The organism is Undibacterium sp. Di26W, from assembly GCF_049340265.1.
Taxonomy (GTDB): Bacteria; Pseudomonadota; Gammaproteobacteria; order Burkholderiales; family Burkholderiaceae_D; genus Undibacterium.
Window position 1 is genome coordinate 1 of sequence record NZ_JBMPOR010000003.1, and the last position, 115,343, is coordinate 115,343.

Genomic DNA, 115,343 nt, shown 5'->3' on the forward strand with positions numbered 1-115,343 from the left:
TGTCACCATACGGACAACTTGCAACTTAAAGCCAATCTCAAATGTTCTTCTTTTTGCTTTCATCTCTTTTCCTCAATAAGTGAATTATCCCACCTATCTCGGTGTCCGTTATTATTAGACCACTACAGGGCCTCGCTAGGCTACGCTTCATCAGCCCGACACTCAGCCTTCGATAAGCGCATTAAAAAAACGAATCGAAATTCCGAGTTCGTTTTTTAATTACTCGCGTACGTTATTTAAGATTGCAGGCCGGTGGTAGACCGGCGGCTACATACCTTTTTGCTTCGCCAAAAAGGTATGCTAAAAAGGCGACCCAGGCGTCGTCGCCCCCTAAAGGGGGTTCCCGTTTGTGCAGTACAAAAAATGGGAAGGTCCGAAACTCGCCTGCGGCTCAAACAGCGGCCCTTCTTTTTCCATTTTCTGTACTGCACAAACGGCGTCGGTGTAGCAGGGAATTCAGATTGCATGCAATCCGCCTGCGTAACGATCTCGCCTTGCAAGGCGAGGTTCCTTCCCTTTAGGGACACAGGACACATGGGAACTGCAAAAGTCAAAAGCAACCGCAACTGCAACTTCAAAAGCAACCCCAACTTCAAAAGCGACGTTAATACATGCGTTAGTGGGGTAGTCCATACTAAGCTTGGTAGCCTACTCCAAATCCGCCCTGTCAAGATAAATCGTCCCCTTCACTCCAGCCCGCTTATCCACCTTGCTCTGCAAGACCTGTAAAAACTCAACATCAGCCGCCGCCTGCAATTCTGTCTTCTTCATCACCACATCCGACATTGCCGCGTTCGCTGGCACGCTGAACGCCAGCACATGATCAAAGTCAGGCCGGCTGTCGATTTCCTTCAACAGGAAGCGTTGCTTGCCACTACCTACCTGGTGATAGATGGCTTGTTTGTTGTCGCGCATTTGTGGTGATAACTGGCGAAAGATCAGGGTCTTTTCTACTACCATCGGCACGTCCTTGTATTCGACCTTGCCGCCCTGTTCAAAATGGCCAAGTACGATGTTTGCCTTGAATTGTTTCAAAGGCATTTTGCTGCCTGTGGCCAGTCTGGCGATCTCGAATTGCTCTGGTTCCATCGTCCACAAGACCAGCTTTTGTTCCAGCCTTGATTTGATGGCGGTGTCGAGTTTTTGATCGAGGCAACGTATCTGTAGCACTACCTGATAATCATGCGGTGCGTGGAACATAGGCAGGTGCGAGACATACATGCCTTCGCTATTGCCGAACAAGAGCATGCCGTGTACGCCCCAGGTGGGGCCATGTTTGCTTTCTGCGTGGGCATTGAAGATGAAGCAGAAGCTGAGGGTGACAAGGGATAATAAATGTTTCATGTGCTTACACCTTCACTAGCAATTTGCCACGATGTTCACCTGTGAACAGTGAATTCAGGGCATTCGGCAATTGTGCAAAACCATCGATGATGGTTTCTTCAAACACCAGTTCGCCGGCCTTGACCCAGGGCGCGACGATGGCCAGCATTTCGTCCATGCGGTGCAGGTAGTCGCGTGCCAGTATGCCTTGTATGGTGGCGCGCTGGTATAGCATGTGATGCAGCAAACGTGGCCCCATTTCTGGTATATCAAGGCCGCCGTTGTACTGGCTGATCTGACCGCAGATGATGATACGGGCGCGACGTTTGATGATGGGAATGATGGCATCGGTGACCATGCCGCCGACATTGTCAAAATACACATCGACGCCACCGGTGAGGCGCAATATTTCTTTACTCAGTGCTTCGTCGTTGGCAAAGGCTTTGTAATCAAGCGCCCAGTCTGCCCCCAGCTTGTCTGTCAGCCATGCACATTTTTCTGCGCCGCCGGCGATACCCAATACTTTGGCGCCATGGCGCCTGGCGAATTGCACCACCAGTGAGCCAACTGCACCGGCGGCACCGGACACCACAACAACTTCACCTGCGTGTGGTTTGCCAGCCGCGGTCAGGCCAAACCAGGCGGTGCGGCCGGGCATGCCAAGTACGCCCAGGGCGGTACTGACGGGGGCGATCGTCGGGTCGATTTTTGTCAGGGCGCTGACATGCACGCGTGCGTGACTTTGCCAGCCTGTCATGCCAAATACCCAGTCACCTTCCTTGAGACCGACTGCATTCGATGCCAGTACCTGACCGACCACACCGGCAGCCTGCACGGTATTTAAGGGATGTGGTTCCGGGTTATAGGTCGGTTTGGCAGATTGGTTAATGCGCATATATGGATCGACGCTGATATAGCGGGCGGCAATCAATACTTCATCGCGGTCCAGTGCAGTATCCAAAGGCTGGTTGCGTAATGCATAGTGTTCATCGCTGACGATGCCAGTTGGATGGCGGGTGTATATCCATTGCTGGTGAAGCAGGTTTTCAGGAATAGGCATGATGGAGGCAGAATGGAAGAGAGAGTAGGCTTATGCTAGACCTGATAAAATGTCCAGTAAAGCAATATATATTCACATTTAATGTCCAAATTGGAAATGTAACTGGTCATGAACCTGACGGACCTGAAAATCTTCGCCTGTGTGGCAAGGCAGCCTTCGCTGGGGGTCGCTGCGCAGGAATTGCATCTGACACCCTCTGCAGTGTCCAAAGCCTTGCGCCGATTGGAAGGGGATTTGGATACGGTGTTGTTTGACCGTTCTGCCAAGCAACTCAGCCTGAATGCCAGCGGCCAGCGCATGCTGGAATTTGCCCGCAATATGCTGGCGCTGGCGGATCAGGCCAAGGCAGATGTCAGTGGTGAGCAAGCCAGTCTCAGTTGTCGCGTGGCCGGGCCAGCCATCTTGCTGTGGCGTCATGCAGAACAGTTCAGGCAGGCTATGGCGGCTTATCCAGAAGCAGAAATACACCTGACCAGCATGTACGAAGATGAGGCCCTGGCTGCCCTGGAGCGAGGGGAGGTGAACAATGCGCTGGTAACCAGTGAGGTGTTGCATGGGCGTGGTGGCTATTGGTCAGCAAACTGGGTCAGTACTCCTTTGGGGGCCTTGCATTTGCAATTGCTGGCGGGGCTGCAACATCCTCTGGTGACCGAGGCACTTGCCGTGCAAGGTGTGGATGGCAGTAATGCCAGCTTGCAGATAAGTAGCCAGCAAGCATTGGCGTACGATTTTGTCAGTCCTTCTCGCTCGTTATTTTGCGGCAAGCAACGTGGCAATTTGTCAGATGGCTGGCGGGATGATCAGTTACCACGCAAAATACGCTACTGGATAGACGATTTGCAATTATTGTTGTCCATGGTGAAGTCGGGGCGGGCACTCGCTTATTTGCCGGATTTTGTGCTAACAGGTGCAGGATTAGATACAGGATTGCGCAGATTAGAAGTCAGTGACTGCAGCTTTCAATGCAGCGAAGAAGTGCACCTGGTATGGAACGCAAAAAATGCAGCGCGATGGCAAACGGAATTAGCCAGAGCACTGGCCGTGCCTGCCGAAGCCACCTGATTTGTCTCTGATGCAGGGAATTAGGCAGGGAACTGAGCCACGAATAGGCTACAATCCGTTACATAGCAAATTTGGCAGGGACGGGGCAAAATTCCCGTACAGTGAGGGTGAAATTTGACGAACCTGCCGTTTTGGTAAAGATAAGGCTAAGAAAATGAGCAATACCACCCATTTTGGTTATACCACCGTAGAAGAAGACCAGAAAGTCCATAAAGTAGCCGAAGTTTTTCATTCGGTTGCGGCCAAATACGATGTCATGAATGACATGATGTCGGCTGGCCTGCACCGGGTATGGAAAATATTCACTGTGGCCCAGGCGGGCGTGCGTCCTGGCTTCAGAGTGCTGGACATCGCCGGTGGGACTGGTGACCTGACCAAGGAATTCGTGCGTCAGGCTGGCAAGACCGGTGAGGTTTGGCATACCGACATCAATGAATCCATGCTGAGGGTAGGGCGTGACCGTCTCTTGAATAAGGGCCTGATCACCCCCACCTTGTTATGCGACGCAGAGAAATTGCCTTTTCAGGACAATTACTTTGACAGAGTGACCGTGGCATTCGGTTTGCGCAATATGACCCACAAGGACCAGGCACTGGCAGAAATGCGGCGTGTACTGAAACCAGGTGGCAAGTTGCTGGTGCTGGAGTTTTCCAAGGTGCCGGAAATCTTGCAAAAACCGTATGACCTGTATTCTTTCAAAGTCTTGCCATGGATGGGGCAAAAGATTGCCGGCGATGCCGAAAGTTATAAGTATCTGGCTGAATCGATACGCATGCATCCGGATCAGGAAACCCTGAAAACGATGATGGAAACGGCAGGACTGGACAGAGTGCAGTACTTTAATTTGACGGCAGGTGTGGCCGCATTACACACCGGTATCAAACTTTGATGCAAATAAAACTTGAAACAACAGGAGTCGAATGATGAAAAAGTTTCTGATCGCAATGCTGGTCGTCGCCAGTACGATGGCAATGACCGTCTCTGACGCAGAAGCCAAACGCCTGGGTGGCGGCGGTTCTATCGGGCGTCAGTCGAATAATGTTTCGCGTCAGGCAACCACACCGCCAGCGAATACCAATAATTTTAACCAGGCAAAACCGGCTGCTCCTGTAGCAGCACCGTCTGCGGCTATCCCGCCTAAGCCATCTTCCCCATGGAAGGGCATCGTCGGCGGCCTCATAGGTGGTGCCTTGCTGGGCGCAGCCTTGTCGCATTTTGGCCTGGGTGGCGCAGTTGCCAGCATGCTGGGTAGTTTGCTGACTTTTGCCTTGATCGGTTTTGCGATTTTCTTCGTGATCCGCTTGTTCCGCAACAAGAATGCCGGGGGCGCGGCACCAGGTTTTAATCAGCCTGCTTATGCAGGTATGCCATCCAGCACGCCGGAAATTGGTTCACGCCAGGAGCCTATGGCTTTCCAGGGTAATGCGGCTTCTGCTGCAGATACGAATGCCAACTGGACTGTGCCTGCTGACTTTGACGTACCTGGCTTCCTGCGCAATGCCAAAGGCTATTTCATCCGTTTGCAAGCCGCATGGGACAAGGCAGACATCAATGACTTGCGTGAATTCACAACGGCAGAAATGTATGCCGAACTGAAATTGCAGATACAGGAACGTGGCGCATCTGCCAATGTGACCGATGTCGTGACCCTGAATGCAGACTTGCTGGGCGTGGAAACCGTTGGCGCCGATCATCTGGCCAGTATCAAGTTCACCGGCATGATCAAGGAATCTCAAAGCGCACCGACAGAAGCCTTCACGGAAGTGTGGAATCTGTCCAAACCAGTCAATGGTCAGGGCGGCTGGGTACTGGCAGGTATTCAACAGATGTAAGCAAGTTTGATGTGGCGCAGCCATGCTTGCTGCGATAAGCTGTTAAACTGGAAGCCGTCCGCATTTGCTGGACGGCTTTTTCATTGGCAGCTTATTTGGCAGCTTATTTGGCAGATTAGTTGACAACTTCCTTTGAACTTATTTAGACACTTATTTAGACACTTATTTGGAAGCTTAAGCAGCGCCATTGCCAGGATTATTTTGCGACAGCCCTGATTTGAACATGATCCCCATCGCTCCCTTTATCAATCATTTGCTGGCACAGGAAAGCTGGGCCAGGAACAAACTTCTGCCTCATGCCGGCCATATTGCCTGCATCGACTTGCAGACCATGCAGGTGCGCCTGAAAGTCGGTGCCGATGGCTTGCTGGAAACTGCCGCGGCGGATGCCGTACCCCAGGTCACCATCCATATCAAACTCAGTGATTTGCCACTGATCGCGCAAAACCGCGAGCGCGCATTTTCCTATGTACGCATAGAAGGCGATGCCGAGTTTGCCAATACCATTTCCAGCCTGAGCCAGAATTTGCGCTGGGAAGCAGAAGAAGACCTGAGCAAACTGTTTGGTGACATCGCTGCCGTGCGCATGGTTGGCCTGGCCAAAGCCATCCATCAGACCGCACTGGAAACCCATCAGAAAATTCAGGAAAATCTGGCCGAATATTTTTTGGAAGAAAACCCCATGCTGGTCAGACCTGTGGCCGTGCAGGGCATGAGTACCGAAGTCAGCAAGACGCGGGATGATGTCGAGCGTCTGATCAAGCGCATCGAAAAACTGGAAAGGATGCGCGGATGATATTGAAGTTTCTCAGACTGGCAAAGATTATTCGTATTGCCATCAAATATGGCATCGATGAAATTGCGATTTCCGGCCTGGCCGTTCCACGTACTGCTCGTTTTATTGACCTCCTGCTGTTTTGGCGCGACCTGTCAGCGCCTCGCGGTGAGCGCTTGCGCAAAGCGCTGGAAGAGCTAGGCCCGATCTTCGTCAAATTTGGCCAGGTGCTGTCTACCCGGCGTGACCTGATGCCGCCAGACATTGCCGATGAACTGGCGCGCCTGCAAGACCGCGTACCTTCATTTGACCCGGACCTGGCGATTGCACAAATCAAGAAATCCCTGGGCTCACATCCTGATCAGTTGTTTGCCAGTTTTGAACGCGTTCCGGTGGCGTCGGCATCCATCGCCCAGGTGCATTTCGCGACACTGAAAGATGGCCGCGAAGTCGCCGTCAAGGTACTGCGCCCCGGCATGAAAGAAGCCATCGATGATGACGTCGCCCTGATGCAGATTGCTGCCGGCTGGCTGGAAGCCCTGTGGGCCGATGGCCGTCGACTCAAGGCCAAAGAAGTCGTGGCCGAGTTTGATAAATACCTGCATGACGAGCTTGATCTCATGCGTGAAGCTGCCAATGGGAGCCAGTTGCGTCGCAACTTTGCTGATTCGGATTTACTGCTGGTGCCAGAAATGTACTGGGACTATTGTTCGTCTTCAGTCATCGTGATGGAACGCATGCAAGGCATACCGATCTCGCAACTGGACAAGCTGCGCGAAGCGGGCGTTGACTTGCAAAAGCTGTCGCGCGATGGTGTGACCATCTTCTTTACCCAGGTGTTTCGCGATGGTTTCTTCCATGCCGATATGCACCCCGGTAATATCCTGGTATCGACTGCACCAGCTACGCTGGGTCGTTATATTGCGCTCGACTTTGGCATCGTCGGTACGCTGAATGATTTCGACAAGGATTATCTGTCGCAAAATTTCCTGGCTTTTTTCCGTCGTGATTATAAGCGGGTAGCTGAAGCGCATATCGAATCAGGCTGGGCACCCAAGGAAACCCGTGTCGATGAACTCGAAGCGGCAGTACGCGCCTGTTGTGAACCGATTTTTGACCGGCCTTTGAAAGATATTTCTTTTGGCCAGGTCTTGCTGCGCCTGTTCCAGACTTCGCGCCGTTTCAATGTTGAAGTGCAGCCGCAACTGGTGCTGCTGCAAAAAACCTTGCTGAATATCGAGGGCCTGGGGCGTCAACTGGACCCGGACCTGGATCTGTGGAAAACCGCCAAACCCTACCTGGAACGCTGGATGAGCGAGCAGATAGGCTGGCGTGGTCTGCTGGACAAGCTGAAGGCAGAAGCACCGCGTTACAGCCATATCTTCCCGCAGTTGCCACGCCTTGCGCATCAGGCCCTGGTACGTGCTGGTGAACCTCCCCGCAGTGACGACATGCTGATGGCACTGTTGAGCGAACAGCGCCGTACCAACCGCATGTTGCGTATTCTCGTGTATTTTGGTGCCTGCCTGTTTTCTGGCATCATCGTGGCACTACTGTTATTGCATTTCCATTTTACTCACTGAGTCGCTTCTTGGCATGCCTGCGTTTCTGACCCGCGACCCGCGTAATCCGGATTTCTGGGATGAGCGCTTTGCAAAGAATTTCACACCATGGGACAAGGGCAATGTACCGGCTACCCTGCAGGCATTCGTGCAGGCGGCACCACAAGCCCTGCATACCCTGATCCCTGGCTGTGGCAATGCGTATGAAGCGGCTTATTTGGCCCAGGCTGGATGGGATGTGACAGCCATAGATTTTTCCCCGGCGGCGGTGCAAAGCGCCAAAGCCGCGATAGGTGCTTGGGGCAAGCATGTCATTGAAGCCGATTTTTTTCGCTACACACCAGCGCAGCCACTGGATCTGATTTATGAACGTGCTTTCTTTTGCGCCTTGCCACGAGAAATGCGGCCCGATATCGTCAGGCGCTGGGCCACTCTATTGCCTGCAGGGGCCTTGCTGGCGGGGTATTTCTTTCATGACGATGCAGTGGATGCATCAGATGCGGCGGCCAAGGGTCCGCCTTTCAGTATCAACAGTCATGATTTTCACCGTTTGATGGAACCGTTTTTTGAATTGCTACAAGACAGTGCAGTCGGTGATTCGATTGCTGTTTTTGAAGGCAAGGAACGCTGGCAAGTCTGGTGTCGACGGCCTTAACCTGCTTACGATCTGTAGCGAGCGAGCGTCAGCGGGAGTGAAGAGCAGCGCAAAAAGCGGAATGTACTCTAAGTACATGAGCATTTTGAGCAGCGCATGAGCCCCGATCACGCCCGCGCAGTAAGATCGTAAACAGGTTCTTAAGACTTGCTGGTAATCACTTCATCCGTCATAGTGTAGTCAATTCGCTGTTTTAATCTTGCTCTATGTGACGACCTTGACGGGAGCTGCTTTGACAAAGAAACAGGTTTCACTGGCATTGCAGGGTGGCGGCTCGCATGGTGCATTGACCTGGGGTGTACTCGACCGCCTGCTGGAAGATGAACGCATCAGCATAGAAGCCATCAGCGGTGCCAGCGCCGGGGCCATGAATGCGGTGGTACTGGCACATGGTTACCTGCAAGGTGGGCGCGAAGGTGCCAGGCTGGCCCTGAAAACTTTCTGGGAAAGTGTCGCCAACAGCTCGCCCTTTAGCATGCCTCATGAAGAATACGGCTTTGCGGCAGATATTGCCGCGCAATCTGATATTCCTGCCGCCATGAAGCATATGTTTGCGCTGACCCGCTTCTTTTCGCCTTATCAGCTCAATCCCTTTGATATCAATCCCTTGCGTGACATCCTGGCTGCCCAGATCGATTTTGATGGCCTGCGCAGGCAGGAAGGCATCAAACTGTTCATTGCCACGACCCATGTCAGCACCGGCAGCCTGAAACTGTTTCGTAACCGCCAATTGAGCCTGGATGTGTTGTTGGCGTCGGCCTGCCTGCCCATGGTACACAGGGCGGTGGAAATTGACGGTGAAGCGTATTGGGATGGTGGCCTGACTTCCAACCCGCCCCTGTTTCCCCTGGTGCACCAGAGCATGGCGCGCGACATTGTGGTCATATTGCTGCATGCGCAGGCACAATCACATACCCCAACATCGGCGACTGAAATCTGGCAGCGACTGACAGAAATGGGTTTCAGTTCCACCTTCCATACCGAGATGCAGGGTCTGATGCTGGCCAAACGCCAGGCTGAACGTGGCTGGCTGGCCCTGGGCAAGCTGGAGCGTCGCTTGCGTCGCCTGAACATGCACATGATCGCCGCGCCAGAGCTGATGAGCCAGTTGAGTTCTCACAGCAAAATGAATGCCAGTCCGGCCTTCTTGCATAGCCTGCATGCAGAAGGGCGACTGTGTGCTGAAGCCTGGCTGGCAAAAAGCTTTGAACAACTGGGGCGTGGCTCTACTTTCAGACTGGCGCATCTGTTCCGTTAATTGTTGTTGGCAGGCTTTAGTGGACTGTAACAGTGATACCATCATCAGGTTTTTCACTGGCAGCAATGGATACTCATGCGCATATTAAAATCCACTTCTGATTTCACGCATCTGACTGGCATTCCTTTGCAGCCCGAGTCTGTGCGTACCCTGCACACGGCAATTGAATATCGTAGGGAGTTGCTGAGCAAAATTGCCAGTGCTAAACACAGGATTTACCTGTGCAGCCTGTATCTGCAAAATGATGAAGCCGGGGCAGAAATCCTGTGGGCGCTGTACACAGCCAAGGCCGCTCGGCCGGCGCTGGATATTGCGGTGCTGGTTGACTGGCACCGGGCGCAAAGAGGCTTGATCGGTGCCGGTAAGAGTGGTGGCAATGCGGCCTGGTATCAGGCCATCAGCAAGGCCAATCATTATGCGGTGGCGCTGTATGGCGTCCCGGTGCAGACCAGGGAATTATTCGGCGTCTTACACCTGAAAGGCTTTGTCATCGACGATGAAGTCATTTACAGCGGTGCCAGCCTGAATAATGTCTACCTGCACAAGCAGGATAAATACCGGCATGACCGTTATCTGCTGGTGCATAACAAGGTCCTGGCCAACTGTATGGTGCAGTTTATTCGTGAACACCTGCTGTCGGCAGCCGCAGTGCATAGGCTGGATATGCCAGAGATCCCCGCCACGCGCAGCATACGCAGTGAAATAAAGCAATTCCGCGAGAAGTTGAAACGTGCACGTTATGACTGTCATGTGGCCGACAACGAAAGTGGCACGCAGCAATTGAGTGTGACCCCGCTGGTGGGTGTGGGCAAAAATAATCCCTTGAATAAAGTGATATGTCAGTTGCTGGCAGCCAGCCGTCAACAGATCAGCATCTGCACCCCGTATTTCAATTTCCCGTTGACGGTGACACGCGAAATCAATCGTGCGCTGAAACGTGGTGTGCGTATCAGCATTATTGTTGGTGACAAAACCGCCAATGACTTTTTCATCCCGCCTGACCAGCCTTTCAAGGCAATAGCCGCCTTGCCGTATCTGTATGAAGTCAATCTGCGGCGCTTTGCCAAAGCCCATCAGGCTGCAATTGCCAGCCAGCAGTTGCAACTGCATTTGTGGAAAGATGCTGACAATAGTTTCCATCTCAAGGGTTTGTGGATAGACAAGCACTATGCGCTGATGACAGGCAATAACCTGAACCCCCGGGCTTTTCGCCTGGACCTGGAAAATGCCTTGTTGATTCATGATCCGCAATTGCTGTTGCTGGCACAAAGGCAGCAGGAACTGAACAGCATCATGGAAAACACCAGCCAGCTCCTGCATTATCGCGAGCTGGAAAAACTGACTGATTACCCCGATCCGGTACGTAAATTGCTAAGTCGCCTCAGTCGTACCCGGTTGGACAGATTGGCATACCGGGTTTTGTAAATAGGACTTACGCAAAAAGTGTCCCAGCAAGGCGTCAGCGACGAAGACAGTACTTCGGTACGGCTAGGAGCTGCAACGCAGCTGGGGCGGTTTTGCGTAAGGGCTAATAAAATAAATTCCAAATATGTTTCATAGAGGGAGCAAGCATGGACCTGGCGTCATTGTTGTCACTGATGTTGCCATTGATAGGCATACCCCTTGTGGTCATGGGATTTGCTTTGCGTTTCAATCCCCTGCTGGTGGTGACTGCGGCTGGTTTGGTGACGGGCTTGGCGACAGGCATGGATTTTGGCAATCTGCTGGAAACTTTTGGTGAGAAATTTTTCAATAGCCGTCAACTGGCAAGTGCCTTGTTGATATTGCCGGTGATCGGTTTGCTGGAAAGAGGTGGTTTGCGCGAGCGTGCCCAGGCCTGGGTGGCTGGTATACGCAGCGCTACCACTGGCAGAATATTGATGCTGTATTTTGTGGTGCGTGAAATCAGCGCAGCGATGGGGTTGTTAAGCCTGGGCGGGCAGGCACAAACTGTCCGGCCGCTGTTGTCCCCCATGGCCGAAGCGGCGGCCAGCAACCAGCATGGCGACTTGCCCGCAACCATACGTGACCGCATAGCAGCCCACGCCGCCGCCTGTGACAATGTTGCCCTGTTCTTTGGCGAAGATATTTTCATTGCCTTTGGTGCGGTATTGCTGATGAGTGCCTTCCTCAAGGAAAACGGTATTCAGGGTGTGGAGCCGCTAACCATAGGCATGTGGGGCATACCGACTGCGCTGTGTGCACTGCTGATCCACCTGTTTCGCCTGTCGCGGCTGGATGCGGCGATTGCGCGTGACATCCATGCCTGGCGTGTGACAGAACAAAGCCGTCATATAGCCGACGTTGCTGACGATGGCATTCATGGTGACAAGCAGGACTTGTCGTCATGAATGTCATCATCAGCATCAATCTGGTGTTTTACCTGATCGGCATCGTCGTCATGCTGGTGGCATACATGACGCTGCGCGACCACAGCAATCCACGCCGCTACACCACCGCGCTGTTCTGGGGCCTGTTCGGCATCAGTTTTTTGTGTGGCGACCTGATGCTGGCGACACTGGGCAAATCTGTGACCTATAAAGTAACGGGCGTAGGTGTCATTGTCATGGCGGTGCTGGCGGGGATGAACTGGCTGGGCAAGGGTAGTCATGTCGATGCAGACCGGCCGCAACGCCTGGCCGCACTGAGCAAGCTGGGCAATTGGATTTTTCTGCCAGCACTGACCATACCCGTCATCACCGTCATACTTACCGTGGTGGTGAAGGATGCACAAATGGGAAGTTGGTATTTGCTGGACCAAAAGAACCTGACGCTGACGTCGCTTTGCATCGCCTGCCTGACAGCCCTGGCCGTCGCTTGCCGGTACACGCGCAGTACACCCTTGCAGGCAGTAAGAGAATCACGCCGCCTGGTGGATGCCATAGGCTGGGCGCTGATATTGCCGCAAATGCTGGCCATGCTGGGTGGTGTCTTTGTGGCAGCAAAGACAGGACAATCCATACAAGCCATCGTCAATCTGTTCATCAACCCGGACAGCCGGTTTACCCTGATTGTCATGTATTGTGGTGGCATGGCCTTGTTCACCATGATTATGGGCAATGCCTTTGCGGCTTTCCCGGTGATGACGGCGGGGATCGCCTTGCCCTTCCTCATCAATCAGCACCATGCTCATCCGGCGGCGCTGGTGGCGATAGGCATGTTCTCTGGCTATTGCGGTACCCTGATGACGCCGATGGCGGCCAATTTCAATATTGTGCCGGCGGCCTTACTGGAACTGGAAGACAAGTACCTGGTCATCAAGACACAAATACCAACCGCCTTGCTGGTGCTGGTGTGTAATATCCTGCTGATACATTATTTTGTCTTTCCCTGAATTTCCACCCGAATTTTTACCTGAATTTTCATCTGAATTTCCATCCGAATTTTCATCTGCATGAGGTGCCTATGAAGCGCATACTACTGACCGGGTTTGACCCCTTTGCTGGCGAACCCAGCAATCCCTCATGGGAAGTGGTGCGCAAGCTGGAAGGATTGCTGATCGGTGAACAGCATCAGATCGTCAGTGTTTTGTTGCCTTGCGAATTTCATCGTTCTTTGCACATGCTGGAAGCGGCCTTGAAAAAGCACCGGCCAGCCATCGTGCTGGCCCTGGGCCAGGCGGGTGGGCGTGCCGAAATCAGCATCGAACGTATTGCCATCAATGTGGATGATGCGCGTATTCCCGACAATGCCGGTGCCCAGCCAATTGATGTGCCGGTGATCAGTGATGGCCCGGCAGCGTATTTCAGCAGCCTGCCGGTCAAGGCCATCGTGCATGATTTGCAGCAGAGCGGCATACCGGCCACGGTGTCACAGACGGCCGGCACCTATGTCTGCAATCATGTGTTTTATGGCCTCATGCATATGACAAAAAAGATGGACGATGTGCAGGCGGCCGGTTTTATCCACATTCCCTATCTGCCAGAGCAGGCCATTGCCCACCCTGGGGCAGCCAGCATGCCGCTGGACATGATGAAGACAGCCCTGGTACATGTGCTGGAAACGATCTTGAAAACCCGGCAAGACATGGTCATTGCCGGTGGTGCCACGCATTGAAACCGCAGATTGAAGCTACATGGTGGAAAACTTTACTGAGGTAATTGTGGCGCTGGCGGCATCACCAGCCGGTCATCGCGCAGGCCAGCCTCATTCATTCTGCCTTGCCTGTCGCCATCAGTTGCGTTGCCTGTGGCGGATGCTTTCTTGGAGGCAGCATTTTTTTCCATGCCGGTGGTGTCGCTATTGGCCGGTATGCCGGTATCCGATTTCTTGATCATGACTTCAGCGGCTGGTGCATACGACCTGAAGTAGGAAATCAATTGCGCGTCCTGCTGCGTGACTGGCAAGGGCTGACGTGCTGACGCTGGCAACAGGGTGGCCAACAAAAGCGTTGCGCATGTCAGCTTAACAATGAGTATGTTTTTCATTTTGCCTGCATCCCCGATTGAAAAATAATTTTATGGCAATTGTATACTTGCACCTGTTACCGTGTTTTGCAAGGATTGTGCCATGGTCTGAAAATAAAAAAATCCCATAAAAACAGCAAGTTGATGGAACTTTCACATCGCCCGGCTGTCCGCCCAGCTTCGCCAGGCCGGACACTGGCGGACACCCCGGACACCACGGACACAATTGCCGGACACACTTACTTTTAATAAACCATGCTGTAACTTGCCAAGCCCCTTATTTTGCCAGCAATAGTCTTGCAAAGCTGGCATGAATGGCGCTGATGGTTTGTTGCAGCATCTGCCGTGATTCAAAAGACTGACCACTACCGGTTTCTGTCTGTTTTTCCAGTTCCTGAAGTCGCTGCAGGGTGGCAAGTGCTGCTGCGCTTTTGCCTTCATCGGCTTGCAGTGCTGCCTGCTGCCCTCTGATATTCATTGCATGATGTAATTGCCTGAGTGCCAGTTCGGCGCGGCGCATCTGTGTGCTTTGGCCGATATCGAATTTGATCAATTCTTCATCGCTATTCAGTTTTGCATCGACATCCGTATGCGAACTGAACTTGACGATGATGGCGACCATTTCTATGGTCAGGAACCAGAGCAGCCACCAGATAAATTGCAGGCGACGATACTGGTCATCCTGCAGCATTTGCCAGGTGGCAGCAAAATCGGCCGCAAAGCCGGATGCCGCCGCCGCTTCTATTTTTGCGGTCTGTTTTTGTTCCAGTATCTCACTGCGGTCCTGTGCTTTGCTGATGCTGGACTGGGTTTGTTTGAGGGTTGTGGCTACTTGTACTTTTTCTGCGATTTTCTCATTCTTCCAGGCCAATACACTACTGTTGATTTCCTGTTCTTGCTGCTGGCAGCGGGCTTTGCCAGCCTGGATGCGGTTTTGCATGGTAGTGATTTTTTGCTGCAGCGAGGCTGTTTCCAGATTGCCGGAGATGACGCCTGCCAATGCCTGCTGCCAGGCGGCAATTTGCTTCAAGCCTTTGCGTTCTTCGTCACGGGCACGCTCACGGCAGATGCTCCATTGCTTGCGCATTTCTGCCAGTTGGGGCGGGTCGCTGCGTATGGCATCTTCTGCCTTGTGCAGTTTTTCATCCAGGTCGGCACGGCTTTGCTGTAATACCGGCAAACCTGTTGCTGTCTGTGCAGTCTGTAGATTCTGTATCAGCCGCGTGCGTGTCATTTCACCTACCTTGACATCAATTTCAGCCCGGTTGCTGTCAACAAAGAAGGGGTACACCATGGTGATGGCAGACAGCATGGCCAGCAGGCTGCGCCAACTGATACCGATGGCTTTGCTGACCCAAGAGCTGTCGGAATGAATGGACATGATCATCTGGCGTTCCAGACACCACTGGAACATGGCCCACAGGCAGCCCGCAACAATTGCACCATTGGCACCGCTGCTGCTGACATTCACCATGCTGGCCAGCATATGGGCCATGCCATAACCGGAAAACAGCGCAAAGAAGATGACCAATGCACCTATGCCAAAATATTTGTGGCGGCCACGTGCATACAGGTAGTTGCCATTGCTGTCCTGCTGATCCAGCACCTTGAGACTGACAGTGGCGGACAGGGCCAGCAGGGATTTGCCTGCCCGTAACCAGGCGTGCCCATCGAAGAATCGCATGGTATTCACATATTCCTGAACAAGACCATGAAAGGCTGGCTGACACTCAGGGTTTCTGGCCGCGTCTTCAGTCGGACCAGCCCCTTGCCACTGTCATCCCGCGTGATGGAAGCGATGGCCCGCATGTTCACAATAGTGGACCGGTGTATCTGCTTGAACATGCTGTTGTCCAGCGCTTGCAGCAAATCGCGTATCGGTTTGCGCAGCAGGGATTCACCTTCGGCGGTCATGACCACGGTGTATTTGCTGTCTGCCTGGAAGTAGGCAATATCATCCACCATGATGAGCCGGGTTTCTGTGCCGACACTGGCGGTAATCCAAACCAGTGGTGCCGGCCTGGGTACATCGGCCGGGCCACCGCTTAGCTGGCGCACCAGGTTGGTAATCGCCTGCAAGTCAGTGGCACCAGTCAGGACGCGCATTTGCAGACGCTTGACTGTGGCCAACAGGCGTTCCTGAGTGATCGGTTTGAGCAGGTAATCCACCGCGCCTTTTTCAAAGGCATCAATCGCGTATTGGTTATAGGCGGTGACAAACACGACCTGGCTACGCGGACTGATCTCGGTCATGGCGGCAGCCACTTCCAGCCCACTCAGGCCCGGCATGCGGATATCGAGAAACACCACATCCGGCTGGTGGCTGGCGATTGCTTCCAGGGCGCTGCCGCCATCATCGCAGGCAGCAGCAATTTCCAGGTCCGGCCAGGCCAGGCTCAGTTGTTGCAACAGTGCTTCACGCAACAGGCTTTCATCTTCGGCGATGACACACTTAGGCATGTTGCTCTCCTTTTTCGGCCGCATCTTCCTTGATGACAGGCACGGTGATGGTGGCAGCCACTCCCGTAGGGAAATTGCCGACCAGTACAAAACTGGCGGTATTCGCATACGCCAGACGCAGGCGTTCACGGACATTCTTCAAGCCGATACCGGTGCCGCCAATTTCTGTACCCAGACCATTGCCGTCATCGGCGACAGTGACGGCAACATTGCCTTCATGCTGTCTGGCGATGATCCAGATAGTGCCGCCGCCAGTCTTGGGCTCCAGTCCATGCTTGATGGCGTTTTCTACCAGGGTTTGCAACATCATCATGGGGAAGGGCAGGGTTTTCAATTCTGTCGGCACCTGGATTTGTATGCTCAGGCGTGTGCCCATGCGTATCTTCATGATGTCCAGATACGCGATCGACCGTTCCAGCTCTTCACCTATGGTCGAAGCGGTATCTTCAGTGCGTGGCAGTGAATGACGCAGGTAGGTGATCAGGTTTCCCAGCATCTGATCAGCCGCCGCCGGGTCAGCCCGCGTCAATAATTGTGCGCTAGCCAGGGTGTTGTACAGAAAATGCGGCTCCACCTGGGCATGCAGCAGATTCAGCTTGGCCACGGTCAATTCTTTTTCCGTGACGGATTGCGTGGCGCTGGCTTTTTCCTTGCGCCTGCGCTCGGCGATGCGACGGGTGATGGCGCGGGTGACGGCTTCTGCATTTTCCAGGTTTGTTCCATTATCGACCAGGAATAAATCGGTCCAGGCCGGGCGTTCCGGTTCGCAAATCAGGGTCAGGCTACCGATACCGTCACCGGGGGTGATCGTCGCCAGGATCTGGTTACGCTTGGTCGCCAGAAAATCCAGCATCTTTAATTCATCGACAAAATTTGCCTGGTAGGGGTCTATGCGTTTGATTTTGGCACGTATCTGCAGGCTGTCTTTGGCGCTGTCGGTATCTTCCGCTCCCGGCAATTCACGGATGGCGGCATCCACCAGTTCAAATGCCTCATTCGCTTCCAGCGGGATTTCTATCTGGCGACGCTGGCGGTTGGCGAGGGTACCCGCATCCACCTGGCTGGCAATCAGACGCACCCTGCGCACATGGGAAAAACTGATACCCATCACCAGCGCTACCCCAGCCAGAGGCAGGAAAATGATTTCTTCCGGCATGTGATTTCTGAAAACCACGTTGACGATAAATATCGTGCTGAACAGGATCAGCAGGCTCCAGCCAAAACTGGCCCGTACGATAAACCAGATAGTCGTAAACATGCTTGTTTCCTTCTTGTTTGTAATTGTTGCCAAGAATAATTGCCTGCGCGGCTTTCGTCTTGCATTTTCCGACGAAAGCAAAAAAATTCTGACGAATCCCGGATAGCGGGGATTCAAACTGATTGAGCGGTATCAGAGGTAGTATGAAAAAGACCTTGTATTTTTACTGTGTGGCGCATAGTATTATGCTGTGTGGTACACAGTATGTGGAAAACAGGAAGGAATACGGCATGTCAGAAGACCGTCTGGACAAAATGCGTCTGGAATTAAGGCGAGGCGCACTGGTGTTGGCGGTGCTGGCTTCGTTGCGGCAGGCCCAGTATGGCTACTCCTTGCGCAAATCCTTGTTGGAGCATGGCATAGACATGGATGAGGGGACCTTATACCCCCTGGTGAGGCGGCTGGCGGATCAGGGCTTGCTGAACAGCGAATGGCAACAGGGCGAAGGCCGGGAAAGGCGTTACTACGCCCTGTCGCCCGAGGGTGTGGAATTACTGGAGAAGTTGACGCAGGAATGGCAATTGCTCAATGGCGCACTGGCCACTATTTTGGAGACCGGCAAATGAATCTGCTGCAAAAATATATACAGGCAGTCAAACAGGAACTGCCTGCACAGCAACGGGAAGACATAGGACGTGAATTGCAGGCGAATATCCTCGATCAACTGGATGCCATTCATGAACAGACCGGCAGGGAAGCAACTCAGGACGAGGTTGCTGCCATCCTGGAAAAACTCGGCCATCCGGCGCGAGTGGCAGCAGGCTATGCACCGGAAATGCCGCTGGTCAGCGCCGAGCTGATGCCTGTCTACAGGCAGGTGCTCAGCTACGGCATGGGGATAGCTTTGTTGCTACAAAGCCTGAAAAGTGCGGCGCTCTTCATGCAAGCCGGACATGACAGGATCATGCGTGCATTGCTGCAATTGCTGGCAGGTTTTATCGATCAGGCGACCTGGATTTTCATGATAGTGACTTTGCTGTTTTATGTTGGGGCACAAACAGGCGCACTGTCTTACTGGACCGTCAAAAAGGACTGGCGTGTCCAGAATTTGCCAGACCAGCGCTATGACTGGCAACACATACGCGGCAGCGATCTGGTGACCGATCTGGCAAGTTGTGGCTTTGTGCTGCTGCTGATCTGGCATAAGCTATGGATGTCGGTGCAGGGTCTGCAAGAGCTGCGGGTGGATTTTTCGTCCGCTATGTCGGTTTATTTGCCGTGGATGACGATACTATTATGCGCATCTGTGCTGTTCAGTATATGGTGTGTATTCCAGCCAGTCTGGAGTAGCTTGAAATTACGCCTTAACATGGTACAGAATGTGTTGTATGCCCTGCTGTTTCTGCTATTCAGCCAGCTTGATGCATTGATCGTGAATACGGGCGTACCGGCCATTCTTGATCTGCAAAGACTGGACAGGGTCATACGCCTGGCTTGTCTGGTATATGCCATATATCTGTTGTACCAGACTGTGCGTGACGGACGTCGCCTGATGTCGCTGCGCCAGACAAATTAGTTATGTAATTGGCTGCAATAGCAAACAGCTTTTGATACTTTTACTTGATACTTAATACTTGATACTGATGCTTCGATGTTTAACCTAACTTGTGTAAGGAAAAAAGATGGACATAGACCCTATTGAAACCGTGGAACAACTGACGGAAGATCAGAAAGACGATAAGCAAAACAAGATCATCCACCAGTTGAACATTATGGTAGCGATTACGGTCGCTTTGCTGGCGACCTTCATGGGTATATGCAAGGTCAAGGATGACAATATCGTCCAGGCCATGCAGCAATCACAGGCCAACAAGATCGATCATTGGGCGTTTTACCAGGCCAGGAACATGCGGGAAGAATTGGCCAAGTCAACCGAATTGCAATTACGCCTTGCAGCCAAAAACGTGCCTGCAGACCAGAAGGCGGACTATCAGGCTGCCATCGACAGCTATGCAAAATTGGGCAAAGAACAGCACGAGAAAAAAGAAGAACTAAAAAAACAGGCCGAGCAAGACCAGGTCGATTATGACAATGCCAATTACAAGGATGACCAGTTTGACTTGTCAGATGCCTTACTGGCGATTGCGATTTCTTTACTGGCGGTGACGGCATTGACCAGGCAGCGCTGGCTGTATTTCGTGACGCTGGTACCTACCGGCTTTGGTGTGCTGATGGGCCTGGCGGGATTAATGGGCTGGCATATTCATCCAACGGCGCTGGTGGCTTTGTTGTCTTGAACTATCTGGAAAAGAAGTGAGTGGCAGACGAGTAAATTTTAATTTTGAAAGTTGAAAATATGTTATTGTCTTCGAGGTTTGTGGGCGGGTATTCCATGCATCCTGCCTGCCATGCTAATGCTGCTATTTACACCAAAACCTCACCTTAAAATCAAAGGACCTGACATGGATATTCAACTGAATTTTATCAACAATTCGAATGACGTTAATAATTCAGAAATCGTCATCTTCCAAAAAAATGTGGCAAATTTTGACGAATTGTCCGTTGCCTGGATGGTCATCAGATACTGCGGTGTTGGTGACAACTACCCATTTACTTTTCCCATGAGCATGTATGTTTGTGCCAGCGATTCATGGGGCAACTATTCGCCGCAGCTAGCCGCGAAGACTGGCGATCTATTTAGTATGGCGTTCACGACTTCCGGTGACAGGCTGCTTCCTTCTGGCAATGGCACCAGCCCCAAGGAAGTACAAGTCCGTAATGAATTGTCGAAAGGTGCTATCAATGCATCCATTTATAAAAGTGGGAAATTGCTGGCAACTAAAACTTCCATTGCTCCGGAGCAAAAAGCAGTGTTTGAATTCAAGCCAACAATCTGGATAGGCGTAGTTTCACAGATAGTGCAAGGTGAGGTCATGAACTCAGCCATTATTTCGGATATCAATACTGAATTGTCACTGCTAGGTATAGCGAGTGCGGACATTGTCATGACCGGCGGTGGGCCAGGTCCCAATTCCACGCCTTTTTCTTTTAATCTGGAAAATATCGTCATGGCCTGAGGCCAAGTTCAGGGTTTGCCAGGCGGGTCCAGCCTTATGACGGCCATTGGTGGGGGCTCGTTCGGCAGCCATTTTTGATGGATGCGGGCGAATTGGCCTTCCTTCTTCAGCCAGCGCAAGGCATCTTCCCAGGCCTTGATGGTGGCTGCTGAAGTGGATGTAGAAAAAGCCAGATACAGTTCCAGGCTATCGAGAACTTTAACCTTTTCGACATCGTCAGCAGTATGGCCTATGTCCTTCAGCACAGAAGAAACCACCAGGCTACCTTCCACCCATAAATCAAAACGTTTGGCCAGCAACATATTGGCAATGATTTGTGGTGTCGGTGCCTGTTCTATGTTTTGAAAACCTTTCTTGCGCGCGGTATCTGCGAAGATACTGGAACGATAGGCACCCACCTTGAGTTTCTGTATTTCATCACCCATGCTGTACAGCCGTGCGGCATTCCCCTTGCGCGTATATAAAGACGTGGTCGAGATGGCGATGGGGCCAAGCAAGACCATGAGCTTTTCGCGCTCTTCTGATCTGCCTACAGTGAATAACAGGGTATTCGGTTCTTCCAGCAAGGCTTTGTAGCCGCGTGCCCAGGGTACGACCTGGATAGGCTGATTACTGCCCATATGTGCCTGCATGGCATGCACCACTTCCACTGCCATGCCTTCGGCCTTGGAACCACTGCCAAAACTGATGGGTGGCCAGTCTTCAGTAAAGATTTGCAGTTCTTGTGCCTGGGTCCGCGCATGCGTGTGCGTGCATAGCAGACAAACCACGCAAGAAAATACCAGCATGGCACAGGCATGGCGCAAGCGCTGGCGTGAAGACAAAATGTGGAGTGATGCAGCAAGCATGATGGAACGGCATGTTATTGTGAAAAAAATATCGCCAGATCGAAAGAATCTGAAAATTAGCGTAATCAGAATTTACAACAGTTACGTAAATAGCGGTAGCAGCACAGGTAAAACATTTAGGACTTACGTAAAACTGCCCCAGCTGCGTTGCAGCTCCTCTCCTAGGAGCCGCGTACTAAAGTACTGTCTTCGTCGCTACGGTGTAGTCGGGGTTTCAGGCAACATGTTGCCTGCCGACGTAACGGCCCTCCCCTGTAAGGGAGGTTTCCTAAAAGCGTTAGCCTTGCTGGGACAGTTTTGCGTAAGTCCTAACATTGTCAGCGCTTGTGCCAAAGTGCAGCGGACACCACATCATTGCATTTCATTGGCCGATGACAGGCCTGGGTCTGAACGGCGTCAATGCTGACGAATCAGTGACAGCGCCGTCGCATGAAAAAAAACAGGAGGCGTATTGCCTCCTGTCCGATGTTGCAGCGATCATTACTGCGGGCTGCATTGTTGTCCGCACTGCCGTTACTGATTAGCGTTCGCGTTCGTTCAAGCCATGTTGCTTGGCTTTGGTTTCTTCTTTTTCTTTCGGTTTTTCTGCTCTTGGTGCCGGTGCTGGCGCTGGGGCCTGCATCGGTGCCGGCATTGCTACCGGTGCAGGTGCAGGGCGTGCTTCCACGCGTGGTGCTGGCTGTGGCTGTTGCTGTGGTGCAGGTGCCATTTGCGGCGGACGTTCTACCGGTGGTGTGTAGCTGGCGCGTGGGCGCTCAGCCGGTCTTTCGACGACAGGGCGATCCGGCATGCGTTCCACGGCTCTTTCATTGCGTGTTTCGCCCTGGCCGTTATTGTCCCATGATCTGCTACCACCTTGTCTTGGTGTCCGGTCGATATTGTCGGCAGGGCGAGTATTGGGTGCCGTCATGATGGCATTATTGGCCGGGCTATTGGTGTTAGGGCTATGGACAGGTGTATTGATTGAATTACCTAGCGTTGCACCGATGCCGCTGCTGACAGGCGGATTGCTTACTGTTGGGGCTGGGTTTTGTGCAGGTGGCACATTGTTTTGTGGACGACCTGCATAATTATTCTGCCCGCCATTACCGTACTGACGCACGCCAGTATTGTTATCTGCCGGTCTTTGGTTAACCGCAGGATTAGTATTCACCGGTGCGTTGACACTGGCTGGCGGTGCGACGGTCACTGTATTGGCAGGCGCGGTTTGTACCGGCGCTACGTTCACTGATGGGCGGTTGTTAGCATTGTTGCCGTTATTGGATATGCCATTGCCATAGCTGCGGTTTGTTGCATTGTCCTGTGGACGGGTAGTTGTATTGACATTGCCCATGGGCGCGTTGATACCTGCGCCTTGCGGTACCCCTTGTGACTGTGCATTTTTCAAAATTCTTTGACGGTACTGATCTCCGTTCGGTACATTTTGTGGACGGGCTTCGCCAAAGCGGTTGTTATTACCGGGCACCAGGGCAGGTGCTTCGGTGACCACCGGGGTGCGCTGGTTTTCCACGATGACCTTGGTGGTTGATGCAGGCAAAACATGCTCACCACGCACAAAGGTTTGGGTCGGCACAACGGTGACGGCATTACGTATATTCTGGTTCACATACACACCGCGATTATTGTTGATGACGGTGTTGTTGATGACGACGTTCTGATTCAGTCTCTGTATATAGTTGGTGTTATGCGTGTAACCGGGGTGATAGGCTTCACCAGGACCGAGTGGGAACCAGGCAACACCAGGTGTATTGCGGTGACCATTTGAAGGATTGATGCCTATATTGCTATTGCCAACAAAAGCAACCAGTGCTGGTGCATAGACAGGGCGCTGATGCACATGATACTGACCCGGCACCCAGGCCCAGCGCGTGCCGACATAGGCCCAGCGGCCATAATGATACGGTGCAAACCCCCAGGGTGCACGGTCTATCCAGGTCCAGCCCCATGGGGCAACCCAGACCCATTTACCATCGCGGTAAGGTGCCCAGGTGCTGCTGACCTGTCTTGGGTACCATACGGCACCATATTCGACTGTGGTTTCCCACGCACCATAATCATCCAGCTGTTCATAGCCTATGACTTCACGTGATACATAGCGGGCTGTCGTGACATTTTCTTCGGCACGGTCACGGTCTGCGGCCCACATGTCGAAGGTATCCGGAGGAGGTGCAGAACCGATCTGCGTATGCTGAAGATTGCTGCCGGAAAAGCGCGATTGCTCACCGGCACGGATGGTGATGGTATCGCGATCGCCCAAGGCGATGCCGGTACCAATGCGCACCAGGATGGTGGTGCTGTTGTCGGAATTGACAGTGATTCTGTATTCACCCGGCTCTTGCACTGAAAATACCAGATTCGGTGTGCTGACATCAAAATTTTCTCTACCCGCCAGCGTGCGTACGCGCAAGATCATGCTGCCTTGCTTCATGTCGATCTGGGTATTTTCATCATTGAGGGTGGTAAAGCTGATACGCGAGCCTTCTTGCAGCCGCACGGCATTCGCGCCTACATGCAATTCAGCCCTGCCGGATGGCGCGACCATCAGGCTGTCACCGCTAGCGATGGGGCGGTTTGGTATCAGCGTGGACCAGTTGTCGGTGCCAGCATCAGCAAAACTGATATTGCCATAGGAATAGCTGACCCTGGCAACCCGCCCTGGCGGCTCATCCTGCGCCCGGGCAGGGGCTTGGACAAACAGGGTGGCAATCAGCAATGCAGCGATGCTGAGGACTGGGGCAGAACGAAGATTTGCACTCATTTGTCTCTTCCCGGCAGAAGGGGTAATTTAAAAATAATGGGACTGTTTTATCCATAACGCATGAAAGGGTGTTTTGGATGTCAAAGAATTCCATAAAGTTGAATTTTTTTGATTTGTTGCCGGTCTGGCATGCCAGGTGTTGGCGGCGATGAACTGGGGTGTATCTGGCTTCAGTGTGATAGCGGGAATCAGCGGTGCAGTGGCAGCCTTGACCGGCGCGATGGGTTTTTTCCCTATGTGCGTTGTTTGCCGCAAGCCTGTTGCGCGTCAATCTGGCGAGGGCGCTTGGGTCATGACAGCCAGTGTGCAACGCGATCAACTACGTTGGCATATAGGGCAGGCACTGCCAGATTGACTGATCTGGCAGTGCCTGCACCTGGCTTACATCAGGACGTTGATAATGGCATTCCCTATGCCCAGGATAGCTGCGCCGGATATCAGGCCGGCACTGATGGCTTCGCAGCCTTCTACCCAGAACGTATGTTCTTTCGTGCCTTGTTTCGGGTTTTTCTTGCCCATGTACCAGAATATCAAGGCACCCAGCCACATGGCGAAGCAGGATTCTGGCGGCAATACCACGCCCAGGCCTATGGACACGGCAGACAGTGGCAGGCGGCCACGGGTAATGACATTGGTGATTTCAATAAAGGCAGCGCACAAACCGGCGACTGCCATGGCGATGACGGCAGAAGTCGGCAAGCCACTGATGCCCTTGGCGATAATTTCGGCCACGCCTTTCCACTGCAGGGCGGATGGGAATGCAAATTGCTCGCTGACGATGGTGGCCGTGCTGCGTATGCCTGCGTGATCAGGCGGCAGGAACAGCAGGAAAAACAAGGGTACACACGCCAGCGCACCCGAAAAAATGCCGATGATATGGCCGATTACCTGATGCCTGGGTTTGCCACCCAGCATATAACCTGGTTTGATGTCAGACAGCAGGGCCGATGCATTGAAGGCGATGTCTGACGTCATGCCGGCTGGCAACAGGTTGTTGGCCGGATTGCTGCGGTCTATGGCACCCATGCTGAATTGGGTGATCTTTGCCAGTGCACCGATAGGTGCCCAGGAAGTCAGTGCCATGGCATTGATACAGATGATGGTCAGCACAAAAATCAGCGGGAAGGCGACCATGGCCATGATGAAAGGAACGCCGAACAGCAGGTTCACCAGCCAGGCCGCAAATATACACAGCAGGGGCACACCGATGTAAGAAATCCACAGCGGTACTTCAATATCTTTCAAGGGATCGGGGCCGGTATCTTGAGCCTTGTTGCCATTGCCGGTCATGGATTTGAAGGCAGCCTTGAACAGTTCGGGCTTGGCCAGCAAGCCCACCATGGAGCCAACCACCATCATGGTGACACCCCACCACAAGCCCCACTGATTGACGATCTCGGTGCGTGAGATAGGGACCACGGTGCCATTCGGCATGGTACGTGCTGCGATATCACCTTTTTGTATCATCCACGGTGCCAGCAATGCAAAGTTGATAAAGGCACCCAGCATGACGCTGCTGGCGACCCGTATGCCCATCAGGCCACCCACGCCGAACATGGCAACATCCAGATTCAGGCGCAGGCCCAACTGGCGTATGTCAGTGCCGAGTATGTTGGGTATCCACCAGTGGAGTTTGGTGGCAGCCGTGTAGTAATAGGTGTCCAGACGTTCGGGCAGATTCCAGGCTTCTGTCATGCCTGCCCATTTATCCATGCGCAGTATCTTGAACTGTATCAGGCGCATCCAGCCATCACTGACTATCATCTGGTACAAACCGGCGAACAGGCTGGTATAGCCCAGCAGTTTGGCTTTGTACAGGCCACTGCCGGCTCCATCGGTGTACAAAGAATCGAGCACCACGCCACAGGCGCGGCCTTCCGGGAAGGGGAGTTGATCTTCATTGACAAAGCGGCGCTTCAGCGGAAAAGCGACCAGTACCCCGATCAGCGCCACCACCGTGACCCAGACCATCATCTGCCACCAGGGAATGATTTTGCCGGTGATCAGCATATATGCAGCCAGACTGGAAATCAGCGGATTGATCATGTATCCGGCCGCAGTGGCGATGGATTGCGTACAGTTGTTTTCCAGTATGGTGTAGTCAGAGGTGATGCCCAGGCCATGCAGAATACGGAAAATCGCAAAGGACAAAATCACGGAAGTCAGGCCGACACCTATGCCTATGCCGGTCTTGGCACCGATGTACAGCGCCGTAGCCGCCAGTATGCCACCCAGCAAAAAACCGGTCAGCGCCGAGCGCAAGGTCAGTTGCGCCATATCCTTTTGGTAGATATTGTCAAACCACCACTGATCTTTTTGGCGTCGTGTCCAGGTGCGTATCTGTGCTTCGTCCAGTTGCTGCAGAGCCATATGTTCTCCATTTTGGGTCGGACTTACACAAAATTGCCCCGCGGCGTGGTGGTCCCTTGCTGGAACAATTTTGTGTATGTTCTTGTTCTGTTAGTAGTACCACATCCTTGTGAGACGCTTCTTATGCTCAGAGTCGCGCCATGGGTCGGTTTCGTGATGTTTGATCATGGGCGGTAGCGCAATATAGTGTTAGCCGAACAGCGTGTCAATTTTTGTATTCAGCCTGATTTTTTGCAGGTTTGAACTTGACTGTATGCGTGTGGTCCAAGCACAGTAAAATACTTGCAACAAATTAAAGCCAGGACATGTCATGACACTCAATCAGCTTGCCGAAGCCTATGTAAAACTGGTCCTTGCCACTGGCCAGCATGACCCGGGTTATGTTGATGCCTATTATGGCCCGCCGGAATGGCAGACAGAAAGTCAAAAATTGCCTCTGAGCGAGCTTTTGCAACAGGCAGAAGAATTGACCAGGCAAGCGTACTCCCTGCCACCAGCAGCGGCCGGACAAGAGTTGCGCCAGGATTTCCTGCGCCTGCATGTGGCTGCCTTGCGTACCTACATCGCCCACCTAGCGGGGACGACACTGTCCTTCAATGAAGAATCCCTGGCCTTGTATGATGCCCGTTCACCAGACTTGAGTCCGGCTGACTTTGAACCCATCCTGGCTGAACTCGATCAGCTTTTACCCGGTGATGGTGATTTGAATACGCGCCTGAGCAGCTACAACAAGCAATTTGAAATTCCGCAAGACAAACTTGATGCCGTTTTCAGTGCTGCCATCAATGAAGCCCGGGCACGCACCAGGAAATACATCAACCTGCCGGAAGAAGAAAGCTTCAAGGTGGAATATGTGAAGGACCAGGTCTGGAGCGCCTACAACTGGTACAAGGGAAACAGCTATAGCCTGATACAGGTGAATACCGACTTCCCGATGTTCATCAGCCGCGCCATCGACCTGGCCAGCCATGAAGGCTACCCCGGTCACCATGTCTTCAATTTATTGATTGAAAAACACCTGGTGAATGAAAACAGCTGGGTCGAATACAGTATCTACCCGCTGTACTCACCCATGTCTTTTCTGGCTGAGGGCAGTGCCAATTACGGTATCGAAGTCGCTTTTCCGCATGCAGAGCGGATGGCTTTTGAAAAAGCCCAACTATTCCCGCTGGCAGGCATCGATCCGGCCAGGGTGGAACATTATTACCAGGTGCAGGCCGTGCTGCAAAAGCTGTCTTACGCCGGCAATATGGTTGCCAAACTCTATCTGGATGGTGATATCGACACCGAGGCCGCCGTCGCCATGCTGATGAAATATGCCTTGTCGGACGAAGCCAGGTCCAGGCAGCGCTTACGCTTTATGGAAAGGCATCGTTCCTACGTCATCAACTACAACCTTGGTCAGGATATGACCAAGGCCTATGTAGAAAAATTGTCGCAGCCGGGTAATGAACACAGTCGCTGGCAAGTGTTTGCCGAACTCTTATCGAAACCCAAGACAGCTTCCATGATGAGGTAAGCTTCAAGCGATTGCCAGTATCTGGCGTGCCTTGTCGACATCCGGGCTGCGGTAGGCTTTTTCCGGAATGCTTGATAGTGTCGACGGATGCAATTGCTGATTGTCCAGGCCATAAAATTTTTGGAAGCTCATGATCAGCGGTTGCCACTTGTCGGGATCGACCCGGTCAGGGTTGCCATCCAGCAGGATAGAAGCATCCAGATGCAGGCGCTGTATGCGCAATTCGAAAGTCAGAATGCCACCGCGCAGCAGGGCTTCGTCGTCGGCGATGCCATGCATGGCGGCGACCGTAGCTTCCTGCTGTACCAGGCATTCCTGCACGCGCGGTGCTGCCACTGTTTCTGATGCCTGGGGTGTCAGGCCCGCCAATGCAAACTTGTTTCTTTCCAGACGGTAGCCGCGTGCAGTCTTCCAGGCCGACATGGCATCGGAACCGGTGGTCAGTGCCAGCCGGTTAACTGCAGCCACTTCATTCACAGAAGCCAGGTTCAATACACAGACACCATTGCGTTTCAGATTGCGTGCGGTTTGTGATGTCGAACCCACACCTATCATGGCCCGCCAGCCCAGCCAGAATATGGATGAGATCGGTGCCAGATTAAAACTGCCATCTTCGTTGACGGTGCTGACCAGGATGACCGGGGTGCCAAAATATAAAATGGCTGATTCGCTATTGATATGCATTTCTTCCTCGCTTGTGGGTGGTGATGGAGGAAGTATGCGACTTGAATTTTATTTGGGCTGGCCAGAAACGGACATGAAATTTGCGGGACTATTCTTGCAAAGCACCAGGCATATTGGATGGCAAAACCCAAAAGCAAGCTCACAGCAAGCAGAGTGAAAATTTCCGGCTGAATGGATGATCGAATTTTTCACTCTGGTAAAAATTTCGTCAACCAGTCAATTGCTGATACATCACGGTAATCTTGTCCATCACTTCCAGTATCCGTTCACTGGTGGTTGCCACATTGCTGGCAGACAGGCGTTGCAGTTTTCCGTCGCTGTTTTGGTGCAGGGCTGTGTCGAAGAAGACCCATTGGGATTGGGCGAGTAACAATTCATCTTTCAACCGGGTATTGCTGCCACTGGCGGCTTGCAGGGTTTGCATGGCAGCGGCGAATTCCTTGCGAGTGGTTTCGATTGTGGCCGCCGCGTTGGCCGGGGCGATATTCCAATTTGTGGCTTGATACAGCTTGGCCAGACGTTGCGATAACATGCGTTGACGGCCCGCCAGGTTGACCAGTTTTCCTGTGCTGCCACCGGCATGTTTTTCCAGTTGCATGGTCACCTCGTCAGCCATTTGCAGCAGGTTTTCGCTGAGCTTTAATACGGTCTTGGCATCCCCTTTATTGGGTGCCTTGCCAACTAGGGTTTGCTTGTATTCTTGCCAGGTTTGTTCCATGCGGGACAAATTGCCGCGTATATCGGTGGTCGGGGCAAATGCATGTAACTCTACCAGTTGACGGTCAAAACTGGACATCGACTGATCGAGGATTTTCTTTGAGGTTTCTGTTTCCACGTCCAGGCCAATTTGCAGATAGGCCTTGGCCAGCCTTTGTGTCAGCATACGTTGGCGACCCGCCTTGTTGATGGCGTCGTTGATGTTTGTTACCTGGGCTAGTGCGCTGAATGGTAGTGACAGACCACCAGCCATGATGAGGCCACCGGTGATAAATGTTCTGCGTTGCATGCCAACTCCCTGTGCGTATCGAATGTAATGACGCTCAGGCTAGGCTGCTGATGCACGAAAGACCATTCCTCGATGGAACTAGGCCGGCTGGTTTCATACACAAGGTTTGATGTAACACAAACTTGTAGGTCATCCAGCTTACTATCTATGTTACTTTTTGTGATCTGGCATGGGGCTTAATGCGCGTAGCGGTATTGGTGCCGACATGATGATGGAGGTGCGGGTTTCTCCATAATGATTGATATTGCCGACAAAACTTTCCAGATGGCGCAGGTCCGTCGTCGCCACGCGCAGCAGGAATGAATCCTGTCCCGTCACATGCAGGCATTCCAATACCTCGGGCAGGGATTTGAGAAGGGTGATCAGGTTGACTTTTTGGGGTTGCGGCACGGTGATGCCGATTACAGCCTGGACTTGCAAGCCAATGGCTTCGGCATTCACTTCTGCTCTGTATGCCCGAATGACGCCCGCTTCTTCCAGGCGTTTTACTCTTTCAGATGTGGCCGGCAGGGACAAACCTGTTTCATCAGCGAGTGCCTTCAAGGAAATGCGGGCGTCGCGTTGCAGTGCTGCCAGGATTTTCCAGGCTTTGGCATCGATATCCATAATATTTAAGTCAAGATGCAGATTTGCAAGAATAGTTAAGGCAATGTAGCAGTTCTGCCTGAATTTTTCCATGTGAATGAACAAGAAAAATCTTCATACTTGATACATGTTTTTCTTGGAACCTGTTTACGATCTTACTGCGCGTGCGTGATCGGGGCTCATGCGCTGCTCAAAATGCTCATGTACTTAGAGTACATTCCGCTTTTTGCGCTGCTCTTCAACCCGCTGACGCTCGCTACAGATCGTAAACACGTTCTTATTGTTAGGGGTATCCATGGAGTGGAGTTTATTTTTTAAAGCAATGCTGATAGGTCTGTCGATTGCAGCGCCGGTTGGCCCCATAGGCTTGTTGTGTATACAGCGCACGCTGAAACATGGCATGCGTACCGGCTTTGTCAGTGGTATGGGGGCGGCCTGCGCTGATGCCGTGTATGGTGCCATAGGGGCTTTTGGCATGGTGGCCGTTACTGATTATTTTGTGTCGCTGAGTACGCCGTTGGCGATAGCCGGGGCCTTGTTCCTGGCATGGATGGGAAGTAAGCTGATCTTGAGCAAAGCCCAGGCCGCGGATCAGGACGAGACAGGCAAACAGCCTGTCGTCAAAACATTTTTATCCATATTTTTGCTGACCATCACCAATCCCATGACCATCGTGTCCTTCATTGCCGTGTTCGCCAGCATCGCTGGCCCGGTTGCGGTGCATCCTTCTGCTGCAGCCTTCATGGTCACAGGCGTGTTTATAGGATCAGCCTTGTGGTGGTTAATCTTGAGTAGCGGTGTGGCATTGATACGCAAGAAAATCAGCGCTGCAGTAATGACGCTTATTAACCGCACAGGTGGTTGCTTGCTGCTGGGTTTTGCCGTTTGGCAAATACTGAGTGTGGGTAGTTGGGTGTAAGCCGGTTTGGCCGGTTGGGTCGGTCGGGTCGGTCAGTAATGCGCAGGAGTCGCTAAGTGGAAAAATTTCCGTATTGTGGCATTACCTGTTTCAACGTAGAGTACTAGAACTCATTTCATAAATAGGGGTGAGATGCGTTTGTCTCATAACGTGGGCTGGCAAGGCGGACGAGGCAGTCAATAGCGGGTCTATTGACAACGAGTCCAACGCAGTCCAGCACGCGTTATGAGGCAAACCCTCCGGGAGCTGGCGATTCGGGCGCATTGCAGCGTTGCGCCGCTTGCTAAGGCACCAGCCTTAGCTGCGCGTCGCGCCTTGCACTGCATCCCGAATCGCCTTGCTCGCACTCATCCCTATTTATGAAATGAGTTCTAACTTCACGCTGAAGGTAACAAACGAAAGCATCCAGAATGAGTAAACTTTTTTCCGCCGCCTGCGAAAGAAACAGCGCCCCTATTTTGCAAGCCATCAAGCCGGTATTGACAGGCTGTCAGAGCCTGCTCGAAATCGGTAGTGGCACGGGGCAGCATGCGGTGACTTTTGCGCAGCATTTGCCGCATGTGCTATGGCAAACCAGTGACCGGCTGGAATACCATCCCAGCATACTGGCCTGGATGGACGAGATGGCTTTGCCAAATGTATTGCCGCCGCTGGAATTGAATATAGGTAAAACCGCATTTCCAGAACAGCAGTTTGATGCCGTGTTTACGGCTAATACCTGCCACATCATGGCATGGGAAGAAGTGGAACGGATGTTCGCTGGTGTGGCCAGGGTGCTGGAAAAACCGGGCCGGTTTTTAATCTATGGTCCCTTCAATTACGCAGGTGAATTCACCAGCGCCAGCAATCAGCAGTTTGATACATTGCTGAAGCAGCAGGCGGCGCATATGGGTATACGCGATATTGAAAAGATCATCGAACTGGCAGACAAACACGGCATGCGCTTGCAGGATGATGTCGCCATGCCTGCCAATAATCGTTTGCTGGTGTTGGTGAAGTAAACCTGAACTTGTATACGCACCGCATGTCGAAATAGAAGGTTGCGCCACCCGCGCCATCTTCGTCATATCAAATTTTATTGAACGGTGCGTGTGGCGTACCCTTGTTCAATGTTTAAGCGGGCGTATCCAGATGTGCCGTGATCACGGTGTGCGCAATCAGATCCAGTGTTGGCCTTGCCTTGTTTGCCCGTCCAGACCTTGGGTGTCAGTGCACCGGACAGTGACAGGCTGTCGGCATCTCCCAGTGACAGCAAGGTAGCGCGAGCCGCATCGTTGAAGGCAATGACGTTGCAAATGATGAAATCACCGTTATCCGTCGCAGCGCGCACTTTACAGGTGACATAGACAGAACCATTTTGTCCTGCACGTTCTTCGACCTGGCCATAGATACGTCCGGCGATGAATACGTCTATCGTGGATGTTTCTTTCGGGTGTGTTGGCGAGTTTGAGCTTTTCCCGCGAACATACATGTGTTTGACTGGCGATGCAGGTCACTGGATTGCACTTGGGCTGCAATCCAGTGAGAATGAAGTTTAATGCCTATCTTGCCTTGCTCTTGTTACCAATAACTGACAGTCAGGTTGTTGGACGTATATGCGGCGTATCCATAAATGGCAATATAAAAATCTCCGGCTGGAGGTGTGCCAACAGTGAAAGATTCATTATTGCCATTTAAGGCCGGGCGAATTTCCCATTTGTTTAATGTCGGATAGCCGCCCCAGCGAAAATACACATCACCATCGCCAATTTGCGGACCAGTCATATTTACACTGAGATTACTTGTTCCTGCAGGAACAGAGATCTTGAAATATTTCCAGCTACCGGTTGCACCAGAAATACCTTGCACGGTTTGGCCATTGATCAATACCTGCGTAGGTGGCAGGGTATCCATTTTATAGGCGCGTATTTTTGCATCATAGCCAGTACTTGTATTGTAGCTATGCCAGCCAACCAAAAAATTACCTGCCATGTCCATTGCTACTTTACTTGCTGCTGAGCCATCGCCATTTGGTGTGCTGACAAAAAATTCATCTGCGACTGGTGTTCCGTCGCTTCTGAATTGCCTTGCTTTGATGGCAGCTTTGGAAGCTGGGACAGATAGTTCATCGTCGGTATTCCAGGTTGCAACGAAGCTGCCATCATCCATCATTGCCACAGAGAACGATGGTTCTCTTGGCAGGGCGGTCGTGTTGACCCGAATGGCATCATTCACAGGATTGCCGTATTCATTATATCTTTGTATGTAAGCATTCCAGATGCTGGTATTGGGCTGATTATCGTTCCAGGTAACGATAAAGCTTCCTGAGCTGTTCATCGCAATTTGCCCACCAGTTTGTGTGCCCGCCGTATTCAGGTGCACAGTTGCTGGTGCTGTAATGGGCGAACCGGAAGCATTAAACCGACGTATCCATACATCAGGCACAGAAGAAAGTATATTCATCCAGGTGACTGTGATGTTGCCGCTTTCGTCAAAGGCTAAGTCACTTGAGCCCAAAATAGCTCCATTAGTGGATTGGGCGACGGTAATAGCATTACCAACCTGAGTGCCAGTTGCCGTGTAGCGTTTTAAAAATAGTGTGGAAATGGAGCCCGCATATTCAGAATACAGTACGGCGAAACTGCCATTGGATGCCATGCCAACCCCACCACCCGTGTTTGGAAAGGAGCTGAAGCGTATGGGCGCAGTAATCAGGTTGCCATTGCGGTCGTACAGGTTAACAAAATAGCCGGGTTGGGGAATATTTTGTGATTGGGACATGACAGCGAAATTCCCTGAGCGGGTTGTCGCGATGCCATAACCCCGTTCAAGCTGAAGCAGCATCTTGTTCGGTGAGAGTATGCCGGCCGTATCAACGCGCTGTACATAGTGGGTGTTTTGAGTTTCATCCCGCCATAACACCAGTTTTTCACCAGTTGGGTTTGAAGTAACACTGACCAGCAATTGGTTGCCGGGTAAATAGGTATTGACAGTAATGGCATCGCCAACAGCTTCGGCGTAGGCTGCGTGAGAGCACAGTGTTGCGCCAGCAACGAAAAGGAGCGAAGCCAAATTTTTGAATAACATGAATGTCTTTCTTGGTTGTTGAGTGAAATGAGTCAGAGCCATACAAACTGATGGTTTGATGATTTGTTGAGCAGGGTAAATTGATGATAATAAAATATTATTACATTAACATTAAAAATGTTTTTTATGCAATCAATACTTAATATTGGCTTTATTTACCGTGCTATTCATCTCTCATTCACTTAACCAACTTAACCCACGCCCGCCAAACTATTCCCCCGGACACTAGCTGCACGATCCCTCTGGTCGCAATCCTCTCCGTCATTTCTTCTTGTTGTTGCTCCGTTTCATCACGTACGGGTTCTGCCTCAGCAAAACCGAGTGGAGCTGGGCGTTGTAGCAAGTACGGCTGCCACTGCTGGCTGCGTTCGCGCAGTATGGTTGTCGCTTGCTGGGCCGCATGTTGAAATAGCAGAGTGCGCACGGCGCACTCTACTGCTTATCAACGGCATATCAACGTTTACTCAGCGGTATTCAAATGCGCCGTGATCACGGTATGCGCAATCAGATCCAGTGCCGGCCTGGCCTTGCCTTGTTTGTCGGTCCAGACCTTGGGTGTCAGTGCACCGGACAATGACAGGCTGTCGCCATCACCCAGGGCCAGCAAAGTTTTGCGTGTTGCATCATTGAAGGTGATCACATTGCAGATGATGAACTCACCGTCATCCGTTGCAGCGCGTACTTTACAGGTGACGTAGACAGTACCATTTTGTCCTGAGCGTTCTTCGACCTGGCCATAGATACGTCCGGCGATTAATGCGTCTATCATGTTGAGTCCTTTTTTATTCCTGTTTGCCAACTGACCAAGATTTGCGCAGCTTGCGCATCTTCAGGATATTTTTACCCAGGTTCCTGCGCCACGGATTGTTCTTGACGCACTGGTATTCGACATAGTGGGTGACGTCTGGCCCCCAGCGGGTTTTGGATACATCGTCGCCGACAGACAGATTGATGCGTTTCAAGCCCTGGGTAAATGCCCACTGGATGATTTCTGCTTGCAGCGTGGTCATGATGCTGTATTTGGCATAGTGCAGGTCATAGCCTGAATAGTACAGGTATAACTCATCGCCCATTGCAAAAGCCATGCGCATGGCGACGGTCTTGCCGTCCAGTTCCAGGCCAAACAGCATGATTCTGCTGGCAAACGGGCTGTCCAGCAAGGCCATGATAAAGCTGCGATGTTTGTCGTCAGCAAAATAATCTGGATGTTCTACCGTGCCTGTTGCTGTGGCGCGGGCGTTGTGCAGAGCATAGAAGGCATCGAGGTTTTGCCGCACTTCTGCATTGCCGCGCCACACCTGCAGCCTGGCCTGCAAGTTATCACGTGTCAGTGAGTTATAGCAGTGCCGCAGCGATTCCTTGATATTGCGTTTCAGGCCGGTCTTGAAGCTGGACCAGTCGGTATCCAGGTGCAGGATGAAATTTGGGATATCCCTGGTTTCCAGCGGATGCACGGCAGTGTTGGTTGCCAGAAAATGCGCGGCATGTTCCCTGGTGTGGATGACCTGGAATTCGGTCAGGCCAAAGGTTTCCTGCTTCGACAAATCTTCCCATTGCTGTAATATGGTTTCGGTATAGGCGGGCAGGGTCAGCGGGATACGGATTTCAGTGAGGTTGGGGTCCGCACCAAACGGACGTACATAGCGATAGATGAACAGATTGTGGAAGCCGACGTGGGTATTGGTCAGCGGCATGACGGCAACCAGTTGCTGGTCCTGATATAAGGTGCAGATAGCCAGTTCATCTTTGTGAAACCACGAAGAATCTGAAAATACTGTCCACCAGACCCGGTTCCAGTCAAACGTCTGGAAGGGCAGTAAATGCGCTACCTGTGTTTCCAGTTGACGCCAGGACGCCGCCAGGGCATCAAAGCCGGCTTCGGTAGTAAGGACAAATTTTTCTGGGTTCAACATCAATGGGAAATTCTGGTAAGACACGAGCCGTCAGCTTGTCAGTAAATACATCATCTCTAATTCAACAGGAATATCGACGTAGCGGCTATCAAGTCGGCGTTTATGCCACGTTCCTGCGGGAATTGCAAGCCTGTAAAGTAGTGGGGGTTGCTTAGTCTGGACATTAATGCATTTTTAGTCTGAATTACACCGGAAGTTGTTATCTTCATCTTGAATGGAATGGTTATATGCCTGAATTACGTCAAATGCTGCTGCGTTGTCTGTGTTTCCTGCTTTTGAGCTTGTTGCTGCCTGTTGGCATGGCGCTGGCGGATGAGGCAACACCGCAAGTGCTGATCGACGTCCAGCGCCTGGCCAGTGAAGACATGGCGGGGCGGGCCAGTGATACCGCGGGTAATGCGCAAGCGCGTGATTATATTATCCAGCGTCTGAAGCAGATCGGTGTCCTACCCTGCGGGCAGGATTTCGTGCAGGAATTCACCTTCCAGACGCGCCTTGGAGAAAGCAAGACGGGGCGCAATATCCTGGCTTGTCGTGCCGGTAGCCTGGAAGACCATGCCAGCGCTGCCAGGATGGTGATTTCTGCCCACTATGATCACCTGGGTGTGCGTGACGGCAAAATCTACTACGGTGCTGACGATAATGCCTCTGGCGTCGCTGCGGTGCTGGCAATTGCCGGGGCCATGCAAAACCAGCCGCCCAGGCATGATGTGATGTTTATCCTGTTCGATGCCGAAGAGGTCAATCTGGGTGGTTCCCGTGCCTATACGACACAGGCTGCGGCTGATCTGGCACGGATAGGCATGGTGATGAATTTCGACATGATTGCCCGTGGCGACAAGGGAGAGCTGTATGCCAGCGGCACGCATCAACTGCCCGTATTGAAAACCTTGCTGGCACCGCTGGATGGCAACCAGGGTGTGAAGCTGATGTTTGGTCATGACAGGGTGGAGCAGGGCACCGATGACTGGACCAAGCAGTCAGATCATTATCCTTTCGTCGCGGCCGGGGTGCCGCATATCTATTTTGGTGTTGAAGACCATGCTGATTATCATCAGCCTACGGATACGGCGGACAAGATCAAGCCGCAGTTTTACCTGGGAGCGGTAGATTTGCTGTCGAAAGCCAGCTATTTGCTGGATCAGGCCTTGCTGACGATGAATTTCAGAAATAAGCAGTAAAAGACTACTGCCAGGTCAGGGGAGGGCGCAACGCAGCGCAGGTAAAGGAGACACGGAGGAAGGCAGAGAGGGAAGAAGGCAGAGATGGAGACCGCAGACATGCCATGCGCTGCCTTGGCAGCGCATGTTTTTGGGAGAGGCTCAATCGCGCAGGCTGATCAGGATGCGCAGTACGTACCAGAACATCATGGCCACAGAGGCAAACAATTGCAGTGATGCGCCCACGTAACGGTCTTCCGGATAATGATGGATGACATTCGATGCATCATACAAAATCGCCGCACCGGACAGTCCTACCATGGCGACACTGAAGAACAGGCCAAGCTGGAAACCAAATATCAGGCCGCCAGCGATCAGGACCAGTGCTACCAGGCCAGCCCATTTCAGGATACTGCCAAGGAAAGAAAAATCCTTGCGTGACATGTAAGCCACGCCGACCAGGCCTACGGTTGCCAGTACGGTAATCAGGCCGGCATTGGCGATGGCACCAGGCGCAACCTGGTTGGCAATGAACAGCAGGGGGATAAAGATAATGGCTTCGGCCAGGATGTAGGCAGCCAGTGCCACATATTGCATGGCCAGACTTTCGACAGTATGGGCGGCCCGTGAAGCCAGCCAGCCCACCAGCATGAAGGCACCAAGTATGATAATCCATGACATGCTCAGCATACCTTGGGCCAATACTTCTGCTACACCGGTCTTGAATAAGACGACTTCAATCGCCGTAAAGCCGAGAATGGCACCGCCGAGGTGATTAAAAGTCTTGCTGATAAAGCGCTCACGCGCAGGTCCGTAACCTTGTTGGGTACTTGCCAGTTCCATGGATATCCCTATCTTAGAATTGCCTTAAACCTTTAAAAGGTAAGTGGCTTGGTTTATTAGGTAGCCTGCAAAAATTGCAAGTCATGCCTGATTCTACAATAGCCATTGCGATATAACAAATTTTTACAATTCAAGTGTGGTGCAGGGTCTGGCATGGTTTTGCTGGTTTTTATCAAATTGCCTGCACTTTTATTGTGCAAATAGCTTGAATAATGGACAAGTGATCCGATTGATGTGGCGGCAGCGCTCAACAAAGAAAATAAAGCTTCAGTTCGTTACAAAATCACCCACTTCAGGCTCAAACTTCGTGTAACTTACGTCTATAATGCCCGCAGCAAAAATGCGGGTTTTTTTATTGACATCATCACGCGGCTATTCATGAATACATTAATCTGGTTTGTCATTCTGTACTGGGTCATCTCTGTGGGGATAGGTCTGTATGCCGCCCGTTATGTGAACAACTCCAAAGACTATGCCGTTGCCGGGCGTTCCCTGCCCATGTACGTGGTGACGGCAACCGTGTTTGCGACCTGGTTCGGTTCCGAGACGGTGCTGGGCATTTCGTCTACGTTCGTCAAGGATGGTTTGAAAGGTGTGGTCGCTGACCCCTTTGGTTCATCCCTGTGCCTGATATTTGTCGGCTTGTTTTTTGCCCGCCCGCTGTACCGCATGAACTTGCTGACGATCGGTGATTATTACCGTAACAAGTTTGGCCGTACTGCCGAAGTCATGGTGACGATGTGTATCGTGGTATCTTACCTGGGTTGGGTTGCTGCCCAGATCAAGGCGCTGGGCCTGGTGTTCAGCGTTGTGTCCGGGGGCTATATTTCCATGGATATAGGCATGATCATCGGTGCTGGCAGCGTACTGATCTATACCCTGATGGGGGGCATGTGGTCGGTGGCGATCACGGATTTCCTGCAGATGATCATCATTGTGGTCGGCATGCTGTATATAGGCTGGGAAGTGTCGGGCATGGTCGGTGGTGCCGGTGTGGTTATAGAACATGCTGCCAATGCCGGCAAGCTCGATTTCTGGCCTGCACCTACCGCCAAGGAAAGCCTGTGGTTCTTTGCCGCCTGGATAACCATGATGCTGGGCTCGATACCGCAGCAGGATGTATTCCAGCGTGTGGCTTCATCGAAAAATGAAAAAATTGCCGGGAATGCATCAGTACTGGGTGGTGTATTGTATTTTTGCTTTGCCTTTATCCCCATGTTTTTGGCTTATTCGGCAACCCTGATCGATCCTAAAATGGTGGAAAGCCTGATCGACAAGGATTCGCAACTGATTTTGCCTACCCTGATCATGACCAAGGTGCCGATGCTGGCCCAGGTGATGTTCTTTGGCGCGCTGCTGTCTGCCATTAAGAGTTGTGCAAGTGCAACTTTGCTGGCACCTTCCGTGACCTTCTCTGAAAACATCCTGAAACCATTCTTCCCCGAGCAAAGTGACAAACAATTCTTGCGGATGATGCGTATAGTCGTGCTGGTTTTCACGGTCATCATTACTATTTTTGCCATGAATACCGAATCCAGCATCTATAAAATGGTGGAAAATGCCTACAAAGTAACCCTGGTGGCTGCTTTTGTCCCGCTGGCTTTCGGTTTGTACTGGAAGCGCGCGACCACACAGGGTGGTCTGGCATCTATCATTCTTGGTATTGTTTCGTGGGTAAGTATGGAGGTCTTGGTTCCTGAAGGCTTGTGGCCGCCACAACTGGTGGGCGTATTGATGAGTATGACAGGGATGATTATGGGTTCTTTACTGCCCCAGTTCAGTCGCAAGACCATGGCGGTATAGGTTCGACACAGGTCCAATACAGGTCCAACATAAGCCCGACATTGGTCCTGGCATAGACCTGGCTGTGATGCAATGCGCAAATTCTGATCAAAAACCTTTATAATTCAGGGTTTTATCAGTTTTTTTAGGGGCAAAGCCATGCCGATTTATGCTTACCGCTGTCAAGAATGCGGATTTGCCAAAGATGTATTGCAAAAGATTTCCGATGAACCGCTGAGCGTATGTCCAACATGCGGCAAATCTTCTTTTACGAAACAGGTCACCGCTGCCGGCTTCCAACTCAAAGGTTCGGGCTGGTATGTCACTGACTTCCGTGGTGGTTCCGGCGGCGCAGCGGCAGCGCCCGCAAGCGAATCTGCACCGGCATCAACTGAGCCGGCCGCAGCCGCTGCGTCTACCGCAGCCCCGGCCCCAGCACCAGCACCAGCATCGTCAACGTCAGCAGAAGGTAATCAGGCTGTCTGACCGGCATTTGCCCCAGTTTGTTTTGTCTTATTTATCAAGAGTGAATCGATTACCATGCGTAAATACTTTATTACTGGCCTGCTGATTTTAGTGCCCCTGGCAATTACGCTATGGGTGCTGCATGCCGTTATCAGTACCATGGATCAGTCATTGCTGCTGTTGCCGATTGAATGGCGACCAGAAAAACTGGTCGGTTTCAAGGTATTGGGCATCGGTACGGTGCTGACCTTGTTGATCGTTTTTGTCACCGGCTTGCTGGCACAGAATTTTATCGGCAACTATGTGGTCAAGGCCTGGGAAAGTCTGTTGCAGCGCATTCCCATCGTCAGTTCGATATACTCTAGTGTCAAACAGGTATCGGATACACTGTTTTCGTCTTCAGGTAATGCGTTTCGCAAGGCGGTGCTGATTGAATATCCGCGTCGCGATTGCTGGACGATTGGTTTCCTGACTGGTATACCGGGTGGTGATGTGGTCAATCATCTGAAAGGTGACTTTGTCAGCGTGTACGTGCCGACGACACCCAACCCGACATCCGGCTTCTTTTTGATGTTGCCGAAAGATCAGGCGATAGAATTGGATATGAGTGTCGATGCCGCACTCAAATACATTGTTTCCATGGGCGTGGTGGCTCCCGAGCATCTCCCCACCAAATAAATGATGTGGTTACCCACCGCATCAAATCATTTTTAATTTTGAATACAGACAGGTAAGAAATATGTCCATGCGTACCCATTACTGCGGCCTCACTACTGAGGAATTACTCGGCCAAACCGTCAGCCTGTGTGGCTGGGTGCACCGTCGTCGCGATCACGGCGGCGTGATCTTTATTGACTTGCGTGACCGCGAAGGCCTGGTGCAGGTTGTTTGTGATCCTGATCGTGCTGATGTGTTCAAAGCGGCAGAAACAGTACGTAATGAATTCTGCCTGCGCATTACCGGTGTGGTACGCAGCCGTCCAGAAGGTACTGGCAATGCCAACCTGAAATCCGGCAAGATCGAAGTACTGGCCCATAATGTCGAGGTCTTGAATCCTTCCGTCACGCCACCGTTCCAGCTCGATGACGACAACCTGTCTGAAACCACACGCCTGACCCACCGCGTGCTGGATTTGCGTCGTCCGCAAATGCAAAACAACCTGCGTCTGCGTTACAAGGTAACGATGGAAGTCCGCAAGTTCCTCGATGCGAACGGCTTTATCGATATCGAAACACCGATGCTGACCAAGTCCACGCCTGAAGGCGCACGTGACTACCTGGTGCCATCGCGTGTCAACGCCGGTAACTTCTTTGCCTTGCCACAATCACCGCAGTTGTTCAAACAATTGCTGATGGTGGCCAACTTTGACCGTTACTACCAGATCACCAAGTGCTTCCGTGATGAAGATTTGCGTGCTGACCGCCAGCCAGAATTTACCCAGATCGATTGCGAAACTTCCTTCATGAACGAGCAGGAAATCCGCGACATGTTTGAAGGCATGATCCGCCTGGTCTTCAAAAACACGCTGGACATCGATCTGCCAAATCCTTTCCCTGTCATGGAATACGCGGAAGCGATGGGCCTGTATGGTTCCGACAAGCCAGACATGCGCGTCAAGCTGCAATTCACAGAATTGACCGACGTCATGAAAGACGTGGATTTCAAAGTATTTGCGGGTGCCGCGAATATGGTCAATGGCCGTGTCGTTGGTCTGCGCGTACCTGGCGGTTCTGCCATCACTCGCGCAGAGATCGATGCCTATACGCAGTTCGTCGGTATCTACGGTGCCAAAGGTCTGGCCTACATCAAGGTCAACGAAAAAGCACTGGGCCGTGATGGTCTGCAATCGCCTATCGTCAAGAACATCCATGATGCAGCTCTGGCACAAATCCTGGAACGCACAGGCGCACAAGATGGCGACCTGATTTTCTTCGGTGCAGACAGAGCCAAAGTCGTGAATGATGCGATCGGTGCGCTTCGCGTGAAAGTCGGTCATAGCGAATTCGGCAAAGCCAATGGCTTGTTCCAAGATGTCTGGAAACCATTATGGGTGGTTGATTTCCCGATGTTTGAACATGATGAAGAAAACGACCGCTGGACCGCGACCCATCATCCATTCACAGCACCAAAAGATGGCCACGAAGATTTGATGGAAACTGATCCGGGCAAGTGTATTGCCAAGGCTTACGACATGGTCCTGAACGGTTGGGAACTGGGCGGTGGTTCTGTCCGTATCCATCGTGCTGATGTACAGAGCAAAGTATTCCGTGCATTGAAGATTGATGATGCAGAAGCGCAATTGAAGTTCGGCTTCTTGCTGGATGCATTGCAATACGGCGCGCCTCCACATGGTGGCCTGGCTTTCGGCCTGGATCGTATCGTTACCATGATGACCGGTGCAGAATCCATCCGTGACGTGATTGCGTTCCCGAAAACCCAGCGTGCGCAATGTCTGTTGACACAGGCACCGTCTGAAGTTGACGAGAAACAATTGCGTGAACTGCATATCCGTTTGCGTGCGGTTGAACCAAAAATCGCGTAATTTCTTTACTGACGACAGCGGGAAACAACAATGAATTTCAATATTCAAGCCAGTAACAAGAAAACCCTGTTCTTGTTGTTAAGTGCCAGTCTGTTTCTTGCTGCCTGCGGTGAAAAGAAAACCGAATTGGGTGAGGGCTCGTCTGAGGTGACGGGCGCTGCCGGTCCTGCCGGTGCCAAAGGTGCCAGCAAGAGCCTGGTGAAGTGTGATGCACCGGTGGCTACCCTGTCACTGGTGGAAAACCCCAATGGCTACGTGATGAGCAGCCAGTACAACCTGCCGTCATCACCGGTGCCGCTGATACGTTTGCTGGCACAGCAAAGCGGATGTTTCCGCGTGGTGGATCGTTCATCTGGCCTGAAAGCAGTGATACAGGAACAGGAACTGAAAGACCAGGGCATCATCCGTAAAAATTCTACCGTTGCCAAAGGCAAGGGCTATGAAGCGCAATACACCATCACGCCCAGCCTGACGTTTTCTGAAAGCAAGGCCGGTGGTGGCATAGGTGCCATCATGGGCATGATACCTATTCTGAAAAACTTTACCGGCTATGCCGAAAAGGTCAGCTTCAAGGAAGCCCAGGTAGCCCTGCTGTTGACGGACAATGAAACGACCGAGCAACTGGCCGCATCAACTGGTTCTGCCAAGTCAACTGATCTTGGTATGGGTGGTTTGAGTTTTGGCGCGGGCGGTGGTGGTTTTGGTGCTGGCTGGAGCAATACCAATGAAGCCAAGGTCATCGTCGCAGCCTTCCTGGATGCGCACAATAAACTGGTGCCGCAGGTCAGACAGTTGCAAGAAAAAGAATTGCCTCCGGCAGTGCCGCTCAAGAAATAGTTGTTGTCATGCTATAGACAAAAAGGTCTGCAATGCAGGCCTTTTTGCTTTTCTGCACTCGTAAGCCAGGTCTGATAACCGTGTCTTTTGCAGTACAGCAAGCGTGGAAATGGCTTGTGCCGACGCGCTGTGCATACGCTAAACTTTTGGTTAAATTCATGAGATTTCTTTTGCAATTGGTAGTGTCAATTTAGTGGCGGCACAATATAAACAGGCCAATGTGAACTCTTGTTTCTTTTGAGAACGCAGTAAATAAAACTGCTATAAAGAAACTATTGACTGCCGGGATTGAGTTTATCTTGTCAGCGAATGATCACTTTCAAGGAGAAACCATGGATCGCTTATTGAGAAAATTACTGCCTGCCGCATTGCTGGCAACAGCGGCACTGACGCCACTGACCTATGCCGCTGGCGAGCATGGAAGCGAAGCCGAAGCACAGGACATGGTGAAAAAAGCCGTAGCCCTGGTCAAATCTGCCGGTGCAGAAAAAGCCTATAAGGTATTTACAGACCATCCTGATGGGGCATTCAAGGATAAAGACCTGTATGTATTTGTCTATGACTTCGACGGCAATTGCCTGGCACAGGGTGCCAATGCAAAAATGGTGGGGAAAAATCTCATCTCCATGAAGGATGTGGATGGCAATGCCTTTATCAAGGGCATGATAGATACCGTCAAGGCATCGTCCAAAGGGTGGTATGGTCCTTACAAATTCAATAACCCGGCGACCCAGTCGTATGAACTGAAGCGTTCCTACTGTGAACGTGGTGCCGGTGACAGCATGATCTGTGTTGGGACGTATTTCACCAAATAAGTAGGCTGCCGCTTGCCCGGGCTCGTCAATACGACGGGTCAGCACTCAGTATGTAAAGCTGCGCCATGAAATGAGTTTCAGGGCGCAGCGGTTTACTTTGCACAATAGCAAAAATGCTTGCGCTAAAGGCGCTAAAATGGTGCTGTCGAAGATATCCATATGGCTCTGCGTCGCATCCATAAGCACCATGCCTGAGTATAAAATCCCCGAATCTGTTCTTGTCGTTATCTATACGCCAGCACTTGATGTGCTGTTGCTGGAACGGGCTGATAAGGCCGGTTTCTGGCAATCTGTGACCGGCTCCAAAGACACACCCGACGAAGCCCTGATGGCGACTGCCATTCGCGAAGTTGCTGAAGAAACCGGCATCGACGCCACACAATACACTCTGCGCGATTGGCAATTGTCGAATGTGTACGACATTTACCCGGTCTGGTGTCATCGTTATGCACCCGGCGTGACGCGTAATACCGAACATGTGTTTGGCCTGTGTGTCAGCCCTGATGTCGCGGTACGCCTGGCACCACGCGAACACTTGCAGTACCAGTGGTTGCCGTGGCGCGAGGCGGCAGATCGCTGTTTTTCTGCATCGAATGCCGAAGCCATTCTGCAATTGCCAGAATTGATTGAATTAATGCAGGCCCATACCGACCTTACCAGTTAAAGAGACCCACAATGAAATTGCGCATCGCCACCTATAATATTCACAAGGGCGTCAGTGCATTTGGCCGCAAGGCGCGCATACATGGCATCAAGGATGCGATAGATCTGCTGGACGCGGACCTGGTATTCCTGCAGGAAGTGCAGGGCCAGCATGACCTGCACGCAGAAAACCACACTCTGTGGCCGCAAGAGGGCCAGCATGACTTCCTGGCCGGGCAGTCGCACCAGGCGGTGTATGGCATGAACGCCGTGTATGAACATGGCCACCATGGGAATGCCTTGCTGAGTCGCTATCCAATTGCTTCCTTTGCGAATCATGATGTGTCTGATCATGCCTATGAACAGCGTGGCATATTGCACGCCGTAGTGCGCGTGGAGGAAGTCGATGTGCACTGTTTCGTCATCCATCTGGGCCTGTTTGCTGCTAGCCGTCGCCGTCAGATACAGGCATTGATCCAGACCATCAAGCGTGATCTGCCTGCCCAGGCACCGCTGGTCATTGCCGGTGATTTCAACGACTGGAGCCAACGCCTGAGTCAGACCCTGTATCAGGAGCTGGGCGTGTTTGAAGCCTTTGATGTCGATGCACACCATGGCATGCCGCGTTTTTCATTGCGGAATATGCGTAACCTGTTTGCCAAAAACAAGGGTCGCCATGCCCGCACCTTTCCTGCCGGCCTGCCATGGCTATGCCTGGACCGGGTTTATTTGCGCGGCTTCAAAGTCAATGAAGCAGAGGTACTCAAGGGCGCGCCCTGGACCACGCTGTCAGACCATGTGCCTATCATGGTCAGCCTGGAATTGTTGACTCCTGCTGAAGCTGCATGAGCCGGCTGCATTTCGTCGCTGGCAATGATATACAACTGCTGCACAGTGGCGCGCAGTTCTTTCCCGCACTGATCAGTGAGATTGATCAGGCCAGCGCTGAAATTTATCTGGAAACCTATATTTTCGCCAACGACCAGACGGCTGTTGCCGTACAGACCGCACTGATACAGGCCGCTGCCCGTGGTGTGCAGGTCAGGGTGGTCATCGACTGGATAGGCAGTGATCGTCAGGCGGCCATTGATCTGACCCGGCGTTTCAATGATGCGGGTGTCGATTGTCGCTGCTTTAATCCCTGGTTCAAACGTGGTCTGGCACGTACCCACAGAAAAATCTGTGTCGTCGATCAGCAAGTCGCCATGGTTGGTGGTTTGAATATTATTGACGATTGCATAGCCGATGATGGGTCTGGTATCGTCCTGCCTTCCCCGCGCTGGGATTTTGCGGTGCGGGTGACCGGGCCACTGGTCGCCCATGTGCACCTGGAAGCGGAGGCGCAATGGCGCAAGCTGGGGCGCTTGGATTTTCGCTCGCGCTTTGCCCTGATGCGCCATCTGCATGCGGATGCCAAAAGCGGCGGCAAGCAAATCACCGCAGCCGCACTGGTGGTGCGGGACAATTTGCGCAATCGCACTACCATACAAAAAGCCTACCTGCATGCCCTGGGAACGGCCAGAAAACGTGCCATCCTGGTGACGCCTTATTTTGCGCCGGGCAGGAAATTCAGGCGAGCCATGATATCCGCCGCATCACGCGGGGTGGATGTCGTGCTCTTGCTGGGCGTAGGTCAATTCGCCTTACAGGACGCAGTGGCGCAATCCTTTTATGGCCCCCTGTTGCAGGCAGGTGTGCGCATCGTTGAATATCGCAAGACACAATTACATGCCAAGGTGGCCGTGGTGGACGGAGACTGGGCGACCGTGGGGTCCAGCAATTTCGATGGACTGAGCCTGTTCGTCAATCATGAAGCGAATATCGTCATACGCGACTGCGATTTTGCCGCTGCCTTGTCGTGTGAACTGGAGCAGGGGCTGGCGGATGGCGTAGAGATTCTGGCGGCCGACGTGCATAAGCAAGCATGGTATCGGCACGTCTGGCATGGCATTGCCTACCTGATCTACCGCGGCTTGATGCGCATCGTCACGTTTGGACATTACGGATGAAGCTGCACGGCGTTGATTTTACTTCCGCACCCACGCGCCGCAAATGCATCACCATTGCCAGTGGCATCCTGCATGCAGATCAACTGCAATTGCAGACGCTGACCAGCCAGCCTGACTTTGCGGCATTTGAAACCTGGCTCAGGCAGCCCGGCCCCTGGCTGGCGGGTTTTGACCTGCCATTTTCCCTGCCGCGAGAACTGGTGGAGTATCTGTGCTGGCCGACTGATTGGCCAGGCCTGATGCGCCATTTGCAAAGTCTTTCGCGCACCGACGTGCGCTTGCAATTCAAGGCTTTTTGCGATGCCCGTGCCGTCGGCAATAAATTCGCCCACAGGGCTACCGACATCCCCGCAGGTTCTTCGCCCTCCATGAAATGGGTCAACCCACCCGTCGCCTATATGCTGCACGCAGGGGCCCCGCGTTTGCTGGATGCTGGCGTTAGCATACCCGGCATGCATGTGGGTGACCCGCAACGTATCGCACTGGAAGCCTATCCCGGTATGGTGGCACGTAGCATAACGAAAGCCTCTTACAAGAGCGACGACAAGGCTAAACAGACGCCCGAACGCAGGCAGGCACGCGTACAGATAGTCGAAGCGCTGGAAGCCGGTAACACGCCGTGGAAAATCAAACTGGATCTGGGAAGTTTCAGAAACGAACTGATAGACGACGGCAGCGCCGATTTGCTGGATGCGGTGCTATGCATGCTGCTGGCCGCATGGGCCTGGCAAAGGCATGAGCAAAATTATGGTTTGCCTGCGTTTGATGCGCTGGAAGGGTGGATAGTTGGGGCTTGAGTTTTTAGCGTACTTTAAACTGCAGGGCGTACATAGTTATACCGTAGAAGAGCATGGCGTATACAGCCAGCCTGGGATCGACAATGGCAAATGCCAGGCCGCCGAAAACACAAGCCGCGGCCCGATACAAGGAATTTTCATTCCGGATTTTTGCTGCCAGTGCCGAGGCGATTGCTGCAAGCGCCAGGATGATGGCAGCATAAAAACACCAATCGACAATAGCGTTCGGACTCACATCAAATACAGATGCACGGAATATCTCTTCCGGGTAGATCTCGTGCAGGTCTTTTTTAAAGAAGAATTTCAAGACATCTGCATGGAAATTGATGGATTGCAGATAAGTCACGATGCTTATCATAACGATGGATACTATCCCGTGTAGCATGCCTGATATTCCCCAGCGGTTTTGGATTCTGCTTGTCCAGGTGAATCGGGCAGCGAAATGGCAGTGATTTGAGGTCGTAAAGATGCCTTTCAGGCTGATAAACATGCCGAGACAGATGAGTAGCATGATGCCAAGGTAAAACATGTTGCGGGTGAAGATACTGGCATCCTGAAACGCAGCTTGCGCATAGATTAATCCAGCTACCGCTGTAGTGGTCGTAATAAACACGGTTGCAAATAAGGTGTTGCCGTGTATTTTCTTGTTCAGTGCGGGTAGCAAGGTCTCCAGGATACCTAACAAGGGTATGCACACGGCATAGGACCCAAGGCACAGCGACAGCATGAACAGGGCTTTGAAACTAAGCACTGCCACACCCAATCCACGACCAGATGCGTCTTTAATAAGTCCGGCAACGAACCAGATCAGCGGCGCGAATAAGGGGGCGAGCACGTAGGTAAGAACAGGAGATTGCTGTTGATTATTTGTACGGTGATCAGTCTGCATTACGTGCTAACAAGTCTGGCTGGAAATCTGCATATGCATCCTCTTGCGGCAATTCAAAGTCTGTTTTCAGAATTATTCTCATAAAGATGACTTTCCGGCTTTCAAAGGTGGTGCCTTTAAGCTCATGTCTTGGGCTCAATAATCGGGCTCAATAACCGGGCTCAATACCAGAGGACCTAATTCACCCGCGTAACCGCCCGGACCCCATCCGTAATGAAGCGTAGCAGGTATGGTGCTGCCAGGTCAGCCTGCCGCGCCGGGCACAGGCCGTCAGAAAGGCGTTCTATGCGGATATCGACGACGTGGTGCAGCAGGGCACCCAGGGCGAACTGATAGCTCCAGTAGATGCTGTCGGCGGGTGCATGGGGCAGGGCATCGTGCAGTGCGGCGATGAATTCACGGGCCATGGGGTCATAGAATTCGCGGGTGATGCGTTCGCTGGCTTCATGCTGGTCAATGACACCGCGCATGACCATACGTGAAAAATTGGCTCCATCGGCTTTTTCATTGAGCCTGAGCACAGGTAGCACAAAGGCGGCGATGATGGCTTCAAGTGCAGTATCAGGTGCACTGTGTGCGCGTGCATGACGCAAGCCGTTCAGGCGTTCGGCGATATAACCGCTGTGATGTTCATAAATGGCGTAATACAGCTCATTTTTGGCACCAAAGTAGTAACCGATGAGGGCAATCGGTACCCCGGCCTCATGCGCGATGTCGCGGATGGAGACGCCTTCATAGCTTTGTGCGGCGAAGCATTTCTCAGCGGCAATGAGAATTGCGCGCTTTTTTCCACTTAGTTCTTCAACAGAGCTCATGAGCTGATCCGACCAAATTGGCAAGCATGCGAATATACATAAAATAATGCAAAACTTTGCCGAATTGTACGGTCGTTCAGTTTATTGTCTATGCGCACTGCAACATAGCTCAACTTGTTGACGGGCTTTGTTGTATGCACAAAGTGTGGGCAAAAATGGCTTGTATTTGCCTGACAGCTGCCATACATTGCATCAAAATAGTATGAACGTGTTTTTTAGCGTTATGCTTGGCTTTTGCATACTCTCATTTTCAGGAAAAGCGACATCTTTCATGAGCGACACCACCCGTATCGATAAATGGCTATGGGCAGCCAGATTCTTTAAAACCCGCAGCTTGGCGACCAATGCAGTCGAGCTGGGCCGCGTGATGCAAAACGAGCAGCGCGTCAAGCCAGCCCACAATGTCAAAGTGGGCGACCTGATCGAGGTACAGCAGGCTGAACAAGTGTGGCAGGTCCGGGTATTGCGCATACTGGAAATACGCGGGTCGGCGACTGTTGCCCAGACCATGTATGAAGAGACCGCTGAAAGTGCCGCAAAACGTGCCAAAGTGGCAGAAGACAGAAAGTATTTCCGCGAACCAACTGCGACAATGACAGTCAGGCCCACCAAGCGTGACAGACGGCAACTCGACCAGACCCGTGGTTCAGAATCTTGAATCTGGTCTTAAAAAACGGCAGGCAATACGGGTAGGTAAGACAGGCAGATAAGGTATAAGCAAGGTCAAAGGAGACAAAACATAATAGATACTCTCCTCTAAAGACGGAATCTGGTTTGACATTTCATGCGCCGTGCATAATAGTACGAGCGTTCGATAAATTCATTTGTTTGCATCACTTTTTAATATTGGTCTATGTAAGCATGAATCTTTTCAACACAATCAATGTAATATGAATATGACATCAAAATTCATGCGCAAGGGGGAGTTGACCCGTGCTGCCATTCTGGATGTAGCCCTGGACGCCGCCAGTCGTGACGGCATAGAAGGCCTGACCATCGGTTTGCTGGCCGACAAGATGAACATGAGCAAGTCTGGCGTGTTCGCCCATTTCGGCTCGCGTGAAGACTTGCAGATCGAAGTGCTGAAGCTGTATCACCACCATTTCGAACAGGAAGTGTTTTATCCCAGCATGAAAGAAGAACGTGGCTTGCCGCGTTTGCAGTCCATGTTTGCCTTGTGGGTCAAGCGTGTCACGGTAGAAATTGCTTCCGGCTGTATTTATATCAGCGGTGCTGCCGAATACGATGACCGGGCCGGGCCGATCAGGGATGAACTGGTGGGGATGGTGCATGCGTGGCAGGGTGCCTTGCAGCGGGCAGCTGCGCAGGCGATACAACTGGGCCATTTGCGCAACGATGTTGATCCTGAACAGATTGTGTATGAGATGTACGGCCTCATCCTGGCTTTGCACCATGATGCGCGTTTCTTGCGCAAGCCAGGTAGTGTAGGCCGTGCCGAAACCGGATTTGAACGAATGATCGAGTATTACGCGCCGGCGCATGTTACCGCTTGATGTTGATAGGCTTTGACACGCACCGCCGCAAAAAAATTTGTATCCACATTTACCGTTATAACTTTGCCGTCAGGAGAAAATCATGGGTCAATATATCGCTCCATTGCGTGATATGCAGTTCGTGTTGCATGAGCTGTTGAATGTAGAAGAAGAATTGAAACAGCTGCCCAAGCATGCTGATGTCGATGGCGACATCATCAACCAGATTCTGGAAGAAGGCGGCAAATTCACTTCCGCTGTGCTGTTCCCCTTGAATCACTCCGGTGACCGCGAAGGCTGCCATCACGACAAGACTAACCACACTGTCACCACACCAAAAGGTTTTAAAGAAGCCTACAAGCAATATGTGGAAGCGGGCTGGCCGGCATTGTCTTGCGACCCGGAATTCGGCGGCCAGGGCTTGCCACTGGTGGTCAACAATTCTTTCTATGAAATGTTGAATTCATCGAACCAGGCCTGGTCCATGTACCCTGGCTTGTCGCATGGTGCGTATGAATGTATCCATGAACACGGCACGCCAGAACAAAAATCCCTGTACCTGCCTAAGCTGATTTCCGGCGACTGGACTGGCACCATGTGCCTGACCGAGCCACATTGCGGTACTGACCTGGGTATGCTGCGTTCCAAAGCAGAACCACAGACTGACGGCAGCTACAAAATCACCGGCGCAAAGATTTTCATCTCTGCCGGTGAACATGATATGGCAGAAAATATCATCCATCTGGTGCTGGCACGCTTGCCGGGTGCACCAGAAGGTTCCAAAGGTATTTCCCTGTTCATCGTGCCTAAATTCTTGTCGAATGCAGATGGCAGCATTGGTGAACGCAACCCTATTTTCTGTGGCGCGATTGAAGAAAAAATGGGTATCCACGGCAATTCCACTTGCCAGATGAACCTGGACGGCGCAACCGGCTGGCTGATCGGTGGCCCGAACAAGGGTTTGAATGCGATGTTTGTGTTCATGAACGCCGCACGTCTGGGCGTCGGCATGCAAGGCCTGGGTTTGACAGAAGTTGCGTATCAAAATGCACTGGTGTACGCCAAAGACCGTATCCAGATGCGCAGCCTGTCTGGCCCTAAAGCACCAGACAAACCAGCTGACCCTATCATCGTTCATGCTGACGTGCGCCGCATGCTGTTCACGGCAAAAGCGTATGCCGAAGGTGCACGTGCATTCTGTTCCTACGTTGCCCTGCAACTGGATAAAGAATTCAACCACCCTGACGAACAGGTACGCAAGGATTGTGCTGACGAAGTCGCCTTGCTGACACCAGTCATCAAAGCCTTCATCACTGACAATGCATGGACTGCAACGTCTGAATGTCTGCAAGTGTATGGTGGCCATGGTTTCATCGCTGAATGGGGCATGGAACAATATGTACGCGATGCCCGTATCAACATGATTTATGAAGGCACGAATACCATTCAGTCCCTCGATTTGCTGGGCCGTAAAATCTTGATGGACAACGGTGCCAAACTGCGTAAATTTGGTGCCAAGGTTCAGGCATTTGTGGAAGCCAATGGCACTAACGAAGCACTGGCAGAATTCATCACACCATTGGCTGAGCTGGGTGACAAAGTCACCAAGCTGACCATGGAAATCGGTATGAAGGCTTTCCAGAATCCAGATGAAGTCGGCGCTGCTGCCGTCCCTTATCTGCGTGTCGTTGGTCACCTGGTCTACAGTTATTTCTTTGCACAAATGGCCAAGATCGCTCTTGAAAAGCAGGATTCTGGCGACAAATTCTATATCTCCAAACTGGCAACTGCCCGTTTCTATTTTGCCCGTTTGTATCCGGAAACAGCGATGCTGATCCGCCAGGCACGTTCTGGTTCTGCCAATTTGCTGGCACTCGAAGCTGACTTGTTCTAATCAAACATGCGCGCCACCCTGCCCACGCAGGGTGGCGCGTCCTACCTGAGGTTAAAAATGACCAATTTCATCGTTAAAAAAGTCGCCGTTCTGGGCGCTGGCGTGATGGGTGCGCAAATTGCTGCTCACTGTATCAATGCAAAGATACCTGTAGTCCTGTTTGATTTGCCAGCCAAGGAAGGTCCAAAAAACGGCATCGTCCTGCGCGCTATCGAGAATTTGAAAAAACTCAATCCTGCACCGCTCGGCAACAAGGATGACGCCGCCCTGATAGAAGTGGCCAACTACGAAGACAATCTCGACGTGCTGGCCGGTTGCGACCTGATCATCGAAGCCATTGCAGAACGCATGGACTGGAAGCATGACCTGTACAAGAAGGTTTCCCCGCACATTGCGCCAAATGCGATTTTCGCTTCCAATACCTCCGGCCTGTCCATCACCGCCTTGTCTGATGGCTTTGATGCAGAACTGAAAGCCCGTTTCTGTGGCGTGCATTTCTTCAACCCACCACGTTATATGCATCTGGTGGAATTGATCCCTACCGTTGCTACCCGTCCAGAAATCATCGACCAGCTCGAAGGCTTCCTGACGACTTCCCTGGGTAAAGGCGTGGTCCGCGCCAAGGATACACCTAACTTCATCGCCAATCGCGTCGGTATTTTCGGCATGCTGGCAACGATCTATGAAGCAGAAAAATTTGGCCTGACAGTTGACGTCGTCGATGACCTGACAGGCAAAAAACTGGGTCGTGCTTCTTCCGGTACTTTCCGTACCGCTGACGTGGTCGGCCTGGATACCATGGGCCATGTTATCAAGACCATGCAAGACAATCTAGGCGATGATCCTTTCTTCGCTGTCTACAAAACCCCTGAAGTGCTGGCCAAACTGGTCGCTGCAGGTGCTCTGGGTCAAAAATCCGGCGCAGGCTTTTACAAGAAAGTCGGCAAAGACATCCAGCGCCTGGACTTCGCCACAGCACAATATGTGACTGGCGGTGCCAAGGCGGACGAAGTCGTCGCCCGCATGCTGAAAGAAAAAGACCCGGTCAAGAAAATGAAGACCCTGCGTGAATCGACCAATGTACAGGCACAGTTCCTGTGGGCGATTTTCCGCGATGCCTTCCACTACATCGCTGTGCATGGCGCAACGATTGCCGACAATGCACGCGATATTGACTTCGCCATGCGCTGGGGCTTTGGCTGGAATGTAGGCCCGTTCGAGACATGGCAGGCATCTGGCTGGCAGGAAGTGGCTGGCTGGGTCAAGGACGATATCGAGGCCGGCAAGGCACTGTGCAATGCAGCGCTGCCAGCCTGGGTATTTGACGGACGCACGGGTGTGCACGCCGCTGAAGGTTCCTGGTCACCTGCAAGCAGCACTTACGTGCCGCGCTCCAACCTGGCTGTGTACGACCGTCAAGCCTTCCGTGCGCCGGTACTGGGTACAGGCGTGGCAACGGGCGCAACCGCCGGCACGACTTTCTTTGAAGATGAATCTGTCCGTATCTGGCATCAGAATGACGACGTACTGGTCTTGTCGCTGAAAACCAAGATGCATGTGATTGGCCCAGGCGTGATCGAAGGCATGGAAAAAGCCATCGCTGAAGCCGAGAAAAACTTCAAGGGGCTGGTCATTTGGAGTGCTGATGCTGCTGACGGCGGTGCATTCTCTGCCGGTGCTGATTTACAAGCGATGCTGCCTTTGTTCATGTCCGGTGGTGTGAAAGCGATTGAACCTGCGATCTCTCGCCTGCAAAATGCCCATCAGGCCTTGAAATACGCCAACATCCCTGTGGTTGCTGCCGTATCCGGCCTGGCACTCGGTGGTGGTTGCGAATTGATGATGCACACAGCCAAACGTGTCGCTTCCATTGAGTCTTACATCGGCCTGGTTGAAGTGGGCGTGGGCCTGGTACCTGGTGGTGGTGGCTTGAAAGAAGCGGCAGTACGTGCAGCGGCAGATGCCAAAGGCACGGATTTGCTGCAATTCCTGAAAAACTACTTCACCAATGCCGCCACCGCCGCTGTATCCAAATCAGCGCTGGAAGCACAGAAGATGGGTTACTTGTCTGCTGATGACGTCATCGTCTTCAACCCTTATGAATTGCTGCACGTCGCCAAGGTCGAAGCGCGTGCCATGTTTGATGCCGGTTACCGCGCACCGATGCGCAAACTGGTACCTGTCACGGGCCGTCACGGCATTGCCACCATTGCTGCACAACTGATCAATATGCGTGATGGCGGTTTCATCTCTGCCCATGATTTCAAACTGGGCAAAATGATTGCTGAAGTGGTGAGCGGTGGTGACATCGATAACGGTAGCCTGGTCAGCGAGCAATGGCTGCTGGACATGGAGCGCAAGGCGTTTATGGAATTGCTGAATCATCCAAAAACACAAGAGCGCATTATGGGCATGATGCAAACTGGCAAGCCAGTCCGTAATTAAAAAGGAAAAACTTAAGATCCAAGACCTCTCACCATCGAAGCACAGAGACTCCGAGACACAGAGTTGACACAGAGAACAGCCTGGCAACTCGATTTTCTCCGCCTTTCCTCTGTGTCTCGGTGCCTCTGTGGTGAGGGGTCTTTGTTGAGAATAAGTTTTAGCTGACCTTAACGAATTGAGGTAATCAAAAATGACTAAACAACTCCAAGACGCCTACATCGTCTCTGCTACCCGTACCCCGATCGGCAAATCTGGTCGTGGCATGTTCCGTAACACCCGCCCTGATGACTTGCTGGTGCGCGTACTGCAATCTGCTTTTGCCCAGGTGCCTAATCTTGATCCTAAACTGGCTGAAGATGCCATCATTGGTTGCTCATTCCCGGAAGGCCCCCAAGGCCTGAACCTGGCACGCATGGGGGTATTGTTGGCGGGTTTGCCGAATACTATCGGTGGCGTCACCATCAACCGCTATTGCGCATCCGGCATTACTGCCGTTGCCATGGCGGCAGACCGCATCCGCGTCGGCCAGGCTGACGTGATGATCGCTGGTGGTGTCGAATCCATGTCCATGGTGCCTATGATGGGTAATAGCCCATCCATGAACATGGCTATCCTGAAAGATGAAAACGTTGGCATGGCTTACGGCATGGGTTTGACTGCAGAAAAAGTGGCCCAGCAATGGAAAGTGTCACGCGAAGCACAAGATGCGTTTGCCCTGCAATCGCATCAACGTGCTATCGCTGCCCAAAACGCCGGTTACTTCGATGCCGAGACAACCTCGGTTGACATCATCGACCGTGTACCCAACTTGGCTACCGGCGAAATCGAATTGAAAACCCGCACCGTCAGCCGCGATGAAGGCGCACGTCCCGATACCTCTATCGAAGGCCTGGCCAAGTTGAAACCGGTGTTCGCCGCCAAAGGCAGCGTGACAGCTGGTAACAGCTCGCAAACGTCGGATGGTGCTGGTGCCCTGATCATCGTCAGTGAAAAAATCCTCAAGCAATTCAACCTGACACCGCTGGCACGTTTTGCTTCTTTTGCAGTACGTGGCGTACCACCAGAAATCATGGGTATCGGTCCTAAAGAAGCCATCCCGGCGGCATGCCGTGCTGCTGGCATCACGCAAGACCAGATCGACTGGTTTGAACTTAACGAAGCGTTCGCTGCACAATCACTGGCCGTAGTACAAGACCTGGGCCTGGACCCAGCCAAGGTCAACCCTATGGGGGGCGCGATTGCGCTGGGACACCCACTGGGCGCGACGGGTGCGATACGTTCAGCAACGACAATTCATGCCCTGCATCGTAACAACCTGAAATACGGCATGGTCACCATGTGTGTAGGTACAGGCATGGGTGCAGCCGGTATTTTTGAACGCATGTAAGCTGTAAGCCAACACAGGAAAAAATCAAACCGCGCAGATTACTTTTTTTCTGCGCGGTTTTTTTACGAGATGTTTGCGCATCCGCACCGAAGGAGTTGTGATGGAGACGATACAAATTGTGACTGCTGACGGCACTACGCTGACAGCAAAAAAATTCACACCTGCAGTCAGCATACAATCGGTGGTAGTCATGCCGGCGGCCATGGGTGTGAAGCAGAATTTCTATGAACCCTTCGCTGAATTTTTGGCCGAACACGGCATCGCCGTATTGAGTTTCGATTATCGCGGCATGGGTGAATCTGTTCCGGATCAGTATCGTGAATCGCTGCGTGGTTTCAAGGCGAATATCAATGACTGGGCAGAAAAAGACTATAACGCTGCACTGAAAACCGCCAAGGAATGGCTGCCGGATGTGCCGCTGCTGATCGTTGGTCATTCCCTGGGCGGCCAATTGCCGGGCCTGGTGCCAGACAATCACCTGATAGACGGCATGCTGACCATAGGTTGTGGCAGCGGTTACTGGCGTGATAATTCACCGCAGTTGAAGCGTTTTGTCTGGCTGATGTGGTATTTCCTGGTGCCGCTGTACACGCGTCTGTGGGGTTATTTCCCTGGAAAAAAAATGCGCAAGGTGGGTGATTTGCCCAAGGGCGTGATTTATCAATGGTCGCGCTGGTGCCGCAGCCCGACCTATTTTGTCGAGAAAGATGGCAGCCCCATGCAGACCGGCCATCATAAAATCCACAAACCCATCCTGTGCATGAGCTTTACCGATGACGAAATGATGAGCCGTCGCAGCATAGACAGCATGCATGATTATTACAGCAACGCGGCAGTGGAACGGCGTTATATCCACCCTACAGAAGTGAATGCAAAACGTATCGGGCATTTCGGTTTTTTCCGCCCGCAATTCCGTCATACCCTATGGCAGCAAGCCTTACAATGGCTGAATACAGCACCAACTGCACCAACTGCACCATCTGCTCCCATAAAACAATCGACCTGAAGATAAGAGACTAGACCATGGATATCCTGACCCACAAAGAAAACGGTATTTTGACGATCAGCTTCAATCGTCCGGAAAAGAAAAACGCCATTACCCAGGCCATGTACCAGGCCATGGCCGATGCCCTGCGTGATGCAGAAACAGATGTGGCCGTGCGCGCCATACTGATCACCGGCAAGCCCGAGATTTTTACAGCAGGTAATGATCTCGAAGATTTCATGAAAAATTCTGGCAGCATCGCCTCGCCAGACAATTTGCCACCGGTGTACCAGTTCATGCAGGCCTTGAATGAACTTGGCAAGCCTGTCATTGCTGCTGTGTCTGGTGCAGCAGTCGGCATAGGTACGACATTGCTCATGCATTGTGACATGATTTACCTGGCCGACAATGCCAAACTTTCCATGCCCTTCACGCAATTGGGCTTGTGCCCTGAATTTGCCTCCAGCATGGTGTTCCAGCAAATCGTAGGCTATCAGCGTGCCGCTGAAAAACTCATGCTGGGCGAAGCTTTTAGCGCCCAGGAAGCTTTTGAGATGGGTTTCGTCAATAAGGTCTTGCCACTCGAAGAATTGCTGCCTTACGCCCAGCAACAAGCCGCCAAACTGGCCGCCTTGCCGGCAGCATCCATACGTGTCACCAAACGCCTGATGAAAGGCAACCAGCCCGCCGCCATCAGCGCCAAGATGCTTGAAGAAAACAAACACTTCGCCGCCATGCTCAGTGGCCCGGAAGCGAAGGAAGCTTTCATGGCGTTCTTTCAGAAGCGCAAACCGGATTTTAGTCAGTTCAACTAAGATTTTTTCCTAAGGACAGTGATTGCAAACCGATGTCTGTTGAATCCGAACTGATCACCGGCTGGCTACGTGCGCGTTCTTTCGCACGCGGCTTGCCGGCGCCGGTTGCAGATCATGGCGGCTGGCGGGTTGATACGCAACTTCCTGACGAATTGCAGCGTTATGTATTTGCGGGCGTTGAAGATGGTTTGCGTCAACTTGCAGACGAGATTGTTACACCAAAAATATTCCTGAAATTATGCGGCAGCGAGCAAGAACTGCAGGCCCTGTTACCACCGCGCTGGCAATTGCAGGACCTGCGTTATGTGATGACAGGCGAAGACTTTTGTGTCGACGATATTTCACTCGCACCTGGCTATACCGTGCAACTGACTTCCAGTGCCACTGCCACCACGGCACGCATCCTGACCGATACAGGGGAACTCGCCGCCAGTGGTGATGCAGCAGAGTATGACGGCTTTTTCATCTACGACAGAATTGCTACCCAGGCTGAACACCGGCGACGTGGCCTGGGTGCCTGTCTGATGCGGGCATTGCATTCGACAAGACGATCCAGTGCCTCGACCCAGATACTGGTCGCTACTGCTGCGGGGCAGCGTTTATATTCATCGCTGGGATGGCGCATACGCTCGCCATATACGACGGCGCATATTCCGTGCTAATTTCAACGGAAACACTGCGCCGCATAGAAACAGATATCAGCCTGGCGCAGTGCCATCCGTTGTGCGGACCAGTTTTTTGTTGACGAATTCTTGTATGCCCATGTCGCCCAATTCTCGTCCGTAGCCAGAATTTTTGATGCCACCGAATGGCAGATCTGCGTCAGCCCAGTCAAGATTATTGATGAACATCATGCCGGTATCGACCTGGCTGGCGATAGCTTGTCCACGGGCCGGATCTTTGGTAAAGACAGAACCACCCAGACCAAAATCAGAATCGTTGGCAAGCGCTATGGCGGCGGCCTCGTCCTTGACACGATAGAATGAAACCACAGGACCAAAAAATTCATCGCGGAAGGCCGGATTATCCGGTTTGATATCAGTGAGAATCGTCACTTCCATAAATGAACCAGGGCGATCCAGTCGTTTGCCACCCATCAGAACCCTGGCACCATGTTCGACAGCGACTTCGACCTGTTTAATCAGTTGAAGCAAGGCTGCTTCGCTTGATAAGGGGCCATGCGTGGTACTTTCATCCATCGGATCACCCGGGGTCAGGCCTGACAATGCTTGCTGGAATTTGGTGATGAATTCATCGGCGATGGATTCAAGAACGATGAATCGTTTGGCAGCGCAACAAGTCTGGCCACCGTTGTACATGCGACCCCATACTGCCCACGGGATGGTTTTATCCATATCGGCATCGTCGAGCACAATGAAGGCGTCGCTGCCACCTAGTTCCATCGTGGATTTTTTGAGATTTTGTCCGGCGCGTGCAGCAACAGCCCGACCGGCAGTGACGCTACCTGTCAGAGCGACGCCTTTGATGCGTGGATCATCAATGACGATGTTTGATTGTTCATAGGAGATCAGCAGGTTGGTATAAGCACCAAGCGGTGCACCTGCATCAATCCAGAGTTTTTCGAATGCGATAGCACATTGTGGCACGCATGCAGCATGCTTCACGACTATCACGTTCCCTGCCATGAGTTGCGGCCCGGCTACCCTGGCGAGTTGATAGAAAGGGAAGTTCCAGGGTTCAACACAAAACAGCACACCAAGTGGGCTGCATTCCATATGCGCCTGGCCTGATTTTGGATTGAGTTTGACAGGTTTCAAGAAGCTTTCGGCATGTTCTGCATAATAAGCCAGGATGGCGGCACTGAACTTGACTTCGGCGCGTGCTTCGTTAATGAGTTTGCCCATTTCCAGCGTAGCCAGCCTGGCAAAGTCGTCGAACTGTGCATGCAAGAGTTGTGCAGCTCTGGCGACGATGGCGGCGCGTTCCTTGAAGCTGGTGTGCTTCCACACACTGAAACAAGAATCGGCAGTTGCCAGCGATTGTTGCAGTTGTGTAGTACTGGAATGTTCAAATGTTTTAAGGGTTTTACCAGTGTAGGGATTGATGCTTTGATAGGACATGATAGGGGCCATTTTCTGAATAATTGACAAAAAATTGTGCATGCAGCGATGGTGCTGCATGCATTTTTTTACCGGGTGAGTTCTTTGATGCTAGTCCCCAATGTCTTGTCTTTCGGTGCGCTGGCGCGCATAGGTGGCGCGTATACGTGACGCGTACACGTGGATATATTGATCCGGCGTTTCTCTGCCAGGTCCTGAGCTCAGTCTGGCAGGAAGTTAATTACCACACGTGAAGGTACTTCACCATGTTTGAGTCGTTCAAACACCTTGTTGATGGCAGACAGCGGTTGCAGTTCAATATCGGCCTTGACCTTGCCGTCGACTGCAAAGGCTAAGGCTTCTGCCATGTCAAGGCGATTACCGACAAAAGAGCCACGAATAGTGATGCAATTCGCCACGACATCAAATAGCGGGGTAGGAAATTCACCAGGTGGCAAGCCCACCAGAACACAAGTGCCAAACTTGCGCGTCATGCCCACGCCTTGCTTGAATGCGGCGAGTGAAGGTGCCGTAATCAGTACCCCATGTGCACCGCCGCCAGTCACGCTCCTGACCATCTCTATGGCATCGGCAGTTTTGGCGTTGACGATGGCCTCAGCACCCAAACGCTGGGCATGGGCAAGCTTGCTGTCATCGATGTCTACCGCACAGACGTGCAGGCCCATGGCTTTAGCATACTGGACAGCCAGATGTCCCAGACCCCCGATACCGGAGATGACGATCCAGTTGCCCGGCTTGGCCTGGGTTTCCTTGATGCCCTTGTACGAGGTGACACCGGCACAAATCAATGGCGCGGCTTCACGCGCTGCCAGACCTGCAGGAATATGGGCAACATAATTGGGATCGGCAATAATGTATTCGGCAAAGCCTCCATTTTTTGTATAGCCGCCGAACTGTGCATCTGGGCAGACCGGCTCGTGCGCCGCCAGACAGTATTCACAATGTCCGCAGGCAGAATACAGCCATGGCACGCCGACGCGGTCGCCTTCTTTGACGGCAGTGACGCCTGCTCCCAGTGCGACAACGATACCGATACCTTCATGGCCGGGAATAAAAGGTAAAGGTGGCTTGAGTGGCCAGTCACCGCCGGCGGCATGCAGATCGGTATGGCATACACCACACACTTCGGTCTTGACCAGGATCTGGCCCGGCCCTGGTTCGGGAATAGCCAACTCTTTCAGCACCAGCGCTTGTCCAAATTGTTCAACTACGGCGGCTTGCATCGTTCGTGTCATGTGATTCTCCAAAAGTAGGTGTTTGGCGATATGGCTTACGTACTTACGTACGTGCGTCTATTTGAATGCTTTGATGAAAGCTTCCATTTTCGTACCGATTGATTTGTCATGTGCGGTAACAGGTGGAACCTGACGGTCGACAGCCAGTAGTTTGTAGACCGCCATCTGAGCTGCACGGACGGAATATTCCACCGTGAAGACGACATCATCGGGGATTTCGACAAACTGGCTGATGAAGGCGAAGTTCCTGGTGCCGGGTGGCACCGGCAAAGGACGGTCGCCTGCGGAACGGGGCATAAACATGCTGGTGATGTAAGGCATCCTGCATGGGATGCAATGGGCGTTGTCAAATACTTCGGTATCGAAACGCAGATGCCCCAGCAGTTCTTGCAAGATTTCAGCGCCATTGCATTCGCTCATGGGTTTGGCGACATAATCGCCTATGCGGTCAGGAAACAGGGCATAACCCCAGAACACCTGAATGCCTTCTGGCTGGTTGATGAAGTGTGGCTGATGTGCCAGCACGATGGACATCAACCAGTTGGAATCCTTGAATGTCACCAATCCACCGGTGCCGGCTTCATTGCCACTGAACTCTTGCATCAGGTTAAAGAAGCGTGGGTCTTTCAGTGTGACGGTAAAAGATTCCCAATTCGATTGTGCAATACAGCTGTTGAATGCTGTGGGGTTACCCATGCCTGGCCGTTCGGCAGCAAGTTGTTCCCACAGGCGCCATCCATTGCTATCAAGCTTGCTGCGTTTTTCTGGCGCGCTGCTCATGGACCCCAGACTGGATGCATCGGTCATGGATCCATTTTGTAGGAACACCAGGTCGCCTTCATTGACTACGATGCTTTCTTGAATACCGTCGCGCAGGCAATCCAGGCCGGTCACGGTCAATGAAGAGTCGTTGACGGTATGCGTCAATCTTTGTATCTGACAATTTGTGATGAAATGGACGCCATTCTGTTTCAGCCAGGTTTGCAGCGGCAAGACCAGCGAATCATACTGGTTGTAGACAGTGCGTTTGACGCCAGCCAGGGTTTCTATACGCGAAAATTCCATCATGAAGCGGTGCAGATAACGTTTGAACTCGACCGCACTGTGCCATGGCTGAAAGGCAAAGGTGGTGGCCCACATAAACCAGAATTCAGTATCAAAAATGGAAGGCGAAAGCCAGTCAGTAATCCTGCCGTTACCTATGTCAACTTCTTCTGTCATGGTCAATTTCAGTAATTCCATGCGGTCATGCATGGAGAAACCCATGGATGTTACCGGCACCCTGGCACGACGCTTGTCGACCAGCCGGGCTTTTGAATTGGACTGGAAGTGCTGATTGAATTCTTGCGTTTCTTCAAATACCGATTTACCCGGATGGTGTAATGAGGGTATGGATTTGAACAAATCCCAGGTGCATTCGTAATTGTCGGTGGTCAGCATGCGGCCACCACGTAATGAATACCCTTGTTCGGGATCGCCCGCACCATCCAGGCTGCCACCGATGAGAGAGCCCGCCTCAAGGATGGAGATCTGGTCGCCCTTTATTTTTCCGTCGCGTATCATAAATGCCGCTGCTGCCAGCGAACCTATGCCACCGCCGATCAGATATGCTTTTATATTGGTAGTCATGATTTCCTAGTGGATAAGAGTATGCGTATAGCCATGTATTGACCTGATATAAGCTTGGCGTGCTTTTGAAGTGCATGGTTTGTGCTATGACAAATAACTGCCGGGTTTTCAAAAGGCAGAACCTGGCAGTGTCAAGACCCGTCATTCACATCTCTGTACAGCTTTCCGCGCAGGCACGACAGGTTTTTGCACAATCGTCCATCATGCCGTCGGAGTCTGCATGGGCTTCGCAAAGAGTGGCGCAAGCCTTGCAGATTTCTGCACATTCCCTGGCCAGATGAGAATGATGCGGTGAACGGCGCGCCATGAAATCGGCATGCACCAGGCAAATCTGGGCGCAGTCGAGCAGGCTGACAAGATGCAGCACTTCGCTGTGATTGCTATCCCCATGCATGACATGGGCGGCTGTGGCGGTGCAGATGCGATGACATGCCAGGCAGATAGCAAGGCATTGCTCCATTTTTTCATTGAGTGGCTGTAGTTTCATGACGCGCTCCCTGTATAGACATGGCAGATGGGGGGATCAAGCCCGCGCAGCATTCAATACTATGCATAGTGCGTATGAGCATGAAGCCCATATATACGTCGTTTTTAAGATATGGAATGTGCGTTGACGTACATGACGCAGCTATTCCATTGCTTGCAGTACCATCCCGTGTGATGGTTTTTGGCTTAGTTGCTGAGGTGCTGAGGTTGCGGGATGACTAATACGGTGCGTCGATTGTGCATCGCAAAAAAAGTAAAATAGCCGCGTAACTTGTCCCTGGAAAATGCATGTCCCAAAAGGACAAAGCTGTCTATATCCTGAACGGGCACTATTTTGTACTGGCGGAACAAGTGGGTTTTATCCCTGGCCAGATAAGCATCGCTCATCATGCGAAAACTGGCTGGATCAGCTTCTTTTATTTTCTTGATGACGGTTCTCTTGATACTCCAGTATTTCTTACTGTCGCGTTCAGTATCACAAAAAAAATACCATGGTCTTATCCTTGGCATAGTATTTACTCAGCACCTGGAAACTGGTACTGTCGCTGCCTTTATTACCTATGAAGATAGGTGTTCCCCGGTAATAGGCAATTTGCGCATCCTTGGCAAAATACTCGTCTATCGGTGTGAAGTTGGCTGGTTCGCTTTGGCTGTTAATGATGACACCGTCGTAATACCATTTACCGTTCTTTTTATAATAAGACGATTCATTGCCACATCCGAACAAGAAAGAAAGCAGGACCATGAGAATAATCCAGGGAGGATATTTTAATTTTCCCTGACATTGACCTGGCCCTGACTTAATACGCTTTGCAGATACCTGGCATATCTTGCCAGGCCGGTGATAGTGAATGCTTGATGCATTTTGCTTTCAGTCATATTGTTCGAATACAAAGCGTGCAAATGCGGTATTGCTGTGCACAGCAAGGGGTCAGAATGCTGCGGATATACCATCAATGCGATCAAGCCGGATGATGATACGGCTGGCTTGCTGGTTGCGTCCGATGACATACTTGTCGTCTAGCCCAGTGACGACCATGGCGATATTATTGCCGTTGGTATGGACGGTGACTCCCTTGTTTTTCTCCTTGCTTTCGAGCAAGGTCGAGCGTACAGGATCTTTTTCAGTCGCGGCAGTTGTGTCTGCGGCACCGGCGCTGCCTGCGGCAACGATGGAAGTAATCAACAGTGCCTGCATCAGTTTTTTCAGTTTGATCATGGTGTGCTTTCTTTTGGAATGGATGGAGAAATCTTGGCTATCGCCTTGCAGACTGGGGTAATGGCTTAACAGCTCAGTTTTTGCGACAGATGAAGTTAGCATGATAGATACAGCGCTTGGGGTAGTGCATAGATACAAGTCAAAAATCCGTTGTGCAGTCATTTGATGGGTCGACTAGCCGCCAAGAGCCTTGATCAATTGTACCTTTGCCAGGCTACTAGGTGCGCTATAACTTAGACGGGGAGAATTGACCTTCATGAATTTCACGAAGAAAATGAATAGTTTATGAATTGCATTCATGAATTAATGACAACAAATTCATTGACCCTGACTGGTATCCGGCTTCGATTCTTGTTGATCAGCAAGGGAAGGGGGAAATCTCGTCCACGTGTGACACTATGGAATGTACGCCAGCGAACAGACAATAAAGAAGTTTCAGAAGATTCTGATGTGCATGGCGTTTGCGTCTGGATAATTTTCCATGCCGAAAAGGCTCTCTTTCAAATCTGGCGGAACGCACCTGTAAGGTGTTAATTCTTGTCTTGACTTCTACCCTGGAGAAACAAATGAAACAGCAAATAAAGTTGATATGTGGTTTATCGGGCCTGCTTCTGGCTGCACATGCGAGTGCTCAGATCACTTTTTATGAAGGGGAGGGCTTTCGTGGCCGGACTTTTAATGTCAACGGACAGCAGTCTAATTTCCGCAACAGCGGTTTCAATGACCTGGCCTCCTCGGTGGTTGTGACGAGCGGGCGCTGGGAAGTCTGTGATGACGCCAATTTTGGCGGTCGTTGCAGGGTGTTGCGCCAAGGCAGTTACGATACCCTGTCAGGCATGGGCATGAATAATCGTATCTCATCCGTGCGGCCTCTGAGAGGCAATGGCCGTTATGAAAATGAAGCGCCGGCACCCATGAGTGCCCCCAACTATGAATACCGTCGTCGTCCGAATGAAAGCATGTACGAAGCACCTGTCACGTCGGTACGCGCCGTGGTTGGTCCGCCAAGTGAGCGTTGCTGGATCGAACGCCAGCAGGTGCAGGCCGAACGTAGTGATCCGAATGTTGGTGGTGCCATTGCCGGTGCTTTGATAGGTGGCATTCTTGGTCATCAGGTTGGTGGTGGTACAGGCCGGGATCTGGCCACAGCCGGTGGTGCAGTAGCTGGCGGTGCACTGGGTGCCAATGTCGGTCGTAATGACGGCAACAATTACCAGCGTGATGTGCGCCGCTGTGAAACCACGGCCAACAACAAGCCGGAATATTGGGATGTCACTTATAACTACCGTGGTGTAGAGCACCGCGTACAAATGAGTTCGCCTCCGGGTTCAACCATTGCTGTCAACCGCAATGGTGACCCGAGGTTGTAGTCCTGGCGTTTGATTACTATTGCACCCATCACGGGTGATGGATGACACCAAGGCCGTATGCTCGCAATAGCATACGGCCTGTTTTTATTCCCTGTAATGATAAAAAATGCCGGCCTTTGCAAGGCTGGCATTTTCCGTCAATTAGCCGGGATCACTGCTGAGGCTGTTTCAGTAGTACGTACATAATCCAGTTCCACCCTGTGTTCCAGCTTATCGTCCAGCAGGTTCATTGATAAATTCGCCATGGCGGCACCGTCTACGTACAGCATAGTTTGTCCATACGCAACGTCCCGCAGCTTGATATTGATCTGGTAAGTTGTGTTCAGATATTGATAGCGCACGCTGAAGTCTTTCCAGTCGGCCGGTACGCAGGGTGTGAAGGACAGATGATTACCTTCGCGTTTGAGCCCCAGCAGCGATTCCATGATGAAGGTATACATCCAGCCGGCAGAACCGGTGTACCAGGTCCAGCCACCGCGGCCGATATGGGGTTCTGCCGCATACACGTCGGCCGCCACCACATACGGTTCCACTTTGTAGCGGGCGATGGCAGGCACAGAATTGCCATGGTTAATGGGATTGATGATTTGAAAAGCATCCCATGCCCGCACTGCATCCCCCATTTTGGCGAAGGCCATGGCGGTCCAGATGGCAGCATGGGTGTATTGACCGCCATTTTCGCGCACACCGGGGACATAGCCACGGATGTAGCCGGGATTTTGGCCTGAATGGTCAAAGGCCGGTTGCAGCAATTGTATGATCTGGTCCTGGCGACGCACCAATCGTTGATCAACTGCCTGCATGGCATGCAATGCCCGCTGGGGATCGGCAGCCCCGGACAGCACAGCCCAGCTTTGCGAAATCGAATCGATCTGGCATTCCACATTGTGTGCCGAACCCAAGGCACTGCCATCATCGAAATAGGCACGCCGGTACCAGTCACCGTCCCAGGCATGTTCATCAATGTTTTTAGAGAGTAGCCCGGCCTGGTCTTTGCACTGGGCAGCAAAATCGTGATCTTGCTGCTGGCGTGCGATGTCGGCAAAGCGCGTCAATACCTGATGCAGGAAGAATGCCAGCCAGACACTTTCACCTTTGCCCAAATGACCTACCTTGTCCATGCCATCGTTCCAGTCACATGAACCGATCAAGGGCAGGCCGTGGCTGCCGAAGCGCAGCCCGTGCTGTATCGCCTTCACGCAATGCGAGTACAGGCTGGCAGATTGCGCGGACCGGATCGGCAAATCATAATAGGAATCTTCATCCTGATTCACTGCACGTGCTTCGATATAAAAGATTTGCTCGTTCAAAATGCCGCGATCGCCGCTGGCGGTCACATAACGCGCCACCGCCAGTGGCAGCCACAGATAATCATCCGAACAGTGGGTGCGTACCCCACGGTCTGAAGGGGGGTGCCACCAGTGCTGCACATCGCCTTCGCTGAATTGATGGGCGGCAGACAGTAGCAATTGTTCCCTGGCTAGTTTTTGTTGCGTATGTACCAGCGCCATGCTGTCCTGCAACTGGTCACGGAAGCCAAATGCGCCACCTGACTGGTAATAACCACTGCGTGCCCACAAGCGGCAGGCGATGGTCTGGTACAGCAGCCAGCCATTGGCCAGTATGTTCAAACCCTGATCTGGCGTATTGACCTGCACTGCACCCAGGGTGTCGCGCCAATACTGATGTACTTTGGCCAAAGCCTGTTCTGCTGCCACGATGCCACGACGTTCGAGTATAAGCGGGGTGATATGGGCTTGCGAGGCATTGGCCATACCCAGCATGAAGACCATGACTTTTTCCTGGCCAGGGTTTAGTTCGAAAGCAAGTTGTAAAGCGCCACAGGGATCAAGGCCGGCCCCTGTTTTACCGGACAGGCGTACTCTTTCCAATGCTGCCGGTTGCTGCAGATGACCATTGCGTCCTATGAATTCATTACGGTCACCGGTATAGCTGCGGTTATTGCTGTCGATATCAAAGAAGGCAGTGCGCCCATGGAATTCGGTATTGTAGGGGTTGCGTGCCACCAGGCAACCACTGGCAGGATCAATGCCGGTAACGATGTGCATGGCTGATTTGGGGCGCAGATCACCCAGTACCCATTCCACATAACCGGTGGCGGACAGATTCCTTTGTTCTTCCGAAAGATTCTGTACCCGCAGTATGCTGTATTTGATGGCGCAATCGAGGGCAACAAAAACCGTCAGTTCAGTCTGGATAGCATGCTCTACGTGGGTGAAGATGCTGTATCCAAAACCGTGCCGCGTGGTGTATTCGCCATTGCCACGGCAGGGTAGGGCAGTCGGTGACCAGATGGCGCCGGTATCTTCGTCGCGCAGATAGAAAGCTTCACCACTACTATCGCAGACCGGGTCATTGTTCCATGGGGTAAGACGGAATTCATGTGCATTTTCAGCCCAGGTATAAGCCTGGCCACTTTCCGAGATGACGCTGCCAAAATGTGGGTTGGCCAATACATTGACCCAGGGGGCCGGTGTGGTCCGGGCTGCACTGGTGGTGATGACATATTCCCGGCCATCTTTAGAAAAACCACCAAGTCCATTGTCGGCATGTAAAAGCTCTCTCGCTGGTTCCTGAGCAGTTGTGGCATGAGTAATGTCATACGACGCAAACCTGGTAGGTGTCAGCTTGGGTACCCGTACTTCCAGCAGATCACGGCGGTTCAATTGTTCTGCCAGCGTACCCCGGTTATCACTGAGTATGACACGGGCAACCGATTGAAACAGGATTTTGTCTTCGTTGGAAATCTGTTCTACCAGGCGTACAAAAATACCACCGGGTCTCTCTATTGCATGGGTACCGATCACGGAAGAAATCAGGCCGATAATCTGGTCCTGCAATGCCTGTCTGTAGTTGGCATGATCTTCATTCCAGATCACCAGATCCACCGCCAGTCCTTTGGAACGCCAATACGCATGCGCCTGCACTAGTTGCCGTACCAGTTCTATATTATCCTGATGGTTGATTTGCAGCAGCACGATAGGCAGGTCGCCCGAGATGGCATAACTCCATAAGCCTGACTGGCCACGCAGATTGCGTATCAATACGCTGGCATCTGCGCGCAGCAAGGGATTGACATAAATGACCGAATTAGCCAGCCTGCCATACAGTTGGGCATCGGTTTCGGTGGCATTCAATTGTCGCAAGACCACCTGGCTATGGGTCCATGACAGTTCTATCACCCGGTCAGCCAGATGCTGATCCTGATATTTTTCGATTAGTGCCAGGCAGAGATCGCGGTTTTCAGCGATACCGGTGACCACATCAATGGTGATGATCTGTTCCGCTTCCAGTGTGATCTGGCAACGGATGGCAACCACCGGGTCCAGCACGGAACCCTGGCTACCAGACAGTCTGCCGATGCGCATTGCATCTGGTTTTTCCAGTGTGTTGCCACGCCCTATGAATTTTGCGCGATCGGTTTCATAGGACAGTTTGTCCATCCCCGCGCCATGCAGCGCTATCAGGTGGAACATACTGGGTACTTTTTCATCGACCGAGCGCGGGCGGCGTGCGCATACTATCGCATGCTGCGCCGGCAAAATCTTGGTTTCCACGAACAGCTTGCTGAAAGCAGGGTGCATTGCATCGGCGGCGGCGGGTGCCAGTACCACTTCTGCATAGGTAGTAAAGTCTATGGTCCGGCGACTGCGTGAACGGTTGACAATACGGGTGCGGCGTAATTCGATATCATCTTCCGGTGACACCACAATTTCGGTGTGCATGTCGAGGTTGTTGTCGCTGCGACGGAACTCTGCCCGACCTTCCGAGAAAATGACTTCGTAATTCGGTGATGTCACCAGGCATGGCTGGAAAGCAGTAGACCAATAGCGTCCGCTCTCCACGTCCCTGACGTAACAGAAAGTGCCCCAATGATCACGTGTGCTGTCTTCTGCCCAGCGGGTGACGGCCAGATCATTCCAGCGGCTATAGCTGCCACCGGTATTGCTGATCATGACGTGGTAGCGACCATTGGACAACAGCTGTACTTCGGGTGTCCTGGTGTTGACGTGATGGAGTATCCGTAAAGGCATTTCCTGACCGGCATGGCCAGTACGGATATCGGCCAGTTCTGTTGTATTCGAATAAGTGGCGCTGGCTTTCGGCACCCTTTCATGCAACAGCGACATGGTCGCCTGGAAAAACGGATCTGACTCAAAGCGTCTTTGCAAAGGACGGTCCAGCAGCAGGTAAGCCAGCGACAATAATCCCATACCCTGATGATGGGCCATGAAAGAGCGGATAACCGTGTATGCCTGGCCACGTGGCAGGCGTGAAGGCGTGTAGTCTATTGCTTCAAAAAAGCCGAATTTTCCCTCAAAGCCCTGGCTGGATAATTGTTCCAGGTTGCTGCAGGCCTGTTCTGGTACCACCATCAGCGCCATCATCGATGCATAAGGTGCAATCACCAGATCATCACCCAGGCCGCGTTTGAAGCCCAGGCCTGGCACACCGAATGCGCGATACTGATAATTTAACTGTGCATCGAAAGTGTTGTAACCCGATTCGGAAATGCCCCAGGGAACATTGCGTTGCTGCCCATATTCTATCTGTCGCTGCACCACCGAGCGATAGGTCTGTTCCAGCAGGGTATTCTGGAAATTTGGCATGACCAGCAGTGGCATCAGGTATTCAAACATCGAACCACTCCATGACAGCAGGATGGGTTCGCCGCCAGCGATGGTCAACTGTCTTCCCAGTGCAAACCAGCTTTCCTGTGGAATCTGCCCTTGCGCAATGGCGACAAATGTCGCCAGCCTGGCTTCTGATGCCAGCAGGTCATAGCAGCCTGCATCCCGTCGTCTTTCATGCACGTTGTAACCGATAGTCAGCAAGTGCGTCGTGGCGTCATACAGGAAGTCATACTCCATCCGGGCAAATTCACCAGTTTGCAGTACCAATTGCTGAATTTGCAGGATACGCGTGGCAGCGCGCTGACTGGCTTCGCTGACCAGCATAGCCAGGCTGTTATTTGAACGCTCCATCTCTGTGGGCTGATTGACGGCAAGACTGTCTTTTTCCAGCGGTGACATGGTATCGACCAGTTTCGCCAGCGTCTGCAAGCTGGGAATGACATCCAGTTCCGGGTAGGCCTGCATCCATTTGGCCGGATTCGGCAAACTGACCCAGGGGGCCAGAAAGATGATTTCATCCAGTTGTGCATGACATTGTTTGCTTAATGCAGATGCCCAGATGTGGATAGGCGTATCGCTGGCCAGATTCAGATGACTGAAATAAACATCAGCATGGGAGCTCAATCTGCGCAGGCAGTCATGGATGACAGTCATGGATTGGGCAGAGGTCAGGCACAGGATATCCAGATCTGCTGCAAAACTGCTCAGTTGCTCTGGCACTTCACCATTGAGCTGCTGGCTCAAGAGATGGAATGTATCGCGCAAGCCGCAAAAAATCCTGGGTTGACAGATAGGGGCATCTATCAGCTCGCGCAGGCCAGGTCGCAATGTCAACAAATGCCCGGCAAGATTGCCACTATCCACCGTGGATATATACAGTGGCAGCAGCGGGGTCAGGGTCTTGGTGTCATACCAATTATAAAAATGACCCTGGAAACGCTCCAGTTTGGCCAGGCTGCCAAAGGTATTTTGCGTACGCTGCAACAGCTGTCCAGCCGGTATGTAGCCGAAATCGTAGGCAATCAGGTTGGCCAGCAAGGACAATCCCATATTCGTTGGTGAGGTGCGGTGTGCGGTGACAGCAACTGGTTGAAATTGCACATTGTCAGGGGGCAGCCAGTTATCTTCGGCATCGACATGTGTTTCAAAGAAAAGCCAGGTCTTGCGTGACAGGACATGCAGAAAAGTGGTTTGCGACGCAGACAGATGGGTATCGGGCCTGATCTGGGTACGGCTGATGCGATAAGCCAGCAGTGGTGAGCCTGCCCAAAGCAGCAAAAAGGGCAAGGCCGCTGCCAGGGCAGTACTTCTTTCCAGCACTAATCCGGTGAATACCAGCAGGGACAGCACAGGCGCCACCCACATGCGACGTATGCAACCCCATATATCGTTGCCGTTCTGGTGGTTGCTGATGACAGAGGGACTCCATTCCAGCAAATGACGGCGACTGACTACCACCCGCCATTGGGTACGAATAATTGCATCGGCATTCGTCCAGGCTTCAAAAGGCAAGAATACAAGGTTCAGAAAGGCCTGGACAAAATGCTGCCTGGTTGAACGGATCAGGGACAGCAAATGCTGGCGAAAGAAGACATCGTCAGGCTGTTGAAACAGGCTTAGGAAAAAAGCGCTGAGCGATGGGACTAACAGAAAGCCCATGATCGCCGCATTCCATAACCATGCATGGCTGATGGCACTCCAGCCAATGATGAAAAATATGGTCAGTGCAATCGGTACCAGGCTGCGTCTCAAATTGTCCAGCAGCTTCCAGCGTGACAGCGGGGACAGCGCATTGGGATGCCGGGTTTTTCCCATGCCAGGGACTTTGGGCAACAGCCACGAAGCGACTTGCCAGTCACCACGTATCCAGCGATGTCTGCGCCTGATATCGGCCAGATAGGAAGATGGATATTCTTCATACAGTTGCACATCGCTGAGCAAACCGGCACGGGCGTAACAGCCTTCCAGCAGATCATGGCTCAGAATGCGGTTTTCCGGCATGCGGTCTTTCAGCGCATGCTCAAAGATATCAATATCGTAAATACCTTTGCCTACGAAGGAACCTTCTCCAAACACATCCTGATAGACATCCGAGACGCTGCGTGTATACGGGTCGATACCTGCCTCACCGCTGCATAATAACTCATAGAAAGAGGCATCTTTTTCCGGCAGGCTGACTGCCACCCGTGGTTGCAAAATGCCGTAGCCTTCGACAACTCTCTTTTTATCTTCATCGTAGCTGGCACGGTTCAAGGGATGTGCCATGGCTGCTGCAAATTTTCGGGCCGTATCGCGCGGGAGTTCAGTATCGGTGTCCAGCGTGATGACATACTTCATGTGCTCCAGACCACTGGCGTTACCTATAATGCAAGTAAAGGCCTGGTCGCCACCGCCACGCAGATAGCTATTCAGGGCACCCAGTTTTCCGCGCTTTCTCTCATACGCCATCCAGATTTTTTCTTGCGGATTCCATACTCTGGGCCTGTGCATGGTCAGGAAATGATCGCCGTTAGGGCGCGGATATTTTCGGTTCAGTTCCATCGTATTCTGGGTTATGCGATCCAGCAGGTGAGCGTCGTCAGGTAGATGTTCCTGATCGGCATCGGTAAAATCAGTCAGCAGGCAAAAACGCAGATTGGCGTCACTGTTCGCCAAAAAACGTATTTCCATGGCATCACACAAATTATCAATATTTTCCAGATCGATCAGCAGCGATGGCACGACAACCAGGGTACTGAATTCAACCGGTATGCCCTTTGAGAAATCCATGCGCGGCAGCGGGCGCGGCAGAGCAATCAGTGTGATGACCCAGTTCACCATACTCAGGGCAAACTGGCTGCTGGCCAACAGGCTGACCAGGGTAAACACCACCAATATGTAGACGTTGGCAGCATATTGCCTGGCCAGGCCAAATAGCAGGCCGGTAGTCAGCAAACTCACAATGGCGATGCTGCCTATGTAGATGCTGAATGCTGATTCTCGTCCTGCATGTTGTATTAATTCTGGCAAGGGCAGGTGGATGGCGGCCGAGCGTTCCAGCTCTGCCAGGCCTTTGCCGATCAGAAAATAACCTACATGGGCGCTGCGGTCAGCACTTCCTTTTTTAACTGCATATTCATGTGCATAACGGATGGCATTGCTGGCAATTTCGGATTCGGACAGGGTACTGCGTTTGGCAATTTTTTCGACAGCGTGCCGGTACAGATCACGGGTAGCGAAATCCATCTTGCCATAGATACCGGCAGGGTCGTCACGCAGACAGCGGTCAACGACACTCATGTTTTCTACAAATTCACGCCAGTCCATGGCGGTAAGAAACCGCAAACTGCCTATGCTATTGCTGATGGAAATCTGGTCGGCGGCCTGTTGTTGTGATTCCTGATGCACCAGTTGTTCTATGGTCTGGCCGGTTTCTGCCAAACGCTGTGACAGCCAGTTCAAGGGCAGGGCCAACGCTGGCCCCTGACCTTGCAGACGCCTGACCATCTCGGCCACAAAGGAACTTTCCAACGGCGGGTGGGAACGCGACATGTCCGCCACCAGCAGTATCAGGTTGCTGGGATCATTGTCGGCAGTCTCTGTCATTCTGTCCGCCCATGATGCTGCCAGATCGCGATCCTTGTGGGTATTGGTCAGGCGGGTGGCGACGCGCCGCAGATTTTCTATCAGGGCCAGACGCAACATAATGGGGATAGCCCATAGTTCACCCAGCTTCAGGACAGAAACCAGTTGGTAGGCGCTGATGAAACGACTCAGGTTTTCCGGATCAACCCGGCCATCACCATGCGAGATAGTTTCCAGCGCAATATCATAGACGCGTGGCCTGCCGGCAGCACTGCCGCGCAACAAGCGTGGCAGCTCTTTACTGTAATTTTTTGGTAAATGACGCTTGGCAGTACGTATCTGTTCTTCGATCAAATAAAAATTGTCGAGCAGCCAGGCTGCTGCGGGCGTCACCTGCTGGCCATCCTTGACGGCTTCGGTCAGTAGACTGCAGGTGTTGATGATGATGAGTTGATTGTCAGCCAGTCGTGACAGCAGCTGATCCCGGCCGAATACTGAACTCAGCTTGTGGCTGTTGGCAAGTATGCGGCCGTGCTGTTCCATTTGCAGGGCACTGTACAGATCTGCCCGCAAGGGTAATTCTGCGGCACCGGTAGTCATGTACAAACCCAGTCGCATTTGCCCATTTTTCCAACTATTTTTCAAATAGCGCAGGCTGGCGGAAAGCATTGTTTTTGCTGATTTCAAAGCACTCACTTCTTTCTGTTTTGCAGAAGCCTCAGCTATTCAGACGTTGCCCGTCCTGTATGCGATATGCCTGGTCTTCCTGCTTGAGTTGATATGGCAGACAGCCTGGGTAAGGGAGCGAATGGAAGTTGCTCATGCTGTGTATGGGTGTTATCTGAATGCTATAGGCAAGGCCTTTTTCTGTAAGTGCGCTACCGAACATTGCATGGCATGAATGACGCGGTTCAGGAATGTGCGTCAGCGTACAGACCAGGGCAGGTACCAGGTCTATAACGATAAGCTACAAGCACAGAACACCTGATTGATACGTCGATATTTAATGGAGAGAATGATGAATAAAAATTTCAAATACTGCATCAGTGGAGCATTCGCAATGACTGTATTGCTTGGTTGCAGCAGCATGAAGACACCTGCTACTGCAGAAGTGGCAGTATCCAAAGAAGCGGTGGATAACGCCGCCGTCGCGGGCGGCACCGAATTTGCCCCTGTCGAGATGAATTCGGCACGTGAAAAGATGGCACTGGCAAATAAAGCCATGCAAGCCAAAGACTACAAACTGGCAAGTGATCTTGCCGCCCAGGCACAGGCTGATGCCAAGCTGGCACAAGGCAAGGCAAATTCCGCCAAGGCCGAAAAAGCAGCCAATGCTTTACAGGACGATATCCGTGTCTTGCGGGAAGAACTGAACCGCGCCAATACCAATAAATAGTAAGCAGCCCGGCGACGTATAACCGCTCCCGCAGTTTTTCACTACCAATTACTCAGGAAACCATCATGAAGAAAATATTCTTGCCAGCAGCATTGCTGACGACCCTTGTACTCGCTGCCTGTAGCAGCATGCCAAAGACCACCAGCTTGCTGGACCAAACGCGCATGGATTATCAGGCAGCACAAAATAATCCCAATATAATTACCCTGGCACCATTGGAAATGCGTCAGGCAACTGTAGCGATGGATGACGCCAATACCGCTGCAAAGAACGATGAAAGTTCGGAAAAAATAGATCGCCTTGCTTATCTGGCGAAGCAGAAGATAGGAGTGGCGCAGGAATTGACCAAACAGAAAATGGCAGAAGCCAGTGTCGCTGCGGCTGCAAAAACACGTGACCAGATACGTCTGGATCAGCGAACCAATGAAGCCGACCAGGCAAAAGCACAAGCAGAGCAAGCCAGGCTGGCTGCGCAAATAGCACAAGCCGAAGCAAGCGATGCCCAAAAACGCAGCTTGGATGAACAAGCCAAAGCCAATGAGATACAAGGCCGGAATGCAGCGCTGGAAGCCCAGTTGGCAGATTTGAAGGCCAAGACCACTGAACGCGGCATCATCATCACCCTGGGCGACGTACTGTTTGGTATCGATCAGGCTAAATTGACACCAGAGGGTATGCGTACGACGCAGAAACTGGCTGATGTCTTGCAAAGTAATATGCAAAGAACGGTGCTGGTAGAAGGTTACACCGATAACACCGGTTCTAAAGCACATAACCAGGATCTGTCTGAACGACGTGCCGGTGCTGTGCGCAGTGCACTGGTATTGATGGGCGTAGCACGTGACCGCATTGCCACACGGGGTTATGGCGAGGCTTATCCGGCAGCAGAAAATGACAGCGCGCAAAACCGCCAGTTGAATCGCCGCGTTGAAATTGTTTTGTCAGACGCTAATGGCAAGACTACTCCGCGCTAATTTTCCGTTTCCCGATACATTCCCCTATAAGTACGTGCCAAATCCGCTATAGGGGAATGCAGCAACGCCAGCTTAATCCCGCAATAGTCTACTAGGAGGAATGATGACAAATTTTCGCCAAACCAAATATATTCTGCCTGCTATTTCTGTCAGCCTGTTATTGACGCTGATGGCCTGTAATAAAGGCGCAGATACTAATGGACCCAATGCCGCGACCACCATAGGCGTTGAAATTGACGACTCTGTCATTACCACCAAGGTCAAAACCGCCTTGATGGCAGATGATACAGTAAAAAGTATGGACGTGAAAATAGAAACCCGCAAAGGGGAAGTCCTGCTCAGTGGATTCGCCGACAATCAGGCCCAGATCGATCGCAGCGTGGTCGTGGCAATGACGATCCAGGGAGTCAAAAAAGTTGATAACAAAATGAGCCTGAAAGAAGGCGTGCAGACCGTCGGCAACAAGATTGATGACAGTGTCATTACAACTGGCGTGAAAGCAGCATTGCTGAGTGATGCACAGATGAAAAGTATGGATGTCTCTGTCGTCACGCGCAAGGGCGAGGTTCAGCTCAGCGGTTTTGTTGATAGCGATACCCAGTCGCAGCGCGCCATCAGTATTGCCAAAGGCGTGTCAGGGGTGACTAGTGTTGTCAATAATCTGGCTATCAAAAAGTAGCTCTGTTGCCCGGTGCAGTATGACCGGGCAATGTTTAAAGCCAATACTCAAGGCGTCTTGCCAGCCATTCCTTCAATTTGGTCGTCACGGGCCGTTGTTGCCATTGCTCCATCTGTATTTCACGGGACAGTCGCAAATCTTCATTGAACGCATTTTCCATCGACAGCGCAAATTCCGTATCAATCACGACGACATTGATTTCCTTGTTATGCAAAAAACTGCGGGTATCAATATTGGTTGAACCGACCGTCGACCATACCTGGTCAATGACGGCGGTTTTTGCGTGCAAGACGGCAATCTGCAATTCATAAATCTTGATTCCCGCTGCCAGCATCTCGGTATAAAAGGATTGTCCCGCATGGAACACCAGCCCACTATCGGTGACGCCTGGCATAATGATTTTGACATCCACGCCCCGCTTTGCGGCAGCGATCAAGGCCCGCAGGATCTGGGCGTCAGGAACAAAGTAAGCTGAAGTAATATGAATCGACGTGCTGGCTTCCTGTATGGCCAGCATATAGGCTTTATAAATTGCCGGATTACCCTCTGGTTCGCTGGCCAGCACCCTGACCATCTTGTTGCCCTGGTTTTGTAATGGCGGGAAATAGGTTTTTTCTGGCAGAGTCGCGTCACCGGCATTGGTCCAGGTGTCCAGAAATACCCACTGCAATGCAGCCACCGCCGGGCCTTCTATCCTGATATGCGTATCACGCCATCCTACCGCAGCCTGGTTTTTATTCTTAGAACGGAACAGGGAACTGTTGGCATAGCTGGCGCTGATATTGACACCTCCTGTGAATGCAACTTCACCATCGACGATCAGGATTTTTCGGTGATCACGTCGGTTTGGTTCCCAGGGGCCGTGTAATTTGCCTGGATTGATGGGGTTAAACGCCAGCATTTGTATGCCGGCAGCCTCCATTTTGTCGAAAAAGCTTTGGGGTGTGCCTATCGTCCCCACACTGTCATAGATGATACTAACCTGCACGCCAGCTTGTTGCTGTGCAATGAGCAGATCAGAAAATGCTATCCCCAATTCATCCTGGTCAAAAATATAGGTTTCCAGATGAATATGGCTTTTTGCTTTTTTGATGGCTTCCATCATGGCAGCCATGGTTTGTGGTCCGTCGAATAGCAGCGTGACCTGGTTGCCTGATATCAGTGGACTGCCAGTGACAGATTCTTCCTGTGCTGCCAAGGCGGCCTGGTCCGGGCTGAAATTTTTCCAGCGTTGATGCATCAGGGCGACAGTCTTTTTGTTGCTTAATACGCCGTTCGCGTTTTTGACAGTAGGGACAGTTTTGTTGTTGCCAACAGTATCAACATCAGACGCATCCAGGTAATTGACTTCCGGCAGCGTCGCGCAGGCATTTAAAACCAGCACCACGGCCAGTGGGACAGCTAAGCGGATAGGGTGGATGTGACGCGCCATGCTGTTTTCCTGTCATCAAAGGAAGTTCAGGCGCATGTTGCGCCTGTTTGCATCAAGCTGGCATTGAACTTGTCCCCGCTTGTTACGTTCTTGTGTATGTGAAACGTCTCTCGCCTCCATCCATCGTTCCGTGCAGAAATGAGTTTCCTCCTTTCGCATTGCTTATGTCAAGGAGCCTGGACGTGAACCTATGAACGAGTTCTGCGTATCAACGCATCTTGATACCGGATTTGCTATATGCTGCAGCCATGTCCTGTTGCAAGGTTTCTTTGGCGGCACGCAGGCACGGGCCTACCTGCTTTTTTTCCATTTGTTTGCATGCACCGGAAGATTCCTGATATACCGCTTCTGCTTCTTTTTTCAGCGTCTTGAAATAGGCCATCGGTGTCATTTCTTCCTGATACCAGCGCGCCGGATCGCCTTGCTGCGTCACTTCATTCTGTTCGGCACCGTGCGCCGCACTCATCAGTATTGCGGTACCGAGCAGTGCCATCAAGGTCAGTGCACGTATAACATTGATTTTTGTATTCGTTTCCATACTAGCTCCATTGAGTGAAGAATCATTGATAGGACTTACGAAAAACCGCCCTGCCTGCGTTGCAGCTCCTAGCCGTACTTTGGTACTGTCGTCGTCGCTGACGCCTTGCCAGCACGATTTTGCGTAAGCCCTTAATTGAGTTATATCCGGCCCGTCAGAAGCAGTACGATGAGTACGATGACGACAAGGCTGGTGATGCCACTGGGACCGTAACCCCAGGATTTGCTATGCGGCCATGAGGGAAACAGGCCGATCAGTACCAGAATCAATACAACAAGAAGAATAGTGCTCATCAAGATCTCCATATTGGCCACAGGACATGGGCAATAAAATTTTAAAATTGCAAATGGTCATGCTGAAAAAATGAGCTGGATTTATCCAGGTGGTAATTACTTTTTCTGCCCGTAGTCTTGGCTTTGTGCTTGTGCTTGTGCTTGTGCTTGAGCTTGTGCTTGAGCTTGCCCTAAACAGCAGCTCATGGTTTGTCTTTCAACTGTTCCTTGAAGAAACGAAATGAATTGATAAACGCATCCCTGACTTTTTCGGTGCTGTTGATCATGTCTTCCCAGGTTTCTTCGCTGGCCACTTTGACTTCGGCCAATTTATCTTGAACCTGTTGCGATTGCTTGTGCAGTTGCATCATTTCTTCTGCATATTGCGCATGCGCTGCTGCCTTGGTGCTGGCGATCTTGGTTTCTATCTCTGCCAGGCTGACATTCAATTCGTCAAGTTGGGTCTTGATGCTGGCTATGTACGCTTCTCGCTTGGCTTTCATGATCTATCCCCTTCCTGTCGGTAGTCGGTCTTCCGTAAGACAACTGATTTGCTTGTGCATTGGCTTTTATGGGCCTATGTGGGCTTATGTGGCCCTATGTGGACCTACATGCGGGCGTATTCACCGCGCTCGGTTTTCCATTCTTCCGTAAGATGTTCTTCATTCACCGTACTGGTGGACGGTGGCGAGTAATGTTGCTTTGTTTCCAGGTCTCGTTCAAATTGTTGTAACCTGACATCGGAAATACCCCAACCCAGCAAGGCACCTACCAAACCACCCAAGATAACGCCGAATAGGGCTCCCGCGACTGCTGCCCCAATAGGTTGTGTGATGAGCAGATTGATTCCAGGTATGACAAATGGCGATATCAAGACAGCCAGCGTGGCATTGATCATGCCCAGAGTGCCACCCACCGCCATACCCATGGAACTGCCAGCCGACATATTCGATACCAGTTCACTTTCCAGTACCCAGGAGACGGATTGATTGTGTTGCTCTTTGCTTGTTTCCCGTTTCCAACCAGAATTTTTTCTGATGTCACCACGCCTGGTGGAAGGGCGTTTGAATTGCACGGGTGGCGGCATCAATTCTTCAGACGCGTCATCAAAAGACTGCAGATTTTCAGTGCTTGTGTTCATGACCGTTTCTCCAATGAGAGGACTATCTTGGTATCCTGAAGTTCAACAACTTATTGTTTGACGATATCTTTGATGGCTTCTTGCGCATCACCTACGGTTTTTTCAATTTTTCCTTCGATTTGTTTCCGTTGGCCTTTTATTTCTTGTTCTTTGTTGCCGACCAATTTACCGGTGTTTTCTTGCACTTTACCGGCAATGTTTTTGGCTGTGCCCTTGATTTGATTTTTGTTCATGACATGTTTCCTTGGTTGAGGTGGTGTTGCCTATTCTGGAAGAGAAATGAATGACAGAATTCCAAAAAAAATAGTGCGATGGTGTGCAGTAAAAAATTACTCATCAGTCTTGATGGACTAACCCATCATGCATGAAAACGTTTGTTCATCTTTTATCTGCCACTCCACATGTATCGAAGTTATTGGGTTTCCATAGTCGGGTCTGTGCGTTGCCGCACAAAACAACAACCATGATTTTTGAAAAAACAGGTTTTGTAAAAATAAACAGATCTATGTTCGATACCGTACAGAAGTGAACTATGACCAATAGCACAATTTGGCATCGGACTTCTCCGACGCGTTATTTATATCCCGTAGATCATGTTCACTGGATATTCACTCTAAAGAGGACAAAAAATGAACAAGAAATTGGCCATGTTAATGGTGTTGTCGGCAGCATTCTCCAGCGCAGCCTGGTCTGCTACGTCAGAAAAATCTGCTACTTATACCGCAGCGAAAGATGCTGCTGCGACGGAATACAAACTTGCCAGAGCCAGGTGTGACACTATCGCCGGCAATCCGAAAGATGTGTGTATTGCGGAAGCCAAATCTGCGCGGGTGCATACAGAGGCAAATGCCACTGCAGAATACAAAAATACCCTCGCTGCACGTACCAGTGCCGCCAAGGATATTGCGGATGCTGACTACGACGTAGCAAAAGCCAAGTGCGGCAGTGTTACCGGTAATGAAAAAGATGTTTGTGTCAAACAAGCCAGTGCGGACAAGATCGCTGCGGTTGCCAATGCCAAGGCAGACAAAAAAGTGATAGAAGCGCGCGTAGACGCCAACGACGACAAACGTAATGCTGAATACAAGGTCGCTATTGAAAAATGCGATGCCTTGGCTGGTGCAGGAAAAGACAATTGCGTCACGGCAGCAAAAACGAAATTCGGTAAGTAATTCTGACCTGAAGGGCAAGAGGTGAGCTGTTGCAGTCCACTGACACCTGTCCTTTATTCTTTGTTGTTTTTTAAATTCACCTCAATCATTCTGAAAGTCAAAAATGAAAATCACTCAACGCATCATCACATTAATCCTCTCTGCATCATTGCTGGCCGTCGCCGGCTGTGCAGCCACTCCTACACGTGAAGGTACAGGAGAATATATCGATGACTCCGTCATCACCACCAAAGTCAAAGCTGAAATACTGAATGAACCTACCTTGAAATCGATGGAGATCAATGTCGAAACCTTTAAAGGTACCGTACAGCTCAGCGGCTTCGTTACTTCTAATGCCAACATCGACAAAGCGGTCAGCATTGCCCGCAGCGTTAAAGGTGTTCGTTCCGTCAAGAACGATATGCGTTTGAAATAAGATTGAAATACGGTTTCAAATAAGGTTTCAAATAAGATGTGAGAAAAGTCCCGCTATTCCTGCATCAGGAATAGCGGGGTTTTTCTGAAACCGGAGCAAGCAGCCATATGGCTGCTTTTTTTTAACTTTGGAGTGCTTTGCACCTTCGACTTTGGTGCGTCAATTGCACAAGATCTGAGCGTGGCTGTGGCAGATTGCCCGCTGTTCGATGCAGTCAAAGAAAAAGGAGCCTGGGCTCCTTTTTATCACTACATCATGCTCAGGCAGATGTTCACATGAGCTTATCTGGTACGCTGATCAAATGAAAACTGTTCTATTTCGACGCGGCGGTTCGGTTCCAGGCATACGATCAAATCGGCCCTTTTCTTGTTGCTGCATTCAACCACAGGATTGCTTTCACCCTTACCATTGGCGCTCATGCGTTCGCTCGCCACACCTTTTCCGAGCAGATAATCCTTGACCGAAACAGCGCGTTTTTCAGACAGTTTCAGATTGTATTGATTTGACCCTATGCGATCCGCATAGCCGGTGATGACGATCTGATTGATCTGCATATTGCTATTGAGTGCGGCAGCAATATTGTCCAGTTTTGGCTGTGGGGTACTTAATTGAGCGCTATTGAAAGCGAAGAGTTCTGTCGCTGACAGTGTAATTTTTTCATAGCGTGGTGCTGGCGGCGGAACTGGTGCTGGCGGTGGCGCCTGTACTACCACTGGAGCAGGTTCATATACCGGCGGTGCTGTATAGGTTGCTACGCGTACTGGTGCTGCAGGTTTATCAAAGCTATAGTTCAGGCCTACGGACAATTGCGAATTGCTGGCCTGACTGAAACCGAAGTCATTGCCACGCAGGTAGCCATGCACCTTGCGCCATTCAGCCTGAGCTGTCCACTGATCATTCAATACCAGTTGAACGCCAAGTCCGGCGCTGGCAGAAGGAGAAGTGCTGTCTGCCTGCCTGAAGCGATTATTTGTCCTGTCACGTTCTGCAGCCACACCCATGACCAGGTAAGGACGTATGGCATTGCGCGAGAATAAATACAGCACATCGACCCCAAGGGTATTTTGCTGATAGCGTCTGTCACCATCACTGGAGCGGGTATAGCTGGCACCCAGTTGCACATCCCACATTTCATCCAGCGGTTTTCCTACGCGCAGACCGACACCATAACCACGATTGCCGGCACCAAAGGTTTCATCCGTTTCTGCTGCGTGAATACTGGTACCGACGTACCAGGACGGATTGTAGTCAGCTGCGATAGCACTGCCTGTGCAAAAAATACTGGCGATAGCGCAAGGTAGTATACGTAAGTGTTTCATTATGTTCTTTCTGATGTAGTAAAAGCTGGGAAGAGGAATATTTGAAAAAGTGCCATTGAATACATGAGACTAGCCGACCTGCATGCGTCCTGAATCAGGCAGTGTTTTGACTTGCGTACTCTTTAAGCTGCGGCAAGAGTAAATGAAAGGCAATATTCCCTCAGTGCGCCAGCGCACGCTTCAATGCCTTGTTGCTGAAGACTGACAAACCAGGAAATTTTGCATGACCTGGCCGCATAGTGGAGTGCCATCATCATGGATGAAGTGAGTTCTCATTAAATCTGTTATTACGTGGCATAGCGCACATACGCTTTTACAGTTAGCGTTTATTTTGTCTTGGGTGGCATTTCATTTGCAGGTGTGAAATGCAGGTATCAGAACGTGTTTGCCATCTGTAGCGAGCGATTGTGTGTGCATCAGCGGGGTCATGGCAACATTAAGGGAAAAAACGCAGCGCAAAAAACGGAATGTACACTAGACCATGCGCATTTTGAGCAGCGCATGAGCCCCGATCAGGCCCGCACAGTAAGATCGAAAACACGTTCTTAGAACGGGCAGGGTAGCTTATACATGCTGCGCGTTGAGAGATATAGTGCAAATGGAGACAGAATAATGATGGATTTGAAATCTGGTTTTTCCATGCAGAAAGTGAGTATTTGGACAGTGCATAGCACAACGCATTTTTTCCTGAAAAATAATCGAAAAAAAGTTGATCGGGCTGCTTGTGATATTGCCCTCTAAAAATCATTTGCTGGCGAGGTTGCCTGCGGCGGAACAAAAGGTGTTGGCAACAAAGATGCATACACACGCATTTGTGGTAGGCACGGTGTTGTACCGTCATGACGAAAAAATGGATACTGTTTATTTTCCGAATGACTGTCTGCTGTCTCTGATGGCAGAAGTTAAAGAGCAGCAAGTACTGGAAATTGCTTTGTTGGGGCGGGAAGGGATGCTAGGTTATTCCGGGCTGGCAAGTCATCAACATTCTGGCTTGCGGGTAATCGTGCAACAGTCAGGCAGCGCAGATTGTATCAGTGCAGCCGAGTTCGGTCAGGCGCGAGAGCATAGCAGGGCCATACAGGAAATGTGTTTTTCTTATGCTGAAATGCTGTATGCCGAAGCCAGCCAGATAGCAGTATGCAGCCATTTTCATTTGCTGGAAGCACGTCTCGCCAGGTCCTTACTGATCATGCGTGAGCGGCTACAGTCAGATCATTTCTTTATTACCCACGAGTATCTGGCACTGGCTCTGGGGGTACGGCGGGTGGGCGTCACCAAGGCCGCCAGCGTTTTGCAAAAACGTGAACTGATTTCATACAGTCGTGGGAAGGTCAGTGTAATTGATGCAAGCGGTTTGCTGTCGGTATCCTGCTCGTGCTTTCAACGTATCATCGGACATGGAGCCTCCAAATCTTTTGCGCATGCTAAGCGGTGACCGTGAACTGATTCTCCTGGCACACAAATTATGTACGCCAGCGTACTGACCATTCTTTCTAATCAGCCTATCTTTTCAGGCATCAATCATTACTGAACCGGATGACATAAGTATGGCGTTTTTCTCTTTGGAACATAGCAAGGCAGCTTACCTGACTGATTTTATTTTATATGGCGTAGCGGTATCTTGCCTGACAATTTTTCTGGGATGGTCTGCACCTTTTTCACATCCCTGGCAGATGCTGGCATTGCTTGGCATAGGGTTGATTGCTGCTTCACTGATCGAATATCTCTTGCATCGCTTTATACTGCATGGCTTGCAGCCTTTCAGGCGCTGGCATCAAACGCATCATGCGCGTCCAACCGCCTTGATCGGCACACCTACGATTTTAAGTATTACCTTGATTGTGTTCTTTGTTTTTTCACCCGCATTGTTGTTGGGTGATGTGTTACGGGCCAGTGCTTTGACGTTGGGGCTGACCACGGGCTATCTGTTTTACACCATCACCCATCATGCAACACATCATTGGCAGGCTGATTCTTCATGGCTGAAGCGAAGAAAAATACAGCATGCCCGCCATCACCATCTGGATGCACATCCCGTTTTCTTCGGTGTTACCACCAGTTTTTGGGACGACGTCTTTGGCAGCAATGTCAGTGAACGCGTCAAGATCAAAGATAGCAATAAGTAGCACAGCTTGCCTTTTAATGAGCCCGGAGCATGGCGTATGAGATCGGATAATGAAATACTGCTGGATGTCCAGTCCGGCTTGGCCTGGGAAACTGGCATCACCGCAGCCGATTTCGCGGTTACTGTGAAAGATGGCGTGGTTGAGCTCAGTGGCAAGGTTGCCAGTTTTTCAGAGAAACAATGTGCGGAACTGGCAGTCATGCGGGTTTTCGATGTGATCGCATTGAATACGGAAGTGGAAGTTCATCTGTCGATTGGTGACGCAAGAACAGACAGGGATATTGGTCACGCGCTTGAGCGGTTGATTCAAGTTAGCGATTATCTGAACCAGGACAAGATCAGTTTCACAGTCGAGAATTGCAATGTGACTTTAAGTGGTACGCTGGAATGGGAATTTCAGCGCAATGAATTGATGCACGGGGTTGCCGGTTTGACCGGTTTGCGCGGTTTGTGTAACCAATTAAAAATCGAGCCCTGAAACACGCTGTATGAAATGAGTTCCAGAGCTGATTTCCCTTGCAAGATCAGGATATCGTGGCGGTATAGGCCGGCAGCTCTTGCAGTTGGCCTTGAATGCGGCGCACAACTGCATCCCAATCGCCGTGTTCAGCTTGCCTGAACAGGCGCATGGTGTTCGGGTACCACGGTGTATCTTCCCGATGGCGCATCCAGCGCCAGTCGCTGCCAATTCTTGGCAGTAATACCCAGCACGGTTTACCCAGTGCCCCAGCAATATGGGCAACGGCTGTGTCAACACAAATAATCAGATCCAGCGCATTGACGATGGCTGCCGTGTCGGCAAAATCTTTGATATCCGTACCCAGTGGCAGGATAGGCTGATTGGCTGCTGGCTGTAAGGCTTCCGCTTCGCCCTGGCCTTTTTGCAGACTGACAAAGCTGATGTGAGGTAGCTGCCACAGAGGGGCCAGCGTTGCCAGACCTGGCAATGAGCGGTTCCTGTCGTTTTTATGCCCTTCGCTACCCTTCCATACCAGGCCAACTTTGAAGCCCGTATCCGGTATGCGGCTTCGCCATTTTTCTGCTCTCTCCGGCAAGACTTTCAGGTAGGGGAAGGTGGAAGGAATGCTCTCTAGAGTGGTATTGAAATGGAGGGGCAAACTGAGTGCAAAACACCAGTAATCATGTACTGGCAAGGTATCGCCATCAGTCAGGATGTTGTCCACACCTTCAGCGGTTTCCAGTAATGCCTTGAGTGGTTGCTTGCAGAAGATGCTGATTTTGGCGGCACCGCCTTGTTTCAGCAATTTGATGTAGCGGATAAACTGGATGTAATCACCGAAACCCTGCTCCGGCCAGATCACCAGCGATTTTCCGTTCAGTGATTCGCCCTTCCATTGAGGAAACGGAACATCCGGCATTACGGTGTTGGATTGTTGGGTGCGAGTATCGTAGCGATATTCGTGATAAGACCAGGCTTTTGTATAGTGACCCTTGGCCAACAACAGCAATCCAAGATTGAATGATGCATTGGTCATGTCTGGATCCAACTTCAGTGCCTGTTGATAACTTTCTTGGGCCTCGTCCAGCTGTTCGCAGTCTTTCAGTGCCAGGCCGAGGTTGTTGTAGGCCTCTGCCATATCCGGTTTGAGTGCTAACGCCCGGCGACAGTTGGCTACCGCTTCGTCGAGTTGGCCAAGTGCATGCAAGGCGCTGCCGAGGTTACTGTAGGCCGCTGCCAGCTCGGGGTCGATTACCAGCGCCTGGCGACAATACTTGACCGACTCGTCCAGTTGACCTGCATCCTTGTAAACGATTGCCAGGTTGTTGAGCGTATCTGCAGAATCTGGGGTAATGGCCAGTGCTTTGTGATAACTGGCGATGGCGTCATGGTATTGCCTCAGTTTATGCTGAACATTGCCAAGGTTATACAGCGCGTCAGCAAAATCAGGCTGGATTCTTAAGGCTTCGCGGCAGCTTTGCAATGCCGCATCAAATTTTCCCAAGTCATGTGATGCAGCGCCCATATTATTGTGTATGTGCGCCAGATTCGGATTCATTGCCAGTACTTTTCTCCAGGCGGCAATGGCTTTGTCCGGCTGATCTTGGGCAATGAAGCTCAAGGCCAGATTTTCATAGGCTTCAATACTCTGGGGATGAATCGAAATCGAACGTTCTAAGCTGGCAATCGCTTCGGCAAATTTACCCTGACTGCGCAGCGTACTACCCAGACAAAGATAAGCATGTGGCAAATCGGGATTGATGGCGATCGCTTTTTTCAGCGTGGCAATAGCCTGGTCCAGGTCATTCATCTTGAACAGGGCGTGACCAAGATTGGTTAGGATGTCGGCGTTGTCTGGCTGAATACGCAGGGCATTTTTAAAATTTTCTGCTGCCGAAGCAAATTGATTGCTTTCGTAATCGATATTCCCCAGGTAATAGTGCAATTCAAGAGACTGCGGACTGATTGCAAGTGCCTTGATGACAACCTGTCTGGCTTCTTCCATCTGGCCGGTCTGGAATAGCAAGAAACACAGTTCCCGGTAAGCGAGTTCGAAGTCCGGTGCCAGTGCAATGACTTTTTCGTAGCTGGTTTTTGCAAGCGCTGCTTTCCCCTGTGCTTGATACAGGCCGGCCAGAAAATAATGGGCATCCGAGATGGATGGATCAAGACTCAGCGCCTTTTGCAGATACGGTTCTGCTTCTTCCATGCGGCCCTGTTCTTTAATCACAAAGCCAAGATTACTGTGCACCTTTGCCAGACCAGAATCAAGGGCAATTGCCTGGCGGTAGCTGGCTTCGGCGGCGGCAAGGTTCCCATCAGCAAGATAGAGATCACCTTGCTTTTTGAGTTCGGAGGCGTCTTTTTCTGCTGTCACTGAATGCAAGCCAGCAGGTGCCTGTGTCGGCAACGGCGCTGGGTCAGGAATTGTTTTTTTGCCGGAAAAAAATTGTTTGATCTTGTTCAGCATCGTCTTTATCTATGTATGCAAGATTAACGTTGAGTGACGTTTGGGTGGTTTTGTTGCGGAATGTCGTAGCATGTTTGTATCCGCGGACCGTGGTTAAGTCGATATTTCAGGTAAAGGCCACAATCCGTGTCGACGAATAGTATAACCTGCATCTAGGTCATTTTTCCTTTTGGAAAAGTGTTGTGATTGTCAATGGTTATTTAACTTTGAGCAACTAAAACTGGTCGGATAAGCCCTCATCATTGCTGGTGAAGGCTTCCCCTAACCTGCATGTTTCATAAACTGCCACAGCGGTGCCGACTGGTCGTCACAGGGTCTGGTTGGGAGCAGTCGCGATGACGCGGGCAATGCTACCCCTACCCAATAAAACAAGACATCCATGAAGCGACAGGAGGTTAAGGGTTGGCGGTGGGGTGGTCAATTCTCGACAGACCGGACGTGGCCTGGTTATGACTAGTTGAGCAACCTGGCCTGGGTTGGCAGAAAAAAGCGTTCGGTCAAGGTCTGCAGCAGATGTTTGATGGGACAAGCGTCCGGCAGATGAAGGACATCTTGCTCCTGGTCTGTCTGACCTGTACGGCGATCTTGAACAGCCTGGAGATGACCGTCGCTGGCTGTGCCTGCGATTGCGCGGCCACCCACAGGTCGACGGCACGCAGTCTTGTGGGCTCGGCCGTCGCCAGCAGCTTGACGTTGCAGGAGAACCCGAAGATAAAATCGACGTTCGGCATGGCATCGATGAAGCCCATCAATTCAGGTCCGCTAAAGAGACCGTTGCCCCGCACCAGAACGTGGGTGTCGGGGAAGTGGCGGCGAATCCGTTGCAGAACACGGCGCACGATCATCGCGTTCTCGGCGCCAAACGGTCGCTTGCCGGGCCGCAGCACCGCCGCCAACAGGCACAGGACTGGCCATCGAAGATCATTAGCGGCAGATAGCAGGTTAAACCATAGTGATGGTTATAGAACGCCAGTGGCTGCTGACCGTAGCACGCATCCTCGGTGTGATCCAGTCGAGGAGCAAGTTCTTTAGCGGGCTGGCGAAGCTGGCAATAAACTACTCGACAAGGGCCTCGCTGACGCGGTAAATGTCTTGCCGGCTGGCCGCGTGTTCGAAGCGTGACATCGTTGCTCCGGACGCCAACGCAGCGCCGTCATCAAATGGCAAGCGGGCTGCGCCCAGCTTGAACATGAGGTCGTGGCGCAGGAGGTTCGCGTCGTTGCCATCTTCGTAGCCACAGCCGATCTGGTAGATCCGCTGCGTGAGGAGATCGTGATTCGAATGGTCGAAGTAACTCTGATTGCGTCGTTCAGGCAAGGCTGCATCAATGCGCCGGGTTAAACCAATCGGCAGGTCCATCCCGAGCAAGAGCACGGGACCAAGATCGGATGACAAGCCGCCACCGGCGAAATCGGCGCGGACGCTATGGCCTGGAATGGATGCAAAACGCAGCTGTTCTGGCGTAGAATTCATGTCGGGTAAGGTGTGTTCGTGTCGATCGATGTGTTTTAGGGATAATTCACATTTTATCAATCACTTACGGCATTCTTGCCCTTTTTTATGCAAAATTCAGGATAGGAAATGTGATTTATTATTACGCGTGGTAAGTTTGCCAATGTTAATTTCTCTAAGGTGGTAGATGGAATTGCGATATAGTTTTTTTCACTAGTGTCCCAACGTTTCTCATAGTAGAGACATCTGTTTTGGTTGATTTTCGTCACAGGAGTTTCCCGATGACGGCGTAAGTAATTGATTTATTGGTGTTGTTTCAAACATGGTGAGACTCAGGATTTGTAGAATTTCGTAAAGGCTGTGAGGCAAATGCAGACGTTTCTTGACGATAGCGATGAGTACGTAAGTACAGACCGCGATCCATATTTGTGTCTTCACGGCATTCTCGCTGGTTCCCAGAAAGGTTTTGATACGCAAATGTTGCTTGATCCACTTGAAGAACAATTCGACCTGCCAACGCTGCTTGTAAAGCGCTGCGATCATCTCGGGTTTGAGAGCGAAATTGTTGGTCAGAAAAATGATGCGTTCCCCAGTGTCGTCCTTGACGACGATACGACGCAAAGTCGCCGGGTAATCCTTGCTTGCGTAGAAAAGCGGGAGTACGCCCGTTTGATCGCAGATAACGTTGCTCATCGTTCGATCGACCGGCTGCGAATACCGACGCTTGAACTGGGTATTGCTTTTTGCTCTGGTGACAAAGAAGGCACCCGTCGCATGCAGCCGGTAGAGTCTGGCGAAATCCAGATAGCCGCGATCCATCAGGTAATACGCTCCTGGCTCGATGACCAGATCGTCGAGAATATTGACCTCGTGGGTCTTGCCGTCGGTGATGTGAATGAAACTGGGAATAGAGCCGCGCAGGTCCAGCAGCGTATGCAATTTGATGGCCGCCTTGGCGGACCGGAAAGATGCCCACGGATACACCGACAGGCACAGGTCGATGGTCGTGGCATCGAACGCATAGACCGTCGCATCGAGGTCCACGCCAAACGGTTCGCTGGCGTACAACGGGCGCGCCATCGCAATCAGGTGTTGTGCCAGATCGGCATAGAATTGCCAGGGGCGCGTGGCATTTGCATTGGCAAGCGTATTGCGGGAAATCGTCGCACAGCGAAATCCCATGTGGTACGGCCGATGGGCCTGGGCGCGCAAATTGACCTCGATATCGCGCAGCGATTCCCTATAGGTCAACTGCGCAAACGCCATGGCAAAGAATTGATCCAGGCAGGAAAAATCCTTGACTTTGTGTTCGCCCCTGTGGGCTGCTACGCATCGTCGAAAGGTGGTCAGCGGCAAATACGTCATGACCTGCGAGAAAACGAGTTTGCCCTGATGCATAGGAGCCTTCGGCGGATATCCGCAAAAAGCCCCAATTCTGCACCTCGACGTTCAAATCGAGACCAGATGAAAACATCATTTTATGCAAACAAATCATTGACTTACGAACCTCTGACATGAAAACGTTGGGACACTAGTGGTTCGCACCTTAACTTTACTCCTTTGGCTAACGCCAGCGGAGGGAGGCGGCTAGACGATTATCAGGTCTCTTAAGCAAACATTCCAAGTCATTGATTTTCAATGAGTAAAAATCTCGTGTTTGCTTCGGCACGATTTTCGGTAGCGAGCCGATTACTACATTTGCATTCATACATTTTCTAAAAACCATGCTATGCATTTTGCATGGTAAGGCCACTAAGATTAGAGTTTGCAGGTGCTTTGCAGGGCAGTGCGGGCATTTGAAGCAAAATGCTGACAGTAGAATTGTGTCGATTTCACGTCTTCTTTGCAGACTTTCTCGAGAGTGCACTCCGGAGACAGGCAGGTCTTATCGCACACATTTCCTTGGTGTAGAATTGTCGTAATGTTAGCGTAGTAATCGGTTTGCTCCCGAAAATCGCGCCGAAGCAAACACTAGATACTTATTGAAAATCAATGGCTTAGAATGTTTGTTTAAGAGACCTACGGGGGCTAATGGGTGCCCCCTTTTTCCGCTGCCCGTGAAATTCAAGGCTGACAAAGTAGCCGCCTTCAGTGATATCCATGGCCAGTTTGATCTCATGCTCAAGCTCTTGCAGGCCAATGGCGTCATCAATCAGGATTGGCGATGGACCTTTGGCAAGGGCCACCTGGTGATTGCCGGAGACGTGTTTGATCGTGGCCCGAACACCACCGAAGCCCTGTGGTTATTGTATGAACTGGAAGCGCAGGCACAGGCTGCAGGCGGTGCGGTTCACCTGTTGCTGGGTAACCATGAAGCCATATCGTTTGCCGGTGATCTGCGTTATCTGAACAAAAAATACACCAGCGTAGCGCGCCAGCTCAATCTCAGTTACCTGCAGATGTTTGACAACAACAGCGTGCTGGGGCGCTGGCTGCGCAGCAAGCCGGTGATCATACAGATCAACGACATGCTGTTCATGCATGGCGGCCTGCATCCCGATTACCAGAACCTGAACATGGGTATTGCACAAGTCAACGAACAGTTTCGCAACTCACTGGGTATAAGCAAGGTACAACTGAAGGATAAAGGGGATGATGTATTGTCCTTCCTGTATGGCAGCCTGGGGCCACTCTGGTATCGCGGGTATTTCAATGCACCCAAACTCAGCAATACCGACCTTGATCAGCTTTTGCAGCAGATGCAATTACGTCGCATCGTGGTCGGTCATACCACCATGGATGGCGTGTATGCCCATTATCAGGGAAAGATCATTTCCATCGATTCCGGCATCAAGGGCGGCGTCAAAGGGGAAATGTTTTTCTGGGAAAAAGGGCGACTCAGCAAGGCCGGACTGGATGGCGTGCGTGTTGCCATACCGGATGCGCCAGAGAAGGTCCGTGCCGAATAAATAATGCGCTTATGTCGCGCTTACGACAACTGTCTGCTGACCTGGCGTGGCCATGAGAAATGGAACACGGCACCGCGTGGATGATTGCCGTCCAGGCGTATGCTGCCACCGAGTGATTCTATGGTTTTCTTGATGATGGCCAGACCCATGCCGCTGCCTTCTACCTCATCCCGTGGGCGCAGGGTCTGGAACATGGTAAACACCCGTTCCCGGTGTTCTTCGGCGATGCCGGGGCCATCGTCTGCCACGGCGAATTCAAAAAAATGCTCAGTGTGGCTGGCACGGATGAGGATTTTTCCCGATGCCTGGTCATGGTGCTTGAGCGCATTACTGATCAGGTTGCGAAACACCAGTTCCAGCGGTACCTTGTGTGTTGGACAGATCGGGAAATTGCCATCCAGCTCCAGACTGAATGGCCGTTCGGCACAGCATAGTTCGAAGACATCCCGCACCAATGCTGCGAAATCCACATGCTCTATGGTGCCGCCTAGTTGCCCGGCACGAAAGTACAGCAGCAGGTCATCCAGCAGCCTTTCCATGCGTTTTATGCGAATGCGCATCAGCCGCAGGTGTTCATCCGTATCGGCATCTATTTTACCGACCAGGTCTTCGCTGAGCCAGGTGGCCAACTGATCGACGCCACGCAGGGGTGACTTCAGGTCATGCGAAGCGACGTAGGCGAAATTATTCAATTCCTGGTTACGTCTTGACAGTTCATCGGTAAAGCGTTTTCGTTCAGAAATATCGACAATCGCCGACAGCACCTTGATGCCTTCTGCCGTATGTATCGGGTTCAGACCGATTTCCACCTGGAATTCGCTGCCGTCCTTGCGCAGACCAAACAGATCACGGCCACCGCCCATTGCGCGCGTGCTGGGTGTTGCAAAATAGCTGCTACGCAAACCTGGATGCTGTGGGCGAAAACGTTCAGGTATCAGTATTTCCATGGGCTTGCCCAGCAATTCTTCCCTGGCATAACCAAACAGTTGCTCGGTCTGGGCATTCACCATTTCCATGTAGCCGCGGCTGTCTATCATCACCATGGCATTCGGTGCTGCTTCCACGACCAGACGGAAACGTTCTTCCTGGCGCTTGCGTTCAGAAATATCCACAATCGCCGACAACACCTTGATGCCATCTGTCGTTTCTATCGGGTTCAGCCCAATTTCAACCGGAAATTCACTGCCATCCTTGCGCAGGCCATACAGGTCGCGTCCACTGCCCATGGCCCGTGTGGTGGGAACCGCAAAATAATCCTGGCGCAAGCCAGGATGATGTTTGCGAAAACGTTCGGGTATCAACAGCTCCATGGTTTTGCCCAGCAACTCTGTCCTGTTGTAACCAAAAATGATTTCGGTCTGGGTATTCACCATTTCTATACAGCCGCGCCCATCTATCATCACCATCGCATTCGGTGCGGCATCAACCACCTGGCGGAAATGCCTTTCACTTTGCGTCAGCCGGGTTGCAATACGATAGCCTTCGCTAAAATCGCGCACGATCATGGACAAACCCCTGAGGATATCCTGATGATCGCAGATGGGTGAAATGGTCAGTAGGGTGGGCAGTTCATTGCCTCCTTGGCAGCGGCGTATGGTTTCAAACTGGCCGATTGGCGTGCCCTGTTGTAAAAGTTTGACCAGTGTCGCCAGGTCGGGTAACTGTCCTTCCGGGAAAAGCAAGGCAAATGGCTGATCCAGCACGTCGGCAAGGGGGTAGCCAAAGATACGGCTGGCGGCCCGGTTCCAACTGATGATCTTGCCTTCCAGATTGCTGGCGATAATGGCATCGTCAGAACTGTTCACGATGGATGCCAGCAAACTGCTGGTATCTGCTGTCACATCATCGTGCCTGTCCGGGGGCGTAGCATCATTGCTGTTCGTCGGCACCATGGCGATATGTCCCGCTTAAAAAGTTGATTTCAAATTGCTCTGCTGATATCGGGCGGGAATAGTAATAACCTTGTAAAAGTTCACAGCCACGGTCGGTACAGAACCTGGCCTGTTCCGCGGTTTCCACACCTTCAGCCACCAGGGTCAGTTCCAGCGTCTTGGCGAAGGCAATCATCGCAGCCAGCAGACGTTCCTGCGAAGCACCGCGTCCTATGCCTGCCACAAAGCTCTGGTCTATTTTAAGGATGTGGATGGGGAAGAGTTTCAGATGGCCGAAGGATGAATAGCCGGTACCAAAATCATCCAGTGACAGTTTCAGTTTACGCGCTGCCAGTTTCAGCAAGATGCTGGCCACATGCTCCGGGTCGCGTATCAGGGCATTTTCTGTGATTTCCAGTTCCAGGCATCGCGGGTCCAGGCCACTGGTGGCCAGTGCTTCATCCACCGTGGACAGCAGATTATCCCCCTGCAACTGTATGGCAGAGACATTCACCGCGACCGACAGATGTTGTACATTCAGGTGCGGCATGCTGCGCCACTGCTGTAACTGCGCACACGCCGTGCGCATGACCCACTGGTCGATTTCAAACATCAAGCCCAGTTCTTCTGCCATGGGCAGAAAAGTGCCGGGGGCCAATACCCCTTCCTGAGGATGGTGCCAGCGCAGCAATGCTTCCATGCCACCCAGGCTGCCATCCAGAGCATGGACTTTTGCCTGGTAATAGACTTTCAACTGATCATTCTTGAGTGCATGTCGCAAGTCACGTTCCAGATACATGCGATGGCGCACTGCCTGATGCAACTGGTCAGAATAAAAATGACTCTGGTTGCGGCCTTCCTGCTTGGCACGATACATGGCAATATCGGCGCATTTCATCAGTTCGGTAGCGTCGCTGGCGCAGGAACCAAAGACGGCGATACCTATGCTCATCGTCACATCCCATTCCAGACCTTCCAGCAGTATGGGTTTTTTGAAGGCTTCGACAATGCGGGTGGCCAGTAAGATGGCATGATCCACTCGGTCCATATCCTGCACCAGCACCACGAATTCATCGCCCCCCAGCCTTGCCAGCAAGTCACTGCCACGGGTAGTAGTACCCAGCCGGCGTGCCACCTTGATCAGTAACTGATCACCAACGGCATGCCCATACGTGTCATTCACATTTTTGAAACGATCAAGATCAAGCAGCAGCACCGCCAGCTTGCCGTGCAGGTTTTCCCGCTTGGCGCGGCAGACGGCAAATTCCAGTGCGCGTTCAAAATCATAGCGGTTCGCCAGGCCGGTCAGCGCATCGTGTTCGGCCAGATCTCGCAACTGGTCATAACTGCGATTGAGTTCAGTTTCCAGCTTGTGACGGTGGCGTGCCTGATGTACGGCGCGCAGCAGGCGGCGGGCGTTGACTTCTTCTTTCAGCAAAAAATCTTGTGCGCCTGCCTCGATCGCCTGCTCTGCCAGGGTAACGTCTTCCTGATGGGTCAGCATGATAATCGCAGCATGATGTATCTTGTCCAGGCGCAGGCTTTTCAATACTTCTATACCGTCGCGGTCAGGCAGGCGGTAATCGAGCAGGATGACGTCAAATGCGGTTGCCTTGGCTTTCAACAAGCCGTCCAGTGCATTGCTGGCTTCTACGATATTCACGCTGACCGGCACCTGCTTCATTGCCCGTATGACAGAGCGGCGATCCAGTTCATCATCATCGATAATCAGGATGTCCAATGTGGATGTTTGTACAGGTAGATTCAGCATAAAAACTCGCGCTGGCAGGTAAGCGTGGCATGTGCAGGCAGGTACACATCTCTGCCCAAGTTGATTTTTCTTGCATATTGAATCAGCATAAAATCTCCCTCAGGCAATCGGCAGTTCGACCAGACGCCAGTACCTGTCCAGCATCTCGATCACATTCATGAAACCGTCGCCTACATGCTGTTTGACGATGTAACCGGCAACGTGTTGGGAATATGCCAAAACTTTGTCCTGATCATCTTGCGAAGTGGTCAGCACAAACACCACGGCAGATGACAAGCTCTTGTCCAGCCGCAGTTCTGCCAGCATTTCCTGGCCGTTCATGCGTGGCATATTGATGTCGAGCAAAATCAGGTAGGGGCGGGTGATGCCATTTGGCTGGCGCAGGATTTGCAGCGCTTCTATTCCATCATGCGCACGGACGATGGGGTTGACGATTTTCAGTTTTTTCAGTGCGCGTTCTATGCCCAGCACATCGACATCGTCGTCATCAACGATGAGTATCGTGACTGGTTTGGTTTGCGGGATGCTGTCTATCATTGGGCACCTTTCACCGACATGCGCTGCTAAATAATACTTTGCGGAAACATTAATGCAATGTAATTTCTATAATGCGACATAAAAACAGCTCGTTGCAAAAGCTTGAAATGAGCGAATTAACATTCATATTATTCAAATATCAAGAATAGTGCAATATTGTTATTATGCATTGCAGTTTTTCGATGGCCTATGGCAAGGCTGGCCTGGCACAGGCTATGAAAGATGGAGGGGGATGGATGCTGAAAGACGATTAAAGGGGGCTAATTAATGCAGTTCAAGGATGTCAGCCACAGCTTCACGCAATTGAGTGACCAGTTCGGGGTCCATATACTTGTAGTCATCCGGAATATCCAGCACATGGATGACTTTGCCGTTCAGCACTTGCCGGTGTTCGGCAAGCAGGCGTGACTTGTGTTTTTCTTCCATGACGAAAATGACATCAGCCCATAGGATGTCATTCATGGAAACCTTGTGCCTGGCATTTGGGCTGGTACCGCCCGAGCGTGCTTCCACCATGGGATGGCGGCGCCAGACCTGTTCTGCAGTTGGACTGCGCCACTGATTTCGACTACAGACGAACAGAATATGCATGAGATTATTCATCAGTTCAGTGCTTCACGCATAGAGATCAGTTTTCAGGCAGTGATCACCGCTGCAGTCATGGGCGAGCACAAGGCCCAGCCCAGCGCTGTGTAGAGCGCCATACCCTCTTCGGTCGCTACCAGTACACCAGTATCAGCCTGCCTGGCGAATGCATGGTTATTTAATATCTGCATCAGCAATTTGCCCAGGCCTTTACGTCGGTGCGAGGGCTCCGTCACGATCTGGTCAAAAACCGCATGGCGCGCAGTCAGCGCCATTCTGCCGGTGGCTGCAATCTGTCCATCCCGGCCAAGGGCCTTGATGCTGACCGCCTGTTCGTCGCCGCCCAGCTGTATGGTATAGCTGGGCGGTATATCGACATCAATGTGGGCAGTGATGGCTTTGCACATCAGGTATTCGGCTGGTTTGAGCGTCCAGCGCGGCGGTAGCAAAGCGCCAATTTCACTTACCGGCGCACAAACCTTGATCCAGGTATCGGGCGCACTCAGTTCATGTGCCAGCAATTGTATGGCAGACAGTGCATGACCCTGCAAGACATAGCGTTCCAGATGACCGGGCAGGCCGACATGGATCTTGTAGCCGTGTCCCGCCAATGCAAATGCGGCCTCGGTACCACGAGAAATCGTCCAGCCATGGACCCAGGCACTGAGCAGGTCATTCTTTTGCTTTTCACTGAACTGGTTTGTAGAGGTCATGGCGACTCATTGATGTGGGACGGCGGCACAGGTGACAACCACTTCGGGATGACAGAAGATGCAATTAAAAGGCTGGCATTTTTTTCAAGGTAGCACGTTCTACGGCACCGTAGCGCTCCTTGTCACTCTTGTTCTGGAATTTTGTCTCATATTCAAGGACATCATCATGGAAGGAAAAATCTTCCCTGATGTCGTAATCGACGTCCGACCATCTGGCGATCCAATACCCTTTGTTGCCCTTGATCCTGATTTCCTTGAGCACGGCTTTTTCCTTGACGATTTTACCATCCAGCATGGTCGCTTCCATCAGCATGCTTGAATCGGTATTGAAGCTCATATTGATGCTCTTGATGCCGATGTTCGCCAGTGACAGCACATTTCCATTGGCCATGGTCACGGCATATTTTTCGTAACGGTATTTGCCGGCAATCAGCGCAATATCATTGGCGAAGCTGCTGGTGGTCAGCACGGAAAAAAGTAAGGCAATCACATATTTCATGGTCTGGTATCCGTTTGCATAAAAATCATAGGGAATGTTGGCCTGTAAATGATAGCACTACCCCGTTGCCTTAACAGTAACCGGGTAGGAAAGCGTCAATTCCTGCTGTGCGACATCTATTTACCGGCTTCCTGCGCCAGCTTGCGCATGGTTTTCAGTGTGGCACCAGGGGTGATCAGATTACCGTCATAACGCAATTCTATCAATGCAGGCAAATTGTGCTGGCGGCTATGTGCGAGTGCACGTTCCAGTGCCGGTGCGAATTCTGCCGTGGTGTTGACCACTTCCCCACTGGCACCAAAGGCGCGTGCCAGCGCTGCAAAATCAGGATTGTGCAATTCGGTGCCTGATACGCGGGCAGGGAATTCCTTTTCCTGATGCATGCGTATGGTGCCATACATGCCATTGTTAAAGACGATGATGATGACACCAGCCTTGTATTGTACGGCGGTGGCCAGTTCCTGACCGTTCATCAGGTATTCACCATCGCCGGCGAAAGTGACGACGGTACGCTGCGGATCGATGATTTTGGCGGCAACACCTGCTGGTACGCTATAGCCCATGGCACCGGAAGTTGGTGCCAGTTGCGTACGGAAACCACCATACCGGAAATAACGGTGGGCCCAGGTGGCATAGTTGCCGGCTCCATTGGTGATGATGGTATCTGCCGGCGCCAGTTGCATCAGATCCTGCACGATGTGCCACAGGTTCAGGGGGGCGTTTTCTGTAGCGAAAATGGCTGGTTCGGTTTGCCATGCCTGCAAATCTGCCCTGGCTTCGCCAACGCTTGCATGCCACTTGCTGGCAGCATCCAGACTGGCCATCTCTGCCAGGGCTTCGGCAATTTCTTTCATGCCGCTGTTGATCATCAGATCGGCCTGATAGACGCGGCCCAGTTCCAGCGCATCGCTGTGGATATGGATCAGCTTTTGTTTGGGCAGCGGGGCTTCCAGCACGGTATAACCGCCGGTTGTCATTTCACCCAGACGCGGGCCGATGGCCAGGATCAGGTCGGCGTCCTTGATTCTTTGTGCCAATTTGGGGTTGATACCTATGCCTACGTCGCCGATGTAATGCGGGTGCGCATTGTCCATCAGGTCCTGAAAGCGGAAGGTACAGGCTACCGGCAGGTGATTGCTGACCGCAAATTCACTGATGTGCTGGCAGGATGCAGCATCCCAGCCAGTACCGCCCAGCAAGACCAGCGGGCGTTGCGATACAGTCAGCATATTGCGCAGTTGCGCCAGCTGCTGCGGCGAGGCCGATGCCTGTACAGGTGTGTAACGACGGGTGTCTGCCACGGTGGCGACCTGTGCCAGCATGTCTTCCGGCAGGGCCAGCACAACCGGGCCGGGGCGGCCACTGGTCGCCACCTGAAAGGCGCGGGCAAGGTATTCCGGCACGCGGTCTGCCCGGTCAATTTGTGCTACCCATTTCGCCATCTGGCCAAACATGCGGCGATAGTCAATTTCCTGAAAGGCTTCCCGTTCGACAAAGTCATTGCCAACCTGGCCTATGAACAAAATCATCGGCGTCGAATCCTGATAGGCAGTATGCACACCTATCGATGCATTGGTAGCACCTGGCCCGCGTGTGACGAAGCAGATACCGGGTTTGCCTGTCATTTTGCCGTAGGCATCTGCCATGAAGGCCGCGCCGCCTTCCTGCCGGTTGATGATGAAACGTATCGGGCTGTCATGCAGCGCATCCAGCACTGGCAGGTAACTTTCGCCAGGTACGCCGAATACGGTATCGACGCCATGGATTTGCAGTGCATCCACAATCAATTGACCGCCCGAACGAGATTTCAGCATGATAGAAAATGGTAAAAGGAAAAACACTACGCTACCAGAAAGCCTGCTTAATTTGCATTGTAATTCCGGCTTTTAGACTGAATTATCGCTGAGTAGGATACAATAAGGCGTGAAGCAGGCCAGACAATCGCTGGTTGCCATGATTTATCATGGTGACGGGAGGAAGGTCCGGACTCCATAGAGCAGGGTGACGGCTAACGGCCGTACGTTGAAAACCAGGGTGCAAGCCAGGGTATAAGACGAGGAATAGGGCCACAGAGACGAGCGTATTAAGTTACGGTGAAACGCGGTAACCTCCACCCGGAGCAATTTCAAATAGGCACGCGTTGATGTGGCTCGCGGAGCGTGCGGGTAGAAAGCTTGAGCGGCGGAGCAATCCGTCGCCTAGAGGAATGATTGTCATAGCAGATGGCAGCAATGCCTGATGCCGTAACAGAATCCGGCCTACCGGCCTGCTTTATTTTTTGTTTGTCGCAGCACAGTGTTTTCTTCGGTCTGTCGCTGCATCGGTTCCAGGTCCATTTTCAATCGATTATTCCTCGTTTTCCTTTTTACTTCAGACACTATGTGCGGTTCGGTACATAAGCGTTGTCTGATGACTCGCAGCTCAGCCTCAGCCTGTTGACTGTCTCCACCAAGCATCATTCCTTGCAAGCAAGTCATTGTTCTTAAAATACCGGTGGTACACTGGGTGCACAGAACAAACCGACGCATTTCAAACTAAACTATTGCATACGCATGGAGACTGGTGGCATTCGAAAAGAGCGTGACGCGCCCATACTGGCCATTGCGCTTTGCATTTGCCTGATCGCTGCTGCGATCATTGGGCAGAGCTGGTGGTCAATGGCGCAAGACAAGTCGCTAACGATCAACGCTGCCCAGGAACATAATTTCCTGGCAGTCCGTATTCTCGAAGAGCATGCCAGTGAAGTCCTGAACGATGCCCGCCAGGTCGCCAACGTGGTCAGCGACGAAGTGATGACCGAAACCAGGCTGCTCCCGGATGATGAAACCCTGATACGCCGGATGTTGCAGAGGCAGCGCCAGGAATCCGAGTTTATCAGCAGCATTTCCCTGATCAATCTGGGAGGCAAACGCTGGGTCTCCAGTGAGAAGGGCGAGCCGCCAGCGGAAGCGCAGCATAGCCTTGGCCATCTCACCTACCTTCTCGACAATCCTGCCGATACTAAGGCCGTACTTGGCAAACCCTTCAGGTTGGCAAAAAACGGGCATTGGGTACTACCTATCGCAAAAAGCTTTTTTGACTTGAAAGGGCAGCGGCTGGGCCTGATACAGATCGATGTCGATCTGGCTTATTTTCAGGATTTTTATGAACGTATCGCCCAAGGCAGCGGGGCCAGGATTGCCTTGCTTGATGAAGCCGGCCATACCTTGACCGGGACGGCCGATGTGACCAGGTCCGACAAGGCAGGGGAAGTCTTTCCGGCATCAGTCGTCGAGCAGATACGACAGAATAAATCGACTGAAGGCGTGCTCAGGGGCGATAGCTCTGACGGGCTTGATTCGCTGACCAGCTATCGCAAGATCAGCGAATTCCCACTGACCCTGCTGTATTCCAGAGAGATGAAGACTATCCTGGCCGATTGGGACGCCAGGGTCACACAAAAGATCATCGTGACCTCGGTGACAGCGGGATTCATTTTTGGCCTGGCATTGCTGCTGCTGTGGCAGATCCGGCATTTGCGCGATTCCAGAAGTCGGCTGCTGGCCAGCGAAAGCCGTTATCGCCACCTGTTTCAGGGGGCGCAGGATGCCATTTTGCTGATAGGGCGCGACTACATCTACGTAGATTGCAATCCGGCGGCGGTCAGTCTGTTTGGATTGAACAGCATGAGCGACGTGGTCGGGCAAAAGGTAGGCCGTTTTTCAACCACTGTCCAGCAGGTCAGTGGTCTGGATAGCCGTGACAAGGATATTTTGATCGTGACCCTGATTGACCGTGCCTTCAAGGGGGAGTCACCGCGCTTCGAATGGTCAACTGTACGCAATGAACAAATTCAATACAATGAAATTTCCCTGACCCGGGTAGAGGTCAATGGCGAGGCACTGATATTTTGCGTGGTCAGGGATATCAATGCGCACAAATACACCGAGCTGCTGATAGAGGGGCAAAATCAGTTGCTGCAACTGATGAGTGGTGATGAAGATTTACCCTTCATACTGGAAGCCATCAGTCAGTTCGTTGAAAAACTCTGCCCACACTGGCGTTGTGGCATACAGTTGCTGTCAGAAGACAGGCGCAGCTTTGCTCAGGCAACTGGCAGCCGTTTTCCTGGCGTCTTGTTGAAACAGATTCCGGGCATGACCGTTACCCATGGCAGTGGGATCTGGTCCGAGGTGGTGCTGACCACAAAACTTACCTATCTGCCTGATTTTTTGCATGCCCCTACCATGCAGTTTGTCAATGATGTGGAAACCCTGTCTGAGTTCGATTCCTGTGCCGCATCACCGATTTTTGGTAAAAATGGTCAGTTATTGGGAAGTTTTACCCTGTTCTCTTATAGTAAACAGGCCTTGTGTGAAAAAGACCTGGGCTTGATACGCATCACCGTCGATATTGCCGGTATTGCCATCGAAGGCCGGCGCTCGGAAAAGAAAATCCTGCAGCTGGCCCATTATGATGAATTGACTGGCCTGCCCAACCGCTTTCTGTACAACCAGCATTTGTCACGTTCACTGGCCATTGCCGAACGTAACCGCAGTCAACTGGCGGTTCTGTTTCTGGACCTGGATCGCTTTAAAAATATCAACGACACCTTTGGGCATGACGAAGGTGACCAGGTCTTGCGCACGGTTGCCAGCAGTTTCCGTTTGTGCCTGCGTGAATCGGACATCATTGCCAGGATAGGTGGCGATGAATTTATCCTGCTGATAGACCAGTTCAACGAAACCAGGGACCTGGGGGATGTCGCCGACAAGTTGCTGTTTGAGGCCGCCCAGCCGTTTGAAATCAATGGTCAGGAATGTCAGTTAAGCGCCAGTATCGGCATCGCCACTTTCCCGGCAGATGGCAAGGACGCCCAGACCCTGCTGAAAAATGCCGACATCGCCATGTACCGGGCAAAAAACAAGGGCAAAGACAATTACCAGTTTTATGCCTCGGAAATGAATACCCATACCGTGGAAAGACTGGCATTTGAAGCAAGATTGCGCAAGGCGCTGGAAAGACGGGAATTCGTGGTTTACTACCAGCCCAAGCTCGATGTCGTCAGTGGCCGGATAGTCGGTGCAGAAGCGCTGGTGCGCTGGAATCATCCTGAACGAGGATTGTTGTCACCGGTAGACTTTATTGCCCTGGCAGAGGAAGCGGGACTGGTGGCCCGTCTTGGCATGCTGGTACTGGATATTGCCTGCCGCGATATTCTAAGTTTCAGGACCGTGGACAAGAATTTTGGGCGGGTTGCCGTCAATTTATCCGGTGCCCAGTTCAATGACGCCCATATGCTGGATGAAGTCAAAAGTGTCGTCGATTTTTGGCGCGTACCCTCGAATTCCATCGAATTCGAGATTACCGAAAGCATGGTCATGCACAACCGCGAGCAGGCAATAGCGCTGATGGATGGCCTCAAGGATGCCGGCTTTACCCTGTCGATTGATGATTTCGGTACCGGCTATTCTTCGCTGGCCTACCTGAAGCGCTTCCCGGTTGACAGTGTCAAGGTGGACCGGTCCTTCATCAAGGATATCCCGGACGATCCGAATGACACGGCGATTGTCATGGCCATCGTCGCCATGGCGCATACACTGGGCATCAAGGTCATTGCCGAGGGAGTGGATTCAGCCACGCAACTTGCCACTTTGCGCGAATGCAAGTGCGACGAATATCAGGGCTTCTACTTCAGCAAGGCGGTGACCGACAAGGAATTCCTGCAGCTATTGCAGCGCCAAGCCAGGCTGAGCATGCCAGGCAACTAGTGCAGCACTGTACTAGCCCTGGTTACCGGCTTGGCGACCACTTCATGCGTGCCTGGGCGGCATCGCTGGTCTGTCGGCACGAAGATACCTATCCCGCATTAATCCCCCGTCAATACCAGCATCCTGCGTATGTGATCATTTTCGCAAAATACCGGCTCTTGCTGGCAGGATCGTGCACTTTGTATGATAATGCCGGGCGTTTTGGTTTTTGGTCCCGTTTCGGCAGTAGAAAGTTTTACCTCAGACAAGTTTCCTTTCTTTGCAGCATTTCACTTGCCTAATACCCGTTTCATTATGGTATCAGCAGGCAAACACATGGTTATATGTGAGATGCTACCTTCACTATATTTCGTAAGTCTCTAATTTATCAGGATAAATTGGAAACGCACTACCTCAAGTAGTTGCGCTAAGTCATTGACTTCATTAGAGAATTTCCAAATTTACCTCTGAAATGTGCTTGACCACGCTCAAGTCATCCTCTAAAGTGGGCAATAGTGTGAAAAAGTGTAATTTTGTGGAACAAATATCCGAAATTCGCTTACATTCCAGACTTCATTTCCAAATTGAGTTTTTAAGATTAATCGGTACGACAGGTTTTCAGGGTAAAGGTAGACAGCGTGTTTCAGGGGGCGTCCTCACTCAATCTCGATGCAAAAGGCAGAATGTCCATTCCTGCTCGGCATCGTGACGCGCTCAATGTGCAATGCGAAGGCCGTATCACCCTGACCCGTCACCCGGATGGATGCCTGCTGTTGTTTCCGCGTCCTACCTGGGAATCCCACCGTGAGCAAATCGCCGCCTGGCCTATTCAGGCACGTGACTGGAAACGTATTTTTCTTGGCAACGCCTTTGATGTGGAAATGGATGGTGCCGGCCGGATTCTGGTCGCGCCTGAATTGCGCAATGCCGTTGGCATGCAGCGCGATGTCATGCTGCTGGGCATGGGCAGTCATTTCGAGATATGGGATGCCGGCAAGCTTGCAGAAAACGAAGCGAAGGCCATTGCTGGCGGCGCTCCTGATGTATTAAACAATTTTTCTTTCTGATCGCGGGCAATGAGTATTCAGCAAGCGGCAGATTTTACGCACCAGACCGTGTTGTTGCATGAGGCTGTAGACGCCCTCGGCATCACGGATCAGCGTGCCAGCGGAATATATGTAGACGGCACCTTTGGCCGTGGCGGGCATAGTCGCCTGATCCTGTCGCAACTGGCCGCCGATGGGCGCCTGATCGCCTTTGACAAGGATACCCAGGCCATTGCCAGCGCGGCAGAAATTCGGGATACGCGTTTCCATATAGTGCATGACAGTTTTGCCACCATAGGCCAGGCCTTGCCGGACTGTGGTGTTGGCAAGGTCGACGGCATTTTGATGGATTTGGGCATTTCATCTCCCCAGGTGGATGACGCTACCAGGGGCTTCAGCTTCCGGTCAGACGGTCCGCTGGACATGCGCATGGATACCACGCGGGGCATCTCGGCAGCCGAATGGCTGGCGACTGCTGAAGAACAGCATATTACGGAGGTTATAAAAGATTATGGGGAAGAACGGTTTGCTTTTCAGATTGCAAAGGCGATTGTTGCTCGCCGGCAAGCAGAGCCCATTCGTGGGACACGACAGCTCGCAGAAATCGTCGCACACGCCGTCAAAACTCGCGAGAAGGGTAAAGACCCGGCAACTCGCACCTTTCAGGCTATACGGATTTTCATCAATCAGGAACTTGAAGATCTCGAAATAGGCCTGGCAGCAGCGTATGCGGCATTGGCACCGTATGGACGGATGTCGGTGATCAGCTTTCATTCGCTGGAAGACAGGATAGTGAAGCAGTTTTTCGCATCCAAAGTGAAAATGGAACAGCCGGATCGTCGTTTGCCGATCCGTCATGTAGATTTGCCGCAGCCACAAATGCGCCTGTTGAACCGCATCAAGCCGTCCGAGGCGGAAGTGAATGCCAATCCGCGTGCCAGGTCAGCCATCCTGCGGGTTGCCGAGCGTTTGCCGGAGGCTGCATGAGTACCCGTCTCAACATCATGTTGGCGATAGCACTGATTGCCTGTGCGCTGTCGCTGATCAATTCACAATATCAGGCGCGTCGCCTGTTTATCGAATTGGAAAGAGAACAAAGCCTTACCAAGCAATATGAATTGCAATGGACGCAACTGAAACTTGATCAGTCCACCTATGGCAAGCATTCCCGCATCGAGGCGACTGCGGTACGTGAGCTGAATATGGTGGCAGTAACACCAGACCGCACGCAATACCTGAAAGCGGTGGAGGAAAAATGAGTCGCACTGCCAACGTCCCACGTACCGCTGCTGCACGCGGTGTAGCCTTCTCATCCAGCCCGGTGCTGGATGTCAAGCTGCCGACCTGGCGTTCCCGCTTCATTCTGTTTCTGTTGTTCGCCGCCTTTATTGCCCTGATGCTGAAAGCTCTGTATTTGCAGGGCTTTGACAACGACTTCCTGAAACAGCAGGGTGCTAACCGCTATGCCCGTACGCTGGAATTGCCCGCCACCCGTGGCAAGATTACTGACCGTAATGGCCAGGTGCTGGCTTCGTCGGTGCCGGTCAAGGCCATCTGGGCCATTCCAGACGATGTGCTGGAAGCGCCCAAAGAAAAGATACAGCAGCTTGCCCAGTTGCTGGACATGACAGAAGCTGAACTGCGCAAGAAGCTCGATTCTGACCGTCAGTTCGTGTACCTGAAACGTCAGGTGGAAACAGAGGTGTCCGACAAGGTAGTGGCCCTGGGCATACCCGGCATAGAAACCCGCAAGGAATACAAGCGTTTCTATCCCGAAGGCGAAGTTATGGCCCACGTGGTCGGCTTTACCAATGTGGAAGACATCGGACAGGAAGGCATAGAACTGGCTTCAGAAAAAAACCTGGCCGGCAAAACCGGTAGCCGCCGTGTCATCAAGGACAGGCTGGGGCATATCGTTGAAGACATACAGGCAATCCGCGAACCGCATGACGGCAAGGACCTGACCCTGTCGATAGATAGCAAGATCCAGTACATCGCCTTCACCCACCTGAAAGAAGCGGTAGAAAAACACAAGGCAAAAGCTGGTGGTGCCGTGGTGCTGGATGTGAAAACCGGTGAAGTGCTGGCACTGGTCAATCTGCCTACCTATAACCCGAATGATAGGTCGGTATTGACTGGCGCCCAATTGCGCAACCGCGTCATGACCGATACCTTTGAGCCAGGTTCGACCATGAAACCAATTACGGTCGCCCTGGCGCTGGAATCGGGACGGGTTACACCAGATACCATGATACAGACAGCACCAGGTGTGATGGCGATCGGCCCTGCACTGATTCATGATGCGCATAAGCAAGGCATGTTGTCGGTTGCTCAGGTGATACAGAAATCTTCGAACATAGGCACGGCCAAGATGGCCCTGCAAATGCCGCCACAGGAAATGTGGGAAATGTTTACGACAGTAGGCTTTGGGCAGCAACCGAAATTTGGTTTCCCCGGCGCAGTTGCCGGTCGCTTGCGCAATTTCAAGAGCTGGCGCCCGATTGAACAAGCCACCATGAGCTATGGCCACGGTATTTCCGTATCCTTGATACAGATGGCCAGGTCCTACATGATTTTTGCCAGAGATGGCGACATGATACCGCTGACCTTCCAGAAATCTGCTGAGACCCCGACCGGGTCTCGTGTCATTTCCGAAAAGACGGCAAGACAATTGCGCGCGATGATGGAATCCGTCACCGAACCAGGTGGCACCGCTACCCAGGCACGTATCGCCGGCTACCGCGTCGCCGGCAAGACCGGCACTGCCCACAAGCTGGAAGGTGGGCGCTATGTGAATAAATACATCGGTGACTTTGTCGGCTTTGCGCCGGTATCCAATCCGCGCGTGATTGTAGCCGTCATGATCGATGAGCCGAGCGTTGGTGGGTATTACGGCGGCACGGTCGCCGCCCCGGTTTTTGCGGCAATCACGGCCAATATTTTGCGGTCGATGAACGTGCCGCCAGATTCATCAGTCGTCAATATTATTCCTGACAACAGCGTACAGGAAAGCATGTGATGACTAATAAAAATATAACTATGAATGAATTGCTGGACTGGCTGAAACAAATTGCGCCTGAGGCGCTATTGCGCTCAGACTCGCGCAACATCAACAAGGGCGATATATTTTTTGCCCTGCGTACCCACATCAATGACGGGCGGCAGCATATCGCCCATGCGGTGGCGAATGGTGCGGCAGCCGTCGTGCATGAAGCTGACAATTTCACCTGGGATGCAAGCATTGCTGTCCCCCACCTTGCAGTAGAAAGCCTGCTGGCGTTGGCCGGACCAGTGGCGCATGCTTGGTATGGCCAGGCTGACAGTGACTGGTTCAATGTTGCCGTCACCGGCACCAACGGTAAAACCTCGTGCTCACAATGGATAGCCCGCGCACTGTCTCTGAATGGCACGCCATCCGCTGTTATTGGCACCTTGGGCACGGGTATCTACAATAATGGCACGGCAGGGCAATTGGTAGAGACCGGTTATACCACGCCGGACGCCATCGGCCTGCAACAGAAAATTGCTGAACTCAAGCAGGACGGCGCACAGGCGCTGGCCATTGAAGCATCTTCCATCGGCCTGGATCAGGGGCGGCTGAACGGCTTGCATTTTGATGTCGCGGTGTTGACGAACCTGACGCGCGATCATCTTGATTACCATGGTGACATGGCGACGTATGCTGAATCAAAAGCAAGTCTTTTTGATTGGCCAGGCTTGGGCATGGCGGTGCTTAATCTGGATGATGCTTTTGGTTTGCAACTGGTACAGCGTGTACAAGCTGGCCATACTGCTACCCGTATTATAGGTTATAGCCTGGAAAAGAATACTGTTCCCGGCATCGAGGTGCTGACAGCCAGTAACCTGAAAACCAATTATGCCGGCACCAGCTTTCATCTCGAATCACCTTATGGGTCTGGTCTGGTCAAGACTCAACTCATAGGCAAATTCAATGTCAGCAATATCCTGGCAGTGATGGCAGTGTTGCTGGGCAAAGGCGTGGCCTGGAACAAAGCCGTGTCCATCATAGAAAAACTGAATCCGGTGCCTGGCCGCATGCAATTGCTGGGCACGGCAGGACATGTCATGGTGGTCATCGATTATGCCCATACGCCTGATGCACTGGAAAAAACCCTGGAAGTATTGCAACAAGTCGCCCAGGAAAGAGACGGCAAGTTGTGGTGCGTCTTTGGCTGCGGTGGTGACCGTGATCCCGGCAAGCGTCCACAGATGGGCAAGATAGCCGAAAGTGCCAGCCAGGTGGTAGTGACCAGTGATAATCCGCGCAGCGAAGATCCGTCTGCGATTATCCAGGACATCCTCAAAGGCATGAGTGGCACCCCGCAAGTCATCGAAGACCGGGCAAATGCCATCCTGTATGCGATTAAGCATGCAGATAATCACGACGTCGTTTTGCTGGCCGGTAAAGGGCATGAAACCTATCAGGACATCAATGGCAAGAAATGGCCATTTTCTGATGAAGAACATGCGGCTCTGGCCCTGGCGACAGTTGCCACCAGCGGCAATATGAAGAGGGGGAGCTGATGCAATTTTCCCTGCATGATCTGTTGCCGGCGATAAAAGGTGCAAGCCTGCAAGGCAATGCCACCAAGGTCACCAATGTCATCATTACTGGCCTGACCACAGATAGCCGCAAGATACGCGCTGGCGATGTATTCGTTGCCTTGCGTGGCGAAAATTTTGATGCGCATGATTTCTTGCCCCAGGTCGCAGCGGCTGGTGCGGCAGCAGTCATTGCCGAAGCCCTGCCTGCGGGATTCGGCTTGCCTGCGCTGGTGGTACCTGATACCAAACTGGCGCTGGCCGAAGTGGCCCGTTTCTGGCGTCAGCAATTTACCCTGCCTGTCATCGGTGTGACCGGCAGCAATGGCAAGACCACCGTCAAGGAAATGATTGCCTCTATCCTGGCCGCAGCCTTTGGGCCGGATGGCAGACTGGCGACCAGCGGCAATTTGAACAATGAAATCGGCGTACCGCTGACAGTCATGCAATTGCATGCCAGCCACCAGGCCGCCGTGATAGAAATGGGCATGAACCATCCGGGTGAGATTGCCTTGCTGGCCTTCGCCGCGATGCCTACCGTGGCACTGGTCAACAATGCCCAGCGTGAACATCAGGAATTCATGCAGACCGTAGAAGCCGTAGCAAGAGAAAACGGTGTCGCCATCCAGTCTTTACCCGATACAGGTGTGGCCGTATTTCCTGCCGGTGATGAATACAGCACCTTATGGCAATCCTTTGCGTCTGAACGTGGTCAGCGTAAAACCCTGCGTTTTGGTTTGACCACCGATGCCGATGTGCAGGCTACGTATACCCCCAGCGTATTCGGCAGTGATCTGCAAATGCTGGTGGCAGGGCAAGCTCTGTCAGTCAGGCTGAATGCCGCCGGCAAACACAATGTGTTGAATGCACTGGCAGCGGCAGCATGCTGCCATGCGATCGGTGTCAGCAATGCCGCCATCGTCGCCGGGCTGGAAAATTTTGCGCCAGTGAATGGTCGTCTGCAACGCAAGCAGGCTGTGTGCGGCGCAACGGTCATCGATGATAGTTATAACGCCAACCCGGATTCGGTCCGCGCCGCGATTGATGTGCTGGCACAGATTACTGGCCCGACCATACTGGTACTTGGTGACATGGGTGAAGTCGGCGAAAACGGCGCGCAATTCCACCAAGAAATTGGTGATTATGCCCGCCAGCGTGGCATACCGCGCTTGCTGTTATTGGGTGAATTGGTGGCACATACTGCCAGCGCCTATGGTGACGACGCTCAGCATTTCGCCAGCATGGAAGGCTTGTGCAAGGCGCTGGATGAACAACTGGCGGCGGATGCCACGGTGCTGGTGAAGGGGTCGCGTTTCATGAAAATGGAAAGAGCCGTTGCGCATCTGCTGACAGCAAACGAAAACAAATACGAAACAAATACATTACAACAAAAAACAAAAGGGGATCACTAGCATGTTGCTCTGGTTGGCTGAACTTTTCAAGCAGGATATAGGCTGGCTGCGCGTCTTCGGGTTTATTACCTTTCGCGCCGTATTTGCCACGATGACGGCCATCTCGATAGGTATTTTTGCCGGCCCTGCAGTCATACGCATGCTGACCCGCATGAAGGTCGGTCAGGCTGTGCGCAGCTATGGCATGGAAACACATCTGGTCAAATCCGGCACCCCGACCATGGGTGGGGTACTGGTCCTGATTTCCATCGGCATTTCCACCCTGCTGTGGGGTGATTTGGGTAACCGTTTTATCTGGGTTGTGATGATCGTTACGCTTGGTTATGGGGCAGTCGGCTGGGTCGATGACTATCGCAAGGTGGTCTATAAAGACCCGGAAGGCATGCGTTCGCGTGACAAATTTTTCTGGCAATCCCTGATTGGCCTGGTTGCTGCTTTTTACCTGGCGTTTTCGGTATCAGCTCCCAGCAATTCAAAGGTGATGGAATTGTTTATTGCCTGGATACAGTCCGGTTTCAATATGGACTTGCCGCCGAAAGCAGATTTGATGGTGCCTTTCTTTAAATCTGTCAGTTATCCACTCGGCGTCTGGGGTTTCATCGCGCTGACCTATTGCGTAATTGTCGGCACCAGCAATGCCGTCAACTTTACTGACGGTCTGGATGGCCTGGCCATCATGCCGACCATCATGGTAGGTTCAGCCCTGGGGCTGTTTGCGTATCTGACGGGGAATGTTGGCTACGCCAAATACTTACTGATACCCCATATCCCGGGTGCAGGCGAATTGTTGATTTTCTGTGGCGCGATGGCGGGGGCCGGTTTGGCTTTCCTCTGGTTCAATGCCCATCCGGCCCAGGTATTCATGGGCGACGTTGGGGCGCTGGCACTCGGTGGTGCGCTGGGTACGGTGGCTGTCATCGTCAGGCAGGAAATTGTCTTGTTCATCATGGGCGGCATTTTTGTTGCCGAGACACTGTCAGTCATGTTGCAGGTATCGTATTTCAAATACACCAAGAAGAAATTTGGTGAAGGCCGCCGCCTGTTTTTGATGGCACCGCTGCATCACCATTTTGAAAAGAAGGGCTGGAAGGAAACCCAGGTGGTTGTACGTTTCTGGATCATCACCATGCTGTTGGTATTGCTGGGTTTGTCTTCACTGAAATTACGTTGAGTTGTAGTGCCGTGTACTAATCCTGTGCGCAGAGTGTCAGAAGTTTGTTGTTTGTTTTGATTGATAGAAATAGTGGTTATGGATTTTTCGGGAAAACATGTCTTGGTTCTGGGTCTGGGTGAAACCGGGCTGGCAATGGCGCAATGGCTGCTGCGCGCCGGCGCACGCCTGCGTGTGGCCGATACCCGCGAAGCCCCGGACAGGTTGGCCCAATTACAGAAACTTCAGGCACTTCCTGAGCAGATCGAATTTATTGGCGCTGCCTTCGACACCACATTGCTGGACGACATTGATCTGGTGACCGTCAGCCCCGGTTTGTCACCCTTGCGTGAACTGCAAGACCTGCTACCGGCAGCCAATGAAAAATCCATCCCGGTCTGGGGTGAAATCGAATTGTTTTCCCAGGCACTGCTGGCATTGAAGGCAGAGCGCGACTATCAACCCAAAGTCATCGCCATCACCGGCACCAACGGCAAAACCACGGTGACCAGCCTGGTCGGCTTGCTGGTCGAACGTGCTGGCCTGACTGTCAAAGTGGCTGGCAATATCAGTCCGGCGGTGCTCGACGTATTAAGAGTATGCCTGGAACAGGATGCCTTGCCCCAGGTCTGGGTGCTGGAACTGTCAAGCTTCCAGTTGCATACGACGCATAGCCTGCAAGCCGATGTCGCTACCGTATTGAATATCACCCAGGATCACTTGGACTGGCATGGCAGCCTGCAGGCTTATTGCGCCGACAAGGCACGCATTTTTGGCGAACAGACTTTGCAGGTATTGAACCGTGATGATGCGCTCGTCATGTCCATGGCCAAATCACATGCGAATGCGGTCAGCTTTGGTGTGGATGCACCCAGGCACCTGGCGGATATGGGCCTGCTGAATGAACACGGCATGGGGTGGCTGGCTGTCGCCAGTGCCGCTGAAGATGCGCCAGTGGTGACGAATAGCCGTCGCAAGAAAAAAGAAGTGGAAGAAATTCCTACCATGGTCACCCGCCTGATGCCGACAGATGCCTTGCAAATCCGTGGTCAGCATAATGCCGCAAATGCCCTGGCTGCGCTGGCTCTGTGCCGTGGCATAGGCTTGTCGTTCGCACCTTTGCTGCATGGTTTGCGTGATTACAAAGGCGAACCGCATCGTGTCGAGCAGGTTGCCCATGTTGCCGGCGTTGATTACATTGATGATAGCAAAGGTACGAATGTCGGTGCCACCGTGGCTGCCCTGAAAGGTTTGGGACAACAATCCGATGCCTTGCACAAGCGCATCATCCTGATTGCGGGTGGCGAAGGCAAGGGGCAGGATTTCTCTCCTCTGGCAGACCCGGTTGAACGGTATACCAAGGCGGTCATCCTGATCGGCAAGGCCAAAGAAGAATTGCAGCAGGCGCTGGCAGTTACCAACGTTGCCTTGCATGTTGTCGCCAGTTTGGAAATGGCAGTCCAGGCAGCTGCTGAAATCGCCGCTGATGGCGATATCGTTTTACTCTCGCCTGCTTGCGCCAG

At 51.9% G+C, this 115,343-nt stretch carries 102 protein-coding genes, 1 other RNA gene and 1 pseudogene (1 of these 104 running past the window's edge); 58 read left to right on the plus strand and 46 right to left on the minus strand.

Translation table 11 applies throughout. The features are described from left to right. Positions 1-648 precede the first annotated feature (648 nt). Together ACO0LM_RS04365 and ACO0LM_RS04370 are read right to left on the minus strand one after the other, a co-directional pair. Positions 649-1,344, minus strand: coding sequence for a hypothetical protein (locus tag ACO0LM_RS04365; protein ID WP_423034667.1), 696 nt, complete (start codon positions 1,342-1,344; stop codon positions 649-651). A 4-nt stretch (positions 1,345-1,348) separates the two neighbouring features. After that, positions 1,349-2,383, minus strand: a complete 1,035-nt coding sequence (locus tag ACO0LM_RS04370) for an NADP-dependent oxidoreductase (protein ID WP_423034669.1) — start codon at positions 2,381-2,383, stop codon at positions 1,349-1,351. Between the two features lie 108 nt (positions 2,384-2,491). On the opposite strand from ACO0LM_RS04370, the gene ACO0LM_RS04375 reads away from it, so the two are divergent. From ACO0LM_RS04375 to pcp, 11 genes are all read left to right on the plus strand, one after another. Further along, a complete protein-coding gene (locus ACO0LM_RS04375; RefSeq protein ID WP_423034671.1) occupies positions 2,492-3,445 on the plus strand; it encodes a LysR family transcriptional regulator in 954 nt (317 codons plus the stop codon). Positions 3,446-3,599: 154 nt separating this feature from the next. Beyond that, positions 3,600-4,334, plus strand: coding sequence for a bifunctional demethylmenaquinone methyltransferase/2-methoxy-6-polyprenyl-1,4-benzoquinol methylase UbiE (gene ubiE / locus ACO0LM_RS04380; protein WP_423034673.1), 735 nt, complete (start codon positions 3,600-3,602; stop codon positions 4,332-4,334). A gap of 31 nt (positions 4,335-4,365) precedes the next feature. After that, positions 4,366-5,277 (plus strand): Tim44 domain-containing protein, encoded by a 912-nt coding sequence (locus tag ACO0LM_RS04385; protein WP_423034675.1) that lies wholly within the window; start codon positions 4,366-4,368, stop codon positions 5,275-5,277. A 223-nt stretch (positions 5,278-5,500) separates the two neighbouring features. Then, a complete protein-coding gene (locus tag ACO0LM_RS04390) occupies positions 5,501-6,073 on the plus strand; it encodes a ubiquinone biosynthesis accessory factor UbiJ (protein WP_423034677.1) in 573 nt (190 codons plus the stop codon). Beyond that, on the plus strand, positions 6,070-7,635 hold the full coding sequence (gene ubiB, locus ACO0LM_RS04395; protein WP_423034679.1) for a ubiquinone biosynthesis regulatory protein kinase UbiB: 1,566 nt from the start codon (positions 6,070-6,072) through the stop codon (positions 7,633-7,635). The genes ACO0LM_RS04390 and ubiB overlap by 4 nt, the downstream gene beginning before the upstream one ends. A gap of 13 nt (positions 7,636-7,648) precedes the next feature. Further along, on the plus strand, positions 7,649-8,269 hold the full coding sequence (locus ACO0LM_RS04400; RefSeq protein WP_423034681.1) for a methyltransferase domain-containing protein: 621 nt from the start codon (positions 7,649-7,651) through the stop codon (positions 8,267-8,269). 232 nt (positions 8,270-8,501) lie between these two features. Next, entirely contained in the window at positions 8,502-9,527 is a 1,026-nt protein-coding gene (locus ACO0LM_RS04405; RefSeq protein ID WP_423034683.1) for a patatin-like phospholipase family protein, read from the plus strand. A gap of 75 nt (positions 9,528-9,602) precedes the next feature. Then, the gene (pssA, locus tag ACO0LM_RS04410) at positions 9,603-10,952 is read left to right on the plus strand and encodes a CDP-diacylglycerol--serine O-phosphatidyltransferase (protein WP_423034685.1); all 1,350 of its coding nucleotides are present in this window, start codon (positions 9,603-9,605) and stop codon (positions 10,950-10,952) included. 173 nt (positions 10,953-11,125) lie between these two features. After that, a complete protein-coding gene (locus tag ACO0LM_RS04415; protein WP_423035236.1) occupies positions 11,126-11,878 on the plus strand; it encodes a DUF969 domain-containing protein in 753 nt (250 codons plus the stop codon). After that, positions 11,875-12,861 (plus strand): DUF979 domain-containing protein, encoded by a 987-nt coding sequence (locus tag ACO0LM_RS04420; protein ID WP_423034687.1) that lies wholly within the window; start codon positions 11,875-11,877, stop codon positions 12,859-12,861. Before ACO0LM_RS04415 ends, ACO0LM_RS04420 begins: the two co-directional genes overlap by 4 nt. Before the next feature lie 71 nt (positions 12,862-12,932). Next, positions 12,933-13,583: a pyroglutamyl-peptidase I gene (pcp, locus tag ACO0LM_RS04425; protein WP_423034689.1), complete on the plus strand. Its 651-nt coding sequence runs from the start codon at positions 12,933-12,935 to the stop codon at positions 13,581-13,583. A 32-nt stretch (positions 13,584-13,615) separates the two neighbouring features. Here pcp and ACO0LM_RS04430 read toward each other — a convergent pair whose 3' ends face one another. The 4 genes from ACO0LM_RS04430 to ACO0LM_RS04445 all read right to left on the minus strand — a co-directional run bounded on the left by ACO0LM_RS04430 (position 13,616) and on the right by ACO0LM_RS04445 (position 17,651). Then, complete coding sequence (locus ACO0LM_RS04430; protein WP_423034691.1) at positions 13,616-13,954, minus strand: hypothetical protein; 339 nt, start codon at positions 13,952-13,954, stop codon at positions 13,616-13,618. Positions 13,955-14,210: 256 nt separating this feature from the next. Beyond that, entirely contained in the window at positions 14,211-15,617 is a 1,407-nt protein-coding gene (locus tag ACO0LM_RS04435) for a DUF4407 domain-containing protein (RefSeq protein ID WP_423035238.1), read from the minus strand. A 5-nt stretch (positions 15,618-15,622) separates the two neighbouring features. Beyond that, complete coding sequence (locus ACO0LM_RS04440; protein ID WP_423034693.1) at positions 15,623-16,393, minus strand: LytR/AlgR family response regulator transcription factor; 771 nt, start codon at positions 16,391-16,393, stop codon at positions 15,623-15,625. Further along, positions 16,386-17,651, minus strand: coding sequence for a sensor histidine kinase (locus ACO0LM_RS04445; RefSeq protein ID WP_423034695.1), 1,266 nt, complete (start codon positions 17,649-17,651; stop codon positions 16,386-16,388). Before ACO0LM_RS04445 ends, ACO0LM_RS04440 begins: the two co-directional genes overlap by 8 nt. 230 nt (positions 17,652-17,881) lie before the next feature. Between ACO0LM_RS04445 and ACO0LM_RS04450 the strand changes: the two genes are divergently transcribed. From ACO0LM_RS04450 to ACO0LM_RS04465, 4 genes are all read left to right on the plus strand, one after another. Continuing rightward, positions 17,882-18,217: a PadR family transcriptional regulator gene (locus ACO0LM_RS04450; protein ID WP_423034697.1), complete on the plus strand. Its 336-nt coding sequence runs from the start codon at positions 17,882-17,884 to the stop codon at positions 18,215-18,217. Further along, positions 18,214-19,167, plus strand: coding sequence for a hypothetical protein (locus ACO0LM_RS04455; protein WP_423034699.1), 954 nt, complete (start codon positions 18,214-18,216; stop codon positions 19,165-19,167). Before ACO0LM_RS04450 ends, ACO0LM_RS04455 begins: the two co-directional genes overlap by 4 nt. Positions 19,168-19,273: 106 nt before the next feature. Further along, on the plus strand, positions 19,274-19,888 hold the full coding sequence (locus ACO0LM_RS04460) for a DUF4337 domain-containing protein (RefSeq protein ID WP_423034701.1): 615 nt from the start codon (positions 19,274-19,276) through the stop codon (positions 19,886-19,888). 165 nt (positions 19,889-20,053) lie between these two features. Continuing rightward, positions 20,054-20,668 (plus strand): hypothetical protein, encoded by a 615-nt coding sequence (locus ACO0LM_RS04465; protein ID WP_423035240.1) that lies wholly within the window; start codon positions 20,054-20,056, stop codon positions 20,666-20,668. A gap of 8 nt (positions 20,669-20,676) precedes the next feature. Here ACO0LM_RS04465 and ACO0LM_RS04470 read toward each other — a convergent pair whose 3' ends face one another. Together ACO0LM_RS04470 and ACO0LM_RS04475 are read right to left on the minus strand one after the other, a co-directional pair. After that, entirely contained in the window at positions 20,677-21,516 is an 840-nt protein-coding gene (locus ACO0LM_RS04470; RefSeq protein WP_423034703.1) for a substrate-binding periplasmic protein, read from the minus strand. A gap of 520 nt (positions 21,517-22,036) precedes the next feature. Beyond that, the gene (locus ACO0LM_RS04475; RefSeq protein ID WP_423034705.1) at positions 22,037-24,274 is read right to left on the minus strand and encodes a DUF6600 domain-containing protein; all 2,238 of its coding nucleotides are present in this window, start codon (positions 24,272-24,274) and stop codon (positions 22,037-22,039) included. Between the two features lie 148 nt (positions 24,275-24,422). Between ACO0LM_RS04475 and ACO0LM_RS04480 the strand changes: the two genes are divergently transcribed. Continuing rightward, positions 24,423-24,629 (plus strand): hypothetical protein, encoded by a 207-nt coding sequence (locus ACO0LM_RS04480; protein WP_423034707.1) that lies wholly within the window; start codon positions 24,423-24,425, stop codon positions 24,627-24,629. A gap of 26 nt (positions 24,630-24,655) precedes the next feature. Here ACO0LM_RS04480 and ACO0LM_RS04485 read toward each other — a convergent pair whose 3' ends face one another. Beyond that, positions 24,656-26,644 carry an OPT family oligopeptide transporter gene (locus ACO0LM_RS04485; protein ID WP_423034709.1) on the minus strand — a complete coding sequence of 663 codons (1,989 nt, stop codon included), beginning with the start codon at positions 26,642-26,644 and terminating at the stop codon, positions 24,656-24,658. Positions 26,645-26,954: 310 nt separating this feature from the next. Between ACO0LM_RS04485 and ACO0LM_RS04490 the strand changes: the two genes are divergently transcribed. Continuing rightward, complete coding sequence (locus tag ACO0LM_RS04490; RefSeq protein ID WP_423034711.1) at positions 26,955-28,163, plus strand: hypothetical protein; 1,209 nt, start codon at positions 26,955-26,957, stop codon at positions 28,161-28,163. Positions 28,164-28,166: 3 nt separating this feature from the next. Here the strand turns inward: ACO0LM_RS04490 and ACO0LM_RS04495 are convergent, their stop codons facing one another. The 3 genes from ACO0LM_RS04495 to ACO0LM_RS04505 all read right to left on the minus strand — a co-directional run bounded on the left by ACO0LM_RS04495 (position 28,167) and on the right by ACO0LM_RS04505 (position 30,459). Beyond that, the gene (locus ACO0LM_RS04495) at positions 28,167-28,847 is read right to left on the minus strand and encodes a flavin reductase family protein (protein ID WP_423034713.1); all 681 of its coding nucleotides are present in this window, start codon (positions 28,845-28,847) and stop codon (positions 28,167-28,169) included. 208 nt (positions 28,848-29,055) lie between these two features. After that, complete coding sequence (locus ACO0LM_RS04500; RefSeq protein WP_423034715.1) at positions 29,056-29,853, minus strand: type IV pili methyl-accepting chemotaxis transducer N-terminal domain-containing protein; 798 nt, start codon at positions 29,851-29,853, stop codon at positions 29,056-29,058. Positions 29,854-30,003: 150 nt separating this feature from the next. Then, on the minus strand, positions 30,004-30,459 hold the full coding sequence (locus ACO0LM_RS04505) for an Lrp/AsnC family transcriptional regulator (protein WP_423034717.1): 456 nt from the start codon (positions 30,457-30,459) through the stop codon (positions 30,004-30,006). 274 nt (positions 30,460-30,733) lie between these two features. On the opposite strand from ACO0LM_RS04505, the gene ACO0LM_RS04510 reads away from it, so the two are divergent. Next, positions 30,734-31,357 (plus strand): LysE family translocator, encoded by a 624-nt coding sequence (locus ACO0LM_RS04510; RefSeq protein WP_423034719.1) that lies wholly within the window; start codon positions 30,734-30,736, stop codon positions 31,355-31,357. A gap of 410 nt (positions 31,358-31,767) precedes the next feature. Further along, the gene (locus tag ACO0LM_RS04515) at positions 31,768-32,358 is read left to right on the plus strand and encodes a DUF938 domain-containing protein (RefSeq protein ID WP_423034721.1); all 591 of its coding nucleotides are present in this window, start codon (positions 31,768-31,770) and stop codon (positions 32,356-32,358) included. Positions 32,359-32,432: 74 nt separating this feature from the next. On the opposite strand, the gene ACO0LM_RS04520 is transcribed toward ACO0LM_RS04515, so the two are convergent. The 4 genes from ACO0LM_RS04520 to ACO0LM_RS04535 form a co-directional block, all read right to left on the minus strand. Continuing rightward, a complete protein-coding gene (locus ACO0LM_RS04520; protein ID WP_423034723.1) occupies positions 32,433-32,828 on the minus strand; it encodes a hypothetical protein in 396 nt (131 codons plus the stop codon). An 89-nt stretch (positions 32,829-32,917) separates the two neighbouring features. Further along, positions 32,918-34,423: a PPC domain-containing protein gene (locus ACO0LM_RS04525; protein ID WP_423034725.1), complete on the minus strand. Its 1,506-nt coding sequence runs from the start codon at positions 34,421-34,423 to the stop codon at positions 32,918-32,920. 460 nt (positions 34,424-34,883) lie between these two features. Continuing rightward, the gene (locus tag ACO0LM_RS04530) at positions 34,884-35,192 is read right to left on the minus strand and encodes a single-stranded DNA-binding protein (RefSeq protein ID WP_423034727.1); all 309 of its coding nucleotides are present in this window, start codon (positions 35,190-35,192) and stop codon (positions 34,884-34,886) included. A 13-nt stretch (positions 35,193-35,205) separates the two neighbouring features. Continuing rightward, positions 35,206-36,360, minus strand: coding sequence for a GNAT family N-acetyltransferase (locus ACO0LM_RS04535; protein WP_423034729.1), 1,155 nt, complete (start codon positions 36,358-36,360; stop codon positions 35,206-35,208). Between the two features lie 203 nt (positions 36,361-36,563). Here ACO0LM_RS04535 and ACO0LM_RS04540 point away from each other — a divergent pair, with 203 nt between their 5' ends. Further along, positions 36,564-37,517 carry a M20/M25/M40 family metallo-hydrolase gene (locus ACO0LM_RS04540; protein ID WP_423034731.1) on the plus strand — a complete coding sequence of 318 codons (954 nt, stop codon included), beginning with the start codon at positions 36,564-36,566 and terminating at the stop codon, positions 37,515-37,517. Between the two features lie 141 nt (positions 37,518-37,658). Here the strand turns inward: ACO0LM_RS04540 and ACO0LM_RS04545 are convergent, their stop codons facing one another. After that, entirely contained in the window at positions 37,659-38,339 is a 681-nt protein-coding gene (locus ACO0LM_RS04545) for a Bax inhibitor-1/YccA family protein (RefSeq protein ID WP_422988239.1), read from the minus strand. Positions 38,340-38,717: 378 nt separating this feature from the next. On the opposite strand from ACO0LM_RS04545, the gene ACO0LM_RS04550 reads away from it, so the two are divergent. The 10 genes from ACO0LM_RS04550 (at position 38,718) to ACO0LM_RS04595 (ending at position 48,228) form a co-directional block, all read left to right on the plus strand. Then, a complete protein-coding gene (locus ACO0LM_RS04550) occupies positions 38,718-40,142 on the plus strand; it encodes a sodium:solute symporter family protein (protein ID WP_423034733.1) in 1,425 nt (474 codons plus the stop codon). 138 nt (positions 40,143-40,280) lie between these two features. Continuing rightward, positions 40,281-40,607 (plus strand): FmdB family zinc ribbon protein, encoded by a 327-nt coding sequence (locus ACO0LM_RS04555; protein ID WP_423034735.1) that lies wholly within the window; start codon positions 40,281-40,283, stop codon positions 40,605-40,607. 54 nt (positions 40,608-40,661) lie between these two features. Then, positions 40,662-41,264 (plus strand): DUF502 domain-containing protein, encoded by a 603-nt coding sequence (locus tag ACO0LM_RS04560; RefSeq protein WP_423034737.1) that lies wholly within the window; start codon positions 40,662-40,664, stop codon positions 41,262-41,264. A gap of 61 nt (positions 41,265-41,325) precedes the next feature. Next, entirely contained in the window at positions 41,326-43,128 is a 1,803-nt protein-coding gene (gene aspS / locus ACO0LM_RS04565; protein ID WP_423034739.1) for an aspartate--tRNA ligase, read from the plus strand. 30 nt (positions 43,129-43,158) lie between these two features. After that, on the plus strand, positions 43,159-43,965 hold the full coding sequence (locus tag ACO0LM_RS04570) for a CsgG/HfaB family protein (protein ID WP_423034741.1): 807 nt from the start codon (positions 43,159-43,161) through the stop codon (positions 43,963-43,965). A gap of 332 nt (positions 43,966-44,297) precedes the next feature. Further along, a complete protein-coding gene (locus ACO0LM_RS04575) occupies positions 44,298-44,780 on the plus strand; it encodes a cache domain-containing protein (RefSeq protein WP_423034743.1) in 483 nt (160 codons plus the stop codon). 187 nt (positions 44,781-44,967) lie between these two features. Next, on the plus strand, positions 44,968-45,444 hold the full coding sequence (gene nudB, locus ACO0LM_RS04580) for a dihydroneopterin triphosphate diphosphatase (RefSeq protein ID WP_423034745.1): 477 nt from the start codon (positions 44,968-44,970) through the stop codon (positions 45,442-45,444). Positions 45,445-45,455: 11 nt separating this feature from the next. Beyond that, the gene (locus ACO0LM_RS04585) at positions 45,456-46,271 is read left to right on the plus strand and encodes an endonuclease/exonuclease/phosphatase family protein (RefSeq protein ID WP_423034747.1); all 816 of its coding nucleotides are present in this window, start codon (positions 45,456-45,458) and stop codon (positions 46,269-46,271) included. Further along, positions 46,268-47,431, plus strand: a complete 1,164-nt coding sequence (gene clsB / locus ACO0LM_RS04590; protein ID WP_423034748.1) for a cardiolipin synthase ClsB — start codon at positions 46,268-46,270, stop codon at positions 47,429-47,431. The genes ACO0LM_RS04585 and clsB overlap by 4 nt, the downstream gene beginning before the upstream one ends. Continuing rightward, entirely contained in the window at positions 47,428-48,228 is an 801-nt protein-coding gene (locus ACO0LM_RS04595) for a DUF429 domain-containing protein (protein WP_423034750.1), read from the plus strand. The genes clsB and ACO0LM_RS04595 overlap by 4 nt, the downstream gene beginning before the upstream one ends. Before the next feature lie 4 nt (positions 48,229-48,232). On the opposite strand, the gene ACO0LM_RS04600 is transcribed toward ACO0LM_RS04595, so the two are convergent. Both ACO0LM_RS04600 and ACO0LM_RS04605 read right to left on the minus strand, forming a co-directional pair. Next, positions 48,233-49,117 carry a hypothetical protein gene (locus ACO0LM_RS04600; RefSeq protein ID WP_423034752.1) on the minus strand — a complete coding sequence of 295 codons (885 nt, stop codon included), beginning with the start codon at positions 49,115-49,117 and terminating at the stop codon, positions 48,233-48,235. 176 nt (positions 49,118-49,293) lie between these two features. Beyond that, on the minus strand, positions 49,294-49,932 hold the full coding sequence (locus tag ACO0LM_RS04605) for a TetR/AcrR family transcriptional regulator (RefSeq protein WP_423034754.1): 639 nt from the start codon (positions 49,930-49,932) through the stop codon (positions 49,294-49,296). A gap of 271 nt (positions 49,933-50,203) precedes the next feature. On the opposite strand from ACO0LM_RS04605, the gene ACO0LM_RS04610 reads away from it, so the two are divergent. The 8 genes from ACO0LM_RS04610 (at position 50,204) to ACO0LM_RS04645 (ending at position 59,613) form a co-directional block, all read left to right on the plus strand. After that, positions 50,204-50,590, plus strand: a complete 387-nt coding sequence (locus tag ACO0LM_RS04610; RefSeq protein WP_423034756.1) for an RNA-binding S4 domain-containing protein — start codon at positions 50,204-50,206, stop codon at positions 50,588-50,590. A 253-nt stretch (positions 50,591-50,843) separates the two neighbouring features. After that, on the plus strand, positions 50,844-51,446 hold the full coding sequence (locus ACO0LM_RS04615; protein WP_423035242.1) for a TetR/AcrR family transcriptional regulator: 603 nt from the start codon (positions 50,844-50,846) through the stop codon (positions 51,444-51,446). Between the two features lie 82 nt (positions 51,447-51,528). Continuing rightward, positions 51,529-53,319 carry an acyl-CoA dehydrogenase C-terminal domain-containing protein gene (locus tag ACO0LM_RS04620; RefSeq protein ID WP_422988202.1) on the plus strand — a complete coding sequence of 597 codons (1,791 nt, stop codon included), beginning with the start codon at positions 51,529-51,531 and terminating at the stop codon, positions 53,317-53,319. Positions 53,320-53,376: 57 nt separating this feature from the next. Beyond that, a complete protein-coding gene (locus ACO0LM_RS04625; RefSeq protein ID WP_423035244.1) occupies positions 53,377-55,764 on the plus strand; it encodes a 3-hydroxyacyl-CoA dehydrogenase/enoyl-CoA hydratase family protein in 2,388 nt (795 codons plus the stop codon). Positions 55,765-55,954: 190 nt separating this feature from the next. Beyond that, positions 55,955-57,151: an acetyl-CoA C-acyltransferase gene (locus ACO0LM_RS04630; RefSeq protein ID WP_423034758.1), complete on the plus strand. Its 1,197-nt coding sequence runs from the start codon at positions 55,955-55,957 to the stop codon at positions 57,149-57,151. 100 nt (positions 57,152-57,251) lie between these two features. After that, positions 57,252-58,157 (plus strand): alpha/beta fold hydrolase, encoded by a 906-nt coding sequence (locus ACO0LM_RS04635; RefSeq protein WP_423034760.1) that lies wholly within the window; start codon positions 57,252-57,254, stop codon positions 58,155-58,157. A 17-nt stretch (positions 58,158-58,174) separates the two neighbouring features. Continuing rightward, positions 58,175-58,951 (plus strand): enoyl-CoA hydratase, encoded by a 777-nt coding sequence (locus ACO0LM_RS04640; RefSeq protein ID WP_422988194.1) that lies wholly within the window; start codon positions 58,175-58,177, stop codon positions 58,949-58,951. A 32-nt stretch (positions 58,952-58,983) separates the two neighbouring features. Continuing rightward, on the plus strand, positions 58,984-59,613 hold the full coding sequence (locus ACO0LM_RS04645) for a GNAT family N-acetyltransferase (protein ID WP_423034762.1): 630 nt from the start codon (positions 58,984-58,986) through the stop codon (positions 59,611-59,613). A gap of 36 nt (positions 59,614-59,649) precedes the next feature. On the opposite strand, the gene ACO0LM_RS04650 is transcribed toward ACO0LM_RS04645, so the two are convergent. The 7 genes from ACO0LM_RS04650 to ACO0LM_RS04680 form a co-directional block, all read right to left on the minus strand. Further along, positions 59,650-61,032 carry an NAD-dependent succinate-semialdehyde dehydrogenase gene (locus ACO0LM_RS04650; protein ID WP_423034764.1) on the minus strand — a complete coding sequence of 461 codons (1,383 nt, stop codon included), beginning with the start codon at positions 61,030-61,032 and terminating at the stop codon, positions 59,650-59,652. 200 nt (positions 61,033-61,232) lie between these two features. Continuing rightward, a complete protein-coding gene (locus tag ACO0LM_RS04655; protein ID WP_423034766.1) occupies positions 61,233-62,267 on the minus strand; it encodes a zinc-dependent alcohol dehydrogenase in 1,035 nt (344 codons plus the stop codon). A gap of 57 nt (positions 62,268-62,324) precedes the next feature. Then, positions 62,325-63,896, minus strand: a complete 1,572-nt coding sequence (locus ACO0LM_RS04660) for an oleate hydratase (protein ID WP_423034768.1) — start codon at positions 63,894-63,896, stop codon at positions 62,325-62,327. A gap of 145 nt (positions 63,897-64,041) precedes the next feature. Then, entirely contained in the window at positions 64,042-64,383 is a 342-nt protein-coding gene (locus tag ACO0LM_RS04665) for a four-helix bundle copper-binding protein (RefSeq protein WP_423034770.1), read from the minus strand. 185 nt (positions 64,384-64,568) lie between these two features. Further along, positions 64,569-64,892: a DKNYY domain-containing protein gene (locus ACO0LM_RS04670; RefSeq protein ID WP_423034772.1), complete on the minus strand. Its 324-nt coding sequence runs from the start codon at positions 64,890-64,892 to the stop codon at positions 64,569-64,571. Then, positions 64,858-65,127, minus strand: coding sequence for a hypothetical protein (locus ACO0LM_RS04675; protein WP_423034774.1), 270 nt, complete (start codon positions 65,125-65,127; stop codon positions 64,858-64,860). The genes ACO0LM_RS04670 and ACO0LM_RS04675 overlap by 35 nt, the downstream gene beginning before the upstream one ends. A 186-nt stretch (positions 65,128-65,313) precedes the next feature. After that, positions 65,314-65,601 carry a hypothetical protein gene (locus tag ACO0LM_RS04680; protein WP_423034776.1) on the minus strand — a complete coding sequence of 96 codons (288 nt, stop codon included), beginning with the start codon at positions 65,599-65,601 and terminating at the stop codon, positions 65,314-65,316. A 566-nt stretch (positions 65,602-66,167) separates the two neighbouring features. On the opposite strand from ACO0LM_RS04680, the gene ACO0LM_RS04685 reads away from it, so the two are divergent. Next, positions 66,168-66,971 (plus strand): beta/gamma crystallin-related protein, encoded by an 804-nt coding sequence (locus ACO0LM_RS04685; protein ID WP_423034778.1) that lies wholly within the window; start codon positions 66,168-66,170, stop codon positions 66,969-66,971. 137 nt (positions 66,972-67,108) lie between these two features. On the opposite strand, the gene ACO0LM_RS04690 is transcribed toward ACO0LM_RS04685, so the two are convergent. Beyond that, on the minus strand, positions 67,109-75,859 hold the full coding sequence (locus tag ACO0LM_RS04690; protein WP_423034780.1) for a GH36-type glycosyl hydrolase domain-containing protein: 8,751 nt from the start codon (positions 75,857-75,859) through the stop codon (positions 67,109-67,111). Between the two features lie 391 nt (positions 75,860-76,250). Here ACO0LM_RS04690 and ACO0LM_RS04695 point away from each other — a divergent pair, with 391 nt between their 5' ends. The 3 genes from ACO0LM_RS04695 to ACO0LM_RS04705 all read left to right on the plus strand — a co-directional run bounded on the left by ACO0LM_RS04695 (position 76,251) and on the right by ACO0LM_RS04705 (position 78,239). After that, a complete protein-coding gene (locus ACO0LM_RS04695; protein ID WP_423034782.1) occupies positions 76,251-76,586 on the plus strand; it encodes a DUF4398 domain-containing protein in 336 nt (111 codons plus the stop codon). 65 nt (positions 76,587-76,651) lie between these two features. Next, complete coding sequence (locus tag ACO0LM_RS04700) at positions 76,652-77,560, plus strand: OmpA family protein (RefSeq protein WP_423034784.1); 909 nt, start codon at positions 76,652-76,654, stop codon at positions 77,558-77,560. 100 nt (positions 77,561-77,660) lie between these two features. Next, positions 77,661-78,239 (plus strand): BON domain-containing protein, encoded by a 579-nt coding sequence (locus tag ACO0LM_RS04705; protein WP_423034786.1) that lies wholly within the window; start codon positions 77,661-77,663, stop codon positions 78,237-78,239. A 34-nt stretch (positions 78,240-78,273) separates the two neighbouring features. Here ACO0LM_RS04705 and cls read toward each other — a convergent pair whose 3' ends face one another. The 6 genes from cls to ACO0LM_RS04735 form a co-directional block, all read right to left on the minus strand. Then, positions 78,274-79,671: a cardiolipin synthase gene (gene cls / locus ACO0LM_RS04710; RefSeq protein WP_423034788.1), complete on the minus strand. Its 1,398-nt coding sequence runs from the start codon at positions 79,669-79,671 to the stop codon at positions 78,274-78,276. Between the two features lie 208 nt (positions 79,672-79,879). Then, on the minus strand, positions 79,880-80,209 hold the full coding sequence (locus ACO0LM_RS04715) for a hypothetical protein (protein WP_423034790.1): 330 nt from the start codon (positions 80,207-80,209) through the stop codon (positions 79,880-79,882). Positions 80,210-80,349: 140 nt separating this feature from the next. After that, a complete protein-coding gene (locus ACO0LM_RS04720) occupies positions 80,350-80,502 on the minus strand; it encodes a DUF3309 family protein (protein WP_422986370.1) in 153 nt (50 codons plus the stop codon). Between the two features lie 182 nt (positions 80,503-80,684). Beyond that, positions 80,685-80,984: a hypothetical protein gene (locus ACO0LM_RS04725; RefSeq protein ID WP_423034792.1), complete on the minus strand. Its 300-nt coding sequence runs from the start codon at positions 80,982-80,984 to the stop codon at positions 80,685-80,687. 104 nt (positions 80,985-81,088) lie between these two features. After that, positions 81,089-81,622, minus strand: coding sequence for a hypothetical protein (locus tag ACO0LM_RS04730; RefSeq protein ID WP_423034794.1), 534 nt, complete (start codon positions 81,620-81,622; stop codon positions 81,089-81,091). A gap of 50 nt (positions 81,623-81,672) precedes the next feature. Continuing rightward, the gene (locus ACO0LM_RS04735) at positions 81,673-81,855 is read right to left on the minus strand and encodes a CsbD family protein (RefSeq protein ID WP_423034796.1); all 183 of its coding nucleotides are present in this window, start codon (positions 81,853-81,855) and stop codon (positions 81,673-81,675) included. Between the two features lie 396 nt (positions 81,856-82,251). Between ACO0LM_RS04735 and ACO0LM_RS04740 the strand changes: the two genes are divergently transcribed. Next, positions 82,252-82,794, plus strand: coding sequence for a hypothetical protein (locus tag ACO0LM_RS04740; protein WP_423034798.1), 543 nt, complete (start codon positions 82,252-82,254; stop codon positions 82,792-82,794). Between the two features lie 103 nt (positions 82,795-82,897). Next, positions 82,898-83,209 carry a BON domain-containing protein gene (locus ACO0LM_RS04745; RefSeq protein ID WP_423034800.1) on the plus strand — a complete coding sequence of 104 codons (312 nt, stop codon included), beginning with the start codon at positions 82,898-82,900 and terminating at the stop codon, positions 83,207-83,209. A gap of 281 nt (positions 83,210-83,490) precedes the next feature. Here ACO0LM_RS04745 and ACO0LM_RS04750 read toward each other — a convergent pair whose 3' ends face one another. Further along, positions 83,491-84,528 carry an OmpA family protein gene (locus ACO0LM_RS04750; protein ID WP_423034802.1) on the minus strand — a complete coding sequence of 346 codons (1,038 nt, stop codon included), beginning with the start codon at positions 84,526-84,528 and terminating at the stop codon, positions 83,491-83,493. Between the two features lie 796 nt (positions 84,529-85,324). On the opposite strand from ACO0LM_RS04750, the gene ACO0LM_RS04755 reads away from it, so the two are divergent. From ACO0LM_RS04755 to ACO0LM_RS04765, 3 genes are all read left to right on the plus strand, one after another. Further along, on the plus strand, positions 85,325-85,963 hold the full coding sequence (locus tag ACO0LM_RS04755) for a Crp/Fnr family transcriptional regulator (RefSeq protein ID WP_423034804.1): 639 nt from the start codon (positions 85,325-85,327) through the stop codon (positions 85,961-85,963). Positions 85,964-86,075: 112 nt separating this feature from the next. Then, the gene (locus ACO0LM_RS04760; RefSeq protein WP_423034806.1) at positions 86,076-86,654 is read left to right on the plus strand and encodes a sterol desaturase family protein; all 579 of its coding nucleotides are present in this window, start codon (positions 86,076-86,078) and stop codon (positions 86,652-86,654) included. Between the two features lie 36 nt (positions 86,655-86,690). Beyond that, positions 86,691-87,131, plus strand: a complete 441-nt coding sequence (locus ACO0LM_RS04765; RefSeq protein WP_423034808.1) for a BON domain-containing protein — start codon at positions 86,691-86,693, stop codon at positions 87,129-87,131. Positions 87,132-87,177: 46 nt separating this feature from the next. Here the strand turns inward: ACO0LM_RS04765 and ACO0LM_RS04770 are convergent, their stop codons facing one another. From ACO0LM_RS04770 to ACO0LM_RS04790, 5 genes and pseudogenes are all read right to left on the minus strand, one after another. After that, a complete protein-coding gene (locus tag ACO0LM_RS04770) occupies positions 87,178-89,583 on the minus strand; it encodes a tetratricopeptide repeat protein (protein ID WP_423034810.1) in 2,406 nt (801 codons plus the stop codon). A 497-nt stretch (positions 89,584-90,080) separates the two neighbouring features. Then, complete coding sequence (locus tag ACO0LM_RS04775; protein ID WP_423035246.1) at positions 90,081-90,470, minus strand: transposase; 390 nt, start codon at positions 90,468-90,470, stop codon at positions 90,081-90,083. Continuing rightward, positions 90,425-90,628: pseudogene (locus tag ACO0LM_RS04780) on the minus strand (transposase); the annotation flags it as partial. The gene ACO0LM_RS04775 and the pseudogene ACO0LM_RS04780, both read right to left, overlap by 46 nt. An 11-nt stretch (positions 90,629-90,639) precedes the next feature. Then, on the minus strand, positions 90,640-91,056 hold the full coding sequence (locus ACO0LM_RS04785) for a transposase (protein WP_423034812.1): 417 nt from the start codon (positions 91,054-91,056) through the stop codon (positions 90,640-90,642). 210 nt (positions 91,057-91,266) lie between these two features. Next, positions 91,267-92,433: an IS4 family transposase gene (locus ACO0LM_RS04790; protein WP_423034814.1), complete on the minus strand. Its 1,167-nt coding sequence runs from the start codon at positions 92,431-92,433 to the stop codon at positions 91,267-91,269. 659 nt (positions 92,434-93,092) lie between these two features. Here ACO0LM_RS04790 and ACO0LM_RS04795 point away from each other — a divergent pair. Continuing rightward, positions 93,093-93,944: a metallophosphoesterase gene (locus ACO0LM_RS04795; protein WP_423034816.1), complete on the plus strand. Its 852-nt coding sequence runs from the start codon at positions 93,093-93,095 to the stop codon at positions 93,942-93,944. A 20-nt stretch (positions 93,945-93,964) separates the two neighbouring features. Here the strand turns inward: ACO0LM_RS04795 and ACO0LM_RS04800 are convergent, their stop codons facing one another. From ACO0LM_RS04800 to ACO0LM_RS04830, 7 genes are all read right to left on the minus strand, one after another. Next, positions 93,965-95,836, minus strand: coding sequence for a PAS domain-containing sensor histidine kinase (locus tag ACO0LM_RS04800; RefSeq protein ID WP_423034818.1), 1,872 nt, complete (start codon positions 95,834-95,836; stop codon positions 93,965-93,967). Continuing rightward, on the minus strand, positions 95,814-97,586 hold the full coding sequence (locus ACO0LM_RS04805) for a putative bifunctional diguanylate cyclase/phosphodiesterase (RefSeq protein ID WP_423034820.1): 1,773 nt from the start codon (positions 97,584-97,586) through the stop codon (positions 95,814-95,816). Before ACO0LM_RS04805 ends, ACO0LM_RS04800 begins: the two co-directional genes overlap by 23 nt. A 99-nt stretch (positions 97,587-97,685) precedes the next feature. Next, on the minus strand, positions 97,686-98,123 hold the full coding sequence (locus ACO0LM_RS04810; RefSeq protein ID WP_423034821.1) for a response regulator: 438 nt from the start codon (positions 98,121-98,123) through the stop codon (positions 97,686-97,688). A 264-nt stretch (positions 98,124-98,387) separates the two neighbouring features. Continuing rightward, on the minus strand, positions 98,388-98,714 hold the full coding sequence (locus ACO0LM_RS04815) for a low molecular weight protein tyrosine phosphatase family protein (RefSeq protein WP_423034823.1): 327 nt from the start codon (positions 98,712-98,714) through the stop codon (positions 98,388-98,390). A 44-nt stretch (positions 98,715-98,758) separates the two neighbouring features. Then, positions 98,759-99,421, minus strand: a complete 663-nt coding sequence (locus ACO0LM_RS04820; protein WP_423034825.1) for a GNAT family N-acetyltransferase — start codon at positions 99,419-99,421, stop codon at positions 98,759-98,761. Positions 99,422-99,485: 64 nt separating this feature from the next. Next, positions 99,486-99,920: a hypothetical protein gene (locus ACO0LM_RS04825; RefSeq protein WP_423034827.1), complete on the minus strand. Its 435-nt coding sequence runs from the start codon at positions 99,918-99,920 to the stop codon at positions 99,486-99,488. A gap of 116 nt (positions 99,921-100,036) precedes the next feature. Next, positions 100,037-101,734, minus strand: a complete 1,698-nt coding sequence (locus tag ACO0LM_RS04830) for a thiamine pyrophosphate-binding protein (RefSeq protein WP_423034829.1) — start codon at positions 101,732-101,734, stop codon at positions 100,037-100,039. A 111-nt stretch (positions 101,735-101,845) separates the two neighbouring features. Here ACO0LM_RS04830 and rnpB point away from each other — a divergent pair. From rnpB to murD, 10 genes are all read left to right on the plus strand, one after another. Continuing rightward, positions 101,846-102,197, plus strand: an RNA gene (rnpB, locus tag ACO0LM_RS04835) — RNase P RNA component class A. Positions 102,198-102,472: 275 nt separating this feature from the next. After that, the gene (locus ACO0LM_RS04840) at positions 102,473-105,670 is read left to right on the plus strand and encodes an EAL domain-containing protein (protein WP_423034831.1); all 3,198 of its coding nucleotides are present in this window, start codon (positions 102,473-102,475) and stop codon (positions 105,668-105,670) included. Between the two features lie 617 nt (positions 105,671-106,287). Next, positions 106,288-106,716 carry a division/cell wall cluster transcriptional repressor MraZ gene (mraZ, locus tag ACO0LM_RS04845; protein ID WP_422982870.1) on the plus strand — a complete coding sequence of 143 codons (429 nt, stop codon included), beginning with the start codon at positions 106,288-106,290 and terminating at the stop codon, positions 106,714-106,716. A 9-nt stretch (positions 106,717-106,725) separates the two neighbouring features. Further along, positions 106,726-107,682, plus strand: a complete 957-nt coding sequence (rsmH, locus tag ACO0LM_RS04850) for a 16S rRNA (cytosine(1402)-N(4))-methyltransferase RsmH (protein WP_423034833.1) — start codon at positions 106,726-106,728, stop codon at positions 107,680-107,682. Further along, positions 107,679-107,954 carry a cell division protein FtsL gene (ftsL, locus tag ACO0LM_RS04855; RefSeq protein WP_423034834.1) on the plus strand — a complete coding sequence of 92 codons (276 nt, stop codon included), beginning with the start codon at positions 107,679-107,681 and terminating at the stop codon, positions 107,952-107,954. Before rsmH ends, ftsL begins: the two co-directional genes overlap by 4 nt. Beyond that, on the plus strand, positions 107,951-109,714 hold the full coding sequence (locus ACO0LM_RS04860; protein ID WP_423034836.1) for a peptidoglycan D,D-transpeptidase FtsI family protein: 1,764 nt from the start codon (positions 107,951-107,953) through the stop codon (positions 109,712-109,714). The genes ftsL and ACO0LM_RS04860 overlap by 4 nt, the downstream gene beginning before the upstream one ends. Beyond that, positions 109,714-111,240 (plus strand): UDP-N-acetylmuramoyl-L-alanyl-D-glutamate--2,6-diaminopimelate ligase, encoded by a 1,527-nt coding sequence (locus ACO0LM_RS04865; RefSeq protein ID WP_423034838.1) that lies wholly within the window; start codon positions 109,714-109,716, stop codon positions 111,238-111,240. The genes ACO0LM_RS04860 and ACO0LM_RS04865 overlap by 1 nt, the downstream gene beginning before the upstream one ends. Then, positions 111,240-112,670, plus strand: a complete 1,431-nt coding sequence (locus ACO0LM_RS04870) for a UDP-N-acetylmuramoyl-tripeptide--D-alanyl-D-alanine ligase (RefSeq protein ID WP_423034840.1) — start codon at positions 111,240-111,242, stop codon at positions 112,668-112,670. The genes ACO0LM_RS04865 and ACO0LM_RS04870 overlap by 1 nt, the downstream gene beginning before the upstream one ends. A 1-nt stretch (position 112,671) precedes the next feature. Then, entirely contained in the window at positions 112,672-113,841 is a 1,170-nt protein-coding gene (gene mraY / locus ACO0LM_RS04875) for a phospho-N-acetylmuramoyl-pentapeptide-transferase (protein WP_423034842.1), read from the plus strand. A gap of 78 nt (positions 113,842-113,919) precedes the next feature. After that, a protein-coding gene (gene murD, locus ACO0LM_RS04880; protein WP_423034844.1) for a UDP-N-acetylmuramoyl-L-alanine--D-glutamate ligase crosses the window boundary here: on the plus strand, positions 113,920-115,343 show its 5' portion. 91 nt of this gene lie beyond the right edge of the window; only the first 1,424 of its 1,515 coding nucleotides appear in the window; it begins with the start codon at positions 113,920-113,922; its stop codon lies beyond the right edge, outside the window.

What these genes read in the sequence shown, in the direction of transcription:
- ACO0LM_RS04370 (WP_423034669.1), bottom strand. Translation starts at nt 2,383, where the DNA reads ATGCCTATTCCTGAAAACCTGCTTCACCAGCAATGGATATACACCCGC.
- ACO0LM_RS04750 (WP_423034802.1), bottom strand. Translation starts at nt 84,528, where the DNA reads ATGAAACACTTACGTATACTACCTTGCGCTATCGCCAGTATTTTTTGC.
- ACO0LM_RS04485 (WP_423034709.1), bottom strand. Translation starts at nt 26,644, where the DNA reads ATGGCTCTGCAGCAACTGGACGAAGCACAGATACGCACCTGGACACGA.
- ACO0LM_RS04440 (WP_423034693.1), bottom strand. Translation starts at nt 16,393, where the DNA reads ATGCCTAAGTGTGTCATCGCCGAAGATGAAAGCCTGTTGCGTGAAGCA.
- ACO0LM_RS04495 (WP_423034713.1), bottom strand. Translation starts at nt 28,847, where the DNA reads ATGCATATCAATAGCGAATCAGCCATTTTATATTTTGGCACCCCGGTC.
- ACO0LM_RS04545 (WP_422988239.1), bottom strand. Translation starts at nt 38,339, where the DNA reads ATGGAACTGGCAAGTACCCAACAAGGTTACGGACCTGCGCGTGAGCGC.
- pcp (WP_423034689.1), top strand. Translation starts at nt 12,933, where the DNA reads ATGAAGCGCATACTACTGACCGGGTTTGACCCCTTTGCTGGCGAACCC.
- ACO0LM_RS04645 (WP_423034762.1), top strand. Translation starts at nt 58,984, where the DNA reads ATGTCTGTTGAATCCGAACTGATCACCGGCTGGCTACGTGCGCGTTCT.
- ACO0LM_RS04685 (WP_423034778.1), top strand. Translation starts at nt 66,168, where the DNA reads ATGAAACAGCAAATAAAGTTGATATGTGGTTTATCGGGCCTGCTTCTG.
- clsB (WP_423034748.1), top strand. Translation starts at nt 46,268, where the DNA reads ATGAGCCGGCTGCATTTCGTCGCTGGCAATGATATACAACTGCTGCAC.
- ACO0LM_RS04415 (WP_423035236.1), top strand. Translation starts at nt 11,126, where the DNA reads ATGTTGCCATTGATAGGCATACCCCTTGTGGTCATGGGATTTGCTTTG.
- ACO0LM_RS04755 (WP_423034804.1), top strand. Translation starts at nt 85,325, where the DNA reads ATGCATACACACGCATTTGTGGTAGGCACGGTGTTGTACCGTCATGAC.
- ACO0LM_RS04445 (WP_423034695.1), bottom strand. Translation starts at nt 17,651, where the DNA reads ATGTTTACGACTATCTGGTTTATCGTACGGGCCAGTTTTGGCTGGAGC.
- ACO0LM_RS04605 (WP_423034754.1), bottom strand. Translation starts at nt 49,932, where the DNA reads ATGAGCTCTGTTGAAGAACTAAGTGGAAAAAAGCGCGCAATTCTCATT.
- ACO0LM_RS04760 (WP_423034806.1), top strand. Translation starts at nt 86,076, where the DNA reads ATGGCGTTTTTCTCTTTGGAACATAGCAAGGCAGCTTACCTGACTGAT.
- ACO0LM_RS04655 (WP_423034766.1), bottom strand. Translation starts at nt 62,267, where the DNA reads ATGACACGAACGATGCAAGCCGCCGTAGTTGAACAATTTGGACAAGCG.
- ACO0LM_RS04640 (WP_422988194.1), top strand. Translation starts at nt 58,175, where the DNA reads ATGGATATCCTGACCCACAAAGAAAACGGTATTTTGACGATCAGCTTC.
- ACO0LM_RS04490 (WP_423034711.1), top strand. Translation starts at nt 26,955, where the DNA reads ATGACACTCAATCAGCTTGCCGAAGCCTATGTAAAACTGGTCCTTGCC.
- ACO0LM_RS04400 (WP_423034681.1), top strand. Translation starts at nt 7,649, where the DNA reads ATGCCTGCGTTTCTGACCCGCGACCCGCGTAATCCGGATTTCTGGGAT.
- ACO0LM_RS04540 (WP_423034731.1), top strand. Translation starts at nt 36,564, where the DNA reads ATGCCTGAATTACGTCAAATGCTGCTGCGTTGTCTGTGTTTCCTGCTT.
- ACO0LM_RS04435 (WP_423035238.1), bottom strand. Translation starts at nt 15,617, where the DNA reads ATGCGATTCTTCGATGGGCACGCCTGGTTACGGGCAGGCAAATCCCTG.
- ACO0LM_RS04480 (WP_423034707.1), top strand. Translation starts at nt 24,423, where the DNA reads ATGAACTGGGGTGTATCTGGCTTCAGTGTGATAGCGGGAATCAGCGGT.
- ACO0LM_RS04670 (WP_423034772.1), bottom strand. Translation starts at nt 64,892, where the DNA reads ATGCCAAGGATAAGACCATGGTATTTTTTTTGTGATACTGAACGCGAC.
- ACO0LM_RS04705 (WP_423034786.1), top strand. Translation starts at nt 77,661, where the DNA reads ATGATGACAAATTTTCGCCAAACCAAATATATTCTGCCTGCTATTTCT.
- ACO0LM_RS04525 (WP_423034725.1), bottom strand. Translation starts at nt 34,423, where the DNA reads ATGTTATTCAAAAATTTGGCTTCGCTCCTTTTCGTTGCTGGCGCAACA.
- ACO0LM_RS04520 (WP_423034723.1), bottom strand. Translation starts at nt 32,828, where the DNA reads ATGTATGTTCGCGGGAAAAGCTCAAACTCGCCAACACACCCGAAAGAA.
- ACO0LM_RS04500 (WP_423034715.1), bottom strand. Translation starts at nt 29,853, where the DNA reads ATGCAACGCAGAACATTTATCACCGGTGGCCTCATCATGGCTGGTGGT.
- ACO0LM_RS04455 (WP_423034699.1), top strand. Translation starts at nt 18,214, where the DNA reads ATGAATCTGCTGCAAAAATATATACAGGCAGTCAAACAGGAACTGCCT.
- ubiE (WP_423034673.1), top strand. Translation starts at nt 3,600, where the DNA reads ATGAGCAATACCACCCATTTTGGTTATACCACCGTAGAAGAAGACCAG.
- ACO0LM_RS04820 (WP_423034825.1), bottom strand. Translation starts at nt 99,421, where the DNA reads ATGACCTCTACAAACCAGTTCAGTGAAAAGCAAAAGAATGACCTGCTC.
- ACO0LM_RS04770 (WP_423034810.1), bottom strand. Translation starts at nt 89,583, where the DNA reads ATGCTGAACAAGATCAAACAATTTTTTTCCGGCAAAAAAACAATTCCT.
- ACO0LM_RS04810 (WP_423034821.1), bottom strand. Translation starts at nt 98,123, where the DNA reads ATGATAGACAGCATCCCGCAAACCAAACCAGTCACGATACTCATCGTT.
- ACO0LM_RS04510 (WP_423034719.1), top strand. Translation starts at nt 30,734, where the DNA reads ATGGAGTGGAGTTTATTTTTTAAAGCAATGCTGATAGGTCTGTCGATT.
- ACO0LM_RS04530 (WP_423034727.1), bottom strand. Translation starts at nt 35,192, where the DNA reads ATGATAGACGCATTAATCGCCGGACGTATCTATGGCCAGGTCGAAGAA.
- ACO0LM_RS04680 (WP_423034776.1), bottom strand. Translation starts at nt 65,601, where the DNA reads ATGATCAAACTGAAAAAACTGATGCAGGCACTGTTGATTACTTCCATC.
- ACO0LM_RS04860 (WP_423034836.1), top strand. Translation starts at nt 107,951, where the DNA reads ATGAGTCGCACTGCCAACGTCCCACGTACCGCTGCTGCACGCGGTGTA.
- ACO0LM_RS04840 (WP_423034831.1), top strand. Translation starts at nt 102,473, where the DNA reads ATGGAGACTGGTGGCATTCGAAAAGAGCGTGACGCGCCCATACTGGCC.
- ACO0LM_RS04690 (WP_423034780.1), bottom strand. Translation starts at nt 75,859, where the DNA reads ATGCTTTCCGCCAGCCTGCGCTATTTGAAAAATAGTTGGAAAAATGGG.
- aspS (WP_423034739.1), top strand. Translation starts at nt 41,326, where the DNA reads ATGTCCATGCGTACCCATTACTGCGGCCTCACTACTGAGGAATTACTC.
- ftsL (WP_423034834.1), top strand. Translation starts at nt 107,679, where the DNA reads ATGAGTACCCGTCTCAACATCATGTTGGCGATAGCACTGATTGCCTGT.
- ACO0LM_RS04470 (WP_423034703.1), bottom strand. Translation starts at nt 21,516, where the DNA reads ATGCTTGCTGCATCACTCCACATTTTGTCTTCACGCCAGCGCTTGCGC.
- ACO0LM_RS04765 (WP_423034808.1), top strand. Translation starts at nt 86,691, where the DNA reads ATGAGATCGGATAATGAAATACTGCTGGATGTCCAGTCCGGCTTGGCC.
- ACO0LM_RS04450 (WP_423034697.1), top strand. Translation starts at nt 17,882, where the DNA reads ATGTCAGAAGACCGTCTGGACAAAATGCGTCTGGAATTAAGGCGAGGC.
- ACO0LM_RS04505 (WP_423034717.1), bottom strand. Translation starts at nt 30,459, where the DNA reads ATGGATATCGATGCCAAAGCCTGGAAAATCCTGGCAGCACTGCAACGC.
- ACO0LM_RS04830 (WP_423034829.1), bottom strand. Translation starts at nt 101,734, where the DNA reads ATGCTGAAATCTCGTTCGGGCGGTCAATTGATTGTGGATGCACTGCAA.
- ACO0LM_RS04695 (WP_423034782.1), top strand. Translation starts at nt 76,251, where the DNA reads ATGACTGTATTGCTTGGTTGCAGCAGCATGAAGACACCTGCTACTGCA.
- ACO0LM_RS04460 (WP_423034701.1), top strand. Translation starts at nt 19,274, where the DNA reads ATGGACATAGACCCTATTGAAACCGTGGAACAACTGACGGAAGATCAG.
- ACO0LM_RS04375 (WP_423034671.1), top strand. Translation starts at nt 2,492, where the DNA reads ATGAACCTGACGGACCTGAAAATCTTCGCCTGTGTGGCAAGGCAGCCT.
- ACO0LM_RS04825 (WP_423034827.1), bottom strand. Translation starts at nt 99,920, where the DNA reads ATGAAATATGTGATTGCCTTACTTTTTTCCGTGCTGACCACCAGCAGC.
- ACO0LM_RS04610 (WP_423034756.1), top strand. Translation starts at nt 50,204, where the DNA reads ATGAGCGACACCACCCGTATCGATAAATGGCTATGGGCAGCCAGATTC.
- ACO0LM_RS04785 (WP_423034812.1), bottom strand. Translation starts at nt 91,056, where the DNA reads ATGAATTCTACGCCAGAACAGCTGCGTTTTGCATCCATTCCAGGCCAT.
- ACO0LM_RS04870 (WP_423034840.1), top strand. Translation starts at nt 111,240, where the DNA reads ATGCAATTTTCCCTGCATGATCTGTTGCCGGCGATAAAAGGTGCAAGC.
- ACO0LM_RS04475 (WP_423034705.1), bottom strand. Translation starts at nt 24,274, where the DNA reads ATGAGTGCAAATCTTCGTTCTGCCCCAGTCCTCAGCATCGCTGCATTG.
- ACO0LM_RS04560 (WP_423034737.1), top strand. Translation starts at nt 40,662, where the DNA reads ATGCGTAAATACTTTATTACTGGCCTGCTGATTTTAGTGCCCCTGGCA.
- cls (WP_423034788.1), bottom strand. Translation starts at nt 79,671, where the DNA reads ATGGCGCGTCACATCCACCCTATCCGCTTAGCTGTCCCACTGGCCGTG.
- rsmH (WP_423034833.1), top strand. Translation starts at nt 106,726, where the DNA reads ATGAGTATTCAGCAAGCGGCAGATTTTACGCACCAGACCGTGTTGTTG.
- ACO0LM_RS04625 (WP_423035244.1), top strand. Translation starts at nt 53,377, where the DNA reads ATGACCAATTTCATCGTTAAAAAAGTCGCCGTTCTGGGCGCTGGCGTG.
- ACO0LM_RS04650 (WP_423034764.1), bottom strand. Translation starts at nt 61,032, where the DNA reads ATGTCCTATCAAAGCATCAATCCCTACACTGGTAAAACCCTTAAAACA.
- nudB (WP_423034745.1), top strand. Translation starts at nt 44,968, where the DNA reads ATGCCTGAGTATAAAATCCCCGAATCTGTTCTTGTCGTTATCTATACG.
- ACO0LM_RS04390 (WP_423034677.1), top strand. Translation starts at nt 5,501, where the DNA reads ATGATCCCCATCGCTCCCTTTATCAATCATTTGCTGGCACAGGAAAGC.
- ACO0LM_RS04600 (WP_423034752.1), bottom strand. Translation starts at nt 49,117, where the DNA reads ATGCAGACTGATCACCGTACAAATAATCAACAGCAATCTCCTGTTCTT.
- ACO0LM_RS04570 (WP_423034741.1), top strand. Translation starts at nt 43,159, where the DNA reads ATGAATTTCAATATTCAAGCCAGTAACAAGAAAACCCTGTTCTTGTTG.
- ACO0LM_RS04715 (WP_423034790.1), bottom strand. Translation starts at nt 80,209, where the DNA reads ATGGAAACGAATACAAAAATCAATGTTATACGTGCACTGACCTTGATG.
- ubiB (WP_423034679.1), top strand. Translation starts at nt 6,070, where the DNA reads ATGATATTGAAGTTTCTCAGACTGGCAAAGATTATTCGTATTGCCATC.
- ACO0LM_RS04595 (WP_423034750.1), top strand. Translation starts at nt 47,428, where the DNA reads ATGAAGCTGCACGGCGTTGATTTTACTTCCGCACCCACGCGCCGCAAA.
- ACO0LM_RS04420 (WP_423034687.1), top strand. Translation starts at nt 11,875, where the DNA reads ATGAATGTCATCATCAGCATCAATCTGGTGTTTTACCTGATCGGCATC.
- ACO0LM_RS04720 (WP_422986370.1), bottom strand. Translation starts at nt 80,502, where the DNA reads ATGAGCACTATTCTTCTTGTTGTATTGATTCTGGTACTGATCGGCCTG.
- ACO0LM_RS04675 (WP_423034774.1), bottom strand. Translation starts at nt 65,127, where the DNA reads ATGGTCCTGCTTTCTTTCTTGTTCGGATGTGGCAATGAATCGTCTTAT.
- ACO0LM_RS04660 (WP_423034768.1), bottom strand. Translation starts at nt 63,896, where the DNA reads ATGACTACCAATATAAAAGCATATCTGATCGGCGGTGGCATAGGTTCG.
- pssA (WP_423034685.1), top strand. Translation starts at nt 9,603, where the DNA reads ATGCGCATATTAAAATCCACTTCTGATTTCACGCATCTGACTGGCATT.
- ACO0LM_RS04575 (WP_423034743.1), top strand. Translation starts at nt 44,298, where the DNA reads ATGGATCGCTTATTGAGAAAATTACTGCCTGCCGCATTGCTGGCAACA.
- ACO0LM_RS04730 (WP_423034794.1), bottom strand. Translation starts at nt 81,622, where the DNA reads ATGAACACAAGCACTGAAAATCTGCAGTCTTTTGATGACGCGTCTGAA.
- ACO0LM_RS04555 (WP_423034735.1), top strand. Translation starts at nt 40,281, where the DNA reads ATGCCGATTTATGCTTACCGCTGTCAAGAATGCGGATTTGCCAAAGAT.
- ACO0LM_RS04515 (WP_423034721.1), top strand. Translation starts at nt 31,768, where the DNA reads ATGAGTAAACTTTTTTCCGCCGCCTGCGAAAGAAACAGCGCCCCTATT.
- ACO0LM_RS04805 (WP_423034820.1), bottom strand. Translation starts at nt 97,586, where the DNA reads ATGCTGAATCTACCTGTACAAACATCCACATTGGACATCCTGATTATC.
- ACO0LM_RS04745 (WP_423034800.1), top strand. Translation starts at nt 82,898, where the DNA reads ATGAAAATCACTCAACGCATCATCACATTAATCCTCTCTGCATCATTG.
- ACO0LM_RS04465 (WP_423035240.1), top strand. Translation starts at nt 20,054, where the DNA reads ATGGATATTCAACTGAATTTTATCAACAATTCGAATGACGTTAATAAT.
- ACO0LM_RS04700 (WP_423034784.1), top strand. Translation starts at nt 76,652, where the DNA reads ATGAAGAAAATATTCTTGCCAGCAGCATTGCTGACGACCCTTGTACTC.
- mraY (WP_423034842.1), top strand. Translation starts at nt 112,672, where the DNA reads ATGTTGCTCTGGTTGGCTGAACTTTTCAAGCAGGATATAGGCTGGCTG.
- ACO0LM_RS04365 (WP_423034667.1), bottom strand. Translation starts at nt 1,344, where the DNA reads ATGAAACATTTATTATCCCTTGTCACCCTCAGCTTCTGCTTCATCTTC.
- ACO0LM_RS04800 (WP_423034818.1), bottom strand. Translation starts at nt 95,836, where the DNA reads ATGGTGCCGACGAACAGCAATGATGCTACGCCCCCGGACAGGCACGAT.
- ACO0LM_RS04430 (WP_423034691.1), bottom strand. Translation starts at nt 13,954, where the DNA reads ATGAAAAACATACTCATTGTTAAGCTGACATGCGCAACGCTTTTGTTG.
- ACO0LM_RS04550 (WP_423034733.1), top strand. Translation starts at nt 38,718, where the DNA reads ATGAATACATTAATCTGGTTTGTCATTCTGTACTGGGTCATCTCTGTG.
- ACO0LM_RS04385 (WP_423034675.1), top strand. Translation starts at nt 4,366, where the DNA reads ATGATGAAAAAGTTTCTGATCGCAATGCTGGTCGTCGCCAGTACGATG.
- ACO0LM_RS04815 (WP_423034823.1), bottom strand. Translation starts at nt 98,714, where the DNA reads ATGCATATTCTGTTCGTCTGTAGTCGAAATCAGTGGCGCAGTCCAACT.
- ACO0LM_RS04585 (WP_423034747.1), top strand. Translation starts at nt 45,456, where the DNA reads ATGAAATTGCGCATCGCCACCTATAATATTCACAAGGGCGTCAGTGCA.
- ACO0LM_RS04630 (WP_423034758.1), top strand. Translation starts at nt 55,955, where the DNA reads ATGACTAAACAACTCCAAGACGCCTACATCGTCTCTGCTACCCGTACC.
- ACO0LM_RS04615 (WP_423035242.1), top strand. Translation starts at nt 50,844, where the DNA reads ATGCGCAAGGGGGAGTTGACCCGTGCTGCCATTCTGGATGTAGCCCTG.
- ACO0LM_RS04790 (WP_423034814.1), bottom strand. Translation starts at nt 92,433, where the DNA reads ATGCATCAGGGCAAACTCGTTTTCTCGCAGGTCATGACGTATTTGCCG.
- ACO0LM_RS04740 (WP_423034798.1), top strand. Translation starts at nt 82,252, where the DNA reads ATGAACAAGAAATTGGCCATGTTAATGGTGTTGTCGGCAGCATTCTCC.
- ACO0LM_RS04865 (WP_423034838.1), top strand. Translation starts at nt 109,714, where the DNA reads ATGACTAATAAAAATATAACTATGAATGAATTGCTGGACTGGCTGAAA.
- ACO0LM_RS04620 (WP_422988202.1), top strand. Translation starts at nt 51,529, where the DNA reads ATGGGTCAATATATCGCTCCATTGCGTGATATGCAGTTCGTGTTGCAT.
- ACO0LM_RS04635 (WP_423034760.1), top strand. Translation starts at nt 57,252, where the DNA reads ATGGAGACGATACAAATTGTGACTGCTGACGGCACTACGCTGACAGCA.
- ACO0LM_RS04665 (WP_423034770.1), bottom strand. Translation starts at nt 64,383, where the DNA reads ATGAAACTACAGCCACTCAATGAAAAAATGGAGCAATGCCTTGCTATC.
- ACO0LM_RS04735 (WP_423034796.1), bottom strand. Translation starts at nt 81,855, where the DNA reads ATGAACAAAAATCAAATCAAGGGCACAGCCAAAAACATTGCCGGTAAA.
- ACO0LM_RS04725 (WP_423034792.1), bottom strand. Translation starts at nt 80,984, where the DNA reads ATGAAAGCCAAGCGAGAAGCGTACATAGCCAGCATCAAGACCCAACTT.